We start from the raw sequence: 115,343 nt of genomic DNA, 5'->3' as shown, positions 1-115,343 counted from the left end.
TGACCGGTGCCCCGGCCCCGGGGCGGCTGCGCCTGCTCGGCAAGGCGCAGCGTCCCTCGACGGTCGAATCCGAGTCCAACCCGCGCGCGCGCAGCGCCATCATGCGCGTGGCCGAGCGGAGCACAGCCGATGGCGCGTGCTGAACTCTGGATCGCGGCGGTGCTGGGGTTCGCGGTGGTGGTCTCGGCCATCGCCGTGGTCCACACCAAGTATCTGACCCGGGTGCACTTCGCCCAGCTCCAGGACCTGCGCGCCCAGCGCGACGCCATCGACGTCGAGTGGAACCGGCTGCGACTCGAGGAGGCGGCGCTCTCCACCCATTCGCGGATCGAGCGGATCGTGCGCGAGCAGCTCGGCATGTTCTCGCCGCGCCCCGGCGACGTGCTGTTGCTCGAGGAGACCGGCCATGGCCAACCCTAGCCGTCGTTCCCGGCGCTCGCGCGAACCCGCCAAGCCCCGTCGCCCCGACATCGGATTGCGTCGTCGGCTGTTGCTGATGGCGCTGGCGGTGGCCTTCGTGCTGCTCGGCGCCGGGGTCTTCTATCGTCAGGTGGTCGAGACCGACTTCCTCCAGACCGAGGGCGAGCGGCGCTATCTGCGGGTGGCCGAGATCGCCGCGCGTCGCGGCATGATCAGCGACCGCAACGGCGAGCCGCTGGCCGTCAGCACCCCGGTCGAGACGGTGTGGGCCGATCCGCGCAAACTGGTCGAGCGGCTCGACGTGCTCCCCGAGCTGGCGCGGGCGCTGGGTCTCGAGCCGCAGGCGCTACGCGAGCGGGTGCTTGCCAAGTCCGATCGCGGTTTCATCTATCTCAAGCGTCGGGTCGATTTCGACGAGGCGCGCGCGGTGCGCGAGCTGATCGCACGCGAGCGTCTCGGTGGTGTCGACTTCGAGACCGAGTACCGGCGTTTCTATCCGGGCGCCGAGGTGTTCGGGCACGTCATCGGCTTCACCGACATCGAGGACCGTGGTCAGGAGGGTATCGAGTTCGCCTACGACGCCCAGCTCCAGTCCGAGCCGGGGCTGCGCCGGGTGATCCGCGACGGGCGCAAGCGCATCGTCCAGGAGGTCGAGCAGCTGCGCCCGCCGCGCCAGGGCACCGATCTGGTGCTGAGTCTCGACCGCCGGCTGCAGTTCCTCGCCTATCGCGAGCTGCTGGCGGCGGTGCGCGAGCACGAGGCCGTCGGCGGCACCCTGGTGACGCTCGATGTCGACACCGGCGAGGTGCTGGCGATGGTCAACCAGCCCGGCTACAACCCCAACGCGTTGAGCGATGGCGGTAGCGAGCGTCGTCGCAATCGCTGTGTCACCGACGTGATCGAGCCCGGCTCCACGGTCAAGCCGCTGGTGGTGGCCGCGGCGCTCGAGCGCGGGCTGATCACGCCCACCACCGAGATCGACACCGAGCCGGGTTACTTCCGGGTCGGGCGCAATCTGGTGCGCGACGTCCACGACTACGGTCTGCTCGACGTCACCGGGGTGATCGCCAAGTCGAGCAACGTCGGCGTGGTCAAGATCGCGCAGATGATGGAGTACGCCGACCTCTGGAGCCTCTACGACCATCTCGGCTTCGGTCGTGTCACCGGGATCGGATTTCCCGGCGAGAGCCCCGGCAACCTGCGTCACTATTCAGACTGGCGGGTCTTCGAGCACGCCACGCTCGCCTTCGGCTACGGCCTGTCGGTGACCACGCTGCAGCTGGCCCAGGCCTATGCCACGCTCGCCGCCGACGGCATCAAGCGTCCGGTCACCCTGCTCAGACGCGAGCCGGGGGCGACGATGCCGGGGAGCCGGGTGCTCAGTGCCGAGACCGCGCGCACGGTGCGCGCGATCATGGAACAGGTGGTGTCCGAGAAAGGCACCGCCCGGCGCGCGGCGATCGCCGGCTATCGCGTGGCGGGCAAGACCGGGACGGCGAAGAAAGCCGGTCCCAATGGCTATGCGGGCCGGCGCTATCAGGCGGTGTTCGCCGGTTTCGCGCCGGCGGAGCGTCCGCGATTGGTGACGGTGGTGATGATCGACGAGCCGGGCGGCAAGTCCTACTACGGTGGGGTGGTCGCCGCCCCGGTGTTCCAGAAGGTGATGGAGGGGGCGCTGCGGCTGTTCAACGTGCCGCCGGATGATCCTCCCCCATCGATGCTGTTGAGCGGACGTGGAGGGCCAGGGCTGTGATCGCGCTCTCCTCGACCGCCTGCGCCTGGCGTCTGGGTGATCTCATCGATGGGGTTGCCGAGGCCGGCGATGCCGCCGATCGTCCGGTGTGCTCGATCGCGCTCGACAGTCGGATGCTGTCGCAGGGCGCGCTCTTCCTCGCCTGCCAGGGGGGCAGTCTGCACGGCCTGGCCTTCGCCCAGGAGGCCAAGCATCGTGGGGCGACGGCGATCCTCGCCGAGATCTCGGCGGACTGGCCGGTCGAGGCCATCCTCGATCTCGGCGCCTGTCTCGGCTTGCCGGTGATCCCGGTCGAGGGGCTTGCGGCGCGCGCCAGCGCGTTGGCCGCGCGTTTCTACGGTGCGCCCAGCGAGCGCCTGGAGCTGTTCGGCGTCACCGGCACCAACGGCAAGACCAGCGTCAGCCACTTCCTCGCCCAGGCGCTCGCTCCGGAGCTTGACTGTGCGGTGATCGGCACCCTCGGCAACGGCTTCCCCGGGGCGCTGCGCTCGCCCACCCACACCACCCCGGATGCGATCTCGTTGCAGGCGCTGCTCGAGTCGCTGCGCGCCCAGGGCGCGCGCGCGGTGGCGATGGAGGTCTCCTCGCACGCACTCGATCAGGGGCGCACCAGCGCCGCGCGCTTCAGCCATGCCGTCTTCACCAACCTCAGTCGCGACCATCTCGACTATCACGGTGACATGACCGCCTATGGCGAGGCCAAGCGCCGACTCTTCCTCAGCCCGGGGCTGCAGTGGGCGGTACTCAATCTCGACGACCCGTTCAGCGCGCGTCTGCTCGAGACCCTGGCCCCTGAGGTCCAGGTCGCCGGTTACGGCATCGATCCCGAGGGTCCGACCCCGTCGCGCTGTGCGCTGCGACTGCGCGCCCTGGCCATCGAGCCGCGTCCGCACAGCCTTTATCTGCACGTCGAGTCGCGCACCACCCGACGCACCGAGCGCGCCGAACTCGAGGTCGGGCTGATCGGTCGCTTCAACGCCGCCAATCTGCTCGCGGTGCTGGCGGTGATGTGCTCGCGCGGGCTGCCGCTGGAGCGCGCGGTGCGCGAGCTGGCACGCATCCGCGGGGTGCCGGGGCGGATGGAGTGTTTCGGCGGTAGTGATGCGCCGCTGGTGGTGGTCGACTACGCCCATACCCCCGACGCGCTGGAGAAGGCGTTGGTCAATGTCCGCGAGCACACCAGTGGCCGATTGATCACGGTGTTCGGTTGCGGCGGCGATCGCGATCGCGGCAAGCGCCCGCTGATGGGGTCGATCGCCGAGAGCCTCAGCGACGGCCTGATCCTTACCGACGACAATCCGCGCACCGAATCGCCCGAGGCCATCGTCGCCGACATCCTCGAGGGCGTCGGCGAGCGCGAGCGGGTGCGTGTCGAGCACCAGCGGGGGTTGGCGATCCGGCTGGCCATCGCGCTCGCCGGTCGCGGTGACGCGGTAGTGGTCGCAGGCAAGGGACACGAGACCTATCAGGACATGGGTGACTTGAAGAGACGATTCAGCGATCGCGCACAGGCCGTCGAGGCGTTGCGCGAGTGGCGGGAGGGACATCACTGATGTGGACGCTTGGCGAGGCCGTGACCGCGGCCGGGGGCCGACTCCAGGGCACTGATTGCCGTTTCGACGGGGTCGGCACCGACAGTCGGGTCGATTGCAGCGGTCAGCTGTTCGTGGCCCTGCGCGGACCACGCTTCGACGGTCACGAACACGTCGAGGCGGCGCGGCGCGCCGGTGCGGTGGCGGCGCTGGTCGATCATCCGGTGGCGGTCGATCTGCCGCAGTGGGTGGTCGACGACACCCGGCTCGGGCTGGGCCGGCTGGCGCATGCCTGGCGGGCGCGGTTGCGCGCTCGGGTGGTGGCGATCACCGGCAGCAACGGCAAGACCACCGCCAAGGAAATGGTCGCGGCGATCCTCGGCCAGGTCGGCCGGGTGCATGCCACCAGCGGCAACCTCAATAACGACATCGGCATGCCGCTGACCCTGCTCGGCGCGCGCGACGAGGATTTCCTGGTGCTCGAGATGGGTGCCAACCACCCCGGCGAGATCGGTTACATGACCGATATCGCCCGTCCCGACGTGGCGCTGATCACCAATGCCGGGCGTGCCCATCTCGAGGGGTTCGGCTCGCTCGAGGGGGTCGCCCGCGCCAAGGGCGAGATCGCCCGTGGGCTGCTCCCGCACGGCATCCTGGTGGTGCCCGAGGACTCGCCCTACATCGGGCTGTGGCGCGAGCTGGCGTTCGCCCAGCGGGTCTCGACCTTCGCCATCGACGACGGTCCGCGTACCCCGGCGACGGTGCGCCCGGCGGTCGGGGCCGCTCGTGCCGAGATCGAGGTCGACTGGGACGCACAGGGGTTCCGCACCCGTTTCGTCGCGCGTCACGGTGGCGAGGCGCACGCCCTGGCGCTGCCGCTGGCCGGCGAGCACAACGTGCGCAACGCCCTCGCCGCGAGCACCGTGGCGTTCGCCCTCGGTGTCGAGGACACGGCGATCCGCGACGGACTGGCCGCGCTGCGCCCGGTCCCCGGCCGACTCTGCCCGCGGCTGTGCGGGGCGGGACGGTTGCATCTGATCGACGATACCTACAACGCCAACCCCGACTCGATCGCCGCCGCGATCGCGGTCCTGAGCGGCTTTGCCGGACGCCGCTGGCTGGTGCTCGGCGATCTCGGCGAACTCGGCCCCGAGGCCGAGTCGCTGCACCGCGAGATCGGCGAGCGCGCGCGCGCCGCCGGCATCGAGCGCCTCGCCGCAGTGGGTCCGCTGAGCGCCGCCGCGGTCGACGGCTTCGGCGCCGGGGGCGAGCACTTCGCCGATCAGGCGGCGCTGATCGCCGCGCTGCGCGCCGAACTCGGCGCCGATGATCGGGTGCTGGTCAAGGGGTCGCGCACCGCACGAATGGAACGCATCGTAGAGGCGCTCTGCGCCGCTGGAGGAGACGAGTTTGCTGCTTTATCTGACTGACTGGCTCGCCGGACTCGATAGTGGGTTCAGCGTCTTTCGCTATCTCACCCTGCGCGCCATCCTTGGGGTGTTGACCGCGCTGGCGATCGCCTTGCTGGTAGGGCGGCCGATGATCCGTCGGCTGCGTGCCTACAAGATCGGCCAGACGGTGCGCGACGACGGCCCGCAGAGCCATCTGTCGAAGTCCGGCACCCCGACCATGGGCGGGGCGCTGATCCTGGTGGCGGTGGCCATCAGCACTCTGCTGTGGGCCGATCTCGGCAACCACTATGTCTGGATCGTGTTGCTCACCACCCTGGCCTTTGGCGCCATCGGTCTGGTCGACGACTACAAGAAGCTGGTGCAGCGCGACCCGCGCGGGCTGCCGGCGCGCTGGAAGTATCTGTGGCAGACGGTGTTCGGCTTCGTCGCCGCCGTGGCCCTCTATGTCAGCGCCTCCACCCCGGCCGAGACCGCGCTGCTGATCCCCTATCTGAAGAACGTCTCGATCCAGCTCGGCCCCTGGTTCATCCTGCTGACCTATTTCGTCATCGTCGGCTCGAGCAACGCGGTCAATCTCACCGACGGGCTCGACGGGCTGGCGATCATGCCCACGGTGCTGGTGGCCGGGGCGCTGGGTCTCTTCGTCTATGCCAGTGGTCACGCCGAGATCGCCGATTATCTGCTGATCCCCTATGTCGCCGACGTCGGCGAGCTGGTGATCTTCTGCGCCGCGCTGGTCGGCGCCGGGCTCGGTTTCCTCTGGTTCAACGCCTATCCGGCGCAGGTGTTCATGGGGGATGTCGGCGCGCTCGCGCTCGGCGCCGCGCTCGGCACCGTAGCGGTGGCGGTGCGTCAGGAGCTGGTGCTGTTCGTGATGGGCGGGGTGTTCGTGGTCGAGACCATCTCGGTGATGCTCCAGGTGATGTCGTTCAAGCTCACCGGCAAGCGCATCTTCCGCATGGCGCCGCTGCATCATCACTTCGAGCTGCAGGGCTGGCCCGAGCCGCGGGTGATCGTGCGCTTCTGGATCGTCACCGTGGTACTGGTGCTGATCGGACTGGCGAGCTTGAAGATCCGTTGATATGACTGAGCGACTCACCCAGCCCCCGGCCCCCAAGACCCTGGTCGTCGGCCTCGGCAAGACCGGGCTGTCCTGCGCGCGCCATCTGCACGCCCTGGGCGTGCCGACGGCGGTGACCGACTCGCGTGCTCAGCCCCCTGGACTCGATGCGCTGCGCGAGTCGCTGCCGGAGCTGGCGGTGTTCGTCGGCGGTTTCGAGCGCGAGGTGTTCGAGGCCGCCGAGCAGCTGGTGGTCAGCCCCGGGGTGGCGCTCGCCGAGCCGCTGATCGCCGCGGCGATCGCCCGCGGGGTCGAGGTGGTCGGCGACATCGAGCTGTTCGCCCGCGCTGCGCGGGCGCCGATCTGTGCCATCACCGGTTCCAACGGCAAGAGCACGGTGACCTCGCTGGTCGGGCTGATGGCGCGGCTGGCCGGGCGGCGCGTGGCGGTCGGCGGCAACCTCGGCGAGCCGGCGCTGGCGCTGCTCGACGAGCAAGCCGAACTCTATGTGCTCGAACTCTCGAGCTTCCAGCTCGAGACCACCCACGATCTCGGCGCCGAGGTCGCGGTGGTGCTCAACCTCTCACCCGATCACATGGACCGCTACCCGGATCTTGCCGCCTATGCCGCGGCCAAGGCGCGGATCTACCGCGACGCGCGGGTGGCGGTGGTCAACCGCGACGACCCCGAGGTGATGGCGATGGTTGCCGTCGAGCCGGGACGAGCGCTGATCGGCTTCACCCTCGGCGAGCCGGGTGCGGACGACTACGGGGTGCGCCGTCATCGCGGCGAGGACTGGATCTGTCGCGGCGACACGCCACTGCTCGAGTGCGCGCGCCTCGCCCTGGCCGGACGCCACAACCTCGCCAACGCGCTCGCCGCGCTGGCGCTCGCCGAGGCCTGCGGGCTGCCGCGCGAGGCCTGCTGCAAGGCGCTGACCAATTTCTCCGGGCTGGCGCATCGCTGCGAGCTGGTGCGCGAGCGTGACGGGGTGTGCTGGTACGACGACTCCAAGGGCACCAACCCGGGGGCCACGGTGGCCGCGCTCGACGGACTGGTGGGCGAGGGCGATTCCGCTCGGGTGGTGCTGATCGCCGGCGGCGACGGCAAGGGCGCGGATTTCGCGCCGCTGCGACCGGCGGTGGCGCGCGCCGCGCGCGCGGTGGTGCTGCTCGGTCGTGATGCGCCGCTGATCGAACAGACGCTCGCCGGGAGCGTGCCGCTGCGCCAGGCCGCCGACATGCTCGAGGCGGTGCGGTTGGCCGCCGGGCTGGCGCGGCCGGGGGACCGGGTGCTGCTCTCGCCGGCCTGCGCGAGCTTCGACATGTTCGAGGGCTATGCCCATCGTGGCCGGGTCTTCGCCGAGGCGGTACGGGGGTTGCCAGGATGAGCGCCGCCGCCCGTCCGGTGCGCAACCTGCGTCGTCGCCGCGAGCGACTGCCCGCGTTCGACCACGCGCTGCTGATCTGCGTGCTCGCGCTGCTCGGCTTCGGACTGGTGATGGTCGCCTCGGCGTCGATGTCGATCGCCGAGAGTTGCTGCGGCACGCCCTTCTATTTCGTGATCCGTCATAGTATCGCGCTGCTGCTCGGGCTGATCGGCGGGGTGGTGGCCTATCGTCTGTCGCTGTCGTGGTGGGAGCGCAACGGGATCTGGATGTTCCTGGGCGGCATGGCCTTGCTGGCGCTGGTGCTGGTCCCGGGAATCGGTCATTCGGTCAATGGCGCGACGCGCTGGATCCCGCTCGGTCCCTTCAATCTCCAGCCCTCCGAGTTCATGAAACTGTTCGCGGTGGTCTATGTCGCCGGCTATCTGGTGCGTCATGCCGATGCCGTCGCCAATCGGCTCTCGGGCTTCATCCGCCCGATGGTGCTGGTCGGCGCGGTCGGTGCCCTGACCCTGATGCAGCCGGACTTCGGCACCACCGCGGTGATGCTTGTCACGGTGATGGGGATGCTCTTCCTCGGCGGGGTGAGCGTGCTGCCCTTCGTGCTGCTGATCGCGGTGGTCGGCGTCGCACTGGTGGCCCTGGTGCTCTTCTCGCCCTACCGGATGCAGCGTGTCACCTCTTTCCTCGATCCCTTCGACGACCCCTTCAACAGCGGGTATCAGCTCAGCCAGGCGTTGATCGCCTTCGGTCGCGGCGAGTGGCTGGGGGTCGGGCTCGGCAACGGTATCCAGAAGCAGTTCTTCCTGCCCGAGGCGCACACCGACTTCCTTGCCTCGGTGATCGGCGAGGAGTTCGGTCTGCTCGGGACCCTGCTGCTGGTGGCCGCCTTCGTCTTCGTCACCTGGCGCGCCTTTGCCATCGGCGCCCGCGCCCAGGCGCTGGGCAAGGCCTTTGCCGCTCATGCCGCGCAGGGCATCGGGTTGTGGGTCGGGATGCAGGCGTTCGTCAACATCGGGGTCAATGTGGGGCTGCTCCCGACCAAGGGGTTGACCCTGCCGTTTCTCAGTTACGGCAGCAACAGTCTGATCGTCGCCTGCATGGCGATGGGGCTGTTGCTGCGCATCGATGCCACGGTGCGTCAGGCGCAGTCCGAGGCGGGACCAAGACGGGGGTTGAAATGGGTCCGTGCATAGGCGTCATGGCCGGCGGTACCGGTGGACACGTGTTTCCCGCGCTGGCGGTGGCCGAGCGGCTGCGCGCCGAGGGCGCGCGGGTGTTCTGGATCGGCACTCGGCGCGGCATGGAGTCGCGACTGGTGCCCGCGCACGGCTTCGAGATCGAGTGGCTCGGTATCGAGGGGGTGCGTGGCAAGGGCTGGCGCTCGCGTCTGCTCGCCCCCTGGCGGCTGGCGCGTGCCTCGTGGCAGGCCGCGCGCATCCTGCGCCGCCGTCGTCCGGCGCTGGTCGTCGGCATGGGCGGCTTCGTCTCCGGTCCCGGCGGGCTGATGGCGCGCGTGCTCGGCATCCCGTTGGTGGTGCAGGAGCAGAACCGGGTGCCGGGGCTGACCAATCAGTGGTTGTCGCGGATCGCGCGCCGGGTCTTCGAGGGCTTCCCGGGGAGCTTCGCCCCCGGTCGCGCCGAGGTCAGCGGCAATCCGGTGCGCGCCGAGATCGCCGCGTTGCCGGCCCCGGCCGAGCGCTGGCGCGAGCGTGACGGCGTGGCGCGGCTGCTGGTGCTCGGTGGCTCGCTCGGCGCGCTCGCGCTCAATCGCGCGCTGGCCCCGGCGCTCGCCCGGCTTGATCCCGAGGCACGCCCGCTGGTTCGCCATCAGGCCGGTGCACGCACCCTGGAGGAGGCGCGCGCGGCCTATCGCGAGGCCGGTGTCGAGGCCGAGGTGGTGCCCTTCATCGACGACATGGCCGCAGCCTATGCCTGGGCCGATCTGGTGGTCTGTCGCGCCGGCGCGCTGACCGTCTCGGAGCTGGCCGCCGCCGGCGTGGGCGCGGTGCTGGTGCCCTATCCGCACGCCGTCGACGATCACCAGCAGGCCAATGCCGGTTATCTGGTCGAGGTCGGCGCGGCGCGCTTGTTGCCGCAGACCGCGCTCACCGTCGAGCGTCTCGGCGCGTTGCTCGCCGAGCTGCTCGGCGATCGCGCCGCGCTGCTGGCGATGGCCGAGGCGGCGCGGGATCGCGCCCGGCCGGAGGCGGCGGCGCGGATTGCCGCGCACTGTCTCGAGGAGGTCGGTCGATGAACGCACATCTGCAACATACCGCCGCTAACATGGGGCGGGTCCGGCGTCTGCACTTCATCGGTATCGGTGGCGCGGGGATGAGCGGGATCGCCGAGCTGATGGCCAACCTCGGCTACGAGGTCAGCGGCTCGGACCTGCGCGAGAGCGAGGTCACCCGCCGGCTCGCCGGGCTCGGCGTCGAGATCCATGTCGGCCATCGCGCTGAGCAGGTCGCCGACGTCGACGCGGTGGTGGTCTCGACGGCGATCGACGAGGACAACCCCGAGATCCGCGCCGCGCGTGCCGCGCGCATCCCGATCGTGCGCCGTGCCGAGATGCTCGCCGAGCTGATGCGCTTCTACTACGGCGTGGCGGTGGCCGGTACCCACGGCAAGACCACCACCACCAGCCTGGTGGCGAGCATCCTCGCCGAGGGCGGGCTCGACCCGACCTTCGTCATCGGCGGGCGGCTCAACAGCGCCGGGGCCAACGCCAAGCTCGGCACCACCAAGTACCTGGTGGCCGAGGCCGACGAGAGTGACGCATCCTTCCTGTATCTGCAGCCGATGGTGTCGATCGTCACCAATATCGACGCCGATCACATGCACACCTACGGTAACGACTTCTCGCGGCTGCGCAGCACCTTCGTCGAGTTCCTCCATCACCTGCCCTTCTACGGGTTGGCGGTGCTCTGTATCGACGATCCGGTGGTGCGCGAGCTGGTCTCGACCATCCCCCGCCCGGTGCGCACCTACGGTACCCACCCCGAGGCCGATGTGCGTGCCAGCGCGCTGCGCCAGTGCGGCATGCGCACCAGCTTCCGCGTCGAGAGCGACGCGCTCGACGGGCCGCTCGAGCTGACCCTCAACCTGCCCGGTCGGCACAATGTGCTCAACGCCCTGGCGGCGATCACCGTGGCGCTCGAACTCGGCGTCGAGGAGCAGGCGGTGGCGCGCGCCTTGTCGCGCTTCGAGGGGGTGGGGCGGCGCTTCGTCTCTCACGAACTGCGCGACGCCTGGGGGCGCGATCTGCTGGTGGTCGACGACTATGGCCATCACCCGCGCGAACTCGCCGCGACCCTGGAGGCGGCGCGCGCGGGCTGGCCGGGGCGGCGGCTGGTGCTGGTGTTTCAGCCGCATCGCTATTCGCGCACCCAGGAGCAATTCGACGATTTCGTCGCAGTGCTCTCGGGGGTCGACGCCCTGGTGCTCTGCGAGGTCTATCCGGCCGGTGAGCAGCCGATCCCCGGCGCCGACGGGCGTGCCCTGAGTCGCGCCATCCGCACCCGGGGCGAGTGCGATCCGGTGTTCGTCGAAGGTCCGGATGCGGTTTCCGAGCTGCTGCCCAACCTGCTCGAGGACGGCGATATCGTGCTGGTGGCCGGTGCCGGCGACATCGGTCGGCTGGCCGCGCGATTGCCGCAGCTGTTGGAGCAGGGCCGATGAGCGAGACGACGACACCCCGGCGCGGCACCCTGCTCGAACACGAGCCGCTGGCCCGTTACACCAGCTGGCGGGTCGGTGGTCCGGCACGAAGGCTCTATCGCCCGGCCGATCTCGACGATCTCGCCGCCTTCCTCGCTGCGCTCGACCCCGGCGAGCCGCTGTTGTGGCTGGGACTGGGGAGCAATGTGCTGATCGACGACGCCGGGTTTCCCGGCACCGTGATCCACACCCTGGGCTGTCTCGACGGGCTCGAGCGTCACGGCGAGCACGGCCTGCGGGTCGGCGCCGGGGTCACCTGCGCCAAGCTCGCCCGCGTCGCCGCGCGCGCCGACCTAGTCGGGGTCGAGTTCCTCGCCGGCATCCCCGGCACCCTCGGCGGCGCCCTGACGATGAACGCCGGGGCCTGGGGCGGCGAGACCTGGCCGTGGGTCGCGCGGGTGCGCACCATCGATCGCCGGGGGAGGGTCCGCGAGCGCCCGGTGAGCGACTTCACCCCGGGTTATCGCGAGGTGCGCGGGCCGGCGGGCGAGTGGTTCGTCGGCGCCGACCTGGTGCTCGAGCCCGGCGACGGCGCCGCGGCGATGGCGCGGATTCGCGCGCTGCTCGATCGCCGCGCCGCCACCCAACCGATCGGTCAGCCCAGTTGCGGCTCGGTGTTCCGCAATCCGCCGGGGGACCATGCCGCGCGACTGATCGAGGCCAACGGGCTCAAGGGGCGACGACTCGGCGGCGCCCAGGTCTCCGAGCGTCACGCCAACTTCATCATCAACACGGGCGATGCCACCGCCCGGGACATCGTCGAGCTGATCGCGCTGGTGCAGACCACGGTCGAACGCGCCAGCGGGGTGCGGTTGATGCCCGAGGTGCGGCGGCTCGTCGGGGGGGAGTCATGACCAGGCATCGGGTTCAGGACGCGGCCGGGTTCGGCCGGGTTGCGGTGTTGCTCGGTGGCGAGGCGGCCGAGCGCGAGATCTCGCTGAGGAGCGGGCGTGCGGTGCTCGAGGCGCTGCGCCGTCAGGGTGTCGACGCCGAGCCGATCGACCCCGGCGCCGACGTGCTCGAGCGCTTGCGGGTCGGCGGCTTCGAGCGCGCCTTCGTGGTGCTCCACGGACGCGGCGGCGAGGACGGCCAGATCCAGGGGGCGCTCGAGCGTATCGGCATGCCCTACACCGGCTCCGGGGTGCTCGGCTCGGCGCTGGGCATGGACAAGCATCGCTGCAAGCTGCTGTGGTCGGGGGGCGGTCTGCCCACCGCAGACGCCGTGCTGCTGCGCGACGAGGACGACCTGCCGACGGCCGCGGCGCTCGGTTTCCCGTTGATGGTCAAGCCGGTGCACGAGGGCTCGAGCATCGGCATGGCCAAGGTCGAGGACGTCGCCGGGCTCGCCGCCGCCTGGCGTGCGGCGAGTGCCTTCGATGCCCTGGTGCTCGCCGAGCGCTGGATCGCGGGCGCGGAGTACACCTGCGCCATCCTCGGCGAGGAGGCGCTGCCGCTGATCCGGCTGGAGACGCCCAACGTCTTCTACGACTACGAGGCCAAGTACAGCGCCGACACCACCCGCTACTTCTGCCCCAGCGGACTGGAGCCGGCGCGCGAGCACGCGCTGCAGTCGCTCGCGCTCGACGCCTTCGAGCAGGCCGGGGCGAGCGGCTGGGGGCGGGTCGACCTGATGCTCGACGCCGCTGGCGACCCCTTCCTGCTGGAGATCAACACGGTGCCGGGGATGACCGATCACAGCCTGGTGCCGATGGCGGCGCGGGCGGCGGGGATGGACTTCGATCGGCTGGTGTGGCGCATCCTGGAGACGAGTTTCGACCGTGGCTGAACGACGCCGTCGCGGGGCTACCAGGAAGCGTCCGCTGTTGCAGCGGCTGGGGCGCTCGCGTTGGCGCGGGCTGCTCGGGGTGGTGCTGCTGCTGGCGATGCCGCTCGGGGCTTGGCGGTTTATCCAGGAGGAGCCGGGGTTGTTGCCGGTGCGGGTGATCGAGGTCGAGGGCGAGCTGCATCATCACTCCTCGGCGTTGCTCAGCCAGACCCTGACCGAGCGACTCGATGGCGGCATCCTGACCGCCAACCTGGTCGAACTCAAGCGCGCGGCCGAGTCGCTGGCCTGGGTCGGTCATGCCAGTCTGCGTCGGGTGTGGCCCGATCGGCTGCTGGTGCTGGTCGAGGAGCATCGGCCGATCGCGCGCTGGAACGACGATGGTCTGGTGACCGCCGAGGGGGTGGTGTTCCGACCGCGCGCCGCGACCCTGCCGGCGGGATTGCCGGTGCTCGTGGGCGAGGAGGCGCGCGCCGCCGAGCTGGCGAGTCGCTATCAGGACTGGCGCGACCGACTGATGCTGGTCGGCCATCTGATCCAGACCCTGGCGGTCGATCCGCGCGGCGATTGGCGCATCGAGCTGGTGATGGGTACCGAGCTGCGGCTCGGGTCCGAGCAGGTCGAGGAGCGTCTCGCCCGCTTCATCGCCAACGCCCCGCAGCTCGAGGCGGTTGGACAATTGTTGGTCGTGGATCTGCGCTACAGCAACGGGTTCGCCGTGCGCTGGGCGGATGAGAGACAGGCGCAGGTCCGCGCGAACTCGGGTCGCCCGGAGTGGCCCGACAATCGAGGATAGAACCGGATGTCGCGACGTAACGACAAGAATCTTTTGGTGGGCCTGGACATCGGCACCTCCAAAGTCGCCGCCCTGATCGGCGAACTCAAGGATGATGATCAGATCGAGATCATCGGCATCGGCGCCCACCCCTCGCGCGGACTCAAGCGCGGGGTGGTGGTCGACATCGAGTCGACGGTGCAGTCGATCCAGCGCGCGGTGGAAGAGGCCGAGCTGATGGCCGGCTGCGAGATCCACTCGGTGCACGCCGGGATCGCCGGCAGCCATGTGCGCAGCTTCAACTCCGACGGTGTCGCCAAGGTCAACGAGGGTGAGGTCACCCAGGCCGATGTCGATCAGGTGATCGACTCGGCGCGTGCGGTGGCGATCCCGGCCGACCAGAAGACCCTGCACATCCTGCCGCAGGAATTCATCATCGACGAGCAGGGCGGGGTGCGCGAGCCGATCGGCATGTGCGGGGTGCGCCTCGAGGCCAAGGTGCACATCGTCACCGGCGCGGCGAGCGCGGCGCAGAACCTCACCCGCTGCATCGGCCGCTGCGGGCTCGATGTCGACGACCTGGTGCTCTCGCAGCTGAGTTCGAGCTACTCGGTGCTCGGCGAGGACGAGAAGGAACTCGGCGTCTGTCTGGTCGACATCGGTGCCGGCACCACCGATATGGCGGTGTTCACCAATGGCGCCATCCGCCACACCTCGGTGATCCCGATCGCCGGCGACCAGGTCACCAACGACATCGCCGTGGCGCTGCGCACGCCCACCCAATACGCCGAGCAGATCAAGGTCGAGCATGCCTGCGCGCTCGCTCAGCTCGCCGCCGACAGCGAGGCGATCGAGGTGCCGAGCATCGGTGACCGACCGCCACGCCGGCTCTCGCGCCAGATGCTCGCCGAGGTCGCCGAGCCGCGCTACGAAGAGCTGCTGACCCTGCTGAAGAACGAGCTGCGGCGCAGCGGGCTGGAGGAGGTGGTCGCCGGCGGCGTGGTGCTCACCGGCGGCGGGGCCAAGATGGAGGGACTGGTCGAGCTGGCCGAGTCGGTGTTCGACATGCCGGTGCGTCTCGGTGTGCCGCAGCACGTCGTCGGCATGTCCGAGGTGGTCGACAACCCGGCCTATGCGACCGGGGTGGGACTGCTGATGTATGCGCGCCAGCACCGCTTCGCCCGTGCTCCCGAGATGGCCGAGGGGCCGGGGCTGCAAGGGATGTGGTCGCGCATGCGCGGCTGGTTCCAGGGCACGTTCTAGAGGGACGGTGCCGCTGCTCCGGTCGTTCCGGGGCGGTGGTGTCGGCAGGGCGGTGTCGCGAGCGATGCCGTAGTCAGGATGGACCGCGGCCTGCGGTCTCAGAGGCCCCGGTGTCCAGAGGACGTCGGGGATGTCGGGGGGCGGTGTCGCCTGGAGCGCGGCGCCGACGAGGTTTCAGGTTTTTGCGCACTGCAACAAGAGAGGAGATTTCACATGTTCGAACTGATGGACACCCATAGCCAGAACGCGGTCATCAAGGTTATCGGCGTCGGTGGCGGTGGCGGCAACGCGGTCAACCACATGGTCGCCTCGACCATCGAGGGGGTCGACTTCATCTGCGCCAACACCGATGCTCAGGCGCTGAAGAACTCCAACGTCAAGACCATCCTGCAGCTCGGCGCCGGTATCACCAAGGGACTGGGCGCGGGCGCCGACCCCGAGGTCGGACAGAGTGCCGCGATGGAGGATCGCGATCGCATCCAGGATGCGCTCGAGGGCGCCGACATGGTCTTCATCACCGCGGGCATGGGCGGTGGTACCGGTACCGGCGCCGCGCCGGTGGTCGCCCAGGTCGCCAAGGAGCTGGGGATCCTCACCGTCGCCGTGGTCACCAAGCCCTTCCCCTTCGAGGGCGTCAAGCGCAGCCGCGTGGCCGAGGAGGGGATCGCCGAGTTGGCCACCAACGTCGATTCGCTGATCACCATTCCCAACGAGAAGCTGCTGGCGGTGCTCGGCAAGGAGATGAGCCTGCTCGACGCCTTCCGCGCGGCCAACGACGTGCTGCTCAACGCCACTCAGGGCATCGCCGAGCTGATCACCCGCCCGGGACTGATCAACGTCGACTTCGCCGATGTCAAGACGGTGATGTCGACGATGGGCGTGGCGATGATGGGGACCGGTGCGGCCCAGGGCGAGAATCGTGCCCGCGAGGCAGCCGAGGCGGCGATCCGCAGCCCGCTGCTCGAGGACATCGATCTCGCCGGCGCCAAGGGCATCCTGGTCAACATCACCGCGGGGATGAGCCTCACCATCGGTGAGTTCGACGAGGTCGGCAGCACGGTGCGCGAGTTCGCCGACGACGAGGCCACCGTGGTGGTCGGGACCGTGGTCGACCCCGAACTTGAGGACGAGCTGCGAGTGACCGTGGTCGCCACCGGGCTCGGCGGTAATCGCGTCAAGGTCCGCCGTCCCGGGCTGCAGGAGCCGGCGATGCGTCTGGTCAGCGGTGACGGGGGTGAGAGCGCGCCCGACTATCGCGAACTCGATCGCCGTCCGGCGGTTGCGCGCAAGGCGGGTGCTCAGGCGGCGTCCGAGTCGGTCGGGGAGAGCGACCTGGATTATCTCGACATCCCCGCCTTCTTGCGTCGTCAGGCTGATTGATCAGGGGTTTCCCTGTATCTGAAAGACGTTTGAAAACAGGGGCGTCGTGTCTTGTTGCGTGCGAAACTTGATAAATCTTCGGGAAAACCCTAAGCTATCCGAAACCGCACCCGTCGTGATGACGCGCGTGCACATGAATCGAGCACAGGATGAGCGGCGTGGGGCCGGTTGAGCCGGTCCCGCGCTGGACTCGACCGGCAACCGGCAGGGATCGCCGTCGGCCGCCGTGGATAGCGAGGGGTAACCCGGGCGATGATCAAGCAACGCACCTTGAAGACCGTGATCCAGACCACCGGCGTGGGGCTTCACACCGGTGAGAAGGTCGCGCTCACCCTGCGCCCGGCCGCTCCGGATACCGGTATCGTGTTCCGGCGGGTGGATCTCGACACCCCGGTCGAGATCCAGGCCACGCCCTTCAACGTCGGCGACACCCGGCTCTCCACCACCCTGGTGCGCGACGACGTGCGGGTTTCCACCGTCGAGCACCTGCTCGCCGCCTTCGCCGGCTTCGGTATCGACAACGCCTATGTCGATCTCGGTGCCGCCGAAGTGCCGATCATGGACGGCAGCGCCGCGCCCTTCGTGTTCCTTATCCAGTCTGCCGGTGTCGAGGAGCAGCCTAGGGCCAAGCGCTTCATCCGCATCAAGCGCCCGATCGAGGTGCGTGATGGCGACAAGTACGCACGCTTTACGCCCTATCACGGCTTCCGGGTCGATTTTTCCATCGATTTCGACCATCCGGCCTTCCACGCTCGGGTCAATCGCGCCAGCATCGACCTCTCGACCCACTCCTTCGTGCGCGAGGTCAGCCGGGCCCGGACCTTCGGCTTTCTCAAGGAGATCGAGGCGCTGCGCCAGCAGAACCTCGCCCTCGGCGGTAGCCTCGACAATGCCGTGGTGGTCGATGAGTATCGGGTGCTCAACGAGGAAGGCCTGCGCTACGACGACGAGTTCGTGCGTCACAAGATGCTCGACGCCATCGGTGACCTGTACCTGCTCGGCCATTCTCTGGTCGGCGCCTTCAGCGGTCACAAGTCCGGGCACGCACTCAACAACATGCTGGTCCGTGCCCTGGTTGCCGACACCGCCGCCTGGGAGGAGGTCAGCTTCGAGGACGGTGAGTGCGCCCCCATCGGTTATGGTCAGCCGGTGGCCGCGATCTGAGCCGCCGGGTCTGGCCGGGCGATGATGATGGTCGCGCCCAGCCCTCGTCAATCCATTGCCGCAACGACCGGTCGCTGCCCCTGGCAGCGGCCGGTCGCTTGCGTGTGCTCGCTCAGTCGTTCGAGGTGTCGTCCTCGACATGACGCTCGGCGAGTCGTCTGAAGGTGGCGGCGAGTTCGGGGTCGTCCAGGTGTTCGGCGGCGGTGCGCAAGTGTTCGACGGTCGCCGCCGAGAGTCGACGCGGAGTGCCGGTCTGAGCGCTGGTGGGGTGCTGGCGTGGTGACTGTGGCGGTCGGGTCTGGATGTGCACCGCGGTGAGATCGGGCGCGGCCAGCGCGGCGCCGAGATCGCGGGCGATGAAGCGCGCGCGAGTCGCCCACGCCGGCGAGTCGAGCACTAGCACCAACGTGGTGTCCTCGAGGTGGGCGTCGATACAGTGACGCTGCAGCCCGCCGGGGACGCGCTGGCGAGCGGCCTCGAGTAGTTCGAGTTCGCGCTGTCGCCGGGCGAGCCGGGCGCGCACCATGGGGTTGTTCCAGAGCAGGTCGTGGATCGTTTTGGGCCGGTCGGGCATCGCTGCGGGTTGTCGGTGTGTCGAGCAGGAGGCGTGTGCTGCCGCCCGATGATGTCAATGAAGGCGCCTATCCAATCGTTCGGCGTTTCCGGTAGGTGGCGAATGGGGCCATGCCGGCAGTGCCAGAATCAAATCACGTCACCGTAGTATAAACTCGCGTCCTCGGGCGTGAGCCTAACCGTAGAGAGAAGCGATGCATCATCTCGATCGAAGCAAGGCCCCGCGTGGCCAGGTGATCCTGCTGGCCCTCGGGGCCTGCGTGCTCGGTGGTGGCGGGATCGGATTCCTGGCCGGTCAGTCCCTCATCCGCATCGAACCGCCCGCCCCGCCACCTGCCGCCGCATCCACTCTCTCGATTCCCGCCACCCCCTCCACCGATGAAATCAACGCGCTCGCCGCCCGTCTCGGGGAGATGCAGGCCGAACTGCTGCGACTCAATGCGCTCGGCGCACGGCTGGTGCAGATGTCCGGGCTCGACGCCGAGGAGTTCGACTTCGATCGACCGCCGCCGCAGGGTGGCCCCGCCGAGGGACCGGTGCGCGACTACACCATCAAGGAATTGATTAGCGAACTCGGCAGCGTCGCCAGTCTCATCGATGATCGCCAGCGCAAGCTCGGGGTGATCGAGGGCGTGGTGATGGAGCAGGGGCTCAAGGCGCAGGCGCTGCCGACCAACTGGCCGGTCGCCTCCGGCTATATCACCTCCAAGTTCGGCTATCGGATCCACCCGACGCGCAAGGTGCGGCTGTTCCACAGTGGTGTCGACTTCGCCAGTCCGCGCGGCACCCCGATCGCCGCAGCCGCCGATGGCGTGGTCGAGTTCAGCGGCCGACGCAATGGCTATGGCTTGGTGGTCGATGTTCGTCACATGGACGGACTGGTGACCCGCTACGCCCATAACAACAAGAATCTGGTCGAGGTCGGGCAGATGGTGCGCCGGGGGCAGAAGATCGCCACCGTCGGCTCGTCGGGCGTCGCCACCGGTCCGCACGTGCACTTCGAGGTGATCAAGGACGGTAAGGCCGTTGACCCCATGGTCTACCTTGGCAAGACGCCCAAGCGCACCCTGGCCGACGCCGGTGCCGATCAGTCGGGCGGTTGAGCGCCGCTTGCGGGTTCAGCGGGGCGCATCGCGCGCCTCCATGGTGTCGTGCTCCTTCCTTCCTCGATCAGCATTGAGCGCCAAGGCCTCAGGGCGGCTCTTGACGAACGATGCTGCGCCAAGGTGGTCCTTGGATGGTGATGATCGCGCGGGAGCCCTGGGCTCCGCCCCCGGTGGTCCCGCAACGGTCAAGCAAATCCGGTACAATTCCCCGATTTTCCTAGGCACAGGTCTCAGTCAATTCGATGGTCACTCAACTGCTCAAGAAGGTCTTCGGCAGCCGCAACGATCGCCTGGTCAAGTCGCTGCTGAAGTCGGTCGCGAAGATCAATGCACTCGAACCCGAAATCGAGCGGTTGTCGGACGATGCGCTCGCCGCCAAGACGACCGAGTTCCGCAAGCGGCTGGCCGACGGCGAGGCCCTCGAGGCGCTGCTCCCCGAGGCCTTCGCGGTGGTGCGCGAGGCCGGGCGACGGGTGCTCGGCATGCGTCACTTCGACGTCCAGATGGTCGGCGCCATGGTGCTCAACGACGGCAAGATCGCCGAGATGCGTACCGGTGAGGGTAAGACCCTGGTCGCGACCCTCGCCGCCTATCTCAACGCGTTGCCCGGCAAGGGCGTGCACGTGGTCACCGTCAACGACTATCTGGCGCGACGCGACGCCGCCTGGATGGGGCGTCTCTACCATTTCCTCGGGCTCTCGGTCGGCGTCATCAACTCCTCCGGTGGCATGGGGCCGGATGCCGCATCCTATCTGCTCGACCCGGCCCATGAACCGGTCGAGGGCGAGGGTTACCGTCATCTGCGTCCGGTGACGCGGCGCGAGACCTATGCCGCCGACATCACCTACGGCACCAACAACGAGTACGGCTTCGACTACCTGCGCGACAACATGGCGTTCCGCCCCGAGCAGCGGGTCCAGCGCGACCCCTTCTACGCCATCGTCGACGAGGTCGACTCGATCCTCATCGACGAGGCGCGGACCCCGCTGATCATCTCCGGTCCCTCGGAGGGTGACACCGATCGCTACAACAAGATCGACACCCTGATCCCACGCCTGACCCGCCAGGACCCGATCACCAACGACGAGGGCAAGCCCGACTTCGGCCCCGGTGACTACTCGGTCGACGAGAAGATGCGCCAGGTCTACCTCAGCGAGGAAGGACACGAGCGCGTCGAGCAGATGCTGGTCGAGGCCGGCCTGCTCGACGCCGGCGCGAGCCTCTACGACTCGGCCAACATCGCGTTGATGCACCACGTCTATGCGGCGCTGCGCGCACACGCGCTGTTTCAGCGCAACGTCGACTACATCGTGCGCGACGGTCAGGTGATCATCGTCGACGAGTTCACCGGGCGCACCATGCCCGGGCGGCGTTGGTCCGAGGGGCTGCACCAGGCGGTCGAGGCGAAGGAAGGCGTGGCGATCCAGGCCGAGAACCAGACCATGGCCTCGATCACCTTCCAGAACCTGTTCCGTCTCTACCCCAAGCTCGCCGGCATGACCGGCACCGCCGACACCGAGGCCTACGAGTTCCAGCAGATCTACGGGCTCGAGGTGGTGGTGATTCCCACCAACCAGCCGACGGTGCGTGACGACCGCGGCGATCTGGTCTACCTCACCCAGGAGGAGAAGTACCAGGCGATCATCGAGGACGTGCGCGACTGCGTCTCGCGTGGTCAGCCGGTGCTGGTCGGTACCGCCTCGATCGAGACCTCGGAGCTGATCGACAACCTGCTCACCAAGGAAGGCATCGAGCACCAGGTGCTCAACGCCAAGCATCACGAGCGCGAGGCGGCGATCATCGCCCAGGCCGGTCGTCCGGGGACCGTGACCATCGCCACCAATATGGCCGGTCGTGGTACCGACATCGTCCTCGGCGGCAACCTCGAGGCCGAGCTGGAGGCCGTTGGCGCCGGGGCCGACGCCGCCGCGCTGCGCGCCGACTGGGAGAGCCGTCACGCCACGGTGATGAGCGCCGGTGGTCTGCACGTGATCGGCACCGAGCGCCATGAGTCGCGGCGTATCGACAACCAGCTGCGTGGTCGTTCCGGGCGTCAGGGCGATCCTGGCTCCTCGCGTTTCTATCTCTCGCTCGAAGACAATCTGATGCGCATCTTCGCCTCCGAGCGCATCGGGACCATGATGAAGCGCATGGGCATGGAAAAGGGCGAGGCGATCGAGCATCGCTGGGTGACCAAGGCCATCGAGAACGCCCAGCGCAAGGTCGAGGGTCGCAACTTCGACATCCGCAAGCAGCTGCTCGAGTACGACGACGTCGCCAACGACCAGCGCAAGGTGATCTACCGCCAGCGGCGCGAGCTGATGGACATCACCGACGTCGGCGAGACCATCGCGGCGATGCGCGGCGACGTGCTCGGCCAGCTCATCGACGGTTACGTGCCGCCGGAGAGTTTCGAGGAGCAGTGGGATCTGCCTGGTCTCGAGCAGGCCCTGGCCGAGCACTTCGGCGGCAACTGGCCGCTGCGTCGCTGGCTGGAGGAGGACGATTCGCTGCACGAGGAGACGCTGCGCGCGCGCATCGCCGAGACCCTCACCGAGCAGAGCGCCGAGAAGGCGCGCGTGGTCGGCGCCGACAACATGCGCGAGCTGGAAAAGGCGGTGATGTTGCAGACCCTCGACGCGCACTGGAAGGATCATCTCGCCGCCATGGACTATCTGCGTCAGGGCATCCACCTGCGTGGTTACGCGCAAAAGAACCCCAAGCAGGAGTACAAGCGCGAGGCCTTCGAGATGTTCTCGGCGATGCTCGACTCGATCAAGCAGGAGGTGGTTGCCACCCTCGCCAAGCTGCAGGTGCAGACCGCGGCCGAGCTACCCGAGCGTGAGGCCGCGCCGAGCGCTGGCTTCGAGTTCAAGCACGACGCCTTCACCGGTCTCGACGGTGGACGGACGGCGCCGGAGCCTGGTGCCGAGCAGGAGGGGCGTGGCGCTCAGCCCGGTGGTGAGGCCGATGCGCCTTACGTCCGCGACGGTCGCAAGATCGGTCGCAACGAGCCCTGCCCCTGCGGTTCGGGCAAGAAGTACAAACAGTGTCACGGCAAGGCGGACTGAGACCATGAACACCAGCGACGCGATCGACTTCCTCCCGGTTCCCGGCATCCGGCTCGGGGCCACCGCCGCCGGCATTCGCTACCAGGGGCGTGACGACCTGGTGGTGATGGAGCTGGCCGAGGGCGCGACCTGCGCCGCGGTGTTCACCCGCAACGCCTTCTGTGCCGCGCCGGTGACCCTGGCGCGCCGCCATCTCGCGAGCGCCGCGCCGCGCTATCTGCTGATCAACGCCGGCAACGCCAACGCCGGCACCGGTCGACAGGGGCTGGAGGCGGCGCAGGCGAGCTGCGGCGCGCTGGCCGGGCTGGTCGGCTGTGCTTCGGAGCAGGTGCTGCCCTTCTCCACCGGGGTGATCGGCGAGCACCTGCCGGTCGAGCGCTTCAGCACCGCGCTGCCGGGGCTGTTGCCGGGGCTTGCCGCCGACGCCTGGCCGGCGGCGGCGCGCGCGATCATGACCACCGACACCTTCCCCAAGCTCGCCTCGCGCCGCTTCCAGTGCGGCGGACAGACCGCGACCCTCACCGGGATGGCCAAGGGTTCGGGGATGATCTGTCCCGACATGGCGACCATGCTCGCCTTCGTCGCCACCGACGCCGCCGTCGCCCCCGAGGTGCTGCAGCAGGCGTTGCAGACGGCCAGTGACCGCTCCTTCAACGCCGTCAGCGTCGACGGCGACACCTCGACCAACGACGCCTGCGTGCTCGCCGCCACCGGCGCGCTCGGCAACGCGCCGGTCAGCGATCCGGCGAGCGCTGACGCGACGGCCCTGCAGGAGGCGCTGGAGTCACTCTGCACCGAGTTGGCGCGGGCCATCGTCAAGGACGGCGAGGGTGCGACCAAGCTGGTCACCATCGCCGTCGAGGGCGCGCGCGACTGGCACGAGGCGCGTCGGGTCGGCTATACCATCGCCCACTCGCCGCTGGTCAAGACCGCGCTCTTCGCCTCCGATCCCAACTGGGGCCGGATCCTTGCGGCGATCGGTCGCGCCGGGGTCGAATCGCTCGACATCGACCGGGTGCAGGTGTGGCTCGGCGACGTGGCTATCGTGCGTGACGGCGGGCGTGCCGCCGACTACGAAGAGGCCGCCGGCGCCGCGGTGATGGCCGAGTCCGAGATCCTCATCCGTGTCGATCTCGGTCGCGGTGAGGCCGAGGCCCAGGTGCTCACCTGCGATCTGTCCTACGACTATGTCCGCATCAACGCCGAATACCGCAGCTGATCGCGATCCCGCCGAGATCCATGTCATGGTCGGCGCCATCGCCGACCACGAGGGCCGGATCCTCATTGCCCGCCGTCCTGAGGGTGTGCACCAGGGCGGGCTGTGGGAGTTCCCCGGCGGCAAGCTCGAGACGGGTGAGTCGCCAGTCGCCGGGCTCGCCCGTGAACTCGACGAGGAACTCGGTATCCGTGTCGAGCGCAGCCGGCCGCTGATCCGAGTGCGTCATCACTACGGTGATCGACGGGTGCTGCTCGACGTCCACCGGGTCGAGCGCTATGTCGGCGTGCCAGAGGGTCGCGAGGGCCAGCCGCTCGACTGGGTACACCCCGAGGCAATGAACCCCGACGACTTCCCCGCCGCCGATCGGCCGATCATCACCGCGCTGCGTCTGCCCCCGCTGATGCTGATCACCGGGGCCGACCCCGAGCACGCTGAGCAGTTCCTGCGCCGGCTCGAGCGCGCCTTGGAGGGTGGGGTGCGACTGGTGCAGCTGCGCGCGCACGCACTCGGCGCCGCCGACTATCGCGCGCTGGCCGAGCAGGCGTTCGAGCGCTGCGAGCGTCACGGCGCCAAGCTGCTGCTCAATCGTGCGCCGGAGGAGGTCGTCGGAGTGTCGCGTCACGGGCTGCATCTGGGCTCGAGCCTGCTCGCGCGGCTGGGCGCGCGTCCCGGCGCGCCCGGCGAGCTGGTTGGCGCCGCCTGTCACGATGTCGCCGAACTCGATCGCATCGCCACCCTCGGACTCGACTACGCGTTGCTCTCGCCGGTCAAGACGACCGCCACTCACCCCGGCGCCCCGGCCCTCGGCTGGTCGCGTTTCGCCGCCATCGCCGCCACCGCCAATGTTCCGGTCTACGCCCTCGGCGGCATGACCCGCGCCGACCTCGACACCGCCTGGGACCTCGGCGCCCAGGGCATCGCCGCCATCCGCGGGCTGTGGCCCGGCGACTAGCTTTCAGCCGCCAGCCGCCAGCCACCAGCGGATTGAACCGCAAAGCCGCAAAGGGTGCGAAGAGAAGAAGGGCTTCCAGCTGCCAGCCTCCTAGTGAGGAGGCTGGGTCGTCTTGTGCCGCCGCAGTTGACTGCAAACCCAGACTTCAGGCTGCTCGCTGAAGGTCGGTCACTGTCTTTGCGACCTTGGCGATCTTAGCGGTTCGAGTCAGCTTCCAGCGACCAGCCGCCAGCGGATTGAACCGCAAAGCCGCAAAGGGCGCGAAGAGAAGAAGGGCTTCCAGCTGCCAGCCTCCAGTGAGGAGGCTGGATCGTCTTGTATCGCCGCGGTTGACTGCAAACCCACTTTGAAGGCCGCTTGCTGAAGACCGGTCACTGTCTTTGCGTCCTTGGTGTCTTCGCGGTTCGAGTCAGCTTCCAGCGACCAGCCGCCAGCGGATTGAACCGCAAAGCCGCAAAGGGTGCGAAGAGAAGAAGGGCTTCCAGCTGCCAGCCTCCTAGTGAGGAGGCTGGATCGTCTTGTGCCGCCGCAGTTGACTGCAAACCCAGACTTCAGGCTGCTCGCTGAAGGTCGGTCAGTGTCTTTGCGACCTTGGCGATCTTAGCGGTTCAATCCCGCTGGCCGCTGGCCGCTGGCCGCTGGCCGCTGGCCGCTGGCCGCTGGCCGCTGGCCGCTGGCCTGGGCCGACTCAATGCTCCGGCGATGTCTGCTGGGGCGGGGTCTCGGGGTCGATCGGTTCGCTGATGCGGTGGTTCTCGTTGAACCACTCGCCGAGGTCGATGAGGCGGCAGCGTTCGCTGCAGAAAGGACGCCAGGGCGATTGCTCGCTCCATTCGACGGGGGTGGCGCAGGTCGGGCAGGGGACGGTGATGGACATGGATCAGAAAAGACAGCAGGTCAGTCGGAAGGGAATGTCGTCGCTGGTCTGGGCCGGGCGCTCCTCGCTCTCGATGGTCATGAAGCGGATGCTGAAGCGGTTCTTATGACCGCTGACCTCGGGGTAGAGCCCGCTGCTGGCATCGACGCCGATGCGCACCAGTTGCGGTGGCACCTGGCTCTCGAGTGCCTCCTGATAGAACCCGGCCTCGGCCATGGCCTGGCGCGGCGGGGCGCTGGCGCGTACCAGCGAGAGTGTCAGCGCGATCGCCTGATGGGCCGGGCGCAGGTCCACGAGCCAGTCGGCCAGACGCTGCTGGCGTTGTTCGGGCGGTTGCAGCAGCCAGTGGTGGAGCTGTGGCAGGTCGAAGCTGCAGCTGCCGCCGGGGATGCTGTTGCGCTGGGCGACACCCTTGAGGAAGTCGTCCTCGCGGGCGATCTGACCGATGGGGCCGTCGATGGCGAGGATGGTGTTACGCGAGCGCTCCAGGTCGCTGAGCACGCGCTCCAGGGCGCCGGGGTCGACGCCGGGCCGCGAGGCGATGCGGCGCAGGGTCTCGAGCGTGCGTTCGAGTTCCTTGAGCAGTTCGTTGCGCACATCGGCGCGGGCGGTGATGGCAACGATCTCGATCAGGCTCTCGAGTGCGGCGCGCGTCGCCCAATCCTCGGGCTGGGGCGCGAAGTGATCGAAGCGCTCGAACAGGTGTTCGAGCCGGAGGAAGGTCCGGGTGCGCTCGTTGAGCGGATGTTCGAAGGTCAGGACTGTCGGCACGGCGGATGTCTCGGGATCAATTCGACCCTTGGCTCTCGGTGGCGGGCGCGGTGCGCGGCCCCCGGCTGACATTGACCGCCGACGCCCGACGGGCGTCGGCCCCTCGCTCGATTGTGCGGCTTTTGTTCACAGAAGTCACGGGTGATCGGGCTATGGCCGCCAGCCGCCAGCCGCCAGCCGCCAGCCGCCAGCCGCCAGTCACCAGCTGCCAGTCACCAGCTACCAGCCGCCAGCCGCCAGCCACCAGCCGTCAGCCGCCAGTCACCAGCCACCAGTCACCAACCACCAGTCACCAACCACCAGTCACCAGCCGCCAGTCACCAACCACCAGCGGGCGTGTGCATTCAGCCGCAGCGATGAGTGAAGGCCGACCTTTCCCCACTGGAGGCTGACCGCTGGAAGCTGATCGCTGATCCCCCTCTTCTCAACCCAGCCGCAACGCCTGCTTGTAGAACCTGGGCACGGCGTCGGGGTCGCTGGTCATGAGGATGTCGTCGAGCAACCAGTGCGGCATCCGGCCCTGGTCGGCCATGTGCGCGAGCTGGGTCTGCAGGCCCTCCCAGTAGAAGCCGTTGCCGCTGCCGTCGAAGAACACCAGAGGGCCGGACTCGATCACCCCGAGCTTCATGTCGGTGAGGGTCAGGCCGATCTCCTCGAGGGTGCCGACGCCGCCGGTGAGGAAGATGTGGAAGCTGGCGATCTCGAACCAGCGCTGGCGCGACTGTCGGCTGCGGCTCTGGAAGGTCTGGTAGAAGTCGGCGCTGTCGTTGGGCTTCTGATCGATGGTCTCGATGAAGCTCGAGCCGACCATGAGCCCCATCTCGTGGGCCACGTCGGTGACCTGCTGCATGGCCCCGGGGCCGCCGCCGGTGAGGATGCTGATGTCGTTGCCGAAGAGTCCGCGCAGGTTGGTGAGCAGGCGCTCGACCTGGGCGATGCCGTGGTCGTTGAGCGGTCTGGTCGAGCCGTAGATGGCGAACACCAGGGTGTCGTGGAAGCGCGAGACGTTCTCCGGCGCGGTGAAGTAGCCACGCAGCCCGCGGAAGACGTGCTTGACCACGTGCCCCCGTGCGTCGTTGCACCAGAACACCTCGATCCCCAGTCCCTCGTAGTCGGCCAGCCGGCCATGATCGCGTGCCGAGAGGAAGTGACCGTGCTCGAACGAGGCGCGGCGGAAGATGATCCGGCCGATGCGTTGCTGCAGCGCGGCGGCGCAGATCTCGGTGTGCTCGACCAGATTGGGGAAGTAGCCGAGCAGCAGGGTGGCGCGCGCGCCGTCGGGGAGTTCGGAGAGCACCGAGGTGCCGCACTCGGGGCGGGTGTCGAGCCGCAACCCCTCGGCCACCAGCCCGGCGGCCAGCTCGGTGCCGCGCCGCGGATCCGGCGGGGTCTGCGGCTGGGTCCAGATGTGCTCGGGCGCGTCGCCGGCGCGCAGTCGTGCGGGGGCGTGGCTGATCGCCATCATCCGGTGGGAGTAGTGGTCGTGGTTGGCGCCGCTCTCGAGCCGGTCGAACACTGCCTTGAGGGTCTCGAACTCCGGGTCGGGTTGGCTGCCCGGTTCGCCCTGGCGCTCGGGGCCGCCGTGCCAGTAGCGACGACGGGGTTCGAGCGCGATCGCCTCGTGGACGGTGGCGGCGACGCTGGGGTTGATGATGAGCTGGTCGGAGCGGTTGATGAACTCGAGATAGATGTTGGTGCCCCGGGTCGAGACCGGATCGAGCACCGTGGCCTGCAGGTGCAGCCCCAGCGCCTCGTCGAGGTTGCGCAACACCACGTAGTGACGGTGGAGGAACATCGAGCAGGCGGTGACCAGCCCGTCGCGCGGGGGCAGCTCGATGTGCTCGACCGGCTCGCGGACCTGCAGTCGGTTGAGCAGATCCTTGCCGTCGGCATGGGTGGCGATGGCGGTGACCTGTTCGATACCGAGCGGCTGGGCGAAATGGAAGATCTGGCGCTGCGGGCGCAGGATCAGATAGCCGTTGCTGTCGATCGAGAAGCCCGAGGGCACCTGGATGGCGTTGTCGCGGATCAGGCGGTGGATCTCGGTCGAGTCGAGCCGGGTGTCCTCGGGACAGAACACCAGCCGCCCGACGCGCAGTCCGGGGACGACGATACGCTCGAGATGCTCGCCGATGCCGTAGGAGGCGATGGCGGCGACGATCTGCAGGCGCAGGTCGCAATAGGTGTGGTCGAAGGTCGGGGCCGGCGCGGCGGGGACGATGTTGATCCCCAGGCGCGCCAGTCGGCTGCGCGCGGCGAACAGCAGCTCGGACTCTCGCTCGGCGACGCGGGAGCGGAACTCGGGGCCGAGTGCGAAGCGAGCCTCGACCAGGAAGCCCTCGTCGGTGCGCTCGACGACCTTGGTGATCCAGCCGTCGCTGGTCTGTGGAGTGGCGTACATGGCAGCGTCCTGAAACGATGGTGTCAGGGAAGGCGACTCGATCGATGGTACGCCTCCGTGCGTATCGACGCGACCGCTGTCGATGACCCGTGCGTGACGATTGTGTTGCCAGTCTCACCCCTGGGGTTGCAGCAGTGTCTCCATGAACTGGGGGCCGAACAGTCGGCGCAGCTCCTCGCGGCTGGTCTGGCCGCTGTGCAGTCGCTGCAACGCGACCTCGCGCATCGCCACATAGCGTCCGGGGCGCTCCAGCATCTCCGCGCCGCCGCGTGGTGCGCCCTCGCCGATCCAGTGCGCCAGGGTCTCGTCGATCAGCAAGAGTTCATAGACCAGCACCCGGCCGTGGTAGCCGGTGTGACGGCAGCGTGGACAGCCGACGCCGCGATACAGCGGCTCGCCGCGCTCGGCCAGGTCGCGGGCGAGGTCGTCGCCGAGGTCGGGCTGGCGACAGTGTCCGCAGAGCCGCCGGGCGAGACGTTGGTTGACCACGCCGATCAGTGCCTCGGCGATGGTCGCGGCGGGGATGCCGAGGGTGCGCAGTCGGTTGACCACCGCGAACACGCCGTTGACGTGCAGGGTGGAGAGCACCAGATGGCCGGTCTCGGCTGCGCGCATCGCCGCCTCGGCAGTCTCGCCGTCGCGAATCTCGCCGACCAGCATGATGTCCGGGTCGTGGCGCAGGAAATGGGTGATGGCGTGCTCGAAGCCGTAGCCGGCGCGGCGGTTGACCTGGGTCTGGGTGGCGAAGGGCAGGGAGTACTCGATCGGGTCCTCGACGGTGATGATGTTCTTGCCCGTGAGCCCCTGGGCGCGCAGCCCGGCATAGAGGGTGGTGGTCTTGCCCGAGCCGGTGGGACCGGTCATCAGGATGATGCCGTGGGGCTGCTCGAAGAGGTCCTGGAGCAGCGGCAGGTGCGCGGGCAGGAAGCCGAGTTCGTCGAGCCCGCTGATATAGGCCCCGGTGGGCAGCAGGCGCAGCACCACGTTCTCGCCGTGCGGGGTAACCGCGGTGGAGACACGGACGTCGTAGGTGTCGTCGTTGACGGTGGTGGTGAAACGCCCGTCCTGTGGCAGCAGGCTGTCGGCGATGTCCATGCCGGCGCGCACCTTGATCGCGGCGATCAGTCGCGCCAGCACCGGCTCCATGCAGTAGACCGGCAGCAGCACCCCGTCGATGCGGAAGGAGAGGTGGATCGAGCGCGACTCGGGCTGGATATGGATGTCGGTGGCGCGTTCGGCGACGGCGTAGTGGAGGATGCGCGCGAGCAGAGTGTCGGTCGAGAGGGTGTTCTGCTGATCGAGCCGGAGCTTCTCGTACTCCTGCACGAAGGCGCGCTCGAGTGCGCTCGACTCGTCCCCGCCGAGCTGTGCGATCAGCTTGGGTATGGCGGAGAACTCGGTCTGCATCAGCCGCACCCGCATCCCGGTGCGCCGGTCGATCAGCGCCATCAGCCGCTGTGGGTCGGCGTTGCCCATGGCCACCCGCAGCTCGCCGTCGACCACGTCGATGGGACACATGCCGTGGTTGATGCAGAGTTCGCGACGGAACAGCTCGCGGACCTCCTCGTGCGGTGGCGGCAACTGCGCGAAGGGGCAGTAGGGCAGGTCGTACTGCACCGCCAGACAGCGCGCTACCTCCTGCTCGGTGACCAGTCCGAGCCGGATTAGCAGGGCGCCGAGCGGCTCGCCGCTGACGCGCTGCTTCTGCAGCGCGTAGATGATCTGCGAGCGGTTCACCGCGCCGCTGGCGAGGAGCTGCTCGCCGAGCAGCGGACGCTTGTGCTGGATGGGGCCTTGCGGAGTGCTGGGGGCGATATCGGCGGACATGATGCGGGCTCGACTCTCGTGCGGTTCGGTGGCGGTCAGTTGCAGTCCATCGAGACATGGACGGTGAGGGTCGCGATCTGCGCCTCGTCGACCGTGTTGTTGTCCAGACTCCAGCTCCGACTGCTGGTGATGTCGTCACGATCGGCGTATTGCTCTTCGCGTACGCAGCCGAAGCGGGCATCGACCAGTCCGTCCTTCTGGGCGTCGATCATCCGCGCCAGGTCGGGGGTGACCCGTGTCAGGATCATCACGTTGTGCGTGTCCTTGCGATAGCTGCCGATCGCGCCGTCGGGGACGGCCCAGTCGAGGGCCTGGAAACACACCTCCATGTCCTGCGGGTTGCCGTTGCTGTCCTGATAGCCGTAGTGGGTCTCGAAGCCGACCCCGCGCCCCGAGGGCAGGCTGACGCCAGCGGCGAGCATGGCGCTGACCAGGTCTTCGCGGCAGACCGCGTCGCCGTCCTGGTTGACCAGTCCGGTGGGGCTGGCCGGGTCGTCGAGCAGCACGTGGCCCTGGCCGACGGTGTAGCTGCCGTAGGCGTTGTGCCAGCCGCCGATGAAGATGAAGTCGTTGATCAGCTTGACATAGGTCGACTGGCGCATCAGATCGCCGCCGACCTTGGCCATGCTGATCAGCATGCCGATCACGATCAGCGCGATCGACAGCTCGATCAGGGTGAAGCCGGCGGCGCGGCGTGGCGGGGTGGTTGGTCGGTTCATCGCGGGGTCACGGGTGCTGGTCATCGAAGACGCCCAGTGCGTCCTGGGCGCGGACATTGTTCCTGACGGAGTCGTAGAGTGGGTCGAGCTGGTTGTCGATGAGGTCGTCGAGTTCGTCGAGACGGTCCTCGACCTCGTCCTCGATCTCGACCTTCTCGGCCAGCGCCATGGCGGCGAACACCGCCCCGCCGGCGGCGGCGGCGACGCCGGCGGTGGCCACTGCGACGGCACCCGACTTGGCGCCGTAGCTGTTCATGGTAGCGGCGATGGCCACGGTCAGCGAGGCGCTGGCGCTGGCAATCCCGGAGGCGGCGGCGGCGACGTCGGAGGCGCCGCCGAGGACGTCGGCGCTGGCCATCTCCTTGACCACCTTGAGCTGCTCGCGATAGTCGCGTGCAGCCTGGCGGAAGATCGCCAGCGTGGTCTCGACGTTGGGATGGGCGTGTCCACTCGCCGCGATCACTCCGGTGCAGCCCATGCGCTCGCGCAGCTCGTTGAAATAGCGCACGTGTACCCGGTCGTCGTTGCTCGCCGAAATCGGGCTGGTGGGGTGCTCGAAGGCGGTGCGGGTGGCGGCGTTCGGCGAGTTGCGGCCATCGAATAGCGAGCCGTCGGCATCGCGATCGGCGGTCCCGGGGTCGACCAGCAGATAGGCGACGTGCTCCTGCGCCGTACTCGAGGCGATGTGCACATGGTCGGTCGAGAAAGTCTGGTCCTGTGCGGTGCCGAGCGCCTGACAGAGATCGAGGCTGTTGGCCACGCCGAGCGCGCGCGGCGCGCCGGTCGGCGGCAGGCCCGCGGCGAGATAGGGGTGGAGGCGGTCGCGCCGGACGGTCAGCGCGGTATCGAGGCGCGGGTCGGCGCTGTCCGGGCGGACATAGACGGCATAGAGGAAGTCGTAGTCGCTGGCATTGCGCAGCGGCGCGCCGAGCCCGAGATCGACATAGGGCAGCAGGCCGATGGTGGTGTCCTCGTCCTCGTGACCGTCGCCGTCGGCGTCCGCCCAGGGCAGACGGGCATGGACGAAGGCGAAGCCCTCGAGGGCGGCATGGGTGCTGACGACGCGTGGGGCGACCTCGGACTCACGCACCGCCTCGCGGGTCGCCGGCAGCAGCTTGACCGCGAGCATCGCCACCGCGCCGAGCGCGAGCATCGCCACCGACAGCTCGATCAGGCTCAGGCCCTTTTGTTGATAAGCATTCATTGGTACCAGCCGCGTCGTTCCAGGGTCATGGTGTTGTTGACCCGTGTGTTGCGATCGTCGATCACCTCCAGCAGGTTGTCGCGCGCGTTACGCGCCTGCTCCAGCGCAGTCGCCTTCTCCTCCTTCTTCTCGGCGATGTCCTGCGCCCCGGTGGTGATCGAGTAAGCGGCCATGCCTATCGCATAGGCGCTCAACGCGATCGCCCCGCCCTTGGCCGCGGCACCGGTGGCCGTAGCCAATGCATCACCGGTGCCGATGAGGTTGCCGGTGACGTCGAACACCGCGCTGCCGATGGCATGATCCTGGGCCGTCTCGGCGTGGTCGAGGTTGTCGTGACGGATCTCGTAGCCGAAGCGACGGAAGTGCTCGAACCATTGCTGGGCGCGGGCGAGGTCGTCGGCAGCATAGGCGTCGCGCGCCGAGGCGTTGACTCGTGCGATCAGTCGGGGACAGTCGAGCAGCGCGGCCAGCGTGGTCAAGCCGAGCGCCGCGACGCGGTCGTCGTAGACCGGCGGGGCGTCGCGTTCGCGCCGCCCGGGGGAGGCGAATGGCGTGGCCCGGTTGTCGCTGTCGAGGACCCCGTCGGCGCCGGGGTCGATCAGCACCACCGCCATCCGCACCTGGGTGTCGGGCCGCTCGAGGGCGCGCACCGCGAGCATCCCCGCCGGGGTCTCGCGGGCGCCCTCGACCAGTGCCACGCAGAGATCGAGACCGTTGATCCCCGGGGTGGGTGGACTGTAGGCCGGTGGCGCGCTGCCCGAGGGCTGGCCGATACCGCTCTCGTTGGTGCTCGGGTTCCACGGGCCGGGGGTGGTCCAGCCGGCGGCGGCGGGGAGTCGTGGGTGGAAGCGCTCGGTCGGCTCGGTGAGCATGCCGGCGACGGCGTAGCGCAACGCGAAGCCCTGGGGGTTACGCGGCGGCTCGGTCAGCCCGAGGGTGCGATAGGGCACGAAGCCGCTCGCCACCTCGCCGCCACAGGCGGCTGCGGCCTCGCCGCTGGCCGCGCTCGTCGCCGGGCAGGGCAGTCGGTCGTGGCTGACGAGATGGCCGATCAGCGCCTCGCGCACCCGCTTGAGACTGCCCTCCGGACGCTTGGCGCGATCGAGTTCGCCAAGCGCCTCGAGCAGTGGCGGCATAGCCATGAAGGTCAGCCCGCCAACCAGCAGTGCCACCGACATCTCGACCAGGGTGAAGCCGCGGTCCTTGGTGTTCATCGTCCCGTCCCCAGTTCGTCGGCGGTGCCCAGGATCTCGAGTCCGGCCTCGCTCTCGAAGCGATCGGGCAGCGCGCTGGGGGCCTCGACGTCGTCGAACTCGTCGGGCAGGTCCGGGTCGGGGTCGGCGCCGATCGCGCCCGGGTCCGGCTCGACCCGGGCGATGCACTGGCCGCTGTCCGGGTCGTACTGCTTGCCCTGCTCGGCGCAGCGATAGCCCTCGATCTCCTGCTCCAGGTTGGTGACCTCGTCGGTCAGGCGATCGACCTCGATCTGTGCCTGGTTCAGCGCGATCTGGGCATTGCCGAGCGCGAGATAGCGGTCGTAGAGGGTCTGGATGTGTTGCGCGAGGTCACAGGGCTGGGTGTCGTCGCACATGCCGCCGTCGCCGAAGCCGTCGGTCTTCGGCGGTTCGAGCGCGAGACCGGCGCCCTTGAGTGTGTTGAGCGCGCTGACCCAGGTCTGCTGGGTGGTGGCCGCGGCGGGGCGGAGCGCGGCGGCGTCCTTGACCTTCTGACAGTCGCCGCAGGCGCCCTTCAGGTTGGTGAGTGCGCTGCCGATGGCGGTGTAGTCGGTGCTCTCGGGCGCGGCGTTGATCTGGTTGCGCAGGGTGTCGCAATCGGTGCTCGAGGCGCCGCTGCAGATGCCGGTGTCGGCGAGCACCGCCTGGATCGCGCTGCCCAGTGCGGTGCGCGCGGTGAGGTGGGACTGGCGCGCGGCGTACTCGTCGATCAGCGCGGCGTCATAGGTCTTGAATTTGTCGGCCTCCTGCTCGAGCCAGGTCTTCTGGGCATCGGCTTGGGCGAGCGTCTCGGTCTGCTGGGCGCGGGCGTCGGCCCTGGCGTCACGTCCGGCGGCGAGCGTCGAGCAGAAGCTGTCGCGGGCGGCGTCGTCGAGCGTCGCGCCATTGGCCTTGCCGGTCTCGCACGGCTCCTGGCTGATGTCGATCATGCGCTGGGCGTTGATCTCGGCCTCCACCGCGGTGACATGGCCGTTGAGCGCGATGATCATGCCCGGTTCGTCGGGATCCTCCTCCTGAGTGATGCCGCAGGTGGCGCGGGCGTCCTCGAGCGTGGCGCCGCCCTCGATCTGTTGCTGCATGCAGGCCTCGACGGCGGGGTCGGCGCCGAGGTCGGGGTCGAGGTCGCCGAGGCGTTCGAGCCAAGGCGCCAGCTGTTCGGGGATGCGTGCGTTCATGGCGTCGAGCCTGGGCTGGATCGCGGCGGTGGCCGCGTCCCACTCGCTCTGTTGTTGCTCCATCTCGGTCTGTGCGGCATCGCGGGGGATGCGCGCCGCGGCGAGGTCGGCGCGTGCCTGGGCGAGGTCGTCGCCGAGTTCGGCGATCTTGTCGCCGAAGTCGGGCGCGGGGGCCTCTGGCGGGGTGAATTCGGCATCGCAGCCGGCCTTGATCTTGTCGTAGATGAGCCCGTACTGGACGGTGTAGACGCCTGCTGCGGCCGTGGTGACCGAGGACAGAGCCAGTGCGGCCGAGGCCAGTCCGGTCCCGGTCGAGGCGAGCACCAGGGCGGCGGTGTGGATCGGCAGGGTGACGCAGCCGGGCAGCACGAAGGGCGGGATGCAGGTCGCCGCCGAGCGGGCGATCTGCACGCTGGACTCGGTGACCTGTTCGGTGGCCGCACCGATTCCGGTCCCGGTGGAATAGATGTCGACCGCGCTGCGCGCGGTGCCGACCCCGGCGAGGACGGTGCCGAGGAAGGCCGACTCGACGTTCGAGTTGGTGAAGTCGCAGACCTCTTGCTGGACGGCGAGCGCGTCGGCCATCAGGTTGAGGCTGCGGCGTACGATGTCGCAGGTGAGCACCCCTTCGACCTCGGCGAAGCCGCGTACCAGGGTCGAGTCGTCGTAGCGGTTGCGAGTGAGCGGGGTACCGGGGGCGTGGAACACCGGGCGATCGAGGTCCTGATTGAGCCCGTCGTAGAGCCCCAGGGTGTCGCTGCCCTGGCCGTCGGCGTTGAGCCGGCCGGGGACGGCGAGCGCATAGGCGACGTTGTGTCGCGCCCCGTCGCTCGCCTCGGTGTGCAGCAGCTCGGTGTCGAGCGCCGTGCCGGCGGCGGTGTCGAGGGCCATGCAGTAGTCGAGCAGGTTGATGTGCCCGGCGCCGTCGGTGAAGGGGTACTCGGTGCCGTCGCTGTTGCGCGGGTGGAAGAAGTGGTCGTGGCGGGTGAGGTCGATGCCGGCGCTGTCGCGATAGACGCCGTAGAGCAGCGGCACCTCGCCGGCGGAGTAGGTGCCGGCGGCCATCCCCAGGGTGCGGTAGGGCAGGTAGCCCTTGTCGACGGCGCAGTCCTCGTGGCCGTCGCCGTCGCCGTCGGGACAGGGCAGGCGGCGTTCGCGCACCATGAACTGCAGCAACTGCCGATCGGCGAGTTCGAGCAGCGTCTGCCCCTTGACCTCGGCGTTGCGGTCGCGGGTCTGCTGGGTGAGATACATCACCCCCCAGATGGCGCTGGCGGTGAAGGTCAGGATCAGCAGCATCTCGATCAGCCCGAAGCCGCGCTCGGGGGCGCGCGCTCGGGGGGGCTGGGGGCTGGAGTGCGAGTGTGCTGGGGTCATGGCGCGGCCTGGGTCGGTACTCAGTACATGGTGGTCTGCGAGATCAACTGGTAGACCGGGAGCAGGAACACGGCCACCACGAAGATGAAGAAGACGCCGGCGATCGAGATCATCAGCGGCTTGAGGATCTCGGCCAGGGAGTCGACGGTGTGGTGCAGACGGCGGCGGTACTCGACGGCGAGATAGTCGAGCTGCTCGTCGAGGTTGCCCGACTGCTCGCCGACGCTCACCAGACGGATCATCAGGCGCGGGAAGACGCCGGTGGCCTGGAGTTCGTCGCTGAGCCGGCTGCCGTTGCGGATGCCCTCGCGCACCCGCTGCAGGTGGCCGCGATAGTGCGGGTTGCGCATCGCCTCCTCGAGCACCGCCAGCGCCTCGCTGAGGTTGACCCCGGCGCGGATCAGCAGGCTCAGGTACTCGGTCATGAAGGCCAGCGCCGAGTCGCGGATCAGCCGCCCCGAGATCGGCAACCGCCACAGCAGCGCGTAGAGCCGCTGGCGCAGCCAGGTGGTGCGGGTGACGAGCAGGATGCTCAGCGCCAGGCCCGCGAGCAGCGCCCAGAACCAGTCCTCGATCAGCCGCTGTAGCCAGCCGGCGACCGCCATCGCCTTGATCGTCAGCGCCGGCAGATGGGCGTTCATCTGCAGGAACATCTGCTGGAGGTTGGGCAGTACGTAGTCGATCCAGAACAGCGCGGCGAGCAGCACCACCAGGGTGACGAAGACCGGATAGATCAACGCCTTCTGCACATCCTGACGGATGCCGCGCACCCGGTTGAGGTGCGCCGCGCCGTCGAGCAGCACCCGGTCGAGGTTGCCCGACTGCTCGCCGATGGCGATCAGCGACAGCACGGTGCCGGGGATGATCTCGCGATGTCGTTCCATCACCGCGCTCAGCGCGCTGCCGCCGCTGACCCCGATGTGGAGTTCGTTGATCACCCGCGCCATCGGGCTGCGCCGGTTCTCCTCGCGCAGCTCGACCAGCGCCTGGTCGATCGGCAGGCCGCAGCGCAGCATCACCCCGAGGTTGTGGAGGAACTCGGCGAGCACCTCGGCGGGCACCGGGCGGCGGGTCAGGCCGATCATCAGGTCGATCAGTCCGCTGGCCGGCCCGGGCAGGCGCCACAGCCGCAGCACGGTGTCGTCGTGACGCTGCTCGATCACCGCGCGCGCGGTCAGGGCGTCGCCGAACTGGAACTTCTCCAACCGCCATCCGGGGCGGCCGAGGTCGTCGGCATAGCGATAGAGGAAATAGTGCATGGCGCGACTCAGGGCGAGGGGCAGCTCAGCCGATACCGGGTCGGCGGATCGACCACCCCGGTCGCGGCTAGGCCCTGGGCGGACTGGAAGGCGCGCAGCGCCGCCAGGGTCGAGCTGCCCATGATGCCGTCGACGGCGTTGGGGGCGAGGTGGCCGAGCGCGGCGAGCCGCGCCTGGAGCAGGCGCGCGGCGTGCGAGCGCTCGCCGAAGGTCGGCTGGGTGGCGGCGATCGCGGTGCGATAGAAGGACAGCCGCTCGCCGTCGTCGAGTTCGAGCGCAGGCCGCCCCTGACAGTTCTCGGTGATCGTGTCGCGACTGCGCCAGGCGACCCACATCGCCTCGTCGTCGGCCTCATCGGTGGCGCCGTCGTCGAGACCGAACAGTCTCGGGTAGGCGGCGATCAGGGTCGCGAGATCGGCGCCCGTCGCGCCGGCGACGGCGGGCGCGCTCGGCGGCGCGCCGCTGTCGGCAGGGCTGGTCGGAGGTTCGCGCATGCTCATCGTGGCGTCAGCGTCAGCGTCAGCGTCGGCGTCGGCCGTCGGTCTCGCGTCGGTCGTGACGCCCTGTTGCGCCGTCGCCCCGGCGTCCGCGCTGGGCAGGTGCGCGCCGAGTGCCGCGAGCTGTGTCTCCAGCCAGGGTCGGAGTTGTTGCTGACGGCTCCAGCCGAGGCTGACGAGCGCGGCGAGCAGCAGTGTCAGCAGCAGCGCGAGACGCCAGCGCGGGGCGCTGGTGCGGTGCGCCGGCAGGGTCCGCAACCCGGTATCGGCCTCGGCGACGGCCAGCCGCATCAGCCGTTGGTCGATGCGCAGACGTGGCTGATGGAGCAGACCGTAGAGACAGCGATCCATGATCAGGTTGATGCGTCTGGGCAGACCGCCGCTGGCCCGGTGCAGCAGGCGCAGCGCCGCGCGATCGAGCGTGATGCGCTGGGCCGCGCCGGCCTGGTCGAGCCGGTTGAGCACATAGCCCCGGGTCTCGGCCCGGCTGAGCGGGGCGAGATGGACGTGCAGGGTGATGCGGCTGTTGAGCGGCCGCATCTCGAAGCGTCCGAGCAGGCCGAGGATCTCGGGCTGGGCGACCAGCACCACCTGCACCAGCTTGGTGTCGCTGGTCTCGAGGTTGGAGAGCTGGCGCACCAGCTCGAGGGTCGCGGCGTCGAGGTTTTGGGCGTCGTCGAGGATCAGCACGCAGTTGCGCCCGGCGGCCTGCTCGGCGCGGAAGAAGTGATGCAGGGCCTCGAAGTAGGGCTGGATGCCGAGCTGCGGCGGCGGCAGCTCGGCGAGCCCGAAGCCGCGGTGGATCGCGGCGATCAGCTCGCGCTCCTGGGGGACGCCGTGGAGGATCAGCGCGACCCGCTCGCCGGCGGCCTCGAGTTCGCGCATCAGCCGTCGCATCAGTGTGGTCTTGCCGATCCCGACCTCGCCGGTGACCAGCATGAAGCCCTTGCGCCGCTCGATCAGGTGCAGCAGCTCGCGATAGCCCTGATAGGTCTGCCGACTGGGGAAGAAGCGGGTCTCGGTCGGCGTCACCGGGAAGGGGTCGCGACTCAGCCCCAGCTCGTCGAGATAGGGCGGCGCGCCGCCGGGGACGGGGTCGCGCTCAGTGGCTGTAGGCATCGTGGTGCTGTCTGACGTCAGGGTTGTTCGGGTGGCGGCTGTAGAGACGCGCGACCCGCTGTCTCGCCTCGGCGAGCGCGCCCTCGCGCCAGTCGATGGCGGCGAGATTGAGATTGGCCTCGAGGTCGTCGGCGTCGTAGCCGAGTACCTCCTGATAGGTCCGGCGCGCGGCCTCCAGCTCGCCGCGGCGCAGCTGCAGGAAGGCACGCATGCGCACCGCTGCCAGACTGTCCGGGCCGATCATCGCCTCGGCCTGGGCAAGCAGCTGGTCGGCCTCGTCGAGCTGATCGGCCGCGCAGGCGCGGGTGAAGTCGGCGGCGATCTGACGCATCGCCAGCAGTGCCGGGTCGGGCGCGTCGAACAGCGGTGATTCGATCGTCTCGCTGTCCGGCGTCGGCACGGGGTCGATCACCGACGTCTGCTCGGGTGTCGGCAAGGGGGTGGAGGACGGTCCGCGCGGCGCGTACGTCTCCGTCGGCGGTGCCGGTACCGGGGTCGCGATTGCCAGTGACGGCGGTGGCACGGGGTCTGTCAGCTGGCTGCCGGCCAGTGGCCACAGCAGTACGCCGGCGCCGACCAGTGCCATGCCGGCGATGCCGAGTAGCCAGCCACGTCGGCGTTGCGCGGTATCGCCCAGGGCGTTCAGGTGCGGGGCCTCGCGCGCGCGCAGACTGGTGAAGATCAGGCTCATAGCAGGGTGACGCGCAGCGCGATGACCAGCTCGCGGGCGGTGGTGGAGTGACCGCGCCCGCCGAACAGGTATTCGACCCCGGGGATCTCGGTGAACGGCGGGATGCCGTCCTTCGAGCGGCTGCCGGTCTCGCTGATCATGCCGCCGAGGATCACCAGGTCGCCGTCGCGCATGTTCAGCGAGGTGGTCATGCCCTTGAAGCTGACCTTGGGCAGCGAGATCGACTGGTCGTTGCCGATGTCGACCGGGTCGGTGCTGCCCGGTTCGACCTGGGTCTGCATCGGGTTGATCACCAGGCTGATGGTGCCGTCGTCGGCGATGAAGGGGATGACCCCGAGCAGCACGCCGTCGAAGACATTGCCGGTCTTGGTCTCCCAGGTGCTCTCGGGGTTGTCGGCGGTGCCCAGCGAGGTGCGCGAGACCTCCTTGAGGAAGCTCGAGTTGCTGCCGACGCTGACCAGTGCCGGCTGGGTGTTCTTGACTCGCAGCGAGGGGTTGGAGAGTACGTGGACGTTGCCGAAGGTGCGCAGCAGGTTGACCGCGACGCTGTAGTTGTCGTTGCCGGCGACCAGTCCCAGCCCCGGGTTGCCGCTGTCGCCGATGCTGGTGCCGGGGATGGTGATGGCGCGCCCGATGCCGCCCTCGTTGGGCAGGGCCGAGTCGATCGAGCCGAGACCGATGGCCTCGGGGCCGTAGAGCGCGGCGATGTTGCTCTCGAGCTGCGACCAGTTGACGCCGAAGCGGAACTTGTCGCTGAGTTCGACATCGATCAGCTGCGCCTCGATCAGCACTTGGCGCTGCATCACCCGCTTGTAGCGCGAGATGAGGTCGTCGATGGCCTCGAGCTGCGAGGGCCGGGCACGGACGAAGAGCACCCCGGTGTTGCGGTTGAGGGTGTAGTTCGACCCCTGGGCGGTGGCCGGGTCGACGACGCCGGGGGTGGTGCCGAGGATCACCCCGAGCATCGCCTCGATCTGGTCGTAGGGGTCGGCGGTGTTGGTGTTGCGCCCGTCGAGCTGGAAGCTGCTGGTGATCCCCGAGGAGCCGCTGCTGCCGCTGTTGCTGCTGCTGCCGATGTCGTTCATGGCGCTGGCGCCGAAGACGTCGCCGCCGGCGTTGAAGCTGGCCGTCGAGACGGTCTGCAGGAAGCCGAGGTGGAACACCCGACTCTCGTGCTCGTAGACCTCGATCAAGCGGTCGTTGATTCGCGCCGACATGTCGATCTTGTCGAGCACTACCTGCAGCACCTTGGAGGCGGGCATGTCGCGCAGCTCCAGGGTGAGATAGCGTGGCTGGCTGCCGAGCGAGTCGGGCAGCGCCAGGCTGAGTTCGGCCTGGCGCGCCACTGCCTGGAGGATGCTGCGTGCGTCGGTCTCCTCCACCACCAGGGTCACGCGGATGGCGTCGAGCGGGTTGTAGCGCGGCGCGATCGGTGGCGGCGGCGGGGCGACCGAGCGCTCCTCGACCCGCTCCTGCAGCGAACGCTGCAAGGCGCTGAGCTTGCGCGACTCGGCCACCAGGCGCTCCTGCAACGCGCGCTGGGACTCCTCGTCGATGTCGACGGTGCGATCGAGGTCGACCTTGGCCGGCCCGGAGCAGCCGCTGAGGAAGATGAGCGCGAGGGCGATCAGGGGCGCCGTGTTGTTGATCATGTGCATGGTTTTCCAGGGCAGAACGATTCGTTGCGGGGTCTCTCGGACCGGGTCAGCGACGCCCCACCGTCAGCAGCTCGCCGGCCAGCCGGTCGAAGCCGATCGCGATCACGGTGTCGTCATAGTGTTCGGTCGTCGGGGTGGCGGGGGCGGCGAAGCAGCGCGAGTTGATGGTCAGCGGGGTGTGCGGGCCGTCGAACAGATCGCCGTCGCGGTCGGCGTCGCGCACCCCGGCGCCGAGCACCAGGAAGGCGACATTGGGTCGCTTGTTGCCGACACAGTCGAGCGTGCCCAGCGGGCCGTCGTCACCGGTCAGGTAGGGGTTGGTGTCGTCGCGCGGCTGCGCGGCGGCGAGGCGCAGCGCGCGCAGGAAGGCGCCGCGCCCGGCATAGGGGCCGTCGCCGGGGAGCATGCGCGGGGCGGCGTCCTGCTGCCACGACGGTGGCTGGGCGCTGGTCAGGTCGACCGCGCCACTGCGATAGACGGCGTAACGCAGTCGGGTGTAGAGCCGGGCCTCGTCGGCGCTGGGGGCCTCCAGCCCGAGGGTGCGGAAGGGGACATGGCCAAGCCGGTTGGCGGAGACGTCGCCGCAACCCTGATCGCCCGCGCCCTCGCGCCCGTCGGGGTCGAGCCCGGCGGCGATGTTGCCATCGGCGCAGGGCAGGCGATGATAGCGCCGCGCGTACTCGAGCACGGCGTCGAAGACCTCGCGCTGCAGCGCGGCGAGGGCCTGGGCGTCGCTGCCGTCGCGCGGGTAGTTCGGCAGCGATGCGCGCCCGACGCTGATCGCCACCAGCAGCCCGGTGATCACTAGCACGAAGGCCATCTCCAGGGTGGAGAGACCGCGGTTGCGGTGCGGGTTAGTCATGGTCGCGGTCGCGCAGCGACGAGAGATCGACCACCGGGCGGTTGAGCTGTGGCGCCAGGGATTCAAGCTCGCTGGTGTATTGGCGCAGCTGCGCGATGTCGGCCTGCTCGCCGCGGGCCGCCTCGCGCTGGATCAGGCCGTTGAGTTCGACCATGCGCTCGGAGGTGCGCAGTATCCCGGCCAGTGCCTCGAGGTCGAGCACGCTGTCGCGTCCCCGCTCGCGCAGGCTGTCGTCGAGCGCCTCGATCATCCCGGCAAGCTCGCCGAGCGCCGGTGGCTCGCCCGAGCGCCCGCGCTGGCTGTAGGCGATGAGTTCGTCGCGCAGCCGCGCCACCCGTGTCTCGGTGTCATCGTCCGGCGGTGCGGGAGGCTCGACGGCGGGTGGCGTGCTCGTCGGCGCAACAGGCTGCTCGGTCGCAGGGGTGGGTGCGAGGTCGGCCGTCTGTGGCTGGGGTTGCTGTGCCCGGCGCCCGGCGTCGCTGAGCGCGCGATAGCGTGCCATCAGCGCTTCGAGCTGCGGCGGCGCGTCCTCGGGCAGGGGTGGCGGCGGTGGCGGTTCGGGGATCCGCGTCACCACCGTCTCGGGCGGGCGCGGCGGCACCACCGCGATCGCCGGTGGTGGCGCGCGATGGAGCGCCTCGAGCGCCTCGAGGTCGCGCGGCGGGGTGAAGATCCACCACAGCGCGAGGCCGGTGACCACGCCGAGCACGATCGCCAGCGCCAGCCGGGACCACTGATAGGTGTTGTTCATGCGCGCTCCTCGGCGATGCGCCACGGCTTGCCGTTCATCGCACCTCCGCGTCCGGCGCGATCACCGGGCGGGTCAGCATCTCCTCGGCCAGGCGCAGCTCGACGCGCCGGCGCTGGCCGTCGCGATCGAGCCACACCGCCGTCGACTCGATGGCGACCAGCTGCACCCGCGCGTCGACCGCCTCGCCCGGGGCGAGCAGGTGGCCGTTGACCAGTGCGCGACTGTTGTGTCGCGCGGCGTAGATCATGCCGACCTCGTAGTCCAGCCACCAGGGCTCGATATCCTCGGGCCGTGGCGGCGTCATGGCGCGGCTGGCGGCGCGTGCGCTGGTGTCGCTCGCCAGTAGCCTGGAGCGTGCGCTGGCGCTCGCGGCAGTGACGGTGCCACTGTCGTCGCGCCGTGGCGCAGGGGGTGCCGCTTGCGGTTCCGAGCGCGCCAGCAGGGTATCCGTGGTCATGGCCGGGGGCGGGGTCAGGCCGGTTGTGGCGAGCCGTTCCTCGAGTTGCTCGAGCAGCCGCAGGTGTGCGGCGATTTCATGCTCCATGCGCGCGAGCTGTTGCGCCGAGCCGCGCTGGATGAACGCCTGGCGCGACTGGTCGAGGTGCGGCACGATCGCCACCACCAGTGCGGCGCCGATCAGTCCGGTGAAGACGCGGGTGGTGATCTTGTTCATGGTCGGGCTCCCGGCGCTGCCGGCGTGTCGTCGCTGTCCTCCCCGCGCGCGCCGCGCCAGATCGCGGCGAGGCTGAAGGTGTTCTCACCGCTGTTGCCGGCTTGGATCGCCTGGTCGACGACCCGATAGCCGCGCTGGCCGAGCGCCTCGACCAGATGACGCTCCTTCTCCATGGTCGGGTAGAAGGCCGCGCTGCTTCCGGTGAGCACGACCATCGCCACGCCGTCCTCGACCACTACCGAGAGTTCCTGCAGCGCCAGCCCCTCGGGGAGGCTGCGCTGGACATCGCGGACCAGTCGCGGCAGCGGCGGGACGCGATCGCGCAGCGACTGCAGCTCGAGCAGCGCGAGCACGTCGGCGGCCTGCTCGGCGGTGGCGCGCGAACCTTGGTGGGTGCGTTGCAGTCGTGCCTCGACTTCGTCGAGATCGGTGACGACGATGCGCTGTTCGGCGAGCCGTTGCTCGAGCGTCCGCGCCTGCTCGCTCCAGCGCGCGCCCTGCCAGGCGAGCGCGGCGGCCAGTACCAGGAAGCTCAGTCCCATCCACGGCAGCAGCGACAGCAGCAACAGCTGCGCGCGCTGCGCCGGGGGGGCGTCGGCGATGGCCTCGCTGCTGGTCTCGATCAGCGCCGGCAGCGCGCTCTGGAAGTCGGGGTCGTGATCGATGGTACAGGTCGCGCCCAGACGACCCCAGTCCATCCCCGGGAAGCGTCGCTGCAGCGCGCCGAGCAGCCGCGCCCCGGTCTCCTCGGTGAACTCGCCGTGACCGATCAGGGTGGCGTGGGGGGGCAGCGGATAGGTGCGCCCGAAGCCCTGGTCGTTGAGCTGGCGGTAAAGCCGCTCGGCGACCAGGTTCGGGTCGGATCCGGCGAGCACCGGCATGCGCTCGGCGAGCATCACTTGTTTGTCGATCACCACCATGAAGCTGATGTCGTCGGGCTGGAGCAGCACCAGCAGGTGGCTGGCGCGCCCGCGTCTCAGCGTCCAGGCGAGCATCGCCGCGCCCAGGGGGATCAGCACCTGATGCTGGTCGCCGGTCTTGACGCGCTTCTGGTAGCGGGTCCAGACGTCGAGTGGCACCACGGTGTAGAACACCCGGTAGGCATCGCGCAGCCGGGTTCGCTGATGGACGATCACCCGCGAATAGGCATCGATCTCGCCTTGATCGCGCAGGCGCTTTTCGATGATCGGGGCGATGTCGGCGACCCGGCTGTTGACCAACATCACCCCGAAGGCGGCGCCCTGGTAGTCGGTGAGCAGCCACAGCGGCGTGGTCGGCGGGGCGTCGAGGTCGAGCGGCTGCGCCCGCCCTTCGGCGATGCGCAGCGCGCGGCCACCGAGATCGATTGCCTTGGTCCAGTTGATGACGGTGGACTCCTGGTCGGGGTTAGCGGGAGTAGTAGGTGCCGAGCAGGGTGAACTGCAGCGCCTGAGGACCGTCGTCGTCCTGATCGCGGGTGAACAACCCCGGCTCGCCACCATTGGCGCGGATGCTCAGCGCGTCGGTGATGAAGAAGCCGTCGGCGTCGGGCGCGGTGCTCAGCAGATAGGCGTCGACCTGCTGGCGCGAGAGCATCCGGTTCTCCACCCGCAGCAGGCGCTCGCTCCAGTCGGAACGGCGCAGTGACTGCGCCTCGATCACCGGTCGCCAGCGCTCGAAGTCGGCCGCCGCCTGCTCCCAGCGCTCCAGCGTGGCCAGCCCACCGGCGGCGCTGGAGAGCGTCTGGCGTGCGCTCTGGTCGTCGTATCTGGCCTGTTGCAAGCGCTGTTGGGCGCTGCTCGCGTACCAGGAGCCGGCGGCCAGCAGCAGGGCCGCGCCGAGGGTGAGCGCGGTCTGGGTGGTGCCGCTGATCGAGATCCGGGTCATTGGTCCATCCGCCAGTGTGCGGTCAGCAGCATCACTGCGTCCTCGTCGCGGTTCTCGCCGATGTCCTCGGCGGTGGCGGCGAGGCCGCTGTCACGACGGAAGGTGTTGTTGCCGCCCCATTCGTAGCCGGGCTCACGGACGTTGGTCTGGGTATGGTTGCTCAGGGTGGTCTGCTCGCGGAAGCGGCCCTCGCGCGCGTCCGGCGCACCGTCGATCATCTGGTCGAGGCTGCGCGCCAGATCCGGGGTGAGCCCGCGCAGCACCATCACGTTGCCCGAGCCGCTGGCGGTGCCGTCGGGGTTCCACTGGAAGCAGATCTGCACCTCCACCGGGTTGCCGTTGCTGTCGGTGTAGAGATAACGGTCCTCCTGCCCCTCGGCGCGTCCGGCCGGCATGGCGATGCCGACGCGTTCCATCAGGTGGTGGAGGTTCTGCTCGGAGAGCGCTGCGGGGTCGCCGAGCCCGACCGAGTTGGCCGGGTAGCCCTGCCCATGACACAGCCGCTGGCCGGTGCGGCTGTAGTTGGCGGGGATGCCGGCGACCTGGCCGTAGCGGTTGTTGAGCCTGGCGTCGGCGCCGCTGACCATGTAGGTCGGGGCGATCTGGCTGTCGCCGATCACCACGCCGGTGCGCTGGAAGTGGATGTCGTAGGCGCGCTTCCAGCCGGTGACGAACTGGAAGATGCGCTTCGACTGGGCCTCGCGGACGATGTCCTTGGAGATGGCGATGCCGCCGAGGATCATGCCGATGACCACCAGCACCACGGTCAGCTCGACCAGGGTGAAGCCGCCCTGTGCGCGCCGGGCGGCGGGGGTGCGCTGCTGCATTGCGTTACTCCACCGAGGTACGCCGGGGCGCGTCACTGGTTCATCTTGTAGTGGGCGACCAGGGTCATCACCTGGTCCTCGTCCTCGCGGTCGCCCTCGCTGGCCTCGTCGGGGTTCGCCGCGGCGATCTCGAAGGTGTTGTTGCCCTGCCACTCGCTCTGCGGCACCCGGGAGCTGCCAGTGCGTGCGCCGATGTTCTCCTGGCGGAACACCCCCTCGCGGGCGTCGGCCTTGCCGTCGATCATCTGGTCGAGCGCGCGCGCCAGGTCCGGGGTCAGCCCGGTGATCACCATGACGTTGCCCGAGGGCTCGCCGCTGGCTGCGCCGGGTGGGTTCCACTGGAAGCAGATCTGGATCTCCTGCGGGTTGCCGTTGGTGTCGAGATAGACGTAGCGATCCTCGAAGCCCTCGGCACGTCCCGGCGGCAGCTGGATGCCGTGGCGCAGCATCTGCTGATGCAGCGAGACGTTGCTGTCGGCCGCCTGCCCGGCGCCGGCCGCGGCCTGGGTGGTCGGGCGCGCACCCTCGCAGATCGCGCCGGGGGCGGTGACGCCCGACATGTCGCCGCCCGAGATGGTCGAGCCCGAGGTCGCGCCGCTGTTGTAGTTGGTGCCATTGACCATGTAGCGCGGCGCGGTCTGGTCGTCGCCGACCACCACTCCGGTGCGCGAGTAGTGGTTGTTGTAGGCCGAGACCCACTGGTCGACGAACTTCTGCTTGATCTTCACGTACTCGGCGCTGCGCTGCATGTCGCGCCCGATGGATACGGCGCCGAGGATCAGCCCGATCACCACCAGCACCAGCGACATCTCCACCAGGGTGAAGCCGCGCATAGAGGATCTGGAACCCGACATCTTCGTTCTCACTGTCGTTGTCATTGTGGGGATGGCCGGGAGACTCGGACCGGCCTCATCCGGGCGGTGCGTCAGCCGTCCGGTAACAAGTAACGTGTACTCGCTGCGGTGACGAGCGAGGTCTTCCTGGCGCTGTGTCGCGCATCTGGCGGGAGACAGGGATGTGGCGTGGATACCTTGGCTTGGGAGTGCCCGGCTGGAGGGGCGACGACGGATCGTCAGTCTGATTCCGGCGCGTGTGCATCACATCATCCTGTGGCAAGGGTCTGATTGCCCTCGCTCTCTGTCGGCAAGCAACGAAGCATTGCCTCGACCCCGCAAGGTCGCGAGTCATACCGCGAGCGAGGGTGTCTGATCCCTGCCGGGCGGGCTGAAGCCAGCTGTTTGCGCGTCTGAGTATAGCCTAAGTCTGGAGTGATTTAGAGCGCACGATTCGTGCTTGTCTCGCGGGCTGAGTTCCGCCCCTCGCGTGGCACTCGAATGGTCCGTCGCAGAGGTGCGCTTAACGTCCGATCGGCGCCGAATGTTAGAATATCGGCCCAGTATTCAGCTTCAGGAGCAACCCAATCGATGGCAGGTCACAGCAAATGGGCCAATATCAAGCACCGCAAGGCCGCGCAGGACAAGCGTCGCGGTAAGATCTGGACCAAGCTGATCCGCGAGGTCACGGTCGCGGCGCGCGCCGGTGGCGGCGATCCGGCGGCCAATCCGCGCCTGCGTTTGGCGATGGACAAGGCCTTCGGCGCCAACATGCCGCGCGATACCGTCGAGCGCGCGATCAAGCGTGGTGCCGGCGGCACCGAGGGCGACAACTACGAGGAGATCCGCTACGAAGGTTATGGTCCGGGTGGCGTCGCGGTGATGGTCGACTGCATGTCCGACAACCGCAACCGCACCGCTTCCGAGGTCCGTCACGCCTTCACCAAGCACGGCGGCAACCTCGGCACCGACGGCTCGGTGGCCTATCTGTTTACCAAGCAGGGGATCATCAGCTTCCAGCCGGGGAGCGACGAGGACGCGGTGATGGAGGCGGCGATCGAGGCCGGGGCCGATGACGTGGTCACCAACGACGATGCCTCGCTCGACGTGATCACCGCCCCTGAGGCCTTCTCCGAGGTCAAGGACGCACTGATCGCCGCCGGCTTCGATACCGAGGTCGCCGAGGTTACCTTCAACGCTTCGACCTCGGCCGAACTCGATCGCGACACCGCCGAGAAGCTGCTGAAGATGATCGACACGCTCGAGGACCTCGACGACGTCCAGGAGGTCTATCACAACGCCGAGATCTCCGACGAGATCATGGCGGCGCTCGATGCCTGAGCCGGTGCGCCTCCGGGAGCGCTGACGCCATGGCCCGTGCCCCCCGCTCGGCCCCGCCGCGTCTGGCGCACCGTATCCTCGGCATCGATCCGGGCTCGCGCTTCACCGGCTACGGCATCATCGACACCGACGGTCACCACAGCCGCCGCGTGGCCAGCGGTTGCATCCGTGTCGACAAGGCCCCCTGGCCGGACCGGTTGCGACTGATCTTCGACGAGATCGAGCAGCTGGTGCTCGATCATCGTCCGCACGAGTTGGCCGTCGAGCAGCTGATCTTCGCCCGCGATCCCAGCGCCGCGCTCAAGCTCGGTCAGGCGCGCGGCGCGGCGCTGTGCGCGGCGCTGCGCGGCGAGCTGTCGGTGCACGAATACAGCCCCAAGTCGGTCAAGCTGGCGGTGGTCGGTACCGGCGGGGCGCAGAAGTCGCAGGTTCAGCACATGGTGCAGATCCTGCTGAGCATGGACACCCCGCCCGGCGAGGACGAGGCCGATGCGCTCGCCATCGCGCTCTGTCACGCCCACTCGATGGGCATCCCCGGGCGCAAGCGCATGGCCGCCTCCTGGCGCGACTGGAGACCCTGAACCCATGATCGGACGTTTGCGTGGACAGCTGGTCCACAAGCAGCCGCCCCGGCTGATGCTCGACGTCGGTGGCGTCGGCTATGAACTCGAGGCGCCGATGTCGACCTTCTACGAGCTGCCGACGGTGGGCGAGACGGTCACCCTGATCACCCACCTGGCGGTGCGCGAGGACGCCCAGGTGCTCTACGGCTTCGTCCGTGAGTCGGACCGGGCGCTGTTTCGCAACCTGCTCAAGGTCAGCGGGGTGGGTGCGCGGATGGCGCTGGCGATCCTCTCGGGGATGGACGCGGCGCGCTTCGCCCAGTGTGTCGAGTACGAGGACGTCGCCGCCCTCACCAAACTCCCCGGGATCGGCAAGAAGACCGCCCAGCGCCTGGTGGTGGAGATGCGCGACCGGCTCGAGGCGACCCTCACCCCGGCCCTCGCCGGGGCTGCGGGCGAGAGCGCTCCCGGTACCGACCAGGCGCTCGCCGACGCGGTCAGCGCCCTGGTCGCGCTCGGCTTCCGTCCGGCCGATGCGACGCGCATGGCGCGCGCCGCCGACGACGGCGCCAAGACCTCCGAGGAGATCATCCGCGTGGCATTGCGATCGGTGAATCCGGCCTGATCTAAGGGGGCATCGTCGATCGGGTGCGGTCAACGCGCCCGATCCCATCGTCGGTCGTTGCGACGACGACCAGGGATGCGCGAGGCCACCGGATGAGCCAGGACCTGACCGCCGAGCTGTGCGCCAGCGTGACCGCGGCGATCGCCGCCACCACGCCGCTGTGTCTGCGTGGCGGCGGCACCAAGGACTTTCTCGGTCGGCGCTGCGCGGGCCGTCCGCTCGCGCTCGCCGGGCATTGCGGCATCCTCGACCACCAGCCGCGCGAACTCACCCTCACCGCCCGCGCCGGCACCCCGCTGCGTGAGATCGAGACGGCGCTCGCCGAGGCCGGGCAGTGTCTGCCCTTCGAGCCGCCGCACTTCGGCCCCGGCGCCACCCTCGGCGGCACCATCGCCTGTGGCCTCTCGGGCCCGGCGCGCCCCCATGCCGGGGCGGCGCGCGATCTGGTGCTCGGCGCGCGGGTGCTCACCGGGCGCGGCGAGGTGCTGCGCTTCGGCGGCGCGGTGATGAAGAACGTCGCCGGTTACGACATCGCTCGGCTGATGACCGGCGCCTTCGGCACCCTCGGCATCCTCCTCGACATCAGCCTCAAAGTGCTGCCGCGCCCCGAGGCGGTGCGCACCCTGGTGCTCGACTGCGACGGTGACGAGGCGCTCGCCCGGCTGCGCGCGCTGGTGCGCCGAGCGCTGCCGCTGAGCGCGAGCTGTCACGACGGCGAGCGGCTGTGGCTGCGACTCTCCGGGGCCGAGCGCGCGCTCGCGCCCGCCGCCGCCGAGATCGGTGGCGAGCGCGTCGAGCCGGGGCGGGCCGAGGACTTCTGGGGCGCGCTGATCCGTGAGCAGCGCCATCCCTTCTTCACCGCGCCGGGCGCGCCGCTGTGGCGGCTCTCGCTGCCGCCGCACGCCCCGGCGCTGGCGCTCGACGCCCCCCAGCTGATCGAGTGGGGTGGGGCGCAGCGCTGGCTGCGCGCGGCCCACCCCGCGGAGGTGGTGCGCGCCGAGGCCGCGCGGCTCGGCGGACACGCGACCTGTTTTCGCGGCGGCGAGGCGATGCACTCCCCCTTCACCCCGTTGTCGCCGTCGCTGCTTGCGCTGCATCGCAACCTCAAGCAGGCCTTCGATCCCCACGGCATCCTCAATCCGGGGCGCTTCCATGCCGAGTTCTAGCGGGGCGTCGCCGCCTTGACCCGGAGTCCGCATGCGTACCGATCTGCTCCCCGAGTTGCTCGACACCGCCGCCGGTCGCGAGGCCGACGCCATCCTCCGCGCCTGCGTCCACTGCGGCTTCTGTACCGCCACCTGTCCGACCTATCAGCTGCTCGGCGACGAGCTCGACGGGCCGCGCGGGCGCATCTATCAGATCAAGCGGGTGATGGAGGGGGCGCCGGCCACCGCCGTGGTGCAGCGCCATCTCGATCGCTGTCTCGGCTGTCGCGCCTGCGAGCGCACCTGCCCCTCGGGGGTGCGTTATGCGCGGCTGGCCGAGATCGGGCGGGGACTGGTCGCCGCCCAAGTGCGCCGTCCCTGGCACCAGCGTCTGCTGCGGCGGGCGTTGGTGCTCGGTCTCTCGGGGGCGGGGCGGGTGCGCACGCTGCTCGCCCTCGGGCGGCTGGCGCGCCCGTTGTTGCCGGCGCGACTGGCCGCGCGGATCCCGCCGCGGGTCGCGCCGGGCGCGTCGCCGGACTCGCGTGGCCTGGGGCGGCGGATGCTGGTGCTCGAGGGCTGCGTGCAGGGGGGCGCGACCCCGCGCACCAACGCCGCCGCGGCGCGGGTGTTCGCGCGTCTCGGCATCGAGCTGGTGGGTGCGCCCGCGGCGGGTTGTTGCGGCGCGCTGGCGTATCATCTCGACGATCAGGCCGGCGGGCGGGCGCGGATGCGCCGGGCGATCGACGCCTGGTGGCCGGAGATCGAGTCCGGCTGCGAGGCGATCCTGGTGACCGCCAGCGGTTGTGCGAGCATGGTGCGCGAGTACGGCGAGGTGTTGGCCGACGACCCGGACTATGCCGAGCGGGCGGCGCGGGTCGCCGCGCTCGCCCGCGACCCGGCCGAGGTGCTCGCCGCCACCGACCTGACCCCGTTGGGCCGACCCGGCGCCGGGCGGCGGCTGGCCTATCACGCGCCCTGCAGCCAACAGCACGTGCTGCGGCTCGAGGGCGTGGTCGAGGGGGTGCTCGAGCGTCTCGGCTTCACCCTCGTCCCGGTGCCCGATGCGCACCTGTGCTGCGGCTCGGCCGGGACCTATTCGATCACCCAGCCGGCGCTCTCGCGCCGCCTGCTGGAGAACAAGCTCGGCGCCCTGGAGGGCGGCCGGCCCGCGCTCATCGCCACCGCCAACGTCGGCTGCCAGCTCCAGCTCGCCGCCGGCGCCTCGGTGGCGGTGGTGCACTGGCTGGAACTGCTCGACCCGGCGCCCCCCGAGGAGACCCCTGAGAGATGACAGAGCGGATTGGATTCATCGGCCTCGGCCTGATGGGCGCGCCGATGGCGCTGAACCTGCTGCGTGCCGGTCACCGGCTGGCGGTGTATGCGCGCCGCGAGACGGCGCTGGCGCCGTTGCGCGAGGCCGGCGCCGAGGTCTGCGCGAGCCCGGCGGCGCTGGCGGGCGCGGTCGACGTGGTGTTCACCATCGTCTCCGACACCGAGGATGTCGAGCAGGTGCTGCTCGGGCCCGACGGGGTGATCGAGGGCGCGCGACCGGGCACCGTGGTCATCGACATGAGCACCATCTCGGCCTCGGCCACCCGCGCCATCGCCGCGCGGCTGGCCGAGCGCGAGGTGGCGATGCTCGACGCCCCGGTCTCGGGGGGCGACGTCGGCGCGCGCGAGGGGCGGCTGTCGATCATGGTCGGCGGCGACCCCGAGGTGTTTGCGCGGGTGCGCCCGCTGTTGGAGGTGCTGGGCACCAACATCGTCCATATTGGGGAACATGGCGCCGGGCAGGTGTGCAAGGCGTGCAATCAGGTGGTGGTCGGCGGCACCATCGCCGCGGTGGCTGAGGCGCTGCTGCTGGCGCGTGCCTCCGGGGTGGACGCGGCGCGGGTGCGCGAGGCGCTGCTCGGCGGCTTCGCCGCCAGTCGGGTGCTCGAGCTGCACGGTCAGCGCATGCTCGACGGCGACTACCGGCCCGGCTTCAAGGCGCGGCTGCACCGCAAGGACATGCGTCTGGTCGAGGAGCGCGCGCGCGAGCAGGGGCTCGAACTGCCGCTGGCCGCACAGGTCGCCGCCCATCTCGATACGCTGCTCGCCGCCGACGGCGGCGAACTCGACTCGGCGGCGATCCTCAGCGCCCTGGAGCGGATGCAGCAGGGCGCTGGCTGAGTTCGGGGCCGGGGCGGCGCCCCGGCCGGCGGGATCATTCGAAGGTGACGAAGCCGTCGATGGCGGTGATATAGGTGGCCACCACCCCGTCACCCGGGGCAACGCTGTCGAGCAGCGCCTGGTCCTCGACGGTGAACACCAGGGTGCGGTTGGGGCCGCGCACGGTGACGGTCGCGGCCTCGCGGTCGACCGCCTCGATCTTGCCGTACAGGGTGAGGGTGTCGACGATGGCGCCGGCGGGCTTGGCCCCCGGGTCGCGCGCCACCTCGCGCTCCTTGGTCATGCCGACGGTGCCGGCGTCCGAGCCCTTCTGCAGGTCGATCAGCACCGCCTCGGTCTTGCTGACGTTGAGGGTGTTGCCGATCTTGACCTCATCGAGCCGGGTCACCTCGTCGGGGACGTGCAGCACCACGAACTCGCCCTCGGGGGTGCGGATGGTGAGCATGCGCTTGTCGAGGTTGACCACCTCGACGGTGCCGGTCAGCTCGGTGGTGACCGCGGCGCCGGTCACCGGCACGTCGCGCAGCTCGGCCAGCGCGACCGGAGAGAGGCCGGCGGAGGCGAGTGCAATGGCCGAGGCGAGGGTCAGGCTGGCGGGTCTGATCTTCATCGTGAAACGATCTCCTTTGGTGTCGGTGAGCATGATCCGGGCGCTGTGTCCCCATGTCCCGGGTGCAGTGCAAGGATTGGTGCAAACCCGTGCCGACACAAGGGTGGGCGGTGTCGGGTGGCCCCTCGTCTGACCCGGCAGGATGCGCCCTGGGCGGCCATCGGGCGATGGGGCGCCGCTTGCTCGCCGATCGTTGATCTTGTCACACGGCGCTGGCGAGTCCCACCGCCGTGCGGGGAGCACCGAGCGTTGCCGATATTGCCGAGCGGCTGGTCCCGACAGTGGTCAAAGTCACTGTGCTCGCCGACTCCGGCCTGCGGTTGCGGCAGGCGCCGGTCGGGCCGGGTTGCACGCTGCCGGGCGCTGTCGTGCCCGTCCGGGTCAGTAGTGGATCAGCGCTCGGTTCCAGGGACGACCGAGGAACAGATAGAGGGCGTCATTGCCGCCGTCGGCATAGCCGTAGCCGAGATAGAGCGGGCCGATCGGGGTGTCGGCGCCGAGAAACAGGCTGCTGCCCAGACGCAGGCTGTCGGCGCCGATGTCGCGCCGTCGTGCCCAGGTGTTGCCGACCTCGAGCGAGACGCCGGCATAGCTCGGCACCAGCCCGGTGTCGAAGGCGTGGAGATAGATCGCGCGTGCCAGCCCGAGGTTGGCCCCGGAGAGTTCGAGCTGGTTGAAGCCGGAGAGGTTGAGGAAGCCACCGAGCCGGTAGTAGGCGTGCGGCGGGGTCTCGCCACCGAAGTTGCCGGCCAGGGTCAGCGCGGTGATCAGGCGGTGACGACCACGCCCCAGAGCGTGCACCAGCTCGACCCCGGCCTGGTCGTAGTCGCTGGTGGCACCGAGCGCGGTGCGCGAGTGCTCGCCGAAGGCGCTCGCGGCCCAGCCGCTGGCGGGGAAATTGGCGCTGTCGAGGGTGTCGATGTCGAGCCGGAATTCGAGTGCGCCGACGTCGAAGTTGTAGCCGCCGAAGCCGGGGTCGCCGACACGCAGGTCGGCGTCGCCGCGATAGTGGGCGTAGCCGAGCGCGACCCGGCCCCAGTCGCCGAGGTTGCGCCCGAACTCGAGGCGGGCACCGAGGCGGTTGAGCTGGTACTCGGCGATCGGCGCGTCCTGGGCGCCGGGGTCGAACAGGGTCAGATTCTCGGAGAGGTAGCCGAGGCCGATCCCGGCGAACCAGCGCTCGGCGGGATCGAGCGGCAGGTAGAGGCTGGAGAGGATGCCCGGCTCATCGCCGAGCCGGACCTCGGTGCGCCACTCGCCGTTGAGGTCGGTGAGCGGAGCCTTGGTATAGGCTGCGCCGAGGTTGAAGCGGGAGTTGCCGCCGCCGCTCGAACTCAGCTCCAGTCCGCCCTGCAGCGAGCTGGTGCCCCAGCGCTTCTCGCGCGCACTGATGTGCAGCGCGGCGCGTTCGTCGGCCTCGGGCACGATGCGGTAGCGCACCGTCTCGAACACGTCCTGGTCGTAGACCCGCTCGATCTGAGCGGCGAGCGCTCCGGGGTCGAGCCGTTCGCCGGGGGTGATGCGGATGCGCCGGGCGAGCACGGCGTCGTCGAGCCCGGAGTCGTTGTCGATGCTGACCTGGGTGATCACCGGGGCCTGGTAGTCGGCGGGGCGGTGGGCGCGGCGGTAGCTGGCATAGCGCGCCGGGGGCAGGGCGAGGGCGTCGAATCGCGCGCCGGCGTCGCGCGCGGCCTGCTCGCCGATGGCGATCGCCTCGAGCATCTTGTCGAAGTCGCTGGCCAGCACCCGGCGCCCGAGCGGCGGGGTGAGCAGCAGGTCGCGCGGGCCCAGGGTGGCGATCTCGGCCTGGGTGTTGCGCCAGGTCACCAGGCTGGCGACCTGGTCGAGCATCTCCAGCACGTCGGTGATCGACTCGCGATCACGGCGCGGGCCGCCGATGTCGACGGCGATGACGATCTCGGCCCCCATCTCGCGCACCACCCCGATCGGCAGGTTCATCGCCAGCCCGCCGTCGACCAGCAGCCGCTCGCCGATCTCGACCGGGGCGAACACTGCGGGGACGGCCATGCTGGCGCGGATCGCGGTGGCCAGGTCGCCGTCGTCGAGCACCACCGCCTCGCCGCTGACAACGTCGGTGGCAACGGCGCGGAAGGGAATGCGCAGGCGGTCGAAGTCGTGAACACCGGTCGCTGGCAGGGTATACTCGCGCAGCGCCAGCTCCAGCTTCTGGCCCTGGATCAGCGCCGGTACCAGATTGACCCGACCGTCCTCCTCGTCGACCCCGGGTCGACTCTTGATCAGGAAACTCCGGTCCTCGAGCTTGCGCTGCATCCGTCGCGTGGCGCGGGCCGGCTCGTCCTGGAAGATCGCCGTCCAGTCGATGCGAGCGATCGTCCGCTCGATCTCGTCGGGCGACATCCCCATGGCATAGAGACCGCCGACGACCGCGCCCATCGAGGTGCCGGCGATGTAGTCGATGGGGATGCGGCGGCGTTCGAGTTCGCGCAGCACGCCGACATGGGCGGCGCCACGCGCGCCACCGCCGGAGAGTGCCAGGCCGATCGCCGGTCGCGTCTCGGCGAGCGCCGGGGCGATGAGGCCCAGCAGGGTCAGCAGGATGGCGACAGTGGTACGCACGCGGGACTCCTCCCGGGTCAGGGGTAGAGCAGCAGGGGCGCGATCTGTTCGCGCCAGGCGTGCTCGTCGCCGAGCAGCCGCTGTTCGAGAGCGGCGGGGGTGGCTGTGGGGTCGTCGACCCATTCGCGCAGCAGCGGGCCGCCGCAGATCAGGTCGATGGCCAGGCGCTCGTGCTCGTACTCGTAAGCGAAGTGACGCCACAGCGGATAGTCCGGGGACTCCAGGCGCAGCGCCTTGAACAGCAACGCGATCAGCCGGTAGGGCTTGAACGCGCCGTGATCGTAGCCGGCCTGATCGGTGTGGATCTGCAGCCCGGCGCAGCGTGTGCCCTGGTGCTTGTGGAAGGTTGGCTCGAACCAGCAGGGACGTAGCAGCGCGCCGCGGGTCCAGGCCGGGCACAGCGCTTCCATCCGCGCGAGGATGCGGTTGAAATCGAGGTCCGGCGCGCCGACCAGCTCCAGCGGGGTGGTGGTGCCGCGTCCCTCGGAGAGGGTGGTGCCCTCGAGCATCACGGTGCCGGGGTAGCAGCGCGCCATGTTGAGGCTGGCGGCGTTGGGGCTGGGGTTGATCCAGGGGCGCTGGTGCAGCGGCCAGCCGAACCCCGGCCCCTGGTCGGGCCGATAACCCTGCATCGCGATCACCTTGAGTTCGAGGTCGTGCCCACCGCGCGCGGCGAACCAGCGCGCCAGCTCGCCGAGGGTGAGACCGTGACGCATGATCAGCGCCCCGGCGCCGACGAAACTCTCCCAGCCGGGTTCGAGGATGCTGCCCTCGACCGGACGCCCGGCGGGGTTGGGGCGATCGAGCACCCACAGCGCCTTGCCGTGGCGGGCGCAGGCCTCGATCAGATAGGCCAGGGTGGTGATGTAGGTGTAGATGCGGGTGCCGACGTCCTGCAGATCGACCAGCAGGACGTCGAAACTCTCGAGCATCCGCGCGGTCGGATAGCGCGCCTCGCCGTAAAGGCTGTAGACCGGGATGCCGTGGCGCGGGTCGCGCTCGTCGGGGGTCTCGACCATGTTGTCCTGCTTGTCGCCGCGCATCCCGTGCTGGGGGCCGAAGGCGGCCACCAGGTCGAGATCGGGGAGCGCCATCAGGGCGTCGAGGCTGTGCTGGCCGCTGGCGGTCAGCGAGGCGGCATGGCCAAGCAGGGCGAGGCGCCGGCCGCGCAGTGGGCGGCGCAGCTCGGGCTCGGCGAGCAGGCGGTCGATTCCGTAGCTGATCATCTCGGTGCTGTGATGCGGGTTGCAATGGAGCGGGCATGTTAGACCAGAGTCCGGTTCATCGCCTATGGAGCCTGCTCCGCTCGCTGGCGGATTGATCCCGGCCAAGGACAAACGTGCACCGATCGACGACAATGGTCCGTCTTCGTCGTGTCGAGTTCCTGGCGGCGCGACCCGGTTGCGACCTGGTGTCGTGCGCTGACCGCAAGGATGTCGTCGGCCCGGTCGGGCATGACGGAGGTCCCCATGTTTTCGTATTCGTTCGAGATGCCGTGTTCGCGGTGTCTCGTGCCCCTGTTGCTCGGTCGGTGGGTGTCCGTCGACCTTCGATCTCTTTAATTCAGTGCCAAGCGATGCGTCGTTCAGACTTCCATTTCGATCTTCCCGACGAGTTGATCGCGCAGTATCCGCTCGCCGAGCGTGCCGCCTCGCGCCTGCTGGTGCTCGAGGCGGGAGCCGCGCGACCGAGTGATCGGCGCTTTCTCGATCTGCCCGAGCTGCTGCGACCGAACGATCTGCTGGTGTTCAACAACACTCGGGTGATGCGCGCGCGTCTGTTCGCCGTCAAGGAGACCGGCGGGCGGGTGGAGCTGCTGATCGAGCGGGTGGTCGAACCCGGGGTGGCGCTGGCGCATCTGCGCGCGAGCAAGTCGCCCAAGCCCGGCGCCCGGCTGTTGATCGATGGTGTGCCGTGCATCGAGGTGATCGGGCGTGATGATGATCTCTTTCGGCTGCGCGCGCTCGATGACGACTTCACGGTATTGATGGAGCGCTTCGGACACATGCCGCTGCCGCCCTATATCACCCGCGCCGACGAGGCCGCCGATGAGTCGCGCTATCAGACCGTCTATGCGCGCAACGCGGGCGCGGTGGCGGCGCCGACGGCCGGGTTGCATTTCGATGAGGCGTTGCTCGATCGGCTCGACGCGATCGGGGTCGAACGCGCCGAGATCACCTTGCACGTCGGCGCTGGTACCTTTCGTCCGGTGCGGGTCGATGACCTCGATCAGCACCGGATGCATTCGGAATGGCTGGAGGTCGACGAGACGCTGTGTGCGCGGGTTGCCGAGACGCGGGCGCGTGGTGGCCGAGTGGTTGCCGTCGGAACCACCAGCGTGCGTGCGCTGGAGACCGCGGCGGCTGCTGGCGAGCTACGTCCCTATCGCGGTGAAAGTCGGCTGTTCATTCGTCCCGGTTATCGTTTCCGGGTGGTCGATGCCATGGTCACCAACTTCCATCTTCCCGAGTCGACCCTGCTGATGCTGGTATGCGCCTTTGCCGGGTATCAGCGGATGATGGCGGCCTACCGTCATGCCGTGGCCGAGCGCTATCGCTTCTTCAGCTATGGTGATGCCATGTTTCTTGCCGCCAGGCGAGAGGATCGGAGTCGTCAAGCACCGCTCATTGAATGAGCCGGCGCTGTTCGGGATATCTGGATGTCTGCTTTCGTGTACGACATGCTGCCGGCAGCATCATCTTTTTCCGCCCCGCCAAGCCTCCTTTCGTCAATGTGCGATGGCCGCCCCCTTGTGAGATTGGCGAGACGCCGCATTTGCAGAGAGAGACGCCTTCATCGCTCCAGCCAGGGCCGGACTGGCATATGGATGTATGCCTCGGCGGCTGCTTATTTATAGTTGAAAAGGCCATTCAATAAATGGCCTTTACTTGACTTTTATAGTAAATCGAATAAATTACGCAGTGCGCGCAGATTCCTGATCTTTTGCGTCCATCAAAGAAAAACACCCTAACCCCATTGGAGGTAGATCACGTGGAGTACGCTAACCTTAGCGTCGAGGAAATCCGGCGTCAGCTGGAGGAGGCCGAGAGCAAGCAGTCCGAGCTCAAGCGCGCGCTCGAGATCCGTCGTCGCGAGGCGAAGAAGGAAGTCGCCCAGGAGATTCGCGAGCTGATTCAGCAGCGTGGCTATGATCTCACCGAGATCGTCGAGTTGCTCGATGCGAAGAAGTCCCGCCGCACTGGTGTGCGCAAGTCCTCCGGCTCGCGCCAGTACATCGAGTATTTCGACCCGGAGAACCCGGAGAACGTCTACGTCCGTGGTGTGCTGCCGCGCTGGATGAAGGACAAGATGACGGAAAAGGGGCTCGATCACAGCTCCAAGGAAGATCGCGACACCTTCAAGAAGAGCTATCTGCAGGTCAAGAACGCTTGATCCATCGCTTCGCCTCCGTCCCTTCCACGCCGCTGGATATCATCCGCACAGGTTGCGGACGATGCGGAGGCGGATTCGGCGTCTTTTCAACTCATGGATGAGATCATTGCAATGGATCGCTGGCTTTCGTGTTGCCGAGCGCGTAGACTGCATCTATCGCATCAACCGGTCGATGCGTCGTCTCGCGGCTGAAACGACCTTATCCTCAAGGCGTCACCCTCGAACGTCCTCCCTCTTTTTTGCCTAGACCGGCCCCAGTATCAAGACTTGGGTTAGGCTGGTTTCAGGAGTCTTCATGTCCTTCGATTCGCTCGGCCTGCGGGCCGATCTGCTGCGTGCCGTGGCAGGTCAGGGCTATGCACGCCCGACCCCGATCCAAGAGCAGGCCATCCCCGCGGTCCTGGCCGGCCATGATCTGCTCGCCGGCGCTCAGACCGGCACCGGCAAGACGGCGGCCTTCGCGCTTCCCGTGCTGCAGCTGCTCGCGGCCCGCAAGAGCAATGGTGGACGACGTCTGCCCCGCGCGCTGGTGCTGTCGCCAACTCGCGAACTGGCGGCACAGATCGGCGAGCGCTTCCAGGCCTATGGTCGCGAGGTGTCGCTGCGCTCGACGGTGATCTTCGGTGGTGTCGGCATGCAGCCGCAGGTCGACCGACTGCGGCGCGGCGTGGACATCCTGGTGGCTACGCCGGGGCGGCTGCTCGATCATGCCGCGCGCCGCACCCTGGACCTGTCCGCGGTCGAGATCCTGGTCCTCGACGAGGCCGATCGGATGCTCGACATGGGCTTCATCCACGATATCCGCAAGGTGCTCGCGCTGCTGCCCAAGCAACGTCAGAATCTGCTGTTCTCGGCGACCTATTCCGACGAGATCCGCCGCCTGGCAGACGGTATCCTCCACCAGCCCAAGCTGGTCGAGGTCGCCCGGCGCAACACCGCCGCCGAGACCGTGGAGCAGGGTGCGCACCCGGTCGACAAGTCGCGCAAGCGCGAGCTGTTGGCGCACCTCTTCCACCGTGAAGGTTGGGACCAGGCGCTGGTGTTCACCCGGACCAAGGCCGGCGCCAACCGCCTGGCCGAGTATCTGGGGCGTGAGGGGATTGCCGCGGCGGCGATCCACGGCAACAAGAGCCAGTCGGCGCGGACCCGTGCACTGAGCGAGTTCAAGCAGGGGCGGGTGCGGGCGCTGGTGGCCACCGACATCGCCGCGCGCGGCATCGACATCGCCAATCTACCCCAGGTGGTGAACTTCGAACTGCCCGCCGTTGCCGAAGACTACGTCCACCGCATCGGGCGCACCGGTCGCGCTGGTGCCGGTGGTCGGGCGTTGTCGCTGGTCAGTCATGACGAGCGCAAGCTGCTCAATGGCATCCAGCGCTTGATCAAGCGTGAGATCGTGCTCCAACCGGTAGCCGGTTTCGAGCCCTCGGCCGAGGCGCCGACGAATGAGACCCCCGACCATGGTCGGGGTGGTCGTCACCGTCGTTCGGGCGGTCGCAATGGCGGCCGGGGCAACGGCGGCAATGCACAGCGGGAGCGCTCCGGGCGTCCCGCGCCCAAGTCGCGGTCGGGTCAGGGCGCCAAGCGCGCCCGGCTCGGTCAGGGCGGCTCGACACGGGCCTGATCGGCCCGTATGAGCGGGTGGCGCGTCCACCCGTCTGGGTCCGGGGGTAGCGGTTCCGTGCCGCTGCCGTCAGGTTGCCGTCCGTTGATCGGGCGGGCCGGACACCGGGCACCGGCCTCGTGACAATCGCTCCGGATCCCCGTTCCGGGCGCCCCGTTGCCGGCCTCGAGGGCCTGGGCCTAGTCTCCAACGGTGGAGACAAAAACTGTCGAATCAGTTGCGCGTTGATTTTTCGGCTGTTCTCTTTCTCTTCAATGCGCACTCGTATGGATATCCCGAATATGAATATTTATGTTGGCAATCTCGCTTACGGCGTGACTCAGGAAGAACTTCAGGCCGTGTTCGCCGCCTACGGTGAGATCTCCAGCGTGAACTTGATCACCGACAAGTTCACCGGTGAGTCGAAGGGTTTCGGCTTCGTCGAGATGCCTAACAACTCCGAGGCCGATACCGCCATCAAGGCCCTCAACGACACCCCGCTCAAGGGGCGCAACATGAAGGTCAACCAGGCCAAGCCCCGTGGCGAGCGTCCGTCTCGCGGGCCGCGCTGGTAAGGCGTCGCCTCAGGGGGAGAGGCGCTGCTGCCGCTCCCCCGTGGTGTCCTGCCGAGGTGTCGGCGGGACGCCCGGTGGACCATCCCCGGTCCGCCATCAGGCGGGGTCGTCCGACCCCGACCTGCTCCTCCCCGACATGACCCGCTTGCCGAGGCTCCACCCCCACCCGCCAGCCGGGGCGGTGGTGCGACGGTCCTCTCCCGGCATCCCGGACGCTGCGTGCACCCTGGGCATCTGCTACCGTAGCGGCGTCTTCATCCGCTGCAATCCTTCGGACCATGCCTGAAACCCGCAATCAACCGGTCGATCTGACCTATCGTGTTCATCCTGTCGACCCCGAGGCCCATCTCTTCGAGGTCGAGTTGTTGCTGTCGCGTGCCGCCCCCGCCGTGCTGCGCCTGAGCATGCCCGCCTGGATCCCGGGCAGCTACATGATCCGCGACTTCGCCCGCAATCTCGTCGAGATCGTCGCCAGCGATGGCGAGGGTGCGCCGCTCGCGCTGGAGAAACACGACAAGCAGACCTGGGTCGCCGACCGGCCGGTCGCCACGGCGCGGGTACGCTATCGGGTCCATGCCTGGGATCGCTCGGTGCGTGGCTGTCACCTCGACGCCACCCATGCCTATTTCAACGGCCCCGGGCTGCTGCTGCGGGTCGACGGGGCCGATGATCGTCCCTGCGCGCTCGAGCTGCTGCCGCCGCCGGGCGAGGCGCGGGCCGACTGGCGCCTGGCCTGTGCCTGCCGGCCCGAGTCGGTCGATGCGCGCGGCTTCGGGCGCTATCTCGCCGATGACTACGCCGATCTGATCGACTACCCGGTGGAGATGGGGCGGTTCACCGAGATCCCCTTCGATGTCGACGGCGTGCCCCATCGCATGGTGCTCAGCGGCCGGCATCGCGCCGACGGCGAGCGGCTGGTCGAGGACCTCGAGCGCATCTGCCGCGAGCACGCGGCGCTGTTCGGCGAGCTGCCGCTCGACCGGTATCTGTTCCTCACCAGCGTCACCGGCGCCGGTTACGGCGGGCTCGAGCACCGCTTCTCGACCAGCCTGATGTGCGCCCGCGCCGACCTGCCGCGGCGCGCCGAGCGCGGCCGCCCGCCGCGTGAGGGCTATGTCCGCTTCCTCGGGCTGTGCAGTCACGAGTACTTCCATCTCTGGAACGTCAAGCGCATCCGCCCCCAGGCGCTGATCGACGGCGGTCTGGAGCAGGAGGTCCACACCCGCTTGCTGTGGGCCTTCGAGGGCATCACCTCCTACTACGACGAGCTGGCGCTGGTGCGCAGCGGTCGTATCGACACCGCGACCTATCTCGGCCTGCTCGCCAACGCCATCACCCGCTTGCAGCGCACCCCGGGACGGCACCTGCAGACCCTGGCCGCGTCGAGCTTCGATGCCTGGACCCGCTTCTACAAGCAGGACGAGAGCGCGCCCAATGTCATCGTCAGCTATTACCTCAAGGGCGCGCTGGTGGCGCTGGCGCTCGATCTGACGTTGCGCCAGCGCAGCGCCGGGGCCTGTTCGCTCGACACCGTGATGCGCGCACTCTGGACCCGCCACGGACGGACCGGGGTCGGTGTCGCCGAGCGCGGTATCGAGGCCCTGGCCGAGGAGGTCAGCGGGCTCGAGCTGGACGATTTCTTCGCCACCGCGCTCGATTCCACCGACGAACTCGATCTCGCGCCGCTGCTCGCTACCCTGGGGATCGAGATGCGGTGGCGCCCGGCGCGCGACGCCAAGGACCTCGGTGGCTGCGTCGAGCGTTTCGAGCCGGTCGAGGCCCCGGCCACCCTTGGGGTGCGCCTGGCGCCGGGTGCGCCCGAGGGGGTGGTGCGCCATGTCCTCGCCGGCTCGCCGGGCGAGCGCGCCGGGCTTGCCCCCGGCGACCGACTGGTTGCGCTCGATGGGCTGCGGGTCGGCGCCGATGACTTCGAGCGCGCAGTCGCCGCGCTCGGTGCGCTGGATGCGCCGGTGTCGCTGCACGTCTTCCGCGACGACGAGCTGCTCGAGCTGGCCGTGCGTCCGCAGCCGGCCCCGGCCGACACCTGCGAGCTGCGTCTGCTGCCCGAGGCCGAGGCCGCTGCGCAGGCCGCGCGCGCGGCCTGGCTGGCCAGCCGTGTCTGAGGGGGCGGGGATGGATCGTCAGATCGCGTTGATCCGGCTGCTCGCCGACGGCGAGGTGCACTCGGGCGAGGCCATCGCCGCGCACCTCGGCATCACCCGCGCGGCGGTGTGGAAGGCGTTGCGCAAGGCCGCCGAGCGCTTCGGCCTGGTGCTCGAATCGGTGCGCGGGCGCGGCTACCGTCTCGCCCAGCCGCTGGAGCTGCTCGAGCGCGAGCGCCTGCTCGCGGCGATGTCCGAACAGGGGCGCGCGCGGCTCGCCCGGCTCGACATCCATGACCAGATCGACTCGACCAACGCCTGGCTGATGCGCGAGGCCGCCGCCGGGGCGCCCTCGGCGACCCTGTGTCTGGCCGAGCAGCAGAGCGCCGGGCGCGGGCGGCGGGGGCGGACCTGGGTCTCGCCCTTCGGGGTCAATCTCTATGGCTCGTTGCTGTGGCGCTCGCCGCTGGCGCCGGCCGCGCTCGGTGCCTCGAGCCTGGTCGCCGGGGTGGTGGTGGCCGAGCAGCTCGCCGCGCTCGGGGTCGAGGACGTGACGCTGAAATGGCCCAACGACGTGCTCTGGCAGCGACGCAAGCTCGCCGGGCTGTTGCTCGAGGTCGCCGGCGAGTCGCAGGGACCGAGCCATCTGGTGGTCGGCATCGGCATCAATCTGCGCATGGCGGCTGACCAGGGGGCGGCGATCGACCAGCCCTGGGTGACGCTCGCCGAGGCCTTGCCCGGCGCACTCGAGGGTGTGCGCAATGCGCTGGCCGGGCGGCTCGCCGAGGCGCTGCTCGAGGCGCTGGCCGACTACGAGCGCGCCGGACTTGGCCCCTTCCTCGCACGCTGGGAGCGGTTCGACAGCTTGCGCGGCCAGCCGGTGGCGTTGCACCTCGGTGAGCGGGTGATCCGTGGGCGCTATGCCGGGATCGAGGACGATGGCGCGCTGCGACTGGAGACCACCGAGGGGGTGCGCCGCTTCCAGGCCGGCGAGGTCAGTCTGCGGCCGGTCGTGGAGGAGGAGCGATGATGTTGTTGGTCGATATCGGCAATACCAATCTGCGTTGGACACTGGCTGACGGGCCGGAGGTCGGCGAGGTCGAGGTGGTGCGCCATGACGGCGGCATCCCGCTCGATCTGCTGGCGAGCTGGGAGCGATTGGCGCCGCGCCCCGAGCGCGTGCTGGTGAGCAATGTCGGCGGCGCGGCGGTGGCCGAGGCGCTGAGTCGGGTGAGTCGTGCCTATTGGGCGCTCGAGCCGGAGTTCGTCGCCACGCGCGCGACCTGGGGGCGGTTGCGCATCGCCTATGACGAGCCGAGCCGGCTCGGCGTCGATCGCTGGCTGGGTCTGGTCGCGGCCGAGGCCGAGGGGGAGGGCGCCAAGCTCGTCCTCGATGCCGGTACTGCGGTGACCTTCGACCTGCTCGCCGCTGACGGCGAGCACCTCGGCGGGGTGATCCTGCCGGGGATCGAGATGATGCGCGCGAGCCTGCTCGCCGGCACCGCGATCCCGCGGATCACCGCCGAGCCGAGCGGTGAGCCCTGGGCGCGCGATACCGGCACGGCGGTGGCTGCCGGCAGCCTGCAGGCGGTCCTGGGCGTTGCCGCCCGGCTCTACGATCAGTGCGTCTTGCGCACCGGCGAGACACCTCGGTTGCTGCTGACCGGGGGCGATGCGCCGCGACTTGTCGGACAGCTCGATCGTCCCTGGGAGGCGGTGCCCGATCTGGTGCTGCGCGGGCTGGCACGGGTCGGCGCGCGACAGGCATAGCCGCCGGGCGTGGCGGCTGGTGCGCACAAGCGGCACGGCGCGCGACCGGGGGCGGCAGCGGGGGTTGGTATACTGGATGCTGGCGAGATGTTTCGTGCCTGGGAGATGGTGCCCTCGACAGGATTCGAACCTGTGACCTATCGCTTAGGAGGCGATTGCTCTATCCAGCTGAGCTACGAGGGCAAGCCAGTCGATTATGGTAACTCAGGCGCGACCGAGGGTCACGTCGACCGTGCTCCGGCTGGTATGCCTGGAGTCGCTCACGTACCATCGTCTGAGATGTCCGGGTCCGAGGCGCTCTTGTCGCCCCTCGGCGCTCGGTCGCGAATCCCGATCGCGCCTCGTCGGCGCCGACATCGGGCGGATGCTCGGGGCTGTGGCGCGCCCGCCCAGTCCCGCATCGCCTGCAGGTGCTGTCCCACAGCCTGTGGCTGCGGGCAGGAGCCGAGCACGGAGGTTTACCGTCTGTGAGTGTCAGTTTCTCCGCCTTGACCAGGTTCACGATCGCCGGGTCTGAGGGTCGTGATCCCGAATCACTGCATTCGATCCAGACCATCCAGCCCCATGGTGCCCTGATCAGCGTGCGCGAACGGGATCTCGAGATCCTGCAAGCGAGCACCAATGCGCGGCGGATGCTGGGGCTGGACGATGCGCTGCCCGGGCACCGGCTCGATTGGCTGGGAGAGGATCTGGTACAGCGGTTGCGCCCTCATCTGGACGCGCCCCTCAATCCGGTGGCCCTGGCGCTGCGCTGTCGCCTGGGTGTCGGGGCGACCGAGTTCGACGTGCTGGTGCATCGCTCGGGCAGCGGCCTGTTGGTGCTCGAACTCGAGCCCGCCGGGCCATCGCTCGAACTCTCCGGGCGGGTCGAGGAGGCGCTGCAGCGGATCATCGCCGCGCCCTCGGTCCGGGCGCTTGGCGAGGAGGTCGTCGCGACCCTCAAGCAGCTCACCGGCTACGACCGGGTGATGCTCTACCGCCTCGACGAGGCCGGTCACGGCGAGGTCTTCGCCGAGGCGCGCGAACCGGCGCTGCCGGCCTATCTCGGCCAGTGTTATCCCGAGGCCTGCGTGCCGCGGATGGCGCGCCAGCCGGGGCGTCGCCCACGGGTGCGGCTGCTGGTCGATGTCGACAGCGTGCCGGTGCCGTTGCAGCCGATGCATCCTCTCGGCGAGCCGCTCGATATGTCGTTGTGCACCCTGCGCAGTGTCTCGCCGTTGCACATCCAGATCCTCAAGATGATGGACGTGCGCGCCACCCTGGTCGTCTCCCTGATCGTGGGCGGACGGCTGTGGGGGCTGATCGCCTGTCATCATCGCACGCCCCGCTTCGTCCACTACGAGATCCGCGCCCTCTGCGAGCTGCTCGCCGAGACCGTGGCCACGCGTATTGCGGCGCTGGAGAGTTTCATCCAGGAGCAGGCCGAGCTGGCGGTGCGACGGCTCGAGCAGGGGATGATCGAGGCGATCTCGCGTAGCGGCGACTGGCGCTCGGCGCTGGTCAGCGACGCCGATGCCCTGCTCGCGAGCCTCGAGGCGAGCGGGGCGGCGCTGTTCTGTGACGGTGAGCTGCAGACCCTTGGCCGGGTCCCGGAGCAGAGAGGGTTGTTGCGTGTCCGTGCCTGGCTCGACCGCCAGCCGCGCGCGGCGGTGATCGCCACCTCATCGCTGATGCGCGAGGACCCGCGCTTCGCCGCGCTCAGGGAGACCGCCAGCGGAGTGCTGGCGGTGCCGCTGTCGAGTGGCTGCGGCGAGTATCTGGTGTGGTTTCGTCCCGAGCGGGTACGGACCCTGATCCTCGGCGCCAGCCCGCTGCTCTGTGCCGACGGCGCCGAACTCAACCGCGCCCCGGCGCTCGCCGGTGAGCAGCGCGAGGTACGTGGTCGGGCGGTACCCTGGAACTCGGGGCAGACGGCCATCGCTCGACTGCTCGGTGAATCGGTGACCGATGTGCTCCAGCAGTTCCGCTCGGTCCGACTGTTGATCGCCCAGGCGCAGCTCGCCGAGGCCCAGGCGCGGGTACGGATCTCCGATCAGCCGATGCTGATCACCGATCCCGAGGGGCGGCTGGTGCTGGCCACGCGTTCGCTCGAGCAGCTGTTCGGGGCCGGGCGCCTGGAGTCCCTTGATGCGCTGCCCGGATTGGTGAGCGATCCCGCAACGGTACGTGCCGCCTTGGCCGCGCTGCGCGACGACTACCGGCCCTGGCAGGCCGAGTTCGAGGTGTGTGGCGCCGATGGGCGCGAGACCCCGGTGTTGCTGCGCGCTGATCCGGTGTTTTCGGCGCCGGGCCGGGTGCTCGGCTTCATGTTCCTGTTCACCGACCTCACCGACATCAAGGCCGCCGAGGATGCCCGTCAGCGTCTCCATGCCGGGATCGCCGCGCACCAATACCATGTCAGCACGCCACTGTGCGGCGGTGACGGCGAGCGTTATCGTGAACTGTTCGCCGCGATCATCGGCAACGCCCGGCTGGCCGCCGAGGAGGTGGCCGACGGGGTCGACCTGGAGCGTGTGCCGGCGGTGTTCGAGGGTTTCGAGCACTCGGTGAGTCACACCACCACACTGCTCGAGCGGCTGTTGTGGTATGCCGCCCAGCGCCAGGGCTGCGAGGGGGGCGACGAGGCTAATGGGGCGCCGCGCCACTGAGCTGCGGGCTGATGCTTCAATGATCGCGCCGGCATCGGGTCGTACAGGTGAGCCGTGGTGCGGTCGTTCGGACGCGCGTTCGTCAAGCGCCAGTCAAGGTCGCGCGCGGCGCCGAGCGTTGAAAGGTCCATGGAGCATGGAAGGCCGATCGTCCCCGCCGCCGGCAGTCCCTTGCCGAGCCTGCGATCGATGTGCGCGAGTGTCGCGCGTGCGACAGCTCTCGGGATCGAGTCGAGGAGCCCTTCGGGTGCTGGTGTACAGCGCCCGAAGGGAAGGGCGTTCGGCTCCTTGCTCAGCGCGGCGAGACGACGCCGAGCAGGTGGGCGAGATCCTTGAAGAAGATACGGATGTGCGCCGTCGGCTTGGCGCGCACCAGGCGCTTGTTCATGTACGCCTCCCAGGTCAGGTACTGCACATCGGGGTCGGCGCAGATGCTGACGAAGCGCTCCCGGCGTTTGTCGTTGGCATACCAGAAGCGCTGCATGATGCCGAGGATCCAGAACACCCGGCCGTGATCCTTTATGAAGCGCTTGCGCGCGAGCTTGAGCGCCGAGGCCTTGCCGGTAGCCAGCATCTCCTCGACCGCTTCGCCGGCCAGGCGTCCGCCGAGCAGGGCGTAGTAGATGCCCTCGCCGGAGGCCGGCGCGACCACACCCGCAGCATCGCCGGCGAGCACCACGTCACGACCGTTGTCCCAGCAGCGTAGCGGCTCGAGCGGGATCGGCGCGCCCTCGCAGCGCAGCGTCTCGACCTCGGCCAGTCCGGCGCGCTTGCGCAGCTCGGTGCAGGCCGAGCGCAGCGAGAAGCCGCTGATCTCGGTGCCGACGCCGACGCTGATGGTGTCGCCGTGGGGGAACACCCAACCGTAGAAGTCGGGCGAGATGTCGCCCTGGTAGTAGACGTCGCAGCGGGTGCCGTCGAAGCCCTCCGGGGTGCGCACGATCTCGTGATAGGCGGCGACATACTTCATCTTCTCGGCGCCGGGCACGCACTGCTTGGCCACCGCCGAGTGGGCGCCGTCGGCGCCGATCACCGCGCGCGCACGCACCTGCAGTGGCTCGCCCGAATCGCGGCCCTGACCGGGGCGGTAGCGCACCAGGGCGGTGCCGTCAGCGTCGCGCTCGATGGTCTCGAAGGTGGCGTCGAGCCGGGTGGCGCCGTGCTCGGCGGCACGCTCGCGCAGCCACTCGTCGAAGTCCTTGCGGTCGACCATGCCGACATAGCCGCCGTCGATCGGCATGTCGACGGTGCGGTTGGAGGGTGCGACCATGCGTGCCGAGTAGACCCGGGTGGCCAGCTGTGCCTCGGGGATGTCGAATTCACGCATCGCCTGCGGCGGGATGGCGCCGCCGCAGGGCTTGATCCGTCCGGGGCGGTCGAGCAGCAGCACGGAACGGCCACGCTTGGCCAGGTCGGTGGCGGCGGTGGCGCCGGCGGGGCCGCCGCCGATCACCACCACGTCGAAGGTTTCGAGCTCAGTCATGAGGGTCCTACCCTGGTTGAGAGGCGTCCGTGCCCGCCGCTCGCGGTGCTCCGGCGCCCCGGGTTGAGGTTGGTGCGCGGGGCGGGCGGCGGCGCCGGATCAGCCGGCCAGTGCCCGCACCGCGAAGGCGCTGATCATCATTCCGGTGACATAGACACTGACGCCGAGTCCACTGAACCAGGTGGCGCGGGCGCGCGGGTCGCCGAGGAAGCGGATCATCAAGCCCACCTGGACCAGCAGTACCACGCCGACGGCGATGGCGTGCGCGGGCTTGTCCCAGGAGAACAGCAGCGCGATCACGATTGCTTGCGGCAGGCCCATCACCAGGCAGGCGAGGCGCGCGGCGCGATCGACACCGAGCTGCACCGGCAGGGTGCGTACGTTCATCTTGATGTCGCCCTCGATCGCCTTGAAGTCGTTGAGGGTCATGATGCCGTGGGCGCCGATGCTGTAGAGCAGGGCGAGTACGAGGATCTGCCAGTCGGGCATGGCGCCGCCGATCATCACCGCCGCGCCGGTCACCCAGGCCAGCCCCTCGTAGGAGATGCCGACGGCGAGGTTGCCCCACCAGCCGTTACCCTTGAGGCGGAAGGGCGGGGCGCTGTAGGCCCAGGCCAGGGCCATGCCGAGCAGCGAGGCACCGAATACCCAGGGGCCGAGCGCGTAGGCCAGCAGCAACGAGACGGCGGTCCAGATCAACGACAGATAGAAGCCCCAGTTGCCGGGAATGCGACCGGAGGGGATGGGACGGTCGGGCTCGTTGATGGCATCGACATGACGATCGTACCAGTCGTTGACCACCTGGCTGGTACCGCACATCAATGGCCCGGCGAGCAGGATACCGGCGAACACCACCAGCAACTGATCGAGGATCGGCGCGCCGGAGGAGACCACGCCGCAGGCGAAGGCCCACATCGGCGGGAACCAGGTGATGGGGTGGAGGACCTCGAGTACCGCGGGCAAGGCGGGGCGCTTGGGGGTGGCGGACAGCGTCGATTGATTCATGCCGGAAACCTAAAGCCTAAAAGCCTGTCAGGGGGCGCGGCGGCGATCCGGCCGGGAGCGCCGCCATGCGATCGTGGGTGGAACGGGGTGCGCGTCTCGGCCCGGGGCGAGGGTGGCGGGCGCCGCCGGGAGGCGCCGACGCTGCGCGCGGTGATGATCGGGTCGGGCTGCATGGGTGTCGAGGTCGGCGCTATTTCTTGTCCGGCGCCGTGGCCTCGGACGCTTGGTCGGTGATGCCGTAGCGGTCGATTTTGACGTACAGGCTCTGGCGGCTCAAGCCGAGCAGCTCGGCGGCCGAGGCGCGATTGTCGCCGGTCAGCTTGAGCGCGGCCTCGATGCAGAGTCGCTCGATGGTATCGGTCGACTCGCGCACCAGCTCCTTGAGCGGTACCCGGCCGACACGTTCGGTGAGCTGCTCGAGCCAACGCGGCTGTTCCGGCGTGGGCGCCGGTTCGGCGCCGAGCCGGCGGCCGACGTCGCGGATGAAGAAGCCGAAATAGGGACGCTCGCCGTTGCGGATGGCCGCCGCCGAGATCTCGACATCGGTGGTCGAGCCGTATTCGCCGCACAGGGTGGTGGCGAACAGCCGCACCGTGCCGTGCTGGCGCAGGTTGGCCATCAGCACGTTGAGGTCGACCCCGGGACGACCCAGCCAGCGGTCGAGCGACTCGCCGCGGGCCTGCTGCTCGGTGGCCACCTCGGCGAGATTGAGGAAGGTGCCGTTGGCGGTGAGCACGCGACCGTCGCCATCGGTGATGACCACGCAGTCGGGGGCGTTCTCGAGCACGCGCAGATAACGCGCGCCGGCCTCCGGGTGAGCGGTCGTCGAGTTGTCGGCGGGCAGTGGCGAGAGCCTGACGAGCAGGAAGGAGACGTTCTCCTGGCGCAACAGCGAGGCCGAGACGAGGAACTCCTGACCGCTGTCGAGCAGTCGGGCGCGCACGTCGTCGGCGCGCCCGGCGGCGCGCACGCCGGCGAGCAGGCCGTTGATCGCCTGGGTGCTGTCGGCGTCGAAGCCCTCGGGGAAGGGGCGGCCGATCACCCGTGCGGGCGCCTCGCCGAGCAGCTGTCCCGACGCCGGGTTGGCCTCGACCACGCGCTGGGTCGGTGCGTCGATGATGAGGATGGCCTCGGAGACCATGCGGAACAGCAACCGATAGCGGGTCTCGACCTGACGGAAGCGCCAGTAGTCGCGCTCGAGCGCCTGCTGGGCGTCGACCAGTTGCTGCTGCAATGCGGCGATGCCCTGGAGGTTGCGCCCGAGCGCCACCACCGAGCCGTCCTCACCGAGCCGCATCGCGCGGTATTGCACCGGGATGTCGGTGCCTCGCGCGGTGGGGTGGGTGACCTGGCGCCAGTGGGTGATGGCGTCGTGCTCGGCCTCGGCGAGCAGCGCCTCGAGGTTGGGGCGGCTCTCCGGGATGACGGTCGCCAGCCACGGCTGGCCGATCCACTCGTCGCTGAACTCCGAGGAGAGATCGTCGCTCCCGTACGCAATATCGCTCACTACGCCTTGGTCGTCGATCACGATGGCGATGTCCGCTGTGCCTTCGATTAACAGCGCCGCTGTTTCGGCGTTGAGGACGCCCAGGGATTCCCTTGGGTCTCTGAACGGACTCACGGCGACCAGACCCTCCACTGCCTATGGGTGCGTTTAGCAGGTTCCACGTCAGGGCCGCAGTGGCAGGCTCACCGAACGAGATCCCAAATGAATCACAAGCCTCCCGGCACCCCGGGCGTTGAAGCCCGTTTGCCACGCTTCGAGGACCCTGGGTCGCCCTGCGCGCGCACGCGGGGGGTGACAAGTTGGGCTCGGATGCGCGATGCTCGCTGCCGAAATCAGGTGTTTCGACGGAAACCAAACCAAGGCGCAATGCGCGGGCTCGTCTCCGTACTTCGATGTTGCTGGATCGAGGCCCGCCCTCTCAACTCTCGAGTGCAACGGAGCGGCGGTCGTCGGTCTGGACGGGCCATGCCGAACGTACCGTGCATGCTGGTGCCAGGGCACCGCAAGCGGCCTCGTTGGACTCGCAACCCTATTGTGGTGGCTTGTGCCGGGTTGTCAAGTCAAGTTTACGTAAAGTTTGGTTGACGCATCTTGGAAAGCGGACTAGATTCCTCATGCATGAAATAACGACTAAGGATCGAAGCGAGCCCGGCCAACGATGAGTCTCCGTCAATCAAAGCAAATCCCGCGCCCGCCGCTTTATACCCCAGAAGAGCGCAGGCGTCGGGACGAATCGCCTTGGACGCTGGTTCAAGGGATTCTTGCGCCCGTTCAATTCGTGGTCTTTCTGGTTAGTCTGTACCTGGTGCTGCGTTACCTGTCAACCGGCGAGGGTGCGCTGGCGGCGACGGTCTCCATCGTTATCAAGACCCTGATCCTCTATACCATCATGATTACCGGCGCGATCTGGGAAAAGGTCGTGTTCGGGCGGTACCTGTTCGCGCGCGCCTTCTTCTGGGAAGACGTCTTCAGCATGTTGGTGCTGGCGCTGCACACCGCCTATCTGGTCGCCCTGGCCACTCACTGGGTGGATGTGACCGGGCAGATGTGGATCGCGCTCGCCGCCTACGCCACCTACGTGATCAATGCCGGACAGTTCCTGATCAAGCTGCGCGCCGCGCGGCTCGAGGGCAACCGCGCGACCAAGCTCGCCGAGGTGACCGAATGAGCCTGGTGACTGAACCCAAGCAGGGCGGTTGTGCGCTGCCCGAGATCACCCGCGAGCGTGGTCAGCGCCAGGTCTTCTGCGGTCTGGCCGGTATCGTCTGGCTGCACCGCAAGATCCAGGACGCCTTCTTCCTGGTGGTGGGCTCGCGTACCTGCGCGCACCTGCTGCAGTCGGCCGCCGGGGTGATGATCTTCGCCGAGCCGCGCTTTGCCACCGCCATCCTCCAGGAGCGTGATCTCGCCGGTCTCGCCGACTGCAACCAGGAACTCGACCGCGTGGTCGCCGACGTGCTCGAGCGCCGTCCCGACATCAAGACCCTGTTCCTGGTCGGATCCTGCCCCTCCGAGGTGATCAAGCTCGATCTGGGTAAGGCCGCCGAGCGTCTTTCCGAGCGCTACAGCGACCGTGTCCAGGTCATCGACTACTCGGCCAGCGGTCTCGAGACCACCTTCACCCAAGGCGAGGACGCCTGTCTCGGCGCCTTGGTGCCGCGCTTGCCGGCGCTGCCGAGCATCGAGCGCTCGCTGCTGGTGCTCGGCACCCTGCCCGACGTCGTCGAGGACCAGTTCCGGCGGCTGTTCGAGGCCCTCGAGATCGGCCCGGTGCACTTCCTGCCGCCGCGTCAGGCCAGCGAGCTGCCCCCGGTCGGCCCTGGCACCTCGGTGCTGCTCGCCCAGCCCTTCCTCGGCGAGACCGCACGCGCGCTGCACAAGCGCGGCGCGGCGCTGCTCTCGGCGCCCTATCCCTTCGGCGTCGAGGGCACGCTGGCCTGGCTCAAGGCCGCCGCCGCCGCCTGGGGCGTGACCCCCGAGCGTGTCGACGAGGTCGCCGCGCCGGCGGTGGCGCGTGCCCGCCGTGGGCTCGAGCACTATCGCGAACTGCTCGCCGGCAAGCGCATCCACTTCCTGCCCGACTCCCAGCTCGAGATCCCGCTCGCGCGCTTTCTCCAGCGCGAACTCGGCATGGAGCTGGTCGAGGTCGCCTCGCCCTTCATCGATCGTCAGCTGATGGAGCCCGAGTTGGCGCTGCTGCCCGAGGGCGTGCGGGTCACCGAGGGTCAGGACCTCGAGACCCAGCTCGATCGCGTGCGCGCCGCGCGCCCCGACCTCACCGTCTGTGGACTGGGGCTGGCCAATCCGCTCGAGGCCGAGGGGTTGCGTACCAAGTGGTCGATCGAGCTGGTGTTCTCGCCGGTACACGGATTCGACCAAGCGGCGGATCTCGCAGAATTGTTCGCGCGCCCGCTCACCCGCGGTGCGCTGTTACAGGTTTGACATCATGCAGCTGACGCTCTGGTCTTACGAAGGGCCGCCCCATATCGGCGCGATGCGCGTTGCCGCCTCGATGAAAGGCGTCCACCTGGTGCTGCACGCGCCCCAGGGAGATACCTATTCCGATCTCCTGTTCACCATGATCGAGCGGCGCGACTCGCGCCCGCCGGTGACCTATACCACCTTCCAGGCCCGCGAACTCGGCGCCGATACCGCAGAGCTGGTCAAGGACACTATCCAGGCCTGCTACGACCGCTTCTCGCCCGAGGTGCTGCTGATCGGTGAGTCCTGCACCGCCGAGCTGATCCAGGATCAACCCGGCGCGCTCGCCCAGGGCATGGGGCTGCCGATTCCGGTGCTGCCGCTGGAGTTGCCGGCCTACGCGCGCAAGGAGTCGTGGGGCGCCAACGAGACCTTCTACCAGCTGGTCCGCGGCCTGCTGCACGAGCGTCGTCCGGCGCCCGGCGAGTCGCGTCCGCCGCGCCCCGAGGGGCAGCGCCCGCGCGCCAACCTGCTCGGGCCGATCTCGCTCGGTTTCCGCTGTCGCGACGACGTCACCGAGATCACCCGGCTGCTCGACATGATCGGTGTCGACGTCAACGTGGTCGCACCGCTCGGCGCCGCGCCGGCCGATCTGCTGCGTCTGCCCGAGGCCGACTTCAACATCTGTCTCTATCCCGAGACCGCAGATCAGACCTGCCTCTGGCTCGAACGCATGTTCGGTCAGCCGACGGTCAAGACGGTGCCGCTCGGCATCGGCGCCACCCGCGACTTCATCGCCGAGGTCGGGCGGGTTGCCGGGATCGATACGGGCAGCATTCCGATGCCCGACTGGTCTAGAATGCCGTGGTACTCACGCTCGGTTGACTCGACCTATCTGACCGGCAAGCGGGTGTTCATCTTCGGCGACGCCACCCATGCGGTGGCCGCAGCGCGGGTGGCCAGCGAGGAGCTTGGATTCACCGTGGTCGGGCTCGGTACCTATGCGCGCGAGTTCGCTCGTGAGATCCGCGCCGCGGCCAAGCAGTACGGCGTCGAGCCGCTGATCACGGACGACTATCTCGAAGTCGAGGCGCGGGTGGCCGAGGCGCATCCGGAGCTGGTGCTCGGTACTCAGATGGAGCGCCATATCGCCAAGCGTCTGGGAGTGCCGTGCGCGGTGATCTCGGCACCGGTGCACGTGCAGGACTTCCCGGCGCGCTATGCCCCGCAGATGGGTTTCGAGGGCGCGAACGTCCTCTTCGACACCTGGGTCCACCCGTTGATGATGGGCCTCGAGGAGCACCTGATCACCATGTTCAGGGAAGACTTCGAGTTCAACGACGCGTCGACTCCGTCGCATCTGGGACATGGCGCGAGCCCCGGGCGAGCGCCCGAAACCGCCGTGTCCGCGCAGCCCGAGGAGACGCCCGCCGAGGCCGGCGATCCCGCTGCAATGGCTTGGGCACCGGAGGCCGAGCAGGAACTGAAAAAGATTCCGTTCTTCGTGCGTGGCAAGGCCAAGCGCAACACCGAGCGCTATGCCACGGAGCGCGGGATCCAGACCATTACTGTGGAGACGCTCTACGATGCCAAAGCGCATTTCGGCCGCTGATCAGCGCGCCAAGAAACCCGATGAGACTCCGGTTCGCGTCGTCATCATCAATCTCGACGGGCATCTGGCGGGAACCACCGAGCGCGCGCTGCCGGAGGTCCGGCGCGACCTCCCGGGTCTGGAGCTGAGTCTGCACGCGGCGACCGACTGGGCCGGTGACGCCGAGTCGCTCGAACGCTGCCACGCCGACATCGCCCAGGGCGACATCATCATGGTCACCATGCTGGTGATGGAGGAGCACTTCCGCCCGATCCTGTCGGCCCTGCAGGCGCGTCGCGACGACTGCGACGCGATGATCGTGTGCATGTCGGCCAGCGAGCTGATGCGCCTGACCAAACTCGGCGGCTTCACCATGGACGGCAGCGCCCAGGGTGGCCCGATGGCGCTGCTCAAGCGGCTGCGCGGCAACAAGGAGCGCAAGCAGCAGAGCGCCGGTGCCCAGCAGATGTCGATGCTGCGTCGCATCCCCAAGCTGCTGCGCTTCATCCCCGGCACCGCGCAGGACGTGCGCGCCTACTTCCTCACCCTGCAGTACTGGCTCGCCGGTTCCGCCGACAACCTCGGCAACATGATCCGCTTCCTGGTCGACCGCTACGCCGACGGCGAGCGGCGCCATCTGCGCGGCACCCTCAAGGTCGGCGCGCCCATCGAGTATCCCGAGGTCGGACTCTTCCACCCCGCCGTCAAGGGTCGCATCACCGAGCAGCTCGCCCAGCTCCCCAATCCCGGCAAGGGCGGCTTCAAGGGGCGTGTCGGCCTGCTGCTGATGCGCTCTTACGTGCTCGCCGGCAATTCCGGGCACTACGAGGGCGTGATCAAGGCGATCGAGGCCCACGGCCTGCAGGTCGTTCCGGCCTTCGCCAGCGGCCTCGACGCCCGCCCGGCGATCGAGAAGTTCTTCATGAAGGACGGCAAGGCGACGGTCGATGCGGTGGTCTCGCTCACCGGCTTCTCGCTGGTCGGCGGCCCCGCCTACAACGACTCCAAGGCCGCCGAGGAGATGCTCGAGAAGCTCGACGTGCCTTACATGTCGACCCTCGCCGTGGAGTTCCAGACCCTCGACCAGTGGGAGGACTCCGAGCAGGGACTGATGCCGGTCGAGTCGACCATGATGGTGGCCATCCCCGAACTCGACGGCGCCACCAACCCGATGGTCTTCGGTGGGCGTACCGGTGACGGCAGCGGTGATGCTAACCGCGACATGAACGCCAAGGGCGATCGCGCCGCGATGCTCGCCGCCCGTGTCGCCAAGCTGGTGCGGCTGCGTCGCGCCGAGCGCGCCGAGCGCAAGGTCGCGGTGGTGCTGTTCAACTTCCCGCCGAACGCCGGCAACACCGGTACCGCCGCCTATCTGTCGGTGTTCTCCTCGCTCTATCACACCCTGGTGTCGATGAAGGAGGCCGGCTACGGCGTCGAGCTGCCCGAGAGCGTCGATGACCTGCGCGAGCGCGTGGTCAACGGCAACGCCTCGCGCTTCGGCGCCCATGCCAACGTCCACACTCGCATTGCCACCGACGATCACGTCCGTCGTGAGCCGCACCTCGCCGAGATCGAGGCGCACTGGGGGCCGGCTCCGGGTCGTCAGCAGAGCGACGGCGCCTCGATCTTCGTGCTCGGCGCCCAGTTCGGCAACGTCTTCGTCGGCATCCAGCCCTCGTTCGGCTACGAAGGCGACCCGATGCGGCTGCTGTTCGAGAAGGGCTTCGCTCCGACTCACGCCTTCTCGGCCTTCTATCGCTATATCCGCGAGGACTTCGGTGCCCACGCGGTGCTGCACTTCGGCACCCACGGCGCGCTCGAGTTCATGCCGGGCAAGCAGGCCGGTCTGTCCGGCGCCTGCTGGCCCGATCGTCTCATCAACGATCTGCCCAACGTCTACCTCTACGCCTCCAACAACCCCTCCGAGGGCGTCATCGCCAAGCGCCGCGCCGCCGCGACCCTGGTGAGCTACCTCACCCCGCCGATCGCGCATGCCGGTCTCTACAAGGGGTTGGTCGAACTCAAGTCGTCGATGGAGCGGTGGCGTTCGCTGCCGCCGAGCGAGACCGACGAGCGCGCCCAGCTCGCCGAGGTGATCCAGGCCCAGGCCGCCGAGCTGGAACTCGCCGAACTCGAGCCGCAGTGGCCGGCCGCCGAGATCGACGCGCGCATCACCCGGCTCAACGAGGAGGTGCTCGAACTCGAGTACACCCTGATCCCGCACGGTCTGCACGTGGTCGGCGAGGCACCGACCGACGAGGAGCGCATCGACACCCTGGTGGCGGTGGCCGAGTCGACCCGCGACATTACCCCGGAGCGTGCCGCGGTCGCGGCGCTGGTCGCCGGCAAGTCGCCGGAGAAGGCGCTCAAGGCCGGCAAGATGCCGACCTCCGAGGCGAACGTCGAGCTGTTCCGTGAACTCACGCGGATCAACCAGCAGTTGCAGCAGGACACCGAGACCCCGGCGATCCTCGCCGCGCTCGACGGGCGCTTTATCCCGCCGGCGCCCGGCGGCGATCTGCTGCGCACCCCGGAGATCCTGCCCACCGGTCGCAACCTGCACGGCTTCGATCCCTTCCGCATGCCCAGCCGCTTCGCCCAGCGTGACGGCACGCTGCAGGCCAAGCTACTGATCGAGCGTCATCTGGCCGAGGGCAATGGCTTCCCCGAGAGCATCGCGCTGGTGCTCTGGGGGACCGACAACCTCAAGACCGAGGGTGGTCCGATCGGCCAGGCCCTGGCGCTGATGGGCGCGACCCCGCGCTTCGACAACTACGGTCGACTGTGCGGTGCCGAGCTGATCTCGCTGGAAGAACTGGGACGGCCGCGTATCGATGTGGTGATGACCCTCTCGGGCATCTTCCGCGACCTGCTGCCGTTGCAGACCAAGCTCCTCGCCGAGGCCGCCTTCCTCGCCGCCGAGGCCGACGAGCCGGTCGAGCAGAACTTCATCCGCAAGCACGTGCTCGAGTACATGGAGGCGCACGACTGCGACCTCGAGACCGCCGCGCTGCGGGTGTTCAGCAACGCCGACGGGGCCTACGGCGCCAACGTCAACAACCTCATCGACAGCAGCAGCTGGGACGAGGACGACGAGCTTGCCGAGACCTATACCCGGCGCAAGAGCTTCGCCTACGGTCGCTCGGGCAAGCCGATGCAGCAGACCGAGCTGCTCAAGGACGTGCTCGGCAAGGTGCAGCTGGCCTATCAGAACCTCGACTCGGTCGAACTCGGCGTCACCACCGTCGACCACTACTTCGACACCCTCGGCGGCATCGCCAAGAGCGTCGGTCAGTTCAAGGGCGACGAGGTGCCGGTCTACATCGGCGACCAGACCCGTGGCGACGGCGTGGTGCGCACCCTGGCCGAGCAGGTCGCGCTCGAGACCCGCACCCGCATGCTCAACCCCAAGTGGTACGAGGGCATGCTCAAGCACGGCTATGAGGGCGTGCGCCAGATCGAGGTCCACGTGACCAACACCATGGGTTGGTCGGCCACCACCGGTCAGGTCGCCCCCTGGGTCTATCAGCAGCTCACCGAGACCTTCGTGCTCGACGACGAGATGCGTAACCGCTTGGCCCAGTTGAACCCCACCGCCTCGGCGAAGGTCGCCAACCGGCTCATCGAGGCGCACGAACGTAACTACTGGTCGCCCGACGAGGCGACGCTCGAGGCCCTGCGCAAGGCGGGCGAAGAGCTTGAAGATCGGCTTGAAGGCGTCGTCGAGGAGGCTGCCGCGTGACGAAGTACCTGGACGGAGAGGGCAGCATGCAGGTGCAGCTCGATCCCAACCTGCAGATCGAATCGGCCAAGGTCTTTGCCGTCTACGGCAAGGGCGGGATCGGCAAGAGCACCACCTCGTCGAACCTGTCGGTGGCCTTCTCGAAGCTCGGCAAGCGGGTGTTGCAGATCGGCTGCGATCCCAAGCACGACTCGACCTTCACCCTGACCAAGTGTCTGGTGCCAACGGTCATCGACGTGCTCGAGTCGGTCGACTTCCACGCCGAGGAGTTGCGTCCCTCCGATTATGTCTACGAGGGCTACAACGGGGTGATGTGCGTCGAGGCCGGCGGTCCGCCTGCCGGGACCGGTTGCGGCGGCTACGTGGTCGGTCAGACGGTGAAGCTGCTCAAGCAGCATCATCTGCTCGAGGACACCGACGTGGTGGTCTTCGACGTGCTCGGCGACGTGGTCTGCGGCGGTTTCGCCGCGCCGCTGCAGCATGCCGATCGCGCGCTGATCGTCACCGCCAACGATTTCGACTCGATCTTTGCGATGAACCGCATCGCCGCGGCCATCCAGGCCAAGGCCAAGCATTACAAGGTACGGCTCGGCGGCGTGGTGGCCAACCGTAGCCGTCAGACCGACGAGATCGATCGCTTCATCGAGGCCGTCGGCCTCGAGCGTCTGGCGCACCTGCCGGATCTCGACATCATCCGTCGCAGCCGACTGAAGAAGTCGACCGTGTTCGAGATGCAGCCGGAGCCGGACTCCGGGCTGGAGGCCGCGCAGCAGCAGTATCTGCAGCTCGCCCAGCAGCTCTGGGACGGGGTCGAGCCGTTGGACGCGCGACCGATGCGCGATCGCGACATCTTCGATTTTCTGGGGTTTGACTGATGGCCGAGGGTTCCTATCAACAGCGTCGGAGTCAGATCAAGACCTACTTCGACCGCACCGCCTCCGAGGCCTGGTCGAAGCTGACCTCGGATGCCAAGGTTTCGCGTATCCGCGAGACGGTGCGCGCCGGGCGCGACGACATGCGCAACACCCTGCTCAGCTGGCTGCCGGGGGATCTCGCTGGCAAGCGCCTGCTCGATGCCGGGTGCGGGACCGGGATGCTCTCGGTCGAGGCGGCGCGCCGCGGCGCCGAGGTCTGTGCCATTGATGTGGCGCCGAGCCTGATCGAGGTGGCGCGCGAGCGTCTGCCGGCCGATCTGGAACCGGGCGTGGTCCATTTCGAGGCCGGTGACATGCTCGACCCGGCCCACGGACGCTTCGATTACGTGGTGGCCATGGACTCGCTGATCCACTACAGCCCCGAGGACGTGGTGGATGTGCTCGCCGGGATCGCCGAGCGCACCAGCGGATCGATCCTGTTCACCTTTGCGCCGCGGACACCGCTGCTGGCACTGATGCACGCCGTCGGCAAGTGGTTCCCGCGCAGCGACCGTTCGCCGGCGATCGTGCCGGTGAGTCTGGAGCGACTGCAGGCGCTGATCGCCGCTGAGCCTCGACTCAGCGGCTGGAAGCCTGGTCGTACCCACCGGGTCATGGTCGGCTTCTACACCTCTCAGGCCCTGGAGCTGGTGCCGGCATGAGTGTCTGCCCCAGGGCGCAGTGCACACTGCCCACGCCGCGCGTGGGTGTGTCGGGGCCGCGCCACGGGGCGGGGAGGGGGCCGGTCGAGACCGGTTATGGAGTCGTCACATCACGCGAGTTCGTTTTTTCATCTGCCACGTTGGTCGTCACTGGTCCGCTTGCGGGTCTGGCCCATCGACCCGGTCCAAGGCGGTCATCGCGCTTCGGTCTGGCCGGTTAGCCGGCTGGCCATTTGTCCTACGGAGGTCACAACATGTCTGCTGCCATCACTGAATACATCGATGTTGCCCAGCTAGCGATCTGGGCATTCTGGTTCTTTTTCGCTGGTCTGATCTACTATCTGCGCCAGGAAGACAAGCGCGAGGGTTATCCGCTCGATTCCGACCGCACCGAGCGCTCCGGCGGTCGTGTCAAGGTCGTCGGCTTCCCTGGTCTGCCCGCGCCCAAGACCTTCATCCTGCCGCACAACGGTGGCACCGTGCAGGCGCCGAACCCGAAGGCCCCTGAGACCAACCTCAAGGCCAAGCCGGTCGCACCCTTCCTCGGCGCTCCGATCGAGCCGATCGGCGATCCGATGACCGCTGGCGTCGGCCCGGGTTCCTCGCCCAACCGTGAGAAGCACCCCGACCTCACCGAGGATGGTCGTCCGAAGATCGTGCCGCTGCGTGTGGCCACCGATTTCTCCATCTCCAGCAAGGATCCCGATCCGCGTGGCATGACCGTGGTGGGTCTCGACGGCGAGGTCGGTGGCACCATCACCGATGCCTGGATCGATCGCGCCGAGCCGCAGATCCGCTATCTCGAGCTGAAGACCACGAAGGGTGGCAAGCAGGTGCTGTTGCCGATCAACTTCTGCCGCTTCAACAAGAAGGAAGGCAAGGTCAAGGTGCTGTCGCTGCGTGGTGAGCATTTCGCCAAGGTGCCGACCCTGGCCAACCCCGATCTCATCACCCTCTATGAAGAGGACAAGGTCTGCGCCTTCTATGCCGCGGGCAAGCTCTACGCCACCGAAGAGCGTGCAGAGCCCCTGCTGTGAAGGAATACGACTTCGAGCCTATTCGGGGTTTGCCCGAGCAGCTTCCTCCTGGTGAGGAGCTGCTCTGGCAGGGCGCGCCGCGCTGGAACGTCCTGGCGCGGCGCGTCTTCCACGTCAGGAAGATCGCCGTCTACTTTCTGCTGCTGGCAGTGCTGCTGGCATTCGGGTGGGCGGAGCAGGGCGGCATTGCCGCCGTGGTGCAGGGATCGCTGTGGATCGCCCTGTTGGCGGTGCTGGCCATCGGTGCCCTCGCGCTGCTGGCCTGGGGAATGGCGCGGACCACGGTCTACACCATCACCTCGCGTCGGGTGGTGATGCGGATCGGTGTGGCGCTGCCGATGATGATGAATCTGCCCTTCGCGCAGATCCGCTCGGCCGATCTGCGTCGCTACGCCGACGGCTGTGGCGACATCCCCTTGCTGCTCGCCGAGTCCGCGCGTCCTTCCTACGTGCTTTTCTGGCCCCATGTCCGTCCCTGGACCTTCTCGCCTCCACGTCCGATGTTGCGGTCGATCCCGGACGTCGACCGGATCGCCGGAATCCTGGCCGATGCGCTCAAGGCCTTCGCCGAGAGCGGAGAGGCGCAGGATGCCGCGAGCGACAGCGAGGCCGAGTCCAGTCCCGCAGCCGCTTCCTGACGAGGTCTCATCTTGAGTGATCCATTTGGTGAACGCCCGTTTCCGCGGGGCGTGCTGATCGCGGTCGCGATCCTGCTCGGCTCGATCATCCTGATGATCAGCATCGCGCGTCTCACCGGTATGTCGCCGGAGCAGATCCCGGTGGCGCCGGCGGTCGAGACCAGGGATCTGCGCTTCGAGTCGCAGCCCGAGGACGTGCTCGCCGTCTACGACGACGCCACCGGCGAGCTGATCGAGACCTTTGCGCCCGTCGAGGGTGGTTTCGTGCGTGGCGTACTGCGCAGTATGGGGCGTGAGCGCATGCTGCATCAGGCCGAGGCCGGGGCACCCTTCCAGGTAGCGCGTCGTGCCGACGGTGCGATCACCCTGGAGGACCCGGAAACCGAAATCCTGATCCGGTTGCGCGCCTTCGGTGAGAGTAACGAAGGCGTGTTCGCCGAACTCCTGGACGCCGAGCCGGTCTCCCAGTGAGTCCATTCGTGGCGCGTCCCCGCGTGGGGACGCGCCTGCTCGCGCGTATCGACCCTGATGCGACCGAGCAGCGAATGGCTTCGGTGATATCGGCGAGCCCTGCGGCTCGCCTCAGCAGCAGAATGGGTCGCATCGCATGACCGACTTCGGTTTCCCAGTCCTCTTCGCGCTCGGGCTGTGGTGGTTGGGCACCGGCGTGGTGCTCTATCTGGACAACCTGCCGCGTCGTACCTTCCGCTGGACCATGCTCGGCGGTATCGTGGTGCTGGCCGTGGCGATCTTCGGCTTCGCCCTGAGCAGTCTGCACGACGGCCGTCTTGCCGCCTATGCCGGTTTCACCTGCGGTCTGGTGGTCTGGGGGGTGTTGGAGATGAGCTATTTCACCGGTTTCCTCACCGGTCCGCGCAAGCTCGCCTGCCCCCAGGACTGCCGTGGCTGGCAGCGCTTCTGGCTGGCCGTACTCACCAGCCTCTATCATGAGCTGGCGATCATCGCCACCGCTGTGTTCCTCATCCTGATCGCCTGGGAGCAGCCCAACCAGGTCGGGGTCTGGACCTTTGTGGTGCTGTGGCTGATGCGCTGGAGCGCCAAGCTCAACCTCTTCCTCGGCGTGCCCAACCTCAATGAGGACTGGTTGCCCGAGCATCTGCGCTATCTCAAGAGTTACATGCCGAGTCGCGGCATGAATCTGCTCTTTCCGGTCTCGATCACCGTCTCCACTGTGGTGGTGGTACTGATGGTGCTCGAGGCGCTGGCGCCGCATTCGGCCGGCGCCGCCGCGGTGCGTCTGACCTTGGCGGCCACGCTGCTCGCCCTGGCCTTGCTCGAGCACTGGCTGCTGGTGCTGCCGCTGCCCGATGAGGCGCTCTGGTCCTGGGCGTTGCCGAATCGCCAGGACGCGGCCAAGGATGATCTGGGCGGTTCGGGTTCGGATAGTGGCGTGCTGCGCTCGGCGTTGCCGCGCACCCGCCCGCAGGGTGGCGAGAGCGGCGGTTATGCCGCCTCCTCCTGTGCTCGACGAACCGGCTGGGCCTCAGGACTCTGAGGGTTGCTGCACGCCGCCCGGTCGAGGGGCTGGCACAAGGGCGCGAGGGTGCCGGGAACTTTTTCGCGACCAACCGTGACAAGGTAGAGCTTCGTTTGCAGTCGACGTATAATCCCCGGTGCCAGCCATGGTGAGCGCGGCGCGGTCGCGTGGAATTCAGAGCCTGGGTCGACGATTCCGTCGGTCTGCTCGATCCATTAAAATCCCGCCCGGACAAGCGCTTGCAAGATGCCTTTCGGCCATTAGACAGGGCTGTGAAAGGCATCCTGAGCCAGGTTCTTGCGGAGAGACCGATCGAGTCGTGCTGGCCGTCCAGCGCTCGCGCGTCCTCTTCCACGAGGCCCGTGAATCCGCCGGACATTCCGAGTCGGATATGGATGGATTCGAGACTGCGACACTTTGGGGTGGTTACGGCCTGGTCCGTCGCGTCGATCCCCGGAATGTTCGCGGCACAACCTGAAAACAGGTTTGACACATGGCGCCTCTCTCTACCAGTGTGCCGTTCGAGTTGCTCGACCGGTATGGCCAATCCTCGAGCGGATGTCCGTTCTCTCCCTCGGGTCTGGTCTCCGACCGATCCTTCTGCGAAACCCTCTACCGAGAAGCACTCGCCGAGCTGGCAAGTGCCCCGGATGACGACCTCGCGCTCTACGTCCACGTGCCCTTCTGTCACGTGCGCTGTCTCTACTGCGCCTGCGATACCACCATCACCCACAGTGAGGAGAAGGTCGACGGCTATCTCGATGCCCTCGAGCGCGAGTTCGGGCGGGTCGCCGAGCTGATCGGGCGCGGACGCCGGGTGGTACAGCTGCATGTCGGCGGTGGAACCCCAAACCATCTCAACGAACCCCAGCTCGCCCGGTTGATGGAGATCGTCGAGCACCACTTTTCGCTCGCCTCCGACGCCTGCACCTCGATCGAGTGCAACCCCCGTCGCGCCTCGGCCGGCCAGCTCGACCTGCTCTACGGGCTCGGTTTCAAGCGCGTCAGCTTCGGGGTGCAGGACCTCAACACCGATGTACAGCGCGCCATTGGCCGGCTGCAGTCGCTGGGGATGGTGCGCGATGTCTACCATACCGCGCGTGACACCGGTTTCGAGAACATCAGCTTCGACCTTATCTATGGCCTGCCCTTCCAGACCGCCGAGAGTTTTCGCATCACCCTCGATCAGGTCATCGATCTCGCCCCCGACCGCATCTCCTGCTTCAGTTACAATCACGATCCGGTTCGCCGTCCCCACCAGCACGCCATCGATGTCGCGATGTTGCCGAGTGCCGGGCAGAAGCTGGCGTTGTTCCGCCAGGCGGTCGAGGCCTTCACCAAGGCCGGTTATCGCTGGGTCGGACTCGATATGTTCGTGCGTGAGGGCGATGAACTAGCCGTCGCCCAACGCGCCGGTCAGCTGCATCGCACCGCCATCGGCTATACCCCGCTGCCGGCCTCGCAGGTACTCGCGTTCGGTCCCAGTGGCGTAGGTGAGCTGGGTGATGCGCTGGTGCAGAACGAGCCCGATCTGCGCGCCTGGCGGAGTCGGCTCGATGCCGGTCAACTGCCGGTTGCTGCAGGACGGCGACTGGGTGAGCGGGAGCGCCGGCGCCGTGACGCGCTGGTCTCCCTGATGTGTAACATGCGTCTGCCCGCCGCGTCGGCCGCCGCGCTGGAGGAGGATCAGGATCGTCTGCTGTGCGATGGCGACGGTGGACTGGTCGAGGTCAGCCAGGATGGTATCCGGGTTACCCCCGAGGGGCGTTACATGCTCCACGGACTCTGTGTCGAGCGGGGCGGCTCGAATGGCTGGGGCAGTACGCAGTGGCGATCGATCCTAGTGCAATGAATCAACCAGTCAATACCACCGCTCCGGCCCCGGGACGGGTCGGCCCCAATGCCATCATCCGCATCGCCGAGGCGCTCGAGTCCTTCGAGGGACGCGAGCGCGTCGTGGCGCTGCTCGAGGCCGCGGGTCTGGCACATTACCTCGATGCCATGCCCGAGAGCATGGTCGATGAGCGCGAGGTGACCCGACTCCATATCGCGCTGCGCGAGCTGATCGGTGTCGAGGGGGCCAAGGCGGTCTCGCGCGATGCTGGGGCGCGTACCGGCGATTATCTGCTCGCCCGGCGCATCCCGCGCCCGGCGCAGCGTCTGCTCAAGATCCTGCCCGCGCCGCTGGCCAGCCGCGTGCTGATGACCGCGATCCGGCGCAACGCCTGGACCTTCGCCGGGTCCGGTCGCTTCGAGGCGCTGCCGGCCTATCCGCCGCGCTTCGTCATCGAGGACGGTCCGATCTGCGCCGGCGCCCGTGCCGAGCACCCGCTCTGCGACTTCTACGCCGGCACCTTCGAGCGTCTCTATCGTAAGCTGGTGCAGCGCGAGGCGCGCGTCACCGAGACCGCCTGCCAGGCCAATGGCGCTGAGGCCTGCGTCTTCGAGGTCCGCTGGTAGACCGATGTCCGACGCACTCCCGCATGCCCCGCAGGGCATGCCGGTGCGCACTCGCCCCCCCGACTTCTCCGCCGCCCCCTGGTGCTCGGGCACCGGGCTGGCGCTGGTCTGTGATGATCAGCGCTGGGACTACGATCGGCTCGGCGCCGAGGTCATGGCGCGTGCCCGGCTGCTCCGTGATCAGGGGCTGGCCGCGGGTGAGCTGGTGCTCGCCCCGGATGCTCCGGCGCTCGATCTGCTGCTGATGCAGCATGCCCTGGCGCGGCTCGGCGCCGCGCTCTTCCCCTATCGCGTCGGACTCGATCCCGAGGCCCGCGCCGACCTGGCGCGACTGGCCGCGGCCGAGTGGCACTGGGATCCGCTCGACGCCCGCCTCGAACGGCTCGGCCCCGGGCCCGGGACGCACCCGACGAGCCCCCCGGCGCTGCTGATCCGTACCAGTGGCAGCAGCGGTGGGCGCATCAAGGCGGCGATGCTCGGCGCCGAGGCCGTGCTCGCCTCGGCGCTTGGCTGCAACCACAGCCTCGGGCTCGGCAGCGCTGATCGCTGGCTGTGTTGTCTGCGCACCAGTCATGTCGGCGGCATCGCCATCGCCTATCGCTGCGCCTTGGCCGGTGCGGCCCTGGTGCTGCACCAGGGTTTCGCCGTCGAGCGGGTGGCGCACGACCTCGATGCGCACGCCATCACCCATCTCTCGCTGGTGCCGCCGATGCTGGCGCGTCTGCTCGATCACGGCGTGCGGCCACCGGCGTCGCTGCGGGTGGTGATGGTCGGGGGGCAGGCGCTGAGCCCGGCGCTCGCCGCGCGCGCGCTCAAGGCCGGCTGGCCGCTGTATGTGACCTACGGGATGACCGAGACCGGCTCGCAGATCGCCACCTCGGCGCGACTGCACGCGGCGCCGTCGCCCGGACGGATCGGGGCGCTGCTACCCGGTTGTGCGGCGCGCGGTGGCAAGGCCGAGGCACCGGCGCGGCTGTGGCTGCGTGGGCCTGTGCTGATGCAGGGCTATGCCAACCCCGAGCGTCGTCCCGGTGAGGGGCTGACCGATGGCTGGTTCGAGACCTCGGATCTCGGTTGGATCGCCGCCGAGGGCGCGCTCTGGGTCCAGGGGCGTGCCGACGACCTACGGGTGATCGCCGGCAACAACGTCTCGCTCGCTCGCGTCGAGGCGGTGCTCGCCGGTGCGCCCGGGGTCACGGCGCTGGCCGTGGTCGCGCTCGAAGACCCGGTGTGGGGGCATCGGCTGGTGGCCGTTTACAGTGGCGAGGCGAGTGCCGATGAGCTGGCGGTGTGGTGCGCGGGGCCGCTGTCCGGGTCGGAGCGGCCACGGCGCTGGCTGCGGGTGGCGGCACTGCCGTTACTCGACTCGGGTAAGTACGATCGGGTGGCGATCGGTTCGCTGGCGCGGGCGGGGGTGGGCTGATCTGGATGCCGTGGCCAGCGCTCGCCGGCCACGGGGCGCGGATCAGTGCGCCGGTGGGTGTCCGGCCGGGGGCGCCATGCCCATGCCGATCTCCTTGAGCTGATAGTCGTCGGGGACGGTGAAGAAGTCGGTCGCGATCGTCTCCTGGCGTACTGCGGTGACCTCGGTCTCGGTGCGCACCTCGGTGCCCATCATGTTCATGGTGCTGACGGTGAGGATCGGGAAGCCCTTGATCTTGTCGAGTTCGGCCATCTGCTCGGCGCCGCCGGGGATGTCGCCGGCGCCGGCCATGCGCATCATCCGGGTATAGGGACGGACGTCGAGATCGATCTCCTCGGTGGCCCAGACCTCCTGCTCGACCTGCATCATGCCCTGCTTGGTGACCACGTATTTGCGGCATTCCCAGTCGCCGATCCGGCGGCTCTCGCCGGTGTCCTCGACGCTCACCTTGGTCTCGCTGATCATCGCGCGCATCTGCGCCATGCTCGGGTCGGCCATCGCCTTGGCGACGTCGTCGACGTTGATGGTGAAGTACTGCTGCAGACCGTCGTTGAGGAAGGTGATCACCCCGGACTCGGGGTCGAGGATCATGCTGTCGGCGCTCTCGCCGCTGTTGACCACCTTCATCTTGCCTGCGGCGATGTAGGTCTTGGTAAGGCTCTCCTGCGGTCCCTCGCTCATCACCGCCGAGCCGCGATTGACGGTCTCGATGTAGTAGCCGTCGCCGGCGATGGCGAGCAGCGGCAGCAGCAGGGTGGCGAGCAGCAGCCCGGCCGGGAGTCGCGTTCGGCGCGCGGTATGGATCATGGTCATGCTCTCTCCTGGGGTATGGCCCTTGGGTCAGTCGTTGAGCCGGCGCTTGTCGAGTACGCGCCGGGCCTTGCCGACGAAACGCTCGATCGATCTCGGCTCGACCAGGTCGACATGAGCACGGATGCCGGCGACGGTCTGGATCTCGCGGCTGATGTGCTCGCACAGTCCCTGCATCCGGTCCATGCGATCGGAGAAGATCTCCGGGCGCATCTCGACCTTGACGTGGACCTCGTCGAGGGTGCCCGGGCGGTCGACCTCGATCAGATAGTGCGGGGTGGTGCCCTCGACGCGCAACAGCGCCTCCTCGATCTGCGAGGGGAAGACGTTGACGCCGCGGATGATCAGCATGTCGTCGGTGCGTCCGGTCACCCGGCTCATCCGCATGGTGGTGCGGCCGCAGGCACAGGGCTCGCGATAGAGCCGAGCGATGTCGCGGGTGCGGTAGCGGATCAGCGGCGTGGCCTCGCGGGTGAGGTTGGTGATCACCAGCTCGCCTGGCTCGCCCTCGGCGACCGGCTCCAGGGTCTCGGGGTCGAGACACTCGACGATGAAGTGGTCCTCCTGGATGTGCATGCCGTCGTGCAGCGGACACTCGCCGGCGACCCCGGGTCCGAACACCTCCGAGAGTCCATAGTTGTTGAACGCCTGCAGCCCGAGCTGGTCCTCGATCTCGCGACGCATGTCCTCGGTCCAGGGCTCGCCGCCGAAATGACCGTAACGCATCGGCAGGGTGGCTGGATCCATGCCGAGTTCGCGCGCGCTATCGGCGATGGTCAGCGCGTAGCTCGGGGTGCAGATCAGCACCTCTGGGGTGAGTTCGCGCATGATGTCGATCTGGCGTCGGGTGTTGCCCGCCGCCGCCGGGATCACCGCCGCGCCGACCCGCTCGATGCCGTAGTGCAGGCCGAAGCCACCGGTGAACAGGCCATAGCCGAAGGCGACCTGGGCGGTGTGCGCCGGGCGCAGTCCGCCGGCGACGAGGAAGCGCGCGCACAGCTCCGACCAGGTGCGCAGGTCCTGCGCGGTGTAGGCGACGAAGGTGGGCACGCCGGTGGTGCCCGAGGAGCCGTGGATGCGCGCCAGTTCCTTGCGCGGCACGGCGAGGAAGCCGAGCGGCTGGTGACGGCGCAGGTCGTCCTTGGTGGTGAAGGGCAGGCGCCGCAGATCGTCCAGCGAGCGGATGCTCTGCGGGCCGATCTCGGCGTGCTTGAACTGATCGCGGTAGAAGGGCACCTGGGCCACGCGCTCGACCATGGCGCGCAGTCGTTCGAGTTGCAGCGCCGCGATCTCCTCGCGCGGGAGGGTCTCGGCGCTGCGGTTCCAGATACGGTTCTCGCTCGACCAGTCGGGGTCTTGGTTGGACATTGGCATGGGGTCTGTGGTTGGCGTCAGCCGACGTGACGCATCAGTTCCTCGGCCTCGACCACGTGCAGCCCGTGCTCGAGCAGGACTTCGATGGCGCGGTCGGGGTCCTCGAAACGGAAGATCAGGATCGCCTTGTCGTCGCGGCGCAGCGAGAAGGCGTACATGTACTCGATGTTGAGTTCGGCGGCCTCGAGCACCGCCAGCGCGCCGGCCAGGCCGCCCGGGCGGTCGAGCACGTCGACGGCGACCACCTCGGTCTGCTTCACCACCCAGCCGCCTTGCTCGAAGATCTGCTTGGCCTGCTCCCACTCGCGCACGATCAGGCGCAGGATGCCGAACTGGGCGGTGTCGGCGAGCGACAGGGTGAGGATATTGATGTCCTCGGCCGCGATCGCCTCCAGCGGCGCCCCGAGCTGGCCGGGGCGGTTCTCGAGAAAGAGTGACAGTTGTTGCAGTTTCATGGGTTCGACTCCCCTTTGTGCATCTTCCTGGCCGTCGTCGCCGACGACGGGGCCGCTCAGTCGTGGCGGCGATCGATCACGCGCTTGGTCTTGCCCTGGCTGCGCTCGATGGTGCGCGGCTCGACCAGACGGAGCATGACACGGATGCCGATGATGCGCTCGATCGACTGCGCCAGCCGGGCGCGTACCTCCTCGAGCGCACGCACCTTGTCGCTGAACACCTCGGCGGTGACCTCGACCTCGACGGTGATCTGATCGAGGCCGTGATCGCGGGTGAGGATGATCTGGTAGTGCGGCAGGGTGCCCTCGACGGCGAGCAGCGCGGCCTCGACCTGCGAGGGGAAGACGTTGACGCCGCGGATGATGAACATGTCGTCGGAGCGGCGCTCGATGCGACGCATCCGTCGCAGGGTGCGACCACAGGCACAGGGCTCGGGAATGATCGAGGTGATGTCGCGGGTACGGTAGCGGATCATCGGCATCGCCCGCTTGCTCAGCGTGGTGATGACCAGCTCGCCCTCTTCGCCGTCGGGCAGCGGCTCGCCGCTCTCGGGATCGATGATCTCGGGATAGAAGTGATCCTCGAAGAGGTGCAGCCCGTGCTGCTCGGTGCACTCGCAGCCCACCCCAGGGCCGACGATCTCGGAGAGCCCGTAGATGTCGTAGGCGCGGATCCCGGCGGCCTCCTCGATGTGACGGCGCATCGCGTCGCTCCAGGGCTCGGCGCCGAACACGCCGACGCGCAGCGACGAGGCCGGGAGATCGACACCGAGTTCCTCGGCGCGCTCGAGCATGTGGGCGAAGTAGCTCGGGGTGCAGCACAGCGCCGAGACACCGAAGTCACGGATCACCATCAGCTGGCGGTCGGTGTTGCCGCCGGAGATCGGCACCACGGTCGCGCCCAGGGTCTCGGCGCCATAGTGCACGCCGAGCCCGCCGGTGAACAGCCCGTAGCCGAAGGCGTTCTGGACGATGTCGCCGCGGTGCAGGCCGTAGCAGGCCAGTGCGCGGGCCATCACCTCCGACCACACCTGGATGTCCTCGCGGGTGTAGCCGACCACGATCGGCTTGCCGGTGGTGCCGGAGGAGGCGTGCAGCCGCACCACGTCGCCCATGGGTACGGCGAACAGTCCCGAGGGGTAGGTGTCGCGCAGGTCGGCCTTGACGGTGAAGGGCAGCTTGGCGATGTCTGCGAGGCTCTGGACCGATTCCGGGGTGAGGCCCCGCTCTTCCATCCGACTGCGGAACAGCGCCACGTTCTTGTAGGCGTGCTCGACCACGGCGCGCAGTCGGCGCAGCTGTACCTCGCGCAGTGCTTGCTCGGGCAGATAGTCGGGGGCGCTTGCGGGGTGGAAGCCTCCGGCGGCGTCGTTCCAAAGCTCTTTAAACATGGATGTCCTCTTGATCGCTTGATCTGGGTCGACCGGGGGCATGCCCGGACCGATCCGCTCTGGCTGGCGGATGACGGGGCGCGCCGCGCCCCTGCCGATCGTTACTGACCGAGGTGGCGTGTTGCGCCCTCGCGCCCGAGCGCGAAGGCCTGCTCGTTGATGGCGTGGAGCTTTTCGGCGAGGTTGGCGTGGAGCGCCGCCTCCCAGTGCCCCAGATCGATCTCCAGCGCGGTGGAGAGTGCACCGAGCAGGGCGACGTTGAGGCTCTTACGGTTGCGCAGCGCGCCGGGCTCGATGACATCCGGGCCGATCAGCAGTCCGCCGGCACGCAGCGTGGGGCGGTTGATCTCGACCTGGGTGGCCTCGAGCACCAGCAGCACGTCGGCCTCGCCGGGCGGCACCATCGGGCTGAGCACATCGGTGCCGTAGCGCACGTCGCTGCTCACCGAGCCGCCACGCTGGCTCATGCCGTGCAGCTCGCTCTTCTTGACGTCGAAACCGGCGCGGAAGGCCGCGTCGGCGAGGATGTCGGAGGCCTTGATGACCCCCTGGCCGCCGAGTCCGGCGATCACGATGTTCTTGACCTGTTGCATCGAATCTTCTCGCTCAAGGTGCGGGCGCGCGCCGTGGCGCGCACCCGACGTTCGGGACGGCGTCGGTGCCGGTGTCGGGCGCCGACGCTCGGGTTCAGTCCTGGGTCGCGGTGGCGCACTCGGCCTGTTCGGCCGCGGCCTTTTCGTAGACCCGGATCTTCGGCGCGGCGAGCACGCACGGCTGACGGGTGATCACCACCGAGGTCTCGTTGCGCGCGAGCAGATCCTCGAGCAGCGGACGCAGGTCGTCGGCGCCGCGGTGCAGATCGAGCACGTGGACGTTGGCCACGCCCATCGACTCGCACACCGACTCGAAGCTGATGCGGTTGGTCGGGCTGTGGTCGAGCAGGCGACCGGTCCCCGGGTGCTCCTGCTGGCCGGTCATCGCGGTGGTGGCGTTGTCGAGGATCAGTACCACGTGACCGGTGGCCGGTGGGTTGTAGACCATCTCGGCGATGCCGGTGAGCCCGGAGTGGACGAAGGTCGAGTCGCCGATCACGCTGACCACCCGGCGTGCCTCGTCCTCGGGGAGGACGTGACGCAGCCCGAGGCCGACGCCGACGCTCGCGCCCATGCACACGCAGGTGTCCATGGCGGAGAAGGGCGGCAGCACGCCGAGGGTGTAGCAGCCGATGTCGCCCGAGACGATGCAGTCGAGATCGCGCAGGGTCTCGAACACCACCCGGTGCGAACAGCCGGGACACAGCTCCGGTGGCTTGCCCGCCGGCGGCTCGCTCTCGGGGCTGGTGTCGTTGGCGAGGATGCGGCGCACGCGCGCGACATTGAGTTCACCGAAGCGGTACTGTTCGGGCTTGCCCTCGACATCGATGCCGGCGGCGCGCAGGCTGTCGACCAGCACCGGGTCGCCCTCCTCGATCACCACCAGACGGTCGACGCTGGCGGCGAAGGCGCGGATGCGCTCGAGCGGCAGCGGGTAGGTCAGACCGATGGTCAGCTGGCAGGCATCGGGCGCGGCCTCGCGGGCATGCACGGCGGCCACGCCGGTGGCGACGATACCCAGCGCACGATCGCCCTGGTGCAGGGTGATCGGCCCCTCGGCCTCGTTCCAGGCAGTGATCTCGGCGAGCTTCTGGCGCAGTCGACGATGTGCCGGCTTGGCGAAGGCGGGGATCATCACCCGCGCCGGGACATCGCGCCGGAAACGCAGCGCGCTGTCGTCCTGATGCGGCGCGCGCGGACGCACCACTGTTTTGGCGTGGCAGACACGAGTGGTCAGACGCAGGATCACCGGGATCTTCCAGCGCTCGGAGAGTTCGAGACCGAGCCAGGTGAAGTCGTAGGCCTGCTGCGAGTCGATCGGCTCGAGTATCGGCGCGGCGGCGGCACGACCGTAGTGACGGTTGTCCTGCTCGTTCTGGCTCGAGGCCATGCCCGGATCGTCGGCCGAGACGATCACCAGTCCGCCGTCGACATCGGTGTGGGTGGCGGTGAACAGGGCATCGGCGGCGACGTTGAGGCCGACGTGCTTCATGGTGACGATGGTGCGCGCGCCGGCGAAGGCCGAGCCGCAGGCGACCTCGAGTGCGACCTTCTCGTTGGGCGACCACTGGGCGCGGCCGCCGATGCGGTCGAAGGTCTCGAGGATCTCGGTCGAGGGCGTGCCGGGATAGCCGGTGCCCAGCCGCACCCCAGCGTGCAGCGCTCCCAGGGCGACTGCGTCGTCGCCGCTCAACAAAAGCCGTTCTCCAGTCATGGTCTCGGTTTCGCTCTCGTAGTGCAGAAGGATTCTGGTTGCATTATCGGTCCCCCTGTTGCGTCGCAGCAACCAAGGGGGCGCGACCCTCACCAGCTCAGGGTGAGTTCGGCGCGGACGAAGTAGCCGTTGTCACGGCGGTGGGCGGCGTAGTAATCGCCCGGTTGCAGGTATTCGGCCATCAGGTGACCGGCGAGATGGTCGTTGAACCGGGTCTTGAGCCAGGCGGTGAACAGATGGCCGCGGAAGTCGCCCGCGCCGCTGATGTTGGCCAGCTGCGCGGCGCTGCGGGTGCTGCGCTGGTCGGCCCAGAGGGCGTGATAATCGAGGGTGAGGCGGGTCGAGGGCAGCAACTGGGCGATCCAGCCGAGGTTGGCGCGATGCAGGTTGCTCGCCTCGCCGACTCGGGTCTCGAGCGGCCACTGGTAGATCATCAGCTCGCTCCACTGCGGCCAGCGCCCCCACAGCGGGTCGAAGGCCTGGTCGCCGGTGCTGTCGGGGTCGTCGCCGGAGAGGTACTCGTAGTCGAGATGGAGCTTGCTGTCGAGTCCGTCGCCGAGGTCCAGCGTCAGCCGAGTGTTGATCCCGAGTGCGTCGAGATCGCGCCCGTTGCGCGTGCCCCATTCATAGACGCCCTCGGCACGCAGCCGCCAGCGCTCGGCCAGTGGGGTGTCGATGCGTGCGCCGGCGGCATAGACGTCGCCGCTGTCGGCGGGCGAGGTGAAGGGATAGCCGTTGTTGAAGCGCAGGTTGCCCGGGGTGTCGTTGGGACGGGCGTGTTTGTAGATGAAATAGCCGTCGAGGTCGGCGCCGGGGATCAGCGCTCGGTTGCGGGCATAGAGGATGACACCGCTCTCGTGCTGCTCGATCTGGTCCTCGACCCCGCCGTTGAGTGCCTGGGGAAAGCGCCCGGTATCGGCGCTCTGGTCGATGTAGACCAGATCGAGTTGGGTGTCGCCGGCGAGCGCGAGGGTGGCGCGGGCGGCGTCGAAATAGATCGAGCGCGAGCCGTCGAAGGGACTGCTCTCGAACACCAGCCAGCCGTTGCCGAAGATCAGGTCCTGACGACCGAGCTTGAGGGTGAGCGGCAGTCCGCCCGGCTCCTCGAGGGTGAACACCAGCCGATCGAAGAGCACTCCGCCGCTGTAGTTGCGCTCGAATCCGGGCAGTGGCCAGTCACCGGGGGTGGGCAGCAGATAGTGACGTCCCTCCCAGACCAGTCGGGCGTCGAGACGCGCGCCGGGGTCGATCTCGTAGCCGCCCCAGAGCCGGGCGCGATAACGCTGGAAGTTGCGCTCGGCGGTGGGGCTGTCGCTGTTGAAGCCGACGTTGCCGATGAAGACCTGGCGCAGCCTGAGATCGGCGCCCCAGTCGAAGGCGTCGTTGGCCGCCTGGGTCTGGGTTGCGAGCAGCAACGCCGCGAGTGCGGCGAGAGGGCGGGTGAGTCTAGCGCAGCGCATCTTCCACCTGCTGTTCTTCGAGTGCCCAGAGGCGGTCGGTGGGGGTGAGTTCGTCGTCTGCGGCGTTGCGTCGAATCCAGCCGTAGAACAGACAGATCAGGGTCACCAGGATGCTGCCGAGGTAGGCGAGCCATACCCAGGGGTCTTCGATGCCGAGCATGCGTCTTCTCCTGCCAGCCCGGTCGGGCCGGGCGTCGTTGCGTCGTCCGGGGCGCCGGGTGATGGTGGCGACCGGTGTTCAGTCTCGGGCGGCGCGCGCCGGGAAGCAGCGGGCCAGGTGTTCGGGCTCGGGTGGGCGGGTGAGCGCGCTCACCAGGATCAGCGTCAGGGTGGCCGCCGGCAGCGCGATCAGCACCGGGTCGACCATCGGCCAGTTGGGGTGTCCGGCGAGCAGGCTGGTCTCACCGTCGGTGAGCCGCTGCACCAGGCCGATGGCGGCAGCCTCCTTGGACTTGACCAGTACCAGCCAGAACAGCGACACGCCCATGCCCACCAGCATCGAGGCAAGCGCCCCGGCACGGGTCACCCGGTGCGAGAACAGGGCGCCGAAGTAGGCCGGCAGGAAACTCGCCGCGCACAGCCCGAAGAAGATCGCGGTGAAGCGCGCGACCACGTACTCCTGACGCACCGCGTAGCTGATGGTGACGGCGATCAGCAGCCCCAGCATCACCGCCAGGCGCATCACCATGAGGCTCGGCTCGCGATCCCGGCCACGTCCGCTGCCCTCGTAGAGGTCACGCCCGGCGACACTGCCGATGGTGTGGAACTGGCTCGACATGGTGCTCATCGCCGCGGCCAGCAGCGCGAGCAGGAAGACCACGCCGAACCAGCGCGGCAGCGCAGCGCTGATATAGGCCGGGATGATGCGATCGGCGTCACCGCCGACGGCGGTGATCGCGGTGGAGCGCCCGCCGAGCAGGGTGAAGGTGGCGCCGCTGGCATCCTGTGCGGGATCGCGGCTGGCGACGATCAGCGGCACCGGGTCACGCGCCGGGTCGATCGACCAGTGGCCGGTGGCGTCCTGCACCATCGGCTGGACCAGGGCGTGATCGCGCGTGCCCTCGAGCGTCTCGACCAGCTGGCCGTGGATCTCGGGACCGTTCTGGGCGAACCAGACGTTCGACAGACTGCCGACCAGATAGGGGGTGCCGACCATCAACAGGATGAACACGGCTCCCACCGGCACGGCGCGATCGAGTTCGCGGCGGCTGCGCACGGTCATGAAGCGCACCGCCAGCTGCGGCTGGGCGAGCACGCCGATGCTGACGCCGAGGATGATGCCGCTGACCACGATCCACCACAGATCGTACTGGCGCGAGCCCCAGCCGAACTCGGGCATCGCCGTCCAGCCGCGGTGCCCGATCGCCTGTAGCGGTGCCGGGGCGAGATCGGCCATGTCGGTGAGCGCTTGGTGGGCCTCGCTGACACCGCCGAGCGAGGAATAGGTGAAGATCAGCAGGAACACCATCGCCCCGACCATCACCAGCCCCTGCAGGGTGTCGGTGTACATCACCGCCTTGAGCCCGCCGGGGATGACATAGGCGGCGGTGATCAGTGCGAAGACCAGCAGCGCGACCTCGAAGTCGATGCCGAACTGGGTCGCGGCGAAGACGCTGCCGCCGGTCATTACCGCCGCGGCGTAGAGCGGCATAAAGAGGAAGATCAGCCCGCCGGAGAAGAGCTGGATGGCGCGGCTCTCGTAGCGCTTGCCGAGCAGCTCGGGGAAGGTGTGGGCGCCGAGCTGGTGGCCGAGTCGGCGGGTCGGCTCGCCGAGCAGCACGAAGGCGAGCAGGATGCCGACGGCGATGTTGGTGAACACCAGCCATAGCAGGCTCATGCCGAACAGCCCGGCGACCCCGCCGAAGCCGACGATGGCCGCAGTGGAGATGAAGGTGGCGCCGTAGGAGATGGCCATCACCACCGGATGCGTGCCACGTCCGCCGACCAGGAAGTCGGCCGCTGAGCGGGTGCCGCGATAACCGAGCCAGCCGAGATAGGCGGTCGTCAACAGATAGGTCAGAATGACGACGATGTCGATCCAGCCCAGGGCCGCGGTGTCGGACATGTTCTCCCCTCGAGACAGCTCATCAGCGAATGCGGGGGCGAAAAATACCCAAGTCGCGCGGGGCTTTATATAGATCCAGCGCAGTTAAACGCGGTTTTTTGAAGGTTTTGTTTCATCGAGGGACGCTATGGAGAACTACAAGGTCGTCAGACCCGGACATCTCAATCACTACGGCTATCTGTTCGGTGGCTTTCTGTTGCAGTGGGTCGACGAGATCGGCTGGATCGCCGCCAGTCGCGACAATCCCGGTTGTCGCCTGGTCACCGTCGGGATGGATCGGGTCGAGTTCCATCGCAGTGTGCGCGAGGGCGTGGTGCTGCGCTTCGAGGCCGTCGAGTCGTGCCGTGGCACCAGCTCGCTGACCTATGCCGTGAGCGTCTTCGCCGACGACCTCGAGACTGGCGCCGAACAGGAGATCTTCTCGACCTGCATCACCTTCGTGCGGGTCGACGAGGACGGGCGCAAATGCCCGCTGCCGGGGCGCTGAGGTCAGTCGTCAGCTTTCAGCCACCAGCCAGCAGCCAGCAGCCGCCAGTGGAGGTTTCGGTCGATCATGGCGGTTGAAGGCAAGCCACCGATCCTTCCTTGCTGGCCGGGGGCTGGTGACTCTTCGGCGTCTTTGCAGTTCAATCTCGCTGGCCGCTGGCCGCTGGCCGCTGGCCGCTGGCCGCTGGCCGCTGGCGCCGGGTGTCCTCACTCGGTCGATGCGGCGGTGAGGTGGGGTTCGAGGGCCGCGCGCAGTTCGGGGGCGAGGGTGCGCGCGCTCCCCGGCTCCAGGGCGATCTGCACGTGGACCGTGCGCGCCCGCGCGGCGAGGCGTCCGTCGGCATCGAGGAAGCGATAGCCGAGGCTGAAGGCGCGCTGGCGCAGCTCCAGCACCTCGACCTCGACACTGATCTGCTCGCCGTGCTGCATCGGTTGCAGATAGTCGGCCTCGGCGTGGGTGAGTGGCAGCAGCAGCGTCTGCGCAGCGATCATCGGCGGTAGCGGCTGGCCGATCTCGCGCATCAGCGCCTCGTAGGCGTCGTGTGCATGACGAAACAGATGGGCGAAGAACAGGCGTCCGGCGGCATCGGTGTCGTGCAGCTGGACGGTGAAGCGGTATTCGAAGGGGCGGGGGATCATGACGCGCTCTGGCTGCGGCTGGGCCTGGGCGTCGATGATAGCAGCGCGGCGCGACGGGCGGTTACACTCGGAGACCTCAGCGAGTCGACGCATCTCGTGTCGCGTGCGTCATGGATCGGAGCGTCAGGATGCGCAACCATTTCGAGAGCCCCTTCGCCGGCAAGCCACTGCGCGAGCAGGTCAGCAACCCCAATATCGAGGTCGGCGAATACAGTTACTACTCGGGCCACTATCACCATCACTCCTTCGAGGAGTGCGTGCGCTATCTCGATCCCGATCGCGACGATGTCGACCGCCTGATCATCGGGCGCTTCTGCTCGATCGGCAGTGGTGCGGTGTTCATGATGGCCGGCAACCAGGGGCATCGCAGCGACTGGATCAGCACCCATCCCTTCTTCTATCGCGCCGACACGCCCTTCGCCGGGGCGCTCGATGGCTATGTCCCGGCCGGTGACACCGTCATCGGCAACGATGTCTGGATCGGCAGCGAGGCGATGCTGATGCCCGGCGTGCGGGTCGGCGACGGGGCCATCGTCGCCAGCCGCGCCCTGGTCAGCCGCGATGTGCCGCCCTATACCGTCGTCGGCGGTAATCCGGCGCGTCCGATCCGGGTCCGCTTCACCGCCGAGGAGATCGAGCAGCTGCTCGAGATTGCCTGGTGGGACTGGGAACCCGAGCTGCTCGAGGCGGCGATGCCGCTGCTCTGCGCCCAGAATGTCGCCGCCCTGCATCGTTTCTGGCTGTACCACCACGCCCCCGCCTGACCCCCATTCGCCCCACAGGCACCCGTCGGGTCGAATCGGCGTCGGCCGCGCCCAGTGTTCGGGGACGTCGGGAAGTCCCGTCGCCCCGTGTCGAGGTGTGTCCGGCGCATGCTTCAGTCAGTGCTCGAAGAAGGCGGAGATGATGTCTACAACGCGTCTCGTGCCCGGGCGCCCGTGACTCTCGCGCTGTTGTTCGCCGCGCCACTGTCGGTCGATGAGAGGGCGGCGTCGATGGCAGCGGCGGCGCTATCGCCGCCGGTGATGCGCTCGTGCTGGGAGCAGCCATGACCAACATCGAACGTCTGCTCGAGGAGCTGGTCGAACAGCAGCGATGCGACGACTGAGCCGGCAGCACACCTCGGGCGCGTGACGCCTGTCGGCCGGTGCCGAGCCCCGCTTGCGCCGATGCGTGATCGCCCCCGTCGCTGTTGATCGACGCTGGCGGTGGCTGTGTCGTCGAATGATCGAGAATGACGAATCTGGAGCAATGCATGATGCATCACGGTTGGCTGCCCGGTGGGCTGGGCTGGGTCTTCTGGATCCTGGTGGCACTGGGCGTGGTCTGGGCGCTGCGCGCCGGGCGCCGCGATGGTCGAGGTCGCGAGGGGTGCGCCAGCGAGGAGGCGCTGCGCATCCTCGAGTCGCGCTATGCGCGCGGTGAGATCGAGCACGATGAGTTCGAGCGCCGGCGAGAGGATCTGTTGCGCTGAGTGATCAGGCGGCACTCAGCGTGGACGACAGCCGCCGCTCTCCGACCACAGCCCGTCGAGTTCGTCGACGAGTTGTGCGCGTAGCCTGGTGAAGGCGGGCGAGTCGTACTCGGGGTGGGGCGGCGGCGCCGGGGAGAGTGCGTCGATCCGCGCCCTGAGCTGAGCACTGGCGCCGTGACCCTGCTGCAGACAGACGAGCACCCCGGCCATGGCGCCGGGGTCGAGACCGGCGCGCGCGAGCAGCGTCTCGGCGGCCCGATCGGCGGCGATCTCGCGCTGCAGGTCGAAGTGCTGGACGACGGCGCCGAGGTCGATGCGCTGGTCGGCCGAGTCGGGGGCGGCGCAGAAGTGACCGAGCCGCTGGTGGGAGATCTCGTGGGCGAGTACCGCGGCGAGCTGGGCCTCGTCGCCGACCAGTGCGATCAGACCGTCGCTGATCAGGAACTGGCCGCCGCCGAGGGCGAAGGCGAGCGGTTCGAGGTTGCGTACCAGATGGATGTGAACCGCGGTGTCGAGCCCGGCGATCGCGCCGAGTCGGGCGCCGAGGGTCTGGACGTGACGGCGCAGCGGGTCGCCCGAGGCGCGCAGCGGCCAGTCGCGCTCGATGCGCTGCATGGTCCGCTCGGCGGTGGCGCAGCCCTGGTCCGCGCCGCCGCCGAACAGCCCACCGAACAGCGCCAGTCCGAGCAGCCAGTGGAGCGGCATCGTCCGGTCGGTGCCGCGCTCAGCCGCGCACCACGAAGGTCGACTCGTCGGTGTCGTAGCTCGACCCGGCCTTGACGCGGTGCTCGATCACATAGGTCCCCGGAGGCACATCGCTGGGGATGGTGATCTCGGCCTGGGCGGCCCAGCCACCAGCGGTGCGAGTGCTGGTCTTGGCCGGCAGGCGCGCCACCGAGCGACCGTCCTTTTTCAGCGTCCAGCTCTCGGTCACCGAGGTGCGCGAGACGCTCGGCGGCAGCATCACCGAGTAGTCGGTGACCAGGTCGACCGACTGGCCGCGGCCCACCGTCCGTGGCGAGTTGGAGCCGCGACGGATCTTGACCTGGGTGCGCTCGACCGGCTTGCTCAGGCCGTAGACCCGGCTGTCGGCGGCACTCGAGCGTACCTGACGCGATTGATACTGGTTGAGCGCGACCACGCTCCAGCCGAGCGCGCCACCGATGGCCGCGCCCGCCACCGCGCCGCGGGCGTCACCGGTGACCAGGGCGCCGATGCCGGCGCCGACCAGGGCGCCGATGCCGGCGCCGGCGGCCTGGTCCTGGGTATCGCCGGTGGTCTGGCAACCGCTCACCGCCACCGTAGTGGCGAGTGCCGCCGCAGTCAGACCCTTACGATATGGTGCTTTCATCATCTGCTTCCTCGCGCTGCTGTCGATTCGGTCTCGTGGTGCCGATCGGTCCGGGCCATGTGGCCCGGACCGACACGCCTCACTGCGGCATGACCGGGGCCGCCTCGGGAGTGGCCGTGGGATCATCCCAGTAGGGGGTCTGGCCCGCCGGGAGCTTGGGGATGGCCTGCTCGAACTTGGTGATGGCCGAGCGGATCGCCGGGATCGGCGGCGGCTGGATCGCCTCGAAGCTGGTGTCGTCGTAGACGTACTTGCCGCTGCCGCTCGGGTACTCGACGCCGAGCTTGAGGCTGTGGTTCTCGCCGTCGACCGGGATGTAGGAGCGGAAGGTGACCACGTAGTCGCTCTGGAGGATGTTCTGGATCTCCTCGACGATGCGCTGCATGCGCGCGGTGGTCTCGCCGACCAGGTAGTAGATGCCGAAGGAGTTCTTCGACAGCGCCTCGAGGTTCTGGAAGTGACTCGGGTCGATGCGCGAATAGGCGAGCGAGTAGATCGGGATCGGCACGCCGAGGTTGGAGATGCGGGTCATCAGCTCGTTGCGGGTGATCGAGCTGCCCTCGTCCTTGCCGTCGGAGAACACCACCAACGAGCAGGAGACCACATAGTTGCCGCCGACCACCGAACCCTGGGCGCTCATCGCGCACATCTGCATGCCGGCGCCGATGGTGTCATAGAGTCGGGTCTTCATGCCGTCGGGCTGGATGTCGGCGATACGGCGGGCGAGCACCCGCTCGTCACGCTCGAACTGCGAGACCAGCTGGTAACCCTGCTTGGTGTCGCGCACCGCCAGCACCGCGATCTCGTCCTGTGGACGCTTGCTCTCGATATAGCCGATGGCCGCGCGCAGGGTCTCCTCGAAGGGTGCGCCGGACATGGTCTTGCTCGCGTCGATGACCAGCACGCTGCGGGTGGCCTCCTCGCGCTGACGGATCGACTGGATGCCGTACTGACGCTTCATCGGGTTATAGGGGCGACCCTTGACCATCAGCCCGATGTTGAGTTCGTTGAGGTTGATCAGCGGCTGCATGTCCGAGTCGAAGGTGCGCAGATAGACCTGGACGAAGGGATAGAGCGAATAATCGGTGCGGTAGATCTTGAGCCCGTAGCCACCGGGAGCGGCGAAGCCGTAGCCGCTCTGGGCCAGCGCCGCGGCGCTGCCGGTCAGGGCGAGGATCAGGGTGGTGAAGCCCAGGAGCGCGTGGCGCAGCCACGAGCGACGGGCGGAGTTGGAACGAGCTGGTTGCATGGACGACTCCTCAGGTGTGTCACACGACGCGGGGGGAGCGCCACGCCGGGCGTGGCGTCACTCGTGCCGTCGCCCGGTCCCTCGACATGGGCGACGAACGATCCTTGTCCGGGGCGGGCGAGGTCAGTAACTGCGCTCCGCCCCCTTGTACTTGAACCCCCATCCCGAGCTGCCGCCACTCGATGGAGCTGGCTTGGGGGCTGGTTTGGGGGTGGGCCGTGCCTTGGGCGGTTCTGGGGGAGGCTTGGCGACCACCACCGGCTGTTGTGGTTCGGGCTCGACGGACGGCGCCGGCTCCTTTGGCGGTTGGCTCCCGGGCTTGGGAGTCGAGACGACCGGCTGCGAGACCTGGGGTGCACGCTGCTGCTCGAAGAGGTCTTGCAGCGATCCGGGGCGGCGGGTCGGAGTGCTTCGGGTGTCGGTCTGTTGGTCGGAGAAGATGCTCGGCAGCGGGCCGCTGGGGACGCTGGTGGTCTGTGGCGGTGGCGTGGGGCGGGCGCTGGGTTCGCCGCGGGGCGCAGGGCGTGCGGCGGCTCCCGCGCCAGCCGCCGCCGCTCCTGCGCCCGCAGCGGCGGCCGCCGCGGCCGCGGTGCCAGTTGCCGCTGCTGCAGCCGCCGAGGTCTCGTCGGTCACCGGGGAAACTGCCGGGGGGGAGGTCGGAGTGGGCGTCGCGGGCTGGTCCGGGGTGTCGCTCTGTTGCGCCGTGTCCGGAGTCGGTTCGTCCTCGGGGGCAGGGAGCCGGTCAAGCACCAGCCAGGTGACGACGCCCGCGCCGGCCAGTAGCACCAAGCCGGCGAGCAGGGCGAGCGGCGACTTGGAGCCCGGTTGTCCGCTCTTGTCCTGGGACGGGGGCGTGACGGAGGTCTGGCCGCTCGCGCCCGTGGCATGAGTGGGCAGCGGCAGTGAGTGGATCTGCGCTCCGGTCTGGGCGGTCTGGGGCGGGCTGAAGCCGCCGGGCGATTGCGGCAGTACGGTGGTGGCGACCACCGTCGGCGAGCTGGCGCCGTTACCGCCGGCCAGCTGTTCGAAGACCTCGGCGAACTCGGCGATCGACTGCTGGCGCTGATTGATGTTGAGTTCCAGCGCTTTCAGCACGGCGGCGTCGACCGCCGGCGGGATCTCCGGGAGGAACTGCGACAGCGGCACCAGGGTGGCGCCGGTGACCCGCTCGTAGGCCGCTGACGGCATCTTGCCGCTGAGCAGGTTGTAGACGATGGCGCCGAGCGCATAGACGTCCGAGCGCTGATCGGTGCCGGTGCCGAGCACCTGTTCGGGCGGGCTGAAGCCCTGGCTGGCGGCGCGCCCGAGGGTGCGGGTGGCGGTGTCCGGCGCCGCCTCCTTGGCGATGCCGAAGTCGATCAGCATGATCCGCCCGCTGTCGTCGAGCAGGATGTTATCGGGCTTGAGGTCGCGATGCACCACCGGCGGATCCTGGTCGTGCAGATAGCCGATCGCGGCGCACAGCTGATTGATCCAGGGCAGCAGCACGAACAGCGGGATGCGTCCGCCGCGCTGCTCCTGCTCGCCGCGCAGGGTGCGATCGCCGCCGAACTCCAGCACCAGACAGACCATCTCGTTGTCGGTGAAGCGGTCGGTGATGTCGGGGACGGCGGGGTGGCTGAGACGCCCGAGCAGACGCGTCTCGTGTTCGTCGAAGAGGATCTCGGGGATTTCCTTCAACGCTCGGTGCTTGCCGTGCAGACGCAGGTCGTCGACCAGGTAGGTGACGCCGAAGCCGCCCTTGCCGAGCACCGAGTTGACCCGGTAGCGCTCGTTGATGACCTCGCCGGGTTCGCGCAACCAGCGGATGACGCCGCGGATCACCCCTTGTGCCGTGGTGTCGAGATGGGCCAGTTCGAGTCCGCAGTCGCCGCAACGGTAGTCGCGTCCCGGCAGCTCGGCGGTCAGGTTCTGGGCGCCGCACTTGGGGCAGGTTTTCAGCTCTGGGTCTTCCACGGCACGTCTCGCTCGTTGCTGGGGTCGTGCGGGTGATGCGTTGCGTGTTCAGTGCCTCACTCTAACCCCAGGATCCGTGTTCGCCAAGCCTCACAGTCGCCGGTCCTTGAGCTTCAGGGACAGGGTGGTGAGCAGGAGGAAGCCGAGCGCCAGGCCGCCGAGCGCGAGCATCGAGTCGTCCCAGCTCGCCTGCACCTCGATCAACGCCCTCTCGCTGCCCGGCAGCGGGGTGCGCAGCGTCTCGTCGAGGGTCGCGCGCATCGCGTCCAGCCCCCAGTAGGCGATCACCGAGAAGCGGGCGACCTGTTCGGTCACCCCGGAGAGCGCGACCACCGAATTGGAGAGGATGAATTGCGGGATCAGCAGCAGCGGCAGCGCGGCGATCGCCTTGTCGTTGGAGTTGACCAGGGCGCTCACCGCCAGCCCCATGCAGGTGGCGGCGAGTCCGGCGAGGAAGAGGGTGGCGAGACGCTCGAGGAAAGGCCCCTCGAAGCCGAGCATCAGGGTGACGATGGCGAGGAAACTGGCGCACTGGAGCAGACAGAGCAGCGCCAGTGGCACCAGCTTGCTGGTCAGGTAGGCGGGGATGCGCACCGTCACCGAGCGCTCGCGCAGATAGACCGGCAGCTCCTTGACGATCTCGCGCGCGGAGTTGATGCAGCCGAACCAGATCGCCGAGAGCACCAGCACGAAGGTCACCTGTCCCTCGGCGGCGGCGCGCTCGGGCAGGGTGCCGCCGATGTCGAACACCGCCCCGACCACCAGCGCGATCAGGGGCGCCTGTAGCAGCAGCACCAGCAGGTTGAGCCGGTCGGAGAGCAGCAGGTCGGCATAACGGGTGGTGAGGGTGAGCATCTGGCGCAGCCCGGCGCGCAGCGAGGTGCCGGGGCGCTTGGCGCGCGCGCCCTTGGCCTGCTGCGGGGCCTCGACCGGGGCCGGGGTGGCCGCGCGGCGCGTGGTGATATAGGTCTGGTAGAGCGGCGAGGCGCGATAGCGCGTTCGCCACTGCTCGGCCTCGCCCTGCTCGAGCAGTTCGTAGACGTCGGAGAGACGCTCGACGCCGAAGTAGGCGGCCGCCTCGCCGGGCGGGCCGTAATAGACCAGACAGCCGCGATGGAGCAGGGCGACGAGATTGCAGCAGTCGATGTTCTCGAGCGAGTGGGTGACGCAGACCACCGTCTTGCCGTCGGCGGCGAGCCGCGCGAACAGCCGCATCATCTTCTTGTCGGTGCCGGCGTCGAGCCCGCTGGTGGCCTCGTCGAGGAAGAGGATGTTGGGGTTGGCCACCAGCTCGACGGCGAGACTGACGCGCTTGAGCTGGCCGCCGCTGAGCGGCTCCGGGGTGTCGACGGCGAGCTGGGCCTTCTCGCTGAGACCGACGCGCTCGAGCACCCGTTCGCTGAGCGTGGCGATCTCCTCGCGCGAGGTGTCCGGCGGCAGTCGCAGCCGCGCGGTGTAGCCGAGCGCGCTGATCACCCGGATCTTGCGATGGACGATGTCCTGCTGGGGGACATAGCCGATACCGGAACGGAACTGGTCGAAGGCGCCGTAGAGGTCGACGCCGTTGTAGGCGACCTGCCCGGAGGTGGCCGGGCGGCGGCCGTTGAGGGCGTCGAGCAGGGTCGACTTGCCCGAACCGCTGGTGCCGAAGATGACCACGAACTCACCGGGATCGATCACCAGGTCGATCTCGTCGAGCAGCCGTCGCGGGGCGCCGGTGGTGCGATCCTTGACCTCCTTGGTGAGGGCGTTGACCTCCACCCGCACCATGTTGCCAATCTCGGCCGGCTCGAGTGCGGCGCCGGTGAACACGAACACGAAGCTGGCGAAGGCGACGCGGTCGCCGGGGGTGAGGGTGACCGGGGTGCGGATCGGTGCGCCGTTGACCGAGGTGCCGTTGGTGCTGCGCAAGTCCTCGAGCCAGACCTGGTCGTCGATGATCGACACCCGCGCGTGATGGCGCGAGATCTGGGGCGAGTCGATCACCAGTCCGCAGTCGCTCTGGCGTCCGACCAGGATCTCGATGCGCTCGGTGCTCCCGGGCGCCGGGGCCAGTGGTGCGACCGCGTCGGTCGAGAGCTGGACCAACACCCCGGCGAGCGCGATCCAGTCGCCCTGGCCGACCCCGACGGCGCCTTGCACGGGCCGGCCGTTGACCATCAGCGGCGCTCCATCGACCGGCTCGGCGAAGAGTGCGCCGCGCTGCATGAACAGCCGGGCGTGACGGGGGCGGACCTCGGGTCCCTGGATCTCGACATCGCACTCCGGCGCGCTGCCGAGCACGCAGTCGGCGGTGGGCTGTAGACGCAGCTGCGCGATCGTGTGTCGTGCCGTCTTCAGCTCGATCTGCTGCGCCGCCTCTTCCATCGCCGGGTCCTCGTTTCGTGGATGACTGCTGTAGCGAAATCTACCCCATTGTTCGCGTCGATAAAACCGTGCGCGTGGCATGAGGTGTGCGTGCGGCGGAGCGTCGGATGGTTGTGGTCTATCCTCGACTCAACCGGAAAAAGAGGCGCGGCGAGCACGGAGGCGAACCATGCGGATGGTGCGAGCGATGGGCGAGGTGCTGCTGGTCGGGGTGCTGGTCGGCGGTTGCGCCGGCAAGGCGCGCGAGTTGATGCCGACCCCGTTGCTCTATCAGTCGCCGGCGCAGCAGGTGCTGTTTACCAACGCGCCGCGCGACCCTGGTGATCTCGAGCTGCTCTATGTCACCGACCGCGCCACCGCCGACGCCGATGACACGGCGCCCTATGGCGAAGGGCGGCTGCGTGGGCTGGTCTATGGCACCGCGCGGGTGCGGATCGGCTCTGGGCTCGACGGCGATGGGCTGTTGCGCCAGAGCCTGCTGGCGCGGCGCACCCGAGCGGTGACCCTGGAGCTGGGCCGGGTCGAGGAACTCGGGCGCTTTCCCGAGGAGCCCTATGCCATCGTTCGCGACGACGCCGATCGGATCCGTCTCGATCCGGCCGAGCTGCGTCGCTTCGCCCGCGCCCGCGCCGACCTCCAGCAACAGTTGCGACTGCGGCTGGCCGCGGCGCCGCGCAAGGAGCTGCTGCTCTATGTCCACGGCTTCAACGAGACCTTCGCCAGTGCCGCCTACACCGCCGCCGAGCTGTGTCATTTCCTCGGCCGCGAGCCGGTCTGTGCCATCTTTACCTGGCCGGCCGCGGCGAGCGGCAACCTGTTGACCTCCTATACCGCCACCACCGAGTCGGCCGAGTACGCCGTCGAGCACCTCAAGAAGACACTGCGCATGCTGGCCGCCACCCCTGGGCTCGAGCGCATCCAGTTGCTCGCCCACAGCCGTGGCACCCTGGTGCTGGTCGATGCGTTGCGCGAGCTGGTGATCGAGGCGCTGACCCAGGGCCAGGATCCGCGCGCGCGCTATCGCATCGACAATCTGGTGCTGATGTCACCGGACATCGACATCGATCTGGCCGCGCAGAAGATCACCGGTTTCGTCTCCGATCCCGGCCTGCTCGGCGCGCGCGCCGGTCGGCCGCTGCCTCAGCTGCTCTCCGGGCGGCTGACCGTCTATGCCTCGCCGCGCGATCGTGCCCTGCTGATCTCGCGGATCCTGTTCCGCAGTCGCGATCGGGTGGGGCAGATCACCCTCAAGGACATCAGCTCGGGCGCGCAGCGGTATCTGGCGACCTTCGGTCGGGTCGACATGATCAGCTACGAGGGACGGCGTACCGATTTCTTCGGACACGGCTATTTCACCACCAACCCCCGGGTGAGCGCCGACCTGGTCGCCTTGTTGCGCTATGGCCACGGACCGAACGACCCGCTGCGCGGGCTCGAGCGTACCGGACCGGCGACCTGGCGCTTTCCCGACGTGGAGGACGGGGTCAGTCCCCGGTGACCAGGACTCGCGCCATCCCCGGCGCCAGCTCGAACTCGAAGGGCGTGGGCAGATAGTCCATCGCCCACTGGAAGGAGCAATCGCGCAGCGGCGCCGGGCGCGCGAGGTGGCGATAGAGGTCGTCGACATGCAGCCACTGGCGTTGGCTGGTGTCCTTGTTGAGCGCGATCAGCGCCTCGCCGACGCCGTCCTCGGTGCGCTTGTGCAGCAACAGCACCGCCGGGTTGTCGAGCGGGATGATGCGCACCGGCCCCTCGCCCTGGAACACCGGGTGGGCGTCCTTGACCGCGTTGACGTGGCGGATGAAGTCGCTGAGACCGAGGTTGGGCGTCTCCCAGTGCGTGGCTCGAGTGGTCACCACGTCGAGCCGTCGGGCGAAGCCGAACTCGTAGCCGATCGGCATCAGTACCCCGCCGGAGAACAGTGCGGCGAACAGATAGCGCTGCTCCAGGGCGTGACGGTTGCCGCCGGACTCGGCATAGAGCCGCGCGGTGTCGTGGCTCTCGGGGAAGCCGATCGAGGGCACCAGGGCACGGGTGGCATCGTACTGCTCGAGCAGCCAGGGCGAGGCGAAGTCCCACCACTTGCCACTGTTGAAGATGGCATCGAAGCCTGCAGCGGCGGTCTCGCGGGTCTGCTCGGGCGAACAGCCGAGGGTCTCGGCGACGAACACCACCTCCGGGTGGTCGCGGTGGACGTGCTCGATCAGCCGATGCCAGACCGCCGCCGGGACCTGGTAGGCGGCGTCGCAGCGGAAGCCGCGAAAGCCGAGCGCGATCAGGTGCTCGACCACCTCCAGACAGTAGCCGAACAGCCCCTCGCGATCGCAGGTGTGGTGCCAGTCGAACTGCGCCAGGTCCTCCCACACCACTCGGGTGCCGTCGGCCTCGATGCAGGCGGCGTTGGCCACCCGCTGGCCCTCGCGCACGAACCACTCCGGGTGGTTGCGCACCAGCCTGGCGTCGATCGCGCAGTGGTTGATCACCAGATCGATCATCACCCGCATGCCGAGGTGTTCGGCCTCGGTGATCATGGCGCGGACCTGGCGCTTGTGTGGGGTCCGCGAGCCGGGACGCAGGACGTCGCGGCTGATGGCGAAGTAGTCGGTGATCGAGTAGAGACTGTCGGAGCGGCCGCGTTTCTGGATGGGGTTGACGAACACCCAGTCGAAGCCGAGGTCGGCGGCACGCTCGAGATGGGGCGTCCACTCATCGAGAGGGCCACAGAGCCGGGGGAAGAGGTTATAGAGCTTCATCGCATGATCCTTACTCGTCACAGACCGCCGATGGCCGCCGACCTCAGCCGTTACGAATGTAGTCGTAGATGTTGAGATAGTCCTGGCCGGGACGGTTCCAGGAGTAGTCGGTGTGCATCGCGTTGCGCATCAGCGCGCGGAAGTCGTCGGGGTAGTCGCGATAGCAGGCGATCGCCCGGCCCAGCGCCGATTCCAGTCCGGCGTGGTCGTAGTCGTTGAACACATAGCCGTTGCGCTCGTGCAGCGGGCGGGCGGCGTGGTCCTTGTCGAACACGGTGTCGGCCAGGCCGCCGACGGCGCGCACCACCGGGATGGTGCCGTAGCGCAGCGCGATCATCTGGGTCAGGCCGCAGGGCTCGAAGCGGCTGGGCACCAGCATCATGTCAGCGCCGGCATAGATCAGGTGCGCCAGATCCTCGTCGAAGCCGATCTCGAGATGACAGTCGGGGCTGTCGTTGAGCATCCGCTTGAGTCCCCAGAAGTCGGCATTGATCGCCGGGTCCGGACTGGAGCCGAGGAGCACGAACTGGGCGCCGCGCTCGAGGGTGTAGAAGATCGCGTGACGCACCAGCTCGAGTCCCTTCTGCGGGTCGAGTCGGCCGATGAAGGCGACGATCGCCTTCTCGTTGTCGGCGAGCATCAGGCGTTGGCGCAGCGCGCGCTTGTCGTCGTACTTGGCCTCGATGGTCTCGATACCGTAGCGCGCCGGGATGTGGCGGTCGATCTCGGGGTTCCAGAGGTCGTAGTCGATGCCGTTGACCACCCCGCCGTACTTGATCTGGTGGGCATGGAGCACGCCCTCGAGACCGAAGCCCTGGCCCTGGTCCTTGGTCTCGAAGGCATAGCGGGGCGAGACGGTGGTGACGAAGTTGGAATAGACGATGCCGCCCTTGAGCAGATTGAGCATGCCCGGGTAGCGCGGGTCGCCGAGACGGTCGTGGTGATGGAAGCGCTCGGGGTGCTGCAGTCCGGTGGCGCGCAGCAGCGCGCCGTCGACCACGCCCTGATGGGCGAAGTTGTGGATGGTCAGGCAGACCCGGGGGTGGGTCATCCCCAGACGCTGATAGAACTCGTAGAGATAGACCGGCAGCAGCGCCGTCTGCCAGTCGTGGCAGTGGATCACGTCCGGGTGTTTGCCGCTCTGCCAGAGGAACTCGATGGCCGCGCGCGAGAAGAAGGCATAGCGCAGCACGTCGTCGGGATAGCCGTAGATCGCCGGGCGATCGAAGAAGTCGTCGCCCGAGTGCGGCTCGATGAAGAAGCACTTGCGGTCGTGGACGAAGCCGAAGTAGACGCTGCAATGGATCGCCCCGTCGTACCAGGGCACCCAGAGATCGCGGTGGACCTCGTGCAGGTCGTAGATCTGGTCGTAGCGCATCGAGGCGTACTTCGGCAGCACGATCTCGACATGGTTGCCACGGATCGCCAGTTCGCGGCTGAGCCCGAAGACCACGTCGGCCAGACCGCCGACCTTGGCCACGGTGGCCAGCTCCGGGGTGACATGGACCACGAACAGCCCGGGGCGCGCCGGTGTGGGCGGGGGAGGGGGCTCGGACTCGGGGCACGACGCGGGCGCCTCACGGGCTGGCGGCTGCGCCACCACCGGGCTAGCCTCCGTCTGCTCCGTCTGCTCCGTCTGCTCCGTCTGCTCCGTCTGCTCCGTCTGCTCCGTCTGCTCCGGTTCGCGTCCTGATTGCGTGACGGGGCGCTCCTGGGGAACGGGCACAGCGCCGGCCGCTTCCGGCGAGGTCGGTGAATCGGCGGTCTGCGGCGTCGGTGGCGGGTTGCTCCCGACCGTGTCCTTGGCAGCGCTGCGCCGCCGCCGGGTGCTGGGCTTGGTTTTCGATCCCGTGGGCTGTTTCGCCATCGACTCGGTTCCTGCTGCTGTCGTTGCGCGCGGTTCGCGATCCTGGGGGCGCGAGACGTTCAGTTTACCCCTTATCGCATCAAGTGCGGGTAGCGCCTAGCGCGGGGTGTCACGGCCACGGGTGTCGAAGGCCACCGCCCAGCGTTCCTCGCCGCCGTCGCTCGGCAGCGCGGTCAGCTCCAGGGTGCCGGTTTCGGTCACCGCCGCCTGCAGTTGCACCGCGACCACCTCGCCGGGACGGTGGCGATGCGCGGTGAGCGTGACCTGGACCTCCTCGAGTTCGCTCAGCGCATCCGGCGACCATTCCTCGAGCAGGTCGCCGACGCGGTCATCGCGCCTGAGGTCCGAGCCGAAGAAACGAAAGCGTACCGGCTCGCCGACCACCAGACCGAACTCCTGATCTGGCGCCACCGCAGGCGAGCCCTCCTCCAGCCCGAGCGGGACCAGACAGAGCGCGGCAAGCTCCGGGTCGATCCCGGGCACCGCCGGGGCCGCGCCCTCGACGCCGACATAATAGGCATGAGAGGTCCCGCTGCGGATCCGCACCCCGCCGTGGCGCCGCGCATGGGCGTGGAAGGCGGCGCCACGGGCGACGGCGAGATCGAGATCGGTGGCGGTGAGCTGGCGCGGCGGCGGTGCGCCGCTCGGCGCCAGCCAGGCGGCGAGCACGGCCATCACCCGCTCGCGCAACGCCTCGGCCTTGAACACCCCGCCGTTGAACAGCACCGCCGTCGGTTGCGCGAGCGTCGCCGTGGTCGCGCCGGCCTCGTGGTGACGGGTGAGAAAGGCGGCCAGGTGGCGGGTGATCGCCGGGTCCTGCGCATAGGGCAGGCCGACCCGGGTGAGCGCGGCGCGGGCGCGCGCTCGAGGGCGGCTGTCGGCCGTGACCTCGGGGAAGAAGCCCTCGACCAGGGTCTCCTCGAGTTCGTCGCGGGTCAGCTCGGTGCGGATGCTGGCGCCGACCAGGCGCGCGCCGCGGCTGGCCAGCACCACCGGCAGGCGCTCCAGCCCGGGTTCGCTGAACAGCGCCTCCTTGGCGTCGCGGCAGCCGTGGGTGAGCTGCTGGAGCTGCCAGCGGTCGAGTGCGACCCCGGCGGCGGCGAGCTTGGTGCGCAGCCGGTGGGCGAGCGCCAGGTCCATGTTGTCGCCGCCGAGCAGGATGTGTTCGCCGACCGCGACCCGGGTCAGTTCGAGCGCGCCCTCGCGCGCGTCGACGGCGATCAGCGAGAGATCGGTGGTGCCGCCGCCGACATCGATCACCAGGATCAGATCACCGATCGCGACCTGTTCGCGCCAACCGCCGGCGCTCGCCGCAATCCAGCTGTAGAGCGCCGCCTGCGGTTCCTCGAGCAGGGTGAAGTCGTCGAGTCCGACGGCGCGCGCCGCCGTGGCGGTGAGTTCGCGCGCGGCCGGATCGAAAGAGGCGGGCACGGTGATGGTCAGTGCCTGGGCGGCGAGTGGGTCCTGCGGATGGGCGCTGTCCCAGGCCGCGCGCAGATGGGCGAGATACTGCATGGTCGCGGCCAGCGGCGAGATCCGCTCGACCTCGTCCGGGGCCTCGACCGGCAGGATCGGCGCCTCGCGATCGATTTCGGGGTGGCACAGCCAGCTCTTGGCGCTTGCCACCAGCCGAATCGGGGTGGCGAGGCCGAGGGCTCGGGCCAGTGCGCCGGCAATCGGGGTCGGTGCCGCCGGCCAGGGCAGGGCGAGCGCGGCGGGGTCGAGTTCGTCGCGGTGCGGCAGATAGAGAAAGGCGGGCAGCAGCGCGTGTGCCTCCAGGGTACCGGGCGCGGTCAGTTGCGGGATCGCCAGCTGGTGCTGCGCGACCCGCTCGCCCTCGCTGTTGGCGGCGTCGACCCAGGAGAGGGCGCAATGGGTGGTGCCGAGATCGATGCCGATGGCGTGGCGCGCGCTGCTCACAGCTCCACCTCCGCTGCGGCGATGATGCGCGGATCATGACCCGGGGTGGGGGCGGGCAGGCGGACCGCGCGCACCTCCCAGCCAGGGTGTATCAGGGTGCCGGTGAAGGGCGGCTCGCCGACCAGGGCGCCGCTCGGGCGCAGTCGGTTGGCGTCGAAGCCGGGCTCGAGGGTGATGCGGGTGCCCTCGGGCGCCTGGCAGATCGGGGCGAGCGGCAGATGCTCGTCGAGTACTCGGCGACACCCGTTGTGCACGATTCGTGCTGATGCGCCGAGCGTCGCGTCGTCGCTGTCGGCGATGTCCTGCTGCAGGAAATCGACCAGACGACCCTCGCGCTGGAGCAGCGCGAGCAGCTGTAGCGCGGCGTCTTGCCCACCTCGTCGAGCGTTCTGATCGTGCGCTTGCTGTAGCTCCAATGCGGCGTCGGGGCGCGGGCCGACGAGGATACGCCAGGCCTGCTTCAGGGCGAGTCGGATACGGCGTGACAGGGGAGGCTCGGGAGCGGCCATGTCGGTCCTCTGCGGTGGTCTGGGTGGTGGTCGTTCGGTTTCTTTTCGTGTATGAAGCATCGCGCCGTCATGACGGCGCTGCAAGCGCTCTGATCCGTCGCTCGTCATCTTGTCGAGACGATGTCGAGGCAGGATTGTGCCGTGCGGGTGTTACCGAACCGATGCGAGGAGGCATGCAATGGAGGATGTTGC

The 115,343-nt window shown here is 68.7% G+C and carries 96 protein-coding genes and 1 tRNA gene (1 of these 97 only partly in view); 51 read left to right on the top strand and 46 right to left on the bottom strand.

The genetic code is table 11. The features are described 5' to 3' along the window. From rsmH to lpxC, 16 genes are all read left to right on the top strand, one after another. Positions 1-143: the final stretch of a 16S rRNA (cytosine(1402)-N(4))-methyltransferase RsmH gene (gene rsmH, locus MARPU_RS14010; protein WP_005221085.1), read on the top strand. It extends 805 nt beyond the left edge of the window; the window shows 143 of its 948 coding nt (coding positions 806-948); its start codon lies off the left edge, out of view; it ends in the stop codon at positions 141-143. After that, positions 130-420, top strand: a complete 291-nt coding sequence (gene ftsL / locus MARPU_RS14005) for a cell division protein FtsL (protein ID WP_005221086.1) — start codon at positions 130-132, stop codon at positions 418-420. Before rsmH ends, ftsL begins: the two co-directional genes overlap by 14 nt. Then, the gene (locus MARPU_RS14000) at positions 407-2,173 is read left to right on the top strand and encodes a peptidoglycan D,D-transpeptidase FtsI family protein (protein ID WP_005221087.1); all 1,767 of its coding nucleotides are present in this window, start codon (positions 407-409) and stop codon (positions 2,171-2,173) included. Before ftsL ends, MARPU_RS14000 begins: the two co-directional genes overlap by 14 nt. Beyond that, a complete protein-coding gene (locus MARPU_RS13995; RefSeq protein WP_005221088.1) occupies positions 2,170-3,726 on the top strand; it encodes a UDP-N-acetylmuramoyl-L-alanyl-D-glutamate--2,6-diaminopimelate ligase in 1,557 nt (518 codons plus the stop codon). Before MARPU_RS14000 ends, MARPU_RS13995 begins: the two co-directional genes overlap by 4 nt. After that, positions 3,726-5,135 carry a UDP-N-acetylmuramoyl-tripeptide--D-alanyl-D-alanine ligase gene (locus MARPU_RS13990; protein ID WP_005221090.1) on the top strand — a complete coding sequence of 470 codons (1,410 nt, stop codon included), beginning with the start codon at positions 3,726-3,728 and terminating at the stop codon, positions 5,133-5,135. Before MARPU_RS13995 ends, MARPU_RS13990 begins: the two co-directional genes overlap by 1 nt. Continuing rightward, complete coding sequence (mraY, locus tag MARPU_RS13985) at positions 5,116-6,198, top strand: phospho-N-acetylmuramoyl-pentapeptide-transferase (RefSeq protein WP_005221092.1); 1,083 nt, start codon at positions 5,116-5,118, stop codon at positions 6,196-6,198. Before MARPU_RS13990 ends, mraY begins: the two co-directional genes overlap by 20 nt. A 1-nt stretch (position 6,199) precedes the next feature. Then, complete coding sequence (gene murD, locus MARPU_RS13980; RefSeq protein WP_005221094.1) at positions 6,200-7,567, top strand: UDP-N-acetylmuramoyl-L-alanine--D-glutamate ligase; 1,368 nt, start codon at positions 6,200-6,202, stop codon at positions 7,565-7,567. Then, entirely contained in the window at positions 7,564-8,760 is a 1,197-nt protein-coding gene (ftsW, locus tag MARPU_RS13975) for a putative lipid II flippase FtsW (RefSeq protein WP_005221096.1), read from the top strand. The genes murD and ftsW overlap by 4 nt, the downstream gene beginning before the upstream one ends. Continuing rightward, positions 8,745-9,821, top strand: a complete 1,077-nt coding sequence (gene murG, locus MARPU_RS13970) for an undecaprenyldiphospho-muramoylpentapeptide beta-N-acetylglucosaminyltransferase (RefSeq protein ID WP_005221097.1) — start codon at positions 8,745-8,747, stop codon at positions 9,819-9,821. Before ftsW ends, murG begins: the two co-directional genes overlap by 16 nt. Then, positions 9,818-11,245 (top strand): UDP-N-acetylmuramate--L-alanine ligase, encoded by a 1,428-nt coding sequence (gene murC / locus MARPU_RS13965; protein ID WP_005221099.1) that lies wholly within the window; start codon positions 9,818-9,820, stop codon positions 11,243-11,245. Before murG ends, murC begins: the two co-directional genes overlap by 4 nt. Then, positions 11,242-12,138 (top strand): UDP-N-acetylmuramate dehydrogenase, encoded by an 897-nt coding sequence (murB, locus tag MARPU_RS13960; RefSeq protein ID WP_005221100.1) that lies wholly within the window; start codon positions 11,242-11,244, stop codon positions 12,136-12,138. The genes murC and murB overlap by 4 nt, the downstream gene beginning before the upstream one ends. Continuing rightward, positions 12,135-13,070, top strand: coding sequence for a D-alanine--D-alanine ligase (locus tag MARPU_RS13955; protein WP_005221102.1), 936 nt, complete (start codon positions 12,135-12,137; stop codon positions 13,068-13,070). Before murB ends, MARPU_RS13955 begins: the two co-directional genes overlap by 4 nt. Beyond that, a complete protein-coding gene (locus tag MARPU_RS13950; protein WP_232229477.1) occupies positions 13,063-13,863 on the top strand; it encodes a cell division protein FtsQ/DivIB in 801 nt (266 codons plus the stop codon). Before MARPU_RS13955 ends, MARPU_RS13950 begins: the two co-directional genes overlap by 8 nt. A gap of 6 nt (positions 13,864-13,869) precedes the next feature. Further along, on the top strand, positions 13,870-15,105 hold the full coding sequence (ftsA, locus tag MARPU_RS13945) for a cell division protein FtsA (protein ID WP_005221107.1): 1,236 nt from the start codon (positions 13,870-13,872) through the stop codon (positions 15,103-15,105). Between the two features lie 213 nt (positions 15,106-15,318). Continuing rightward, complete coding sequence (gene ftsZ / locus MARPU_RS13940) at positions 15,319-16,485, top strand: cell division protein FtsZ (protein WP_005221109.1); 1,167 nt, start codon at positions 15,319-15,321, stop codon at positions 16,483-16,485. Positions 16,486-16,737: 252 nt separating this feature from the next. Next, on the top strand, positions 16,738-17,649 hold the full coding sequence (gene lpxC / locus MARPU_RS13935) for a UDP-3-O-acyl-N-acetylglucosamine deacetylase (protein WP_005221111.1): 912 nt from the start codon (positions 16,738-16,740) through the stop codon (positions 17,647-17,649). Between the two features lie 112 nt (positions 17,650-17,761). Here lpxC and MARPU_RS13930 read toward each other — a convergent pair whose 3' ends face one another. Next, positions 17,762-18,223, bottom strand: a complete 462-nt coding sequence (locus MARPU_RS13930) for a DciA family protein (RefSeq protein ID WP_005221113.1) — start codon at positions 18,221-18,223, stop codon at positions 17,762-17,764. 193 nt (positions 18,224-18,416) lie between these two features. On the opposite strand from MARPU_RS13930, the gene MARPU_RS13925 reads away from it, so the two are divergent. The 4 genes from MARPU_RS13925 to MARPU_RS13910 all read left to right on the top strand — a co-directional run bounded on the left by MARPU_RS13925 (position 18,417) and on the right by MARPU_RS13910 (position 24,570). After that, positions 18,417-19,325, top strand: a complete 909-nt coding sequence (locus tag MARPU_RS13925; RefSeq protein WP_005221117.1) for a M23 family metallopeptidase — start codon at positions 18,417-18,419, stop codon at positions 19,323-19,325. A 245-nt stretch (positions 19,326-19,570) separates the two neighbouring features. Beyond that, a complete protein-coding gene (gene secA / locus MARPU_RS13920; RefSeq protein WP_005221119.1) occupies positions 19,571-22,399 on the top strand; it encodes a preprotein translocase subunit SecA in 2,829 nt (942 codons plus the stop codon). 4 nt (positions 22,400-22,403) lie between these two features. Further along, positions 22,404-23,618 (top strand): bifunctional glutamate N-acetyltransferase/amino-acid acetyltransferase ArgJ, encoded by a 1,215-nt coding sequence (argJ, locus tag MARPU_RS13915; protein WP_005221129.1) that lies wholly within the window; start codon positions 22,404-22,406, stop codon positions 23,616-23,618. Positions 23,619-23,643: 25 nt separating this feature from the next. Continuing rightward, positions 23,644-24,570 (top strand): Nudix family hydrolase, encoded by a 927-nt coding sequence (locus MARPU_RS13910; protein ID WP_005221131.1) that lies wholly within the window; start codon positions 23,644-23,646, stop codon positions 24,568-24,570. Between the two features lie 688 nt (positions 24,571-25,258). Here the strand turns inward: MARPU_RS13910 and yacG are convergent. From yacG to MARPU_RS13815, 19 genes are all read right to left on the bottom strand, one after another. After that, positions 25,259-25,447 carry a DNA gyrase inhibitor YacG gene (gene yacG, locus MARPU_RS13905; protein WP_005221139.1) on the bottom strand — a complete coding sequence of 63 codons (189 nt, stop codon included), beginning with the start codon at positions 25,445-25,447 and terminating at the stop codon, positions 25,259-25,261. Between the two features lie 3 nt (positions 25,448-25,450). Continuing rightward, complete coding sequence (gene zapD, locus MARPU_RS13900) at positions 25,451-26,218, bottom strand: cell division protein ZapD (RefSeq protein WP_005221140.1); 768 nt, start codon at positions 26,216-26,218, stop codon at positions 25,451-25,453. 424 nt (positions 26,219-26,642) lie between these two features. Next, complete coding sequence (locus MARPU_RS13895; protein WP_005221141.1) at positions 26,643-28,619, bottom strand: LOG family protein; 1,977 nt, start codon at positions 28,617-28,619, stop codon at positions 26,643-26,645. Between the two features lie 114 nt (positions 28,620-28,733). Continuing rightward, on the bottom strand, positions 28,734-30,446 hold the full coding sequence (locus MARPU_RS13890) for a GspE/PulE family protein (RefSeq protein ID WP_005221142.1): 1,713 nt from the start codon (positions 30,444-30,446) through the stop codon (positions 28,734-28,736). A 35-nt stretch (positions 30,447-30,481) separates the two neighbouring features. Then, a complete protein-coding gene (locus MARPU_RS13885; RefSeq protein WP_198015480.1) occupies positions 30,482-31,165 on the bottom strand; it encodes a type II secretion system protein in 684 nt (227 codons plus the stop codon). Positions 31,166-31,172: 7 nt separating this feature from the next. Continuing rightward, complete coding sequence (locus tag MARPU_RS13880; RefSeq protein ID WP_005221144.1) at positions 31,173-32,369, bottom strand: type II secretion system protein; 1,197 nt, start codon at positions 32,367-32,369, stop codon at positions 31,173-31,175. Then, positions 32,366-33,583: a type II secretion system protein gene (locus tag MARPU_RS13875; RefSeq protein WP_005221145.1), complete on the bottom strand. Its 1,218-nt coding sequence runs from the start codon at positions 33,581-33,583 to the stop codon at positions 32,366-32,368. The genes MARPU_RS13880 and MARPU_RS13875 overlap by 4 nt, the downstream gene beginning before the upstream one ends. Continuing rightward, a complete protein-coding gene (locus tag MARPU_RS13870) occupies positions 33,580-36,156 on the bottom strand; it encodes a PulJ/GspJ family protein (protein ID WP_005221146.1) in 2,577 nt (858 codons plus the stop codon). Before MARPU_RS13870 ends, MARPU_RS13875 begins: the two co-directional genes overlap by 4 nt. Before the next feature lie 20 nt (positions 36,157-36,176). Next, a complete protein-coding gene (locus MARPU_RS13865; RefSeq protein ID WP_005221148.1) occupies positions 36,177-37,415 on the bottom strand; it encodes a type II secretion system F family protein in 1,239 nt (412 codons plus the stop codon). 8 nt (positions 37,416-37,423) lie between these two features. Beyond that, entirely contained in the window at positions 37,424-39,031 is a 1,608-nt protein-coding gene (locus MARPU_RS16830; RefSeq protein ID WP_005221152.1) for an ExeA family protein, read from the bottom strand. Next, entirely contained in the window at positions 39,015-39,722 is a 708-nt protein-coding gene (locus tag MARPU_RS13855) for a tetratricopeptide repeat protein (RefSeq protein ID WP_005221155.1), read from the bottom strand. Before MARPU_RS13855 ends, MARPU_RS16830 begins: the two co-directional genes overlap by 17 nt. Further along, positions 39,719-41,374: a pilus (MSHA type) biogenesis protein MshL gene (mshL, locus tag MARPU_RS13850; protein ID WP_025275362.1), complete on the bottom strand. Its 1,656-nt coding sequence runs from the start codon at positions 41,372-41,374 to the stop codon at positions 39,719-39,721. Before mshL ends, MARPU_RS13855 begins: the two co-directional genes overlap by 4 nt. Before the next feature lie 52 nt (positions 41,375-41,426). Further along, positions 41,427-42,242, bottom strand: coding sequence for a pilus assembly FimT family protein (locus tag MARPU_RS16825; protein ID WP_005221159.1), 816 nt, complete (start codon positions 42,240-42,242; stop codon positions 41,427-41,429). Then, complete coding sequence (locus tag MARPU_RS13840) at positions 42,235-42,993, bottom strand: hypothetical protein (protein ID WP_005221161.1); 759 nt, start codon at positions 42,991-42,993, stop codon at positions 42,235-42,237. Before MARPU_RS13840 ends, MARPU_RS16825 begins: the two co-directional genes overlap by 8 nt. 34 nt (positions 42,994-43,027) lie before the next feature. After that, on the bottom strand, positions 43,028-43,666 hold the full coding sequence (locus tag MARPU_RS13835) for a hypothetical protein (protein ID WP_005221163.1): 639 nt from the start codon (positions 43,664-43,666) through the stop codon (positions 43,028-43,030). Next, entirely contained in the window at positions 43,663-45,147 is a 1,485-nt protein-coding gene (locus MARPU_RS13830) for a hypothetical protein (protein ID WP_156929288.1), read from the bottom strand. Before MARPU_RS13830 ends, MARPU_RS13835 begins: the two co-directional genes overlap by 4 nt. Then, complete coding sequence (locus tag MARPU_RS13825) at positions 45,053-45,532, bottom strand: hypothetical protein (RefSeq protein WP_005221167.1); 480 nt, start codon at positions 45,530-45,532, stop codon at positions 45,053-45,055. The genes MARPU_RS13830 and MARPU_RS13825 overlap by 95 nt, the downstream gene beginning before the upstream one ends. Next, positions 45,529-46,359: a prepilin-type N-terminal cleavage/methylation domain-containing protein gene (locus MARPU_RS13820; RefSeq protein ID WP_005221168.1), complete on the bottom strand. Its 831-nt coding sequence runs from the start codon at positions 46,357-46,359 to the stop codon at positions 45,529-45,531. Before MARPU_RS13820 ends, MARPU_RS13825 begins: the two co-directional genes overlap by 4 nt. Before the next feature lie 32 nt (positions 46,360-46,391). Further along, positions 46,392-47,213 carry a type II secretion system protein gene (locus tag MARPU_RS13815; protein ID WP_005221169.1) on the bottom strand — a complete coding sequence of 274 codons (822 nt, stop codon included), beginning with the start codon at positions 47,211-47,213 and terminating at the stop codon, positions 46,392-46,394. Between the two features lie 570 nt (positions 47,214-47,783). Here MARPU_RS13815 and MARPU_RS13810 point away from each other — a divergent pair. The 6 genes from MARPU_RS13810 to MARPU_RS13785 all read left to right on the top strand — a co-directional run bounded on the left by MARPU_RS13810 (position 47,784) and on the right by MARPU_RS13785 (position 53,038). After that, positions 47,784-48,533, top strand: a complete 750-nt coding sequence (locus MARPU_RS13810) for a YebC/PmpR family DNA-binding transcriptional regulator (RefSeq protein WP_005221170.1) — start codon at positions 47,784-47,786, stop codon at positions 48,531-48,533. A gap of 29 nt (positions 48,534-48,562) precedes the next feature. After that, positions 48,563-49,114: a crossover junction endodeoxyribonuclease RuvC gene (ruvC, locus tag MARPU_RS13805; RefSeq protein ID WP_005221171.1), complete on the top strand. Its 552-nt coding sequence runs from the start codon at positions 48,563-48,565 to the stop codon at positions 49,112-49,114. A 4-nt stretch (positions 49,115-49,118) separates the two neighbouring features. Next, positions 49,119-49,721 (top strand): Holliday junction branch migration protein RuvA, encoded by a 603-nt coding sequence (gene ruvA / locus MARPU_RS13800; protein WP_005221173.1) that lies wholly within the window; start codon positions 49,119-49,121, stop codon positions 49,719-49,721. Between the two features lie 92 nt (positions 49,722-49,813). Next, entirely contained in the window at positions 49,814-50,887 is a 1,074-nt protein-coding gene (glcE, locus tag MARPU_RS13795) for a glycolate oxidase subunit GlcE (protein ID WP_005221176.1), read from the top strand. A 31-nt stretch (positions 50,888-50,918) separates the two neighbouring features. Then, positions 50,919-52,157, top strand: coding sequence for a glycolate oxidase subunit GlcF (gene glcF / locus MARPU_RS13790; protein WP_005221178.1), 1,239 nt, complete (start codon positions 50,919-50,921; stop codon positions 52,155-52,157). Continuing rightward, a complete protein-coding gene (locus MARPU_RS13785) occupies positions 52,154-53,038 on the top strand; it encodes an NAD(P)-dependent oxidoreductase (RefSeq protein ID WP_005221180.1) in 885 nt (294 codons plus the stop codon). The genes glcF and MARPU_RS13785 overlap by 4 nt, the downstream gene beginning before the upstream one ends. Before the next feature lie 34 nt (positions 53,039-53,072). Here MARPU_RS13785 and MARPU_RS13780 read toward each other — a convergent pair whose 3' ends face one another. The 3 genes from MARPU_RS13780 to MARPU_RS13770 form a co-directional block, all read right to left on the bottom strand. Then, positions 53,073-53,648, bottom strand: coding sequence for a copper-binding protein (locus tag MARPU_RS13780; RefSeq protein ID WP_005221183.1), 576 nt, complete (start codon positions 53,646-53,648; stop codon positions 53,073-53,075). Positions 53,649-54,029: 381 nt separating this feature from the next. Beyond that, positions 54,030-56,246 carry a patatin-like phospholipase family protein gene (locus MARPU_RS13775; RefSeq protein WP_005221187.1) on the bottom strand — a complete coding sequence of 739 codons (2,217 nt, stop codon included), beginning with the start codon at positions 56,244-56,246 and terminating at the stop codon, positions 54,030-54,032. Positions 56,247-56,263: 17 nt separating this feature from the next. After that, entirely contained in the window at positions 56,264-57,472 is a 1,209-nt protein-coding gene (locus MARPU_RS13770) for an exo-beta-N-acetylmuramidase NamZ family protein (RefSeq protein ID WP_005221193.1), read from the bottom strand. 350 nt (positions 57,473-57,822) lie between these two features. Between MARPU_RS13770 and queA the strand changes: the two genes are divergently transcribed. The 7 genes from queA to MARPU_RS13735 all read left to right on the top strand — a co-directional run bounded on the left by queA (position 57,823) and on the right by MARPU_RS13735 (position 65,689). Then, positions 57,823-58,881, top strand: coding sequence for a tRNA preQ1(34) S-adenosylmethionine ribosyltransferase-isomerase QueA (gene queA, locus MARPU_RS13765; RefSeq protein ID WP_005221194.1), 1,059 nt, complete (start codon positions 57,823-57,825; stop codon positions 58,879-58,881). Positions 58,882-59,237: 356 nt separating this feature from the next. After that, the gene (locus tag MARPU_RS13760) at positions 59,238-59,639 is read left to right on the top strand and encodes an H-NS histone family protein (protein WP_005221195.1); all 402 of its coding nucleotides are present in this window, start codon (positions 59,238-59,240) and stop codon (positions 59,637-59,639) included. Positions 59,640-59,934: 295 nt separating this feature from the next. Then, entirely contained in the window at positions 59,935-61,263 is a 1,329-nt protein-coding gene (locus MARPU_RS13755) for a DEAD/DEAH box helicase (RefSeq protein ID WP_005221197.1), read from the top strand. 281 nt (positions 61,264-61,544) lie between these two features. Next, positions 61,545-61,817, top strand: a complete 273-nt coding sequence (locus MARPU_RS13750; RefSeq protein ID WP_005221201.1) for an RNA recognition motif domain-containing protein — start codon at positions 61,545-61,547, stop codon at positions 61,815-61,817. Positions 61,818-62,095: 278 nt separating this feature from the next. Then, positions 62,096-63,940, top strand: coding sequence for a M61 family metallopeptidase (locus MARPU_RS13745; RefSeq protein WP_005221202.1), 1,845 nt, complete (start codon positions 62,096-62,098; stop codon positions 63,938-63,940). A gap of 10 nt (positions 63,941-63,950) precedes the next feature. Next, the gene (birA, locus tag MARPU_RS13740; protein WP_005221203.1) at positions 63,951-64,949 is read left to right on the top strand and encodes a bifunctional biotin--[acetyl-CoA-carboxylase] ligase/biotin operon repressor BirA; all 999 of its coding nucleotides are present in this window, start codon (positions 63,951-63,953) and stop codon (positions 64,947-64,949) included. After that, the gene (locus MARPU_RS13735) at positions 64,946-65,689 is read left to right on the top strand and encodes a type III pantothenate kinase (RefSeq protein ID WP_005221212.1); all 744 of its coding nucleotides are present in this window, start codon (positions 64,946-64,948) and stop codon (positions 65,687-65,689) included. Before birA ends, MARPU_RS13735 begins: the two co-directional genes overlap by 4 nt. 106 nt (positions 65,690-65,795) lie before the next feature. Here MARPU_RS13735 and MARPU_RS13730 read toward each other — a convergent pair. Further along, positions 65,796-65,872: transfer RNA gene (locus MARPU_RS13730), tRNA-Arg, on the bottom strand. Between the two features lie 305 nt (positions 65,873-66,177). Between MARPU_RS13730 and MARPU_RS13725 the strand changes: the two genes are divergently transcribed. Then, positions 66,178-68,337, top strand: coding sequence for a GAF domain-containing protein (locus MARPU_RS13725; RefSeq protein WP_051415155.1), 2,160 nt, complete (start codon positions 66,178-66,180; stop codon positions 68,335-68,337). A gap of 292 nt (positions 68,338-68,629) precedes the next feature. On the opposite strand, the gene MARPU_RS13720 is transcribed toward MARPU_RS13725, so the two are convergent. The 3 genes from MARPU_RS13720 to ppsR all read right to left on the bottom strand — a co-directional run bounded on the left by MARPU_RS13720 (position 68,630) and on the right by ppsR (position 72,446). Next, positions 68,630-69,820: a geranylgeranyl diphosphate reductase gene (locus MARPU_RS13720; RefSeq protein WP_005221216.1), complete on the bottom strand. Its 1,191-nt coding sequence runs from the start codon at positions 69,818-69,820 to the stop codon at positions 68,630-68,632. A gap of 99 nt (positions 69,821-69,919) precedes the next feature. Next, on the bottom strand, positions 69,920-70,825 hold the full coding sequence (gene chlG, locus MARPU_RS13715) for a chlorophyll synthase ChlG (protein WP_005221218.1): 906 nt from the start codon (positions 70,823-70,825) through the stop codon (positions 69,920-69,922). Positions 70,826-71,015: 190 nt separating this feature from the next. Next, positions 71,016-72,446, bottom strand: coding sequence for a transcriptional regulator PpsR (ppsR, locus tag MARPU_RS13710; RefSeq protein WP_005221219.1), 1,431 nt, complete (start codon positions 72,444-72,446; stop codon positions 71,016-71,018). Positions 72,447-72,990: 544 nt separating this feature from the next. Between ppsR and bchF the strand changes: the two genes are divergently transcribed. The 13 genes from bchF to MARPU_RS13645 all read left to right on the top strand — a co-directional run bounded on the left by bchF (position 72,991) and on the right by MARPU_RS13645 (position 88,718). Beyond that, complete coding sequence (gene bchF / locus MARPU_RS13705; RefSeq protein ID WP_005221221.1) at positions 72,991-73,500, top strand: 2-vinyl bacteriochlorophyllide hydratase; 510 nt, start codon at positions 72,991-72,993, stop codon at positions 73,498-73,500. Then, a complete protein-coding gene (locus MARPU_RS13700; protein ID WP_005221225.1) occupies positions 73,497-74,774 on the top strand; it encodes a ferredoxin:protochlorophyllide reductase (ATP-dependent) subunit N in 1,278 nt (425 codons plus the stop codon). Before bchF ends, MARPU_RS13700 begins: the two co-directional genes overlap by 4 nt. Positions 74,775-74,778: 4 nt before the next feature. Next, positions 74,779-76,365, top strand: coding sequence for a ferredoxin:protochlorophyllide reductase (ATP-dependent) subunit B (bchB, locus tag MARPU_RS13695; protein ID WP_005221228.1), 1,587 nt, complete (start codon positions 74,779-74,781; stop codon positions 76,363-76,365). Beyond that, on the top strand, positions 76,340-80,086 hold the full coding sequence (locus tag MARPU_RS13690) for a magnesium chelatase subunit H (protein ID WP_005221229.1): 3,747 nt from the start codon (positions 76,340-76,342) through the stop codon (positions 80,084-80,086). Before bchB ends, MARPU_RS13690 begins: the two co-directional genes overlap by 26 nt. A 26-nt stretch (positions 80,087-80,112) precedes the next feature. Further along, complete coding sequence (bchL, locus tag MARPU_RS13685; RefSeq protein ID WP_232229554.1) at positions 80,113-80,961, top strand: ferredoxin:protochlorophyllide reductase (ATP-dependent) iron-sulfur ATP-binding protein; 849 nt, start codon at positions 80,113-80,115, stop codon at positions 80,959-80,961. Next, entirely contained in the window at positions 80,961-81,662 is a 702-nt protein-coding gene (gene bchM / locus MARPU_RS13680) for a magnesium protoporphyrin IX methyltransferase (protein ID WP_005221231.1), read from the top strand. The genes bchL and bchM overlap by 1 nt, the downstream gene beginning before the upstream one ends. A 254-nt stretch (positions 81,663-81,916) precedes the next feature. Then, positions 81,917-82,699 carry a photosynthetic reaction center subunit H gene (gene puhA, locus MARPU_RS13675; protein WP_005221232.1) on the top strand — a complete coding sequence of 261 codons (783 nt, stop codon included), beginning with the start codon at positions 81,917-81,919 and terminating at the stop codon, positions 82,697-82,699. Beyond that, positions 82,696-83,337: a photosynthetic complex putative assembly protein PuhB gene (puhB, locus tag MARPU_RS13670; protein WP_005221233.1), complete on the top strand. Its 642-nt coding sequence runs from the start codon at positions 82,696-82,698 to the stop codon at positions 83,335-83,337. The genes puhA and puhB overlap by 4 nt, the downstream gene beginning before the upstream one ends. Positions 83,338-83,349: 12 nt before the next feature. Next, a complete protein-coding gene (puhC, locus tag MARPU_RS13665) occupies positions 83,350-83,808 on the top strand; it encodes a photosynthetic complex assembly protein PuhC (protein WP_005221234.1) in 459 nt (152 codons plus the stop codon). Positions 83,809-83,944: 136 nt separating this feature from the next. Beyond that, positions 83,945-84,853, top strand: coding sequence for a putative photosynthetic complex assembly protein PuhE (gene puhE, locus MARPU_RS13660; RefSeq protein ID WP_005221235.1), 909 nt, complete (start codon positions 83,945-83,947; stop codon positions 84,851-84,853). 475 nt (positions 84,854-85,328) lie between these two features. Beyond that, positions 85,329-86,687: an oxygen-independent coproporphyrinogen III oxidase gene (gene hemN / locus MARPU_RS13655; RefSeq protein ID WP_005221241.1), complete on the top strand. Its 1,359-nt coding sequence runs from the start codon at positions 85,329-85,331 to the stop codon at positions 86,685-86,687. Continuing rightward, positions 86,684-87,295: a bacteriochlorophyll 4-vinyl reductase gene (gene bchJ, locus MARPU_RS13650; protein WP_005221243.1), complete on the top strand. Its 612-nt coding sequence runs from the start codon at positions 86,684-86,686 to the stop codon at positions 87,293-87,295. Before hemN ends, bchJ begins: the two co-directional genes overlap by 4 nt. Before the next feature lie 4 nt (positions 87,296-87,299). Beyond that, the gene (locus MARPU_RS13645) at positions 87,300-88,718 is read left to right on the top strand and encodes an AMP-binding protein (protein ID WP_005221244.1); all 1,419 of its coding nucleotides are present in this window, start codon (positions 87,300-87,302) and stop codon (positions 88,716-88,718) included. A gap of 42 nt (positions 88,719-88,760) precedes the next feature. On the opposite strand, the gene MARPU_RS13640 is transcribed toward MARPU_RS13645, so the two are convergent. The 9 genes from MARPU_RS13640 to MARPU_RS16820 all read right to left on the bottom strand — a co-directional run bounded on the left by MARPU_RS13640 (position 88,761) and on the right by MARPU_RS16820 (position 98,580). Further along, positions 88,761-89,531 (bottom strand): DUF4412 domain-containing protein, encoded by a 771-nt coding sequence (locus MARPU_RS13640; RefSeq protein WP_005221246.1) that lies wholly within the window; start codon positions 89,529-89,531, stop codon positions 88,761-88,763. A 27-nt stretch (positions 89,532-89,558) separates the two neighbouring features. Continuing rightward, complete coding sequence (locus MARPU_RS13635; RefSeq protein ID WP_005221248.1) at positions 89,559-90,896, bottom strand: phenylacetate--CoA ligase family protein; 1,338 nt, start codon at positions 90,894-90,896, stop codon at positions 89,559-89,561. Positions 90,897-90,919: 23 nt separating this feature from the next. Further along, positions 90,920-91,357, bottom strand: a complete 438-nt coding sequence (locus MARPU_RS13630; RefSeq protein WP_005221249.1) for a hypothetical protein — start codon at positions 91,355-91,357, stop codon at positions 90,920-90,922. A gap of 56 nt (positions 91,358-91,413) precedes the next feature. Continuing rightward, positions 91,414-92,748: a phenylacetate--CoA ligase family protein gene (locus MARPU_RS13625; RefSeq protein WP_005221250.1), complete on the bottom strand. Its 1,335-nt coding sequence runs from the start codon at positions 92,746-92,748 to the stop codon at positions 91,414-91,416. 101 nt (positions 92,749-92,849) lie between these two features. Next, a complete protein-coding gene (locus tag MARPU_RS13620; protein ID WP_005221259.1) occupies positions 92,850-93,341 on the bottom strand; it encodes a 2-oxoacid:acceptor oxidoreductase family protein in 492 nt (163 codons plus the stop codon). A gap of 94 nt (positions 93,342-93,435) precedes the next feature. Beyond that, positions 93,436-95,055 carry a thiamine pyrophosphate-dependent enzyme gene (locus MARPU_RS13615; protein WP_025275359.1) on the bottom strand — a complete coding sequence of 540 codons (1,620 nt, stop codon included), beginning with the start codon at positions 95,053-95,055 and terminating at the stop codon, positions 93,436-93,438. An 89-nt stretch (positions 95,056-95,144) separates the two neighbouring features. Next, positions 95,145-96,515 (bottom strand): alginate export family protein, encoded by a 1,371-nt coding sequence (locus MARPU_RS13610; RefSeq protein ID WP_005221264.1) that lies wholly within the window; start codon positions 96,513-96,515, stop codon positions 95,145-95,147. Continuing rightward, entirely contained in the window at positions 96,502-96,675 is a 174-nt protein-coding gene (locus MARPU_RS17925) for a symporter small accessory protein (protein ID WP_005221265.1), read from the bottom strand. The genes MARPU_RS13610 and MARPU_RS17925 overlap by 14 nt, the downstream gene beginning before the upstream one ends. 78 nt (positions 96,676-96,753) lie before the next feature. Further along, entirely contained in the window at positions 96,754-98,580 is a 1,827-nt protein-coding gene (locus MARPU_RS16820) for a sodium:solute symporter family protein (protein WP_005221267.1), read from the bottom strand. A 127-nt stretch (positions 98,581-98,707) separates the two neighbouring features. On the opposite strand from MARPU_RS16820, the gene MARPU_RS13600 reads away from it, so the two are divergent. Then, a complete protein-coding gene (locus MARPU_RS13600; protein ID WP_005221269.1) occupies positions 98,708-99,067 on the top strand; it encodes an acyl-CoA thioesterase in 360 nt (119 codons plus the stop codon). A 206-nt stretch (positions 99,068-99,273) separates the two neighbouring features. Here MARPU_RS13600 and MARPU_RS13595 read toward each other — a convergent pair whose 3' ends face one another. Then, entirely contained in the window at positions 99,274-99,798 is a 525-nt protein-coding gene (locus MARPU_RS13595; protein WP_232229476.1) for an acyl-CoA thioesterase, read from the bottom strand. 35 nt (positions 99,799-99,833) lie between these two features. Here MARPU_RS13595 and catB point away from each other — a divergent pair, with 35 nt between their 5' ends. Continuing rightward, on the top strand, positions 99,834-100,469 hold the full coding sequence (gene catB, locus MARPU_RS13590) for a type B chloramphenicol O-acetyltransferase (RefSeq protein ID WP_005221273.1): 636 nt from the start codon (positions 99,834-99,836) through the stop codon (positions 100,467-100,469). Between the two features lie 491 nt (positions 100,470-100,960). After that, complete coding sequence (locus tag MARPU_RS13585; protein ID WP_025275358.1) at positions 100,961-101,179, top strand: SHOCT domain-containing protein; 219 nt, start codon at positions 100,961-100,963, stop codon at positions 101,177-101,179. Positions 101,180-101,194: 15 nt separating this feature from the next. On the opposite strand, the gene MARPU_RS13580 is transcribed toward MARPU_RS13585, so the two are convergent. The 5 genes from MARPU_RS13580 to MARPU_RS13560 all read right to left on the bottom strand — a co-directional run bounded on the left by MARPU_RS13580 (position 101,195) and on the right by MARPU_RS13560 (position 108,102). After that, positions 101,195-101,884, bottom strand: coding sequence for a M48 family metallopeptidase (locus tag MARPU_RS13580; RefSeq protein WP_005221276.1), 690 nt, complete (start codon positions 101,882-101,884; stop codon positions 101,195-101,197). Positions 101,885-101,903: 19 nt separating this feature from the next. Beyond that, positions 101,904-102,533 (bottom strand): glycine zipper domain-containing protein, encoded by a 630-nt coding sequence (locus MARPU_RS13575; protein ID WP_005221277.1) that lies wholly within the window; start codon positions 102,531-102,533, stop codon positions 101,904-101,906. Between the two features lie 76 nt (positions 102,534-102,609). Continuing rightward, positions 102,610-103,779, bottom strand: a complete 1,170-nt coding sequence (locus MARPU_RS13570; RefSeq protein ID WP_005221278.1) for a vWA domain-containing protein — start codon at positions 103,777-103,779, stop codon at positions 102,610-102,612. Positions 103,780-103,902: 123 nt separating this feature from the next. Then, positions 103,903-105,735, bottom strand: coding sequence for a protein kinase domain-containing protein (locus MARPU_RS13565; protein WP_005221279.1), 1,833 nt, complete (start codon positions 105,733-105,735; stop codon positions 103,903-103,905). 90 nt (positions 105,736-105,825) lie between these two features. After that, positions 105,826-108,102 (bottom strand): FHA domain-containing protein, encoded by a 2,277-nt coding sequence (locus tag MARPU_RS13560; RefSeq protein ID WP_005221280.1) that lies wholly within the window; start codon positions 108,100-108,102, stop codon positions 105,826-105,828. Between the two features lie 169 nt (positions 108,103-108,271). Between MARPU_RS13560 and MARPU_RS13555 the strand changes: the two genes are divergently transcribed. Then, on the top strand, positions 108,272-109,600 hold the full coding sequence (locus MARPU_RS13555; RefSeq protein WP_005221281.1) for an alpha/beta hydrolase: 1,329 nt from the start codon (positions 108,272-108,274) through the stop codon (positions 109,598-109,600). Here the strand turns inward: MARPU_RS13555 and MARPU_RS13550 are convergent. The 4 genes from MARPU_RS13550 to MARPU_RS13535 form a co-directional block, all read right to left on the bottom strand. Next, entirely contained in the window at positions 109,587-110,855 is a 1,269-nt protein-coding gene (locus MARPU_RS13550; RefSeq protein WP_005221282.1) for an alpha-amylase family glycosyl hydrolase, read from the bottom strand. The two genes, MARPU_RS13555 and MARPU_RS13550, sit on opposite strands and share 14 nt — an antisense overlap. 43 nt (positions 110,856-110,898) lie before the next feature. After that, positions 110,899-112,722, bottom strand: a complete 1,824-nt coding sequence (locus MARPU_RS13545) for a glycogen synthase (RefSeq protein ID WP_005221284.1) — start codon at positions 112,720-112,722, stop codon at positions 110,899-110,901. 96 nt (positions 112,723-112,818) lie between these two features. Further along, positions 112,819-114,642, bottom strand: a complete 1,824-nt coding sequence (locus MARPU_RS13540; RefSeq protein ID WP_005221285.1) for an Hsp70 family protein — start codon at positions 114,640-114,642, stop codon at positions 112,819-112,821. Further along, positions 114,639-115,151, bottom strand: a complete 513-nt coding sequence (locus MARPU_RS13535; RefSeq protein ID WP_005221286.1) for a DUF2760 domain-containing protein — start codon at positions 115,149-115,151, stop codon at positions 114,639-114,641. Before MARPU_RS13535 ends, MARPU_RS13540 begins: the two co-directional genes overlap by 4 nt. Between the last annotated feature and the right edge of the window lie 192 nt (positions 115,152-115,343).

The organism is Marichromatium purpuratum 984, from assembly GCF_000224005.2.
GTDB classification, from domain to species: domain Bacteria; phylum Pseudomonadota; class Gammaproteobacteria; order Chromatiales; family Chromatiaceae; genus Marichromatium; species Marichromatium purpuratum.
Note: the sequence above shows the minus strand (reverse complement) of the source record. Positions and strands in the feature narration are given on the sequence as shown.

Bases quoted from the DNA above. Each gene is read 5' to 3' on its own strand.
- ftsL (WP_005221086.1), top strand. From the start codon at position 130: ATGGCGCGTGCTGAACTCTGGATCGCGGCGGTGCTGGGGTTCGCGGTG.
- MARPU_RS14000 (WP_005221087.1), top strand. From the start codon at position 407: ATGGCCAACCCTAGCCGTCGTTCCCGGCGCTCGCGCGAACCCGCCAAG.
- MARPU_RS13990 (WP_005221090.1), top strand. From the start codon at position 3,726: ATGTGGACGCTTGGCGAGGCCGTGACCGCGGCCGGGGGCCGACTCCAG.
- murD (WP_005221094.1), top strand. From the start codon at position 6,200: ATGACTGAGCGACTCACCCAGCCCCCGGCCCCCAAGACCCTGGTCGTC.
- ftsW (WP_005221096.1), top strand. From the start codon at position 7,564: ATGAGCGCCGCCGCCCGTCCGGTGCGCAACCTGCGTCGTCGCCGCGAG.
- murG (WP_005221097.1), top strand. From the start codon at position 8,745: ATGGGTCCGTGCATAGGCGTCATGGCCGGCGGTACCGGTGGACACGTG.
- murC (WP_005221099.1), top strand. From the start codon at position 9,818: ATGAACGCACATCTGCAACATACCGCCGCTAACATGGGGCGGGTCCGG.
- murB (WP_005221100.1), top strand. From the start codon at position 11,242: ATGAGCGAGACGACGACACCCCGGCGCGGCACCCTGCTCGAACACGAG.
- MARPU_RS13955 (WP_005221102.1), top strand. From the start codon at position 12,135: ATGACCAGGCATCGGGTTCAGGACGCGGCCGGGTTCGGCCGGGTTGCG.
- ftsA (WP_005221107.1), top strand. From the start codon at position 13,870: ATGTCGCGACGTAACGACAAGAATCTTTTGGTGGGCCTGGACATCGGC.
- ftsZ (WP_005221109.1), top strand. From the start codon at position 15,319: ATGTTCGAACTGATGGACACCCATAGCCAGAACGCGGTCATCAAGGTT.
- lpxC (WP_005221111.1), top strand. From the start codon at position 16,738: ATGATCAAGCAACGCACCTTGAAGACCGTGATCCAGACCACCGGCGTG.
- MARPU_RS13930 (WP_005221113.1), bottom strand. From the start codon at position 18,223: ATGCCCGACCGGCCCAAAACGATCCACGACCTGCTCTGGAACAACCCC.
- MARPU_RS13925 (WP_005221117.1), top strand. From the start codon at position 18,417: ATGCATCATCTCGATCGAAGCAAGGCCCCGCGTGGCCAGGTGATCCTG.
- secA (WP_005221119.1), top strand. From the start codon at position 19,571: ATGGTCACTCAACTGCTCAAGAAGGTCTTCGGCAGCCGCAACGATCGC.
- argJ (WP_005221129.1), top strand. From the start codon at position 22,404: ATGAACACCAGCGACGCGATCGACTTCCTCCCGGTTCCCGGCATCCGG.
- MARPU_RS13910 (WP_005221131.1), top strand. From the start codon at position 23,644: ATGGTCGGCGCCATCGCCGACCACGAGGGCCGGATCCTCATTGCCCGC.
- yacG (WP_005221139.1), bottom strand. From the start codon at position 25,447: ATGTCCATCACCGTCCCCTGCCCGACCTGCGCCACCCCCGTCGAATGG.
- MARPU_RS13895 (WP_005221141.1), bottom strand. From the start codon at position 28,619: ATGTACGCCACTCCACAGACCAGCGACGGCTGGATCACCAAGGTCGTC.
- MARPU_RS13890 (WP_005221142.1), bottom strand. From the start codon at position 30,446: ATGTCCGCCGATATCGCCCCCAGCACTCCGCAAGGCCCCATCCAGCAC.
- MARPU_RS13885 (WP_198015480.1), bottom strand. From the start codon at position 31,165: ATGAACCGACCAACCACCCCGCCACGCCGCGCCGCCGGCTTCACCCTG.
- MARPU_RS13880 (WP_005221144.1), bottom strand. From the start codon at position 32,369: ATGAATGCTTATCAACAAAAGGGCCTGAGCCTGATCGAGCTGTCGGTG.
- MARPU_RS13875 (WP_005221145.1), bottom strand. From the start codon at position 33,583: ATGAACACCAAGGACCGCGGCTTCACCCTGGTCGAGATGTCGGTGGCA.
- MARPU_RS13870 (WP_005221146.1), bottom strand. From the start codon at position 36,156: ATGACCCCAGCACACTCGCACTCCAGCCCCCAGCCCCCCCGAGCGCGC.
- MARPU_RS13865 (WP_005221148.1), bottom strand. From the start codon at position 37,415: ATGCACTATTTCCTCTATCGCTATGCCGACGACCTCGGCCGCCCCGGA.
- MARPU_RS16830 (WP_005221152.1), bottom strand. From the start codon at position 39,031: ATGCCTACAGCCACTGAGCGCGACCCCGTCCCCGGCGGCGCGCCGCCC.
- MARPU_RS13855 (WP_005221155.1), bottom strand. From the start codon at position 39,722: ATGAGCCTGATCTTCACCAGTCTGCGCGCGCGCGAGGCCCCGCACCTG.
- mshL (WP_025275362.1), bottom strand. From the start codon at position 41,374: ATGATCAACAACACGGCGCCCCTGATCGCCCTCGCGCTCATCTTCCTC.
- MARPU_RS16825 (WP_005221159.1), bottom strand. From the start codon at position 42,242: ATGACTAACCCGCACCGCAACCGCGGTCTCTCCACCCTGGAGATGGCC.
- MARPU_RS13840 (WP_005221161.1), bottom strand. From the start codon at position 42,993: ATGAACAACACCTATCAGTGGTCCCGGCTGGCGCTGGCGATCGTGCTC.
- MARPU_RS13835 (WP_005221163.1), bottom strand. From the start codon at position 43,666: ATGAACAAGATCACCACCCGCGTCTTCACCGGACTGATCGGCGCCGCA.
- MARPU_RS13830 (WP_156929288.1), bottom strand. From the start codon at position 45,147: ATGGTGGCGAGCCGGGGTTGTTCACCCGCGATCAGGACGACGACGGTC.
- MARPU_RS13825 (WP_005221167.1), bottom strand. From the start codon at position 45,532: ATGACCCGGATCTCGATCAGCGGCACCACCCAGACCGCGCTCACCCTC.
- MARPU_RS13820 (WP_005221168.1), bottom strand. From the start codon at position 46,359: ATGCAGCAGCGCACCCCCGCCGCCCGGCGCGCACAGGGCGGCTTCACC.
- MARPU_RS13815 (WP_005221169.1), bottom strand. From the start codon at position 47,213: ATGTCGGGTTCCAGATCCTCTATGCGCGGCTTCACCCTGGTGGAGATG.
- MARPU_RS13810 (WP_005221170.1), top strand. From the start codon at position 47,784: ATGGCAGGTCACAGCAAATGGGCCAATATCAAGCACCGCAAGGCCGCG.
- ruvC (WP_005221171.1), top strand. From the start codon at position 48,563: ATGGCCCGTGCCCCCCGCTCGGCCCCGCCGCGTCTGGCGCACCGTATC.
- ruvA (WP_005221173.1), top strand. From the start codon at position 49,119: ATGATCGGACGTTTGCGTGGACAGCTGGTCCACAAGCAGCCGCCCCGG.
- glcE (WP_005221176.1), top strand. From the start codon at position 49,814: ATGAGCCAGGACCTGACCGCCGAGCTGTGCGCCAGCGTGACCGCGGCG.
- glcF (WP_005221178.1), top strand. From the start codon at position 50,919: ATGCGTACCGATCTGCTCCCCGAGTTGCTCGACACCGCCGCCGGTCGC.
- MARPU_RS13785 (WP_005221180.1), top strand. From the start codon at position 52,154: ATGACAGAGCGGATTGGATTCATCGGCCTCGGCCTGATGGGCGCGCCG.
- MARPU_RS13780 (WP_005221183.1), bottom strand. From the start codon at position 53,648: ATGAAGATCAGACCCGCCAGCCTGACCCTCGCCTCGGCCATTGCACTC.
- MARPU_RS13770 (WP_005221193.1), bottom strand. From the start codon at position 57,472: ATGATCAGCTACGGAATCGACCGCCTGCTCGCCGAGCCCGAGCTGCGC.
- queA (WP_005221194.1), top strand. From the start codon at position 57,823: ATGCGTCGTTCAGACTTCCATTTCGATCTTCCCGACGAGTTGATCGCG.
- MARPU_RS13755 (WP_005221197.1), top strand. From the start codon at position 59,935: ATGTCCTTCGATTCGCTCGGCCTGCGGGCCGATCTGCTGCGTGCCGTG.
- MARPU_RS13750 (WP_005221201.1), top strand. From the start codon at position 61,545: ATGAATATTTATGTTGGCAATCTCGCTTACGGCGTGACTCAGGAAGAA.
- MARPU_RS13745 (WP_005221202.1), top strand. From the start codon at position 62,096: ATGCCTGAAACCCGCAATCAACCGGTCGATCTGACCTATCGTGTTCAT.
- birA (WP_005221203.1), top strand. From the start codon at position 63,951: ATGGATCGTCAGATCGCGTTGATCCGGCTGCTCGCCGACGGCGAGGTG.
- MARPU_RS13735 (WP_005221212.1), top strand. From the start codon at position 64,946: ATGATGTTGTTGGTCGATATCGGCAATACCAATCTGCGTTGGACACTG.
- MARPU_RS13720 (WP_005221216.1), bottom strand. From the start codon at position 69,820: ATGACTGAGCTCGAAACCTTCGACGTGGTGGTGATCGGCGGCGGCCCC.
- chlG (WP_005221218.1), bottom strand. From the start codon at position 70,825: ATGAATCAATCGACGCTGTCCGCCACCCCCAAGCGCCCCGCCTTGCCC.
- bchF (WP_005221221.1), top strand. From the start codon at position 72,991: ATGAGTCTCCGTCAATCAAAGCAAATCCCGCGCCCGCCGCTTTATACC.
- MARPU_RS13700 (WP_005221225.1), top strand. From the start codon at position 73,497: ATGAGCCTGGTGACTGAACCCAAGCAGGGCGGTTGTGCGCTGCCCGAG.
- bchB (WP_005221228.1), top strand. From the start codon at position 74,779: ATGCAGCTGACGCTCTGGTCTTACGAAGGGCCGCCCCATATCGGCGCG.
- MARPU_RS13690 (WP_005221229.1), top strand. From the start codon at position 76,340: ATGCCAAAGCGCATTTCGGCCGCTGATCAGCGCGCCAAGAAACCCGAT.
- bchL (WP_232229554.1), top strand. From the start codon at position 80,113: ATGCAGGTGCAGCTCGATCCCAACCTGCAGATCGAATCGGCCAAGGTC.
- bchM (WP_005221231.1), top strand. From the start codon at position 80,961: ATGGCCGAGGGTTCCTATCAACAGCGTCGGAGTCAGATCAAGACCTAC.
- puhA (WP_005221232.1), top strand. From the start codon at position 81,917: ATGTCTGCTGCCATCACTGAATACATCGATGTTGCCCAGCTAGCGATC.
- puhE (WP_005221235.1), top strand. From the start codon at position 83,945: ATGACCGACTTCGGTTTCCCAGTCCTCTTCGCGCTCGGGCTGTGGTGG.
- hemN (WP_005221241.1), top strand. From the start codon at position 85,329: ATGGCGCCTCTCTCTACCAGTGTGCCGTTCGAGTTGCTCGACCGGTAT.
- bchJ (WP_005221243.1), top strand. From the start codon at position 86,684: ATGAATCAACCAGTCAATACCACCGCTCCGGCCCCGGGACGGGTCGGC.
- MARPU_RS13645 (WP_005221244.1), top strand. From the start codon at position 87,300: ATGTCCGACGCACTCCCGCATGCCCCGCAGGGCATGCCGGTGCGCACT.
- MARPU_RS13640 (WP_005221246.1), bottom strand. From the start codon at position 89,531: ATGACCATGATCCATACCGCGCGCCGAACGCGACTCCCGGCCGGGCTG.
- MARPU_RS13635 (WP_005221248.1), bottom strand. From the start codon at position 90,896: ATGTCCAACCAAGACCCCGACTGGTCGAGCGAGAACCGTATCTGGAAC.
- MARPU_RS13630 (WP_005221249.1), bottom strand. From the start codon at position 91,357: ATGAAACTGCAACAACTGTCACTCTTTCTCGAGAACCGCCCCGGCCAG.
- MARPU_RS13625 (WP_005221250.1), bottom strand. From the start codon at position 92,748: ATGTTTAAAGAGCTTTGGAACGACGCCGCCGGAGGCTTCCACCCCGCA.
- MARPU_RS13620 (WP_005221259.1), bottom strand. From the start codon at position 93,341: ATGCAACAGGTCAAGAACATCGTGATCGCCGGACTCGGCGGCCAGGGG.
- MARPU_RS13615 (WP_025275359.1), bottom strand. From the start codon at position 95,055: ATGACTGGAGAACGGCTTTTGTTGAGCGGCGACGACGCAGTCGCCCTG.
- MARPU_RS13610 (WP_005221264.1), bottom strand. From the start codon at position 96,515: ATGCGCTGCGCTAGACTCACCCGCCCTCTCGCCGCACTCGCGGCGTTG.
- MARPU_RS17925 (WP_005221265.1), bottom strand. From the start codon at position 96,675: ATGCTCGGCATCGAAGACCCCTGGGTATGGCTCGCCTACCTCGGCAGC.
- MARPU_RS16820 (WP_005221267.1), bottom strand. From the start codon at position 98,580: ATGTCCGACACCGCGGCCCTGGGCTGGATCGACATCGTCGTCATTCTG.
- MARPU_RS13600 (WP_005221269.1), top strand. From the start codon at position 98,708: ATGGAGAACTACAAGGTCGTCAGACCCGGACATCTCAATCACTACGGC.
- MARPU_RS13595 (WP_232229476.1), bottom strand. From the start codon at position 99,798: ATGCGTCGACTCGCTGAGGTCTCCGAGTGTAACCGCCCGTCGCGCCGC.
- catB (WP_005221273.1), top strand. From the start codon at position 99,834: ATGCGCAACCATTTCGAGAGCCCCTTCGCCGGCAAGCCACTGCGCGAG.
- MARPU_RS13585 (WP_025275358.1), top strand. From the start codon at position 100,961: ATGATGCATCACGGTTGGCTGCCCGGTGGGCTGGGCTGGGTCTTCTGG.
- MARPU_RS13580 (WP_005221276.1), bottom strand. From the start codon at position 101,884: ATGCCGCTCCACTGGCTGCTCGGACTGGCGCTGTTCGGTGGGCTGTTC.
- MARPU_RS13575 (WP_005221277.1), bottom strand. From the start codon at position 102,533: ATGATGAAAGCACCATATCGTAAGGGTCTGACTGCGGCGGCACTCGCC.
- MARPU_RS13570 (WP_005221278.1), bottom strand. From the start codon at position 103,779: ATGCAACCAGCTCGTTCCAACTCCGCCCGTCGCTCGTGGCTGCGCCAC.
- MARPU_RS13560 (WP_005221280.1), bottom strand. From the start codon at position 108,102: ATGGAAGAGGCGGCGCAGCAGATCGAGCTGAAGACGGCACGACACACG.
- MARPU_RS13555 (WP_005221281.1), top strand. From the start codon at position 108,272: ATGCGGATGGTGCGAGCGATGGGCGAGGTGCTGCTGGTCGGGGTGCTG.
- MARPU_RS13550 (WP_005221282.1), bottom strand. From the start codon at position 110,855: ATGAAGCTCTATAACCTCTTCCCCCGGCTCTGTGGCCCTCTCGATGAG.
- MARPU_RS13545 (WP_005221284.1), bottom strand. From the start codon at position 112,722: ATGGCGAAACAGCCCACGGGATCGAAAACCAAGCCCAGCACCCGGCGG.
- MARPU_RS13535 (WP_005221286.1), bottom strand. From the start codon at position 115,151: ATGGCCGCTCCCGAGCCTCCCCTGTCACGCCGTATCCGACTCGCCCTG.